Below are 115,343 nucleotides of genomic sequence, written 5' to 3' on the forward strand. Positions count from 1 at the left end.
AAAAAGAGAGCGCATGCTGAAAATAGCATATTGTTTTGAAAGTGAACAAGGAGACGATATAATAAAAAAACAAAGCTTACAAAGGAGCTGGAATTATGACAAGTCACAATCATATTGCTACATTTGCAGGTGGCTGCTTCTGGTGTATGGTTAAACCATTCGACGAACAGCCAGGCATTGAAAAAGTCATTTCAGGATATACGGGCGGCCATAAAGAAAATCCAACATATGAAGAAGTATGTTCAGATACAACAGGACATGTTGAAGCTGTTCAAATTACTTTTAATCCAGAGATTTTTCCATATGAAAAACTTGTAGAATTATTTTGGCAACAAATTGACCCAACAGACGAAGGCGGACAGTTTGCTGATCGAGGAGAATCATATAAAACAGCTATTTTCTATCATAGTGAAGAGCAACGTCAAATTGCTGAAAAGTCAAAAGAGAACCTAGCAAAAAGCGGTCGATTCTCGAAACCTATCGTTACGCCTATAATAGAAGCTAAGCCGTTTTATCCAGCTGAAGAATATCATCAAGATTATCATAAAAAACATCCAATTCGCTACAAAATGTATCGAAAAGGTTCTGGACGTGAAGGTTTTTTAAAAGAAGCTTGGAGCAATAAAGAACAGCAAGAAGAGCTTCGCAATCGCCTTACCCCAATGCAATATGAAGTAACTCAAAACAATGGGACTGAGCCTCCTTTCCGTAATGAATATTGGGACAACAAAGAAGAGGGAATTTACGTTAACATCGTATCAGGTGAGCCTCTTTTTAGTTCACAGGATCAATACGATGCAGGATGTGGATGGCCTTCTTTTACAAAACCAATTGATAAAAGTGTTGTTGAAGAGGAAACCGACACATCGCACGGCATGATTCGTACGGAGGTACGTAGCAAAGGCGGAAATGCTCACTTAGGACACGTGTTTGATGATGGTCCTTCTTCACATGGTGGTTTACGTTATTGTATCAACTCAGCAGCGCTTCGTTTTATTCCAAAATCAGAACTTGAAAAAGAAGGATATGGGGAATACCAAAAGTTATTTTCATAAAAAAGCCAAAGGAAGCGTTATGCTTCCTTTGGCTTTTTTTTCATTCCTTGCCATTTTCGCTTAAGCATTGTTAAAATGCTGAGCAGTGGAATGTATAAAATAAAGAGGAAAAGACCGATGAAACTTGAATACTTCCCGAGTGAATTAATTTCATAACGTGTATCAAAAAAAAGAGCTCCAGCAAAAAGACAGGCAAAAAAGAAAGGTAGAAATCGAGATGGACGCAGAGAGAAGCTTCTCTTACATAGTCGTGCACAGCACCAGGTTGAAATAGAAATTCCAGGGATGATGACAAGAAACCAAAGGGAAATCACGATATATTCAAAACGTTGAATAAATGGAATTTCAATAATTTTAGCCATCGACAGCGTAGGATAAATAGTGTGCTGAATTTCTTCTTTATTAAAATAAACAAGTGAAACAAGAAGAATAATGAAATAAGTGAAAAACGTCAGAGCATTTGCTCCATGAGCAAACTTTTGAGATTTATGGGCTTTCTTTATAAAAGGATAAAAAATAAGTAATGGTTCAAATCCACTAAACTCAAACATAAAGACTTTTGAAGCCATCAATATATCTTGAACAGAATGATCCCAAACAGGAAGTAAATTTCGGTAATTTGCAAACTGAAGAGGGAAAATGAGCATCACCCATAAAAAAGATGGCAGAATGACGCTGAAAAAAGCAACACCTGCTACAATTCGAAATCCAGAAGTAAGAATGTAGTAGGTAATAGCAATGATAACAAGAGAAAGAACCCAAGTTGGGAGAAGGGGAAACATCCATAACTGCAATACTTCTATATAAGTTCGAAAGATAGCTAAACAAATCAAAAAAATATAGATCAAAAAAGCAAAATCTAATAGTTTGCTTATCCATTTTCCAAATAAAAACTGATGAACAGCAATTATGTCAGGCTGCTCTTCAGAAAGCATTTTGTAGCAAAACCAAATTACAATATGAATTGCAAAGGAAGCTAGGAAGAGGGGAATCCATGAATCTTGCTCTGCATATTTGGCCACCAATCGTTGAAAAGCTAAAATGCCAACTCCAATTTGAAAGCCGTGAATAAGAAAGAAAACTAGAAAAGGGGAAACTTGAAATTTTTCATCCACAATCTTAGACATAGTGCATTGCCTCCTTTCTTTATTCACCAATTCCTGTTTGAGTAAGCTTTACATCGATATTTACTTTAATATCCATGTCTGGATAACGATTGTGAAACTCCTTCCAATCGAAGTGACGTGTTTTGCTTCTTGCAAAATCCTCAAATCCAATTGGATCAACTTGCAGTTTTTGCATGTCTTGAACAATTCTATTTCCATTTTTGGTGAGTTCATCTTTAATTTGATTTTCAATATCGTACACTTGTTTTCTTTCTTTTGCATTTACCCAAGCAGGATATTCTTTTAGGAGTCCGTTAATGTGTACATCAACTTTAATTGAGTTGTTCTTTTTTGAATATGTCATAGACTGTCTGGCATATAAATTGCGAAGAACAACCGCTCCTTTTTTTCCTTCTGCTTTAATAAACGTATGATAAAGACCATTTTTAGAGCCGCTGCGAATGAGTTTAAATAAAAACGTTTCTTTCATATTTAACGTTGTGACAAGCCTTTCTTTATCAAAAATGGCTAGCCCTTTCAATTTGATTTCGTCTTTTTCGCCCCCTAAATAAGGAAGAAAAACATCTCGCCCTTTTCCATAGTAATTTGAGAAAAAAACATGAAGGTTTGTATATGGCAAGTTTTCTGTATGGATGTTTTGTTCAATTAAATCTGTAATGTAAAGCGATTCCTTTACATCTTTTTTTGTTACGGCTTGTAACATTGTTTCTGCTTTTCCATCCACGACAGCTACATGAACGCGCCGACCGAGAGAGGGACTTCTTGAGAAACTATGAATGATTTCTTCTATATTATGTTTAGCATAAGCTTTTCCAAATAAAAGAATACGCGTTTGGCCTTCCACCATTCGAAGTGCTGATTTTTCATTAATTTTTTGTAAAATATTATACGTATTATCAGTTGTAACACTAATTGTACTCGGTTCCTCTGTTGTGCTTTCTCGGAAAAGAGGAAAAAGAGCAGTCCCACGAATCTTTCCGTCCTTTGTATAATCTAGTCCTATTCCTTGAACAACTAAAACATCATCAATAACAAAGGAAGAGCAACTTGATAAAAAGGGGATAGAAAACATCAAAAGAACGAGTAGGGATCTTTTCTTCATCTTGTTCATTCCTTGTCTATATCTTTTGTTTTATTTCCTCTTTTCGGATTATATCTCCATTTGGAAAGAGGTCTTAAATAAGCTGGTCTTGCAATTGAGAAGTTGTACGGTGGGCGAAATAGAAATCCCCACATATCTTTTGAACGGAACGGATATAGTGGAGCGAGATATGGACTTGTGAGCGACTGAAGGCGCATTAAGTGAACGAGTAAAAAGACAATTCCGATCACAATTCCTAATCCACCTAAAAAAGCGGCTAAAATAATGAAAGGGAAACGCAACAGACGAATTGTATTAGACATGCGTGAAGTAGGTGTTGTGAAAGAAGCGAGAGCTGCTAAGGCGACGATAATTAACAATACACTACTTGTTAACGATGCTTCAACAGACGCTTGCCCAATCACAATACCTCCAACAATACCAAGCGTTTGGCCGATTTTAGTAGGTAACCGTGCTCCTGCTTCACGAAGGAGCTCAATGGTAATTTCTAAAAAGAGCACTTCGAGTACAGGTGGAAATGGAACGTTTGCTCTTGAATAAACAAGAGGGCCAAGCAGGTCTTTTGGAATCATTTCGTAGTGAAACGTTAATACAGCAACATACATAGCACTAGCAAAAATGGAAAAAGCTACAGCAAAAAAACGGGTCACTCTTAGAAAAGAGCCGATCATCCAAGGTAAATAATAGTCTTCAGGTGAAATGAAAAAATCAAATAGAGATGAAGGACCTGTAATTGCATAAGGTGAACCACTTGTGAAAATAACAATCTGGCCATTTATGAGCGTCTGGATGGCACGATCAATCCGTTCTGTTCCAAGGAAAAGTGGAAAAGGGGTGTTTTGGTTATCTGAAAGAAGCTGATCAAGAAGAGAGCCATCAAACACAACATCAAAATCAATATTATTGATTCGCTCTGTTGCATTTTCAATATGCTTTTCATTTGTAATGCCTTCTACATAAACAATGACAATACGTGATTTGGATAAATTACCAAGAGAAACTTCTTTAAATGATAGCCTTTCTGTTACGAAAGTCTTCCGTAACATATATAGATTCATATCAAGATCTTCTACAAATCCAAGCTTTGGGCCTGTTACACTAAATTCATTTTCAGTATCGTTTTCAGTTCGAAAGCCGCCTTCAATATTCAGAACTTTAATAAGTGCACATTCTTTTTGTTCTGTATGTATTTGAAAAGCAATATAGCCTTCAAGTAACTTATCCATTACTTTTTTTCCATCTGATGTAATAGTGACATCTTCATATGGGATATATGTCTTTAAATCTTCGAGTGTTGTGATATCATCGCGAGCGCGTTTTACACTACAAATAAACTGCTCTTGTAAATCTTGAGCATCAATGAGAGATTTATAATAAGACAAAACAAATATGTTTTCATCCTCTCCAATTGAAACAGGTAAAAAATCACTTGATGAATGGAGAATATCGAATGCTTGTGGAACAGAAAGTCTTGTTTCTTCTTTTTTGGATGAGCCTCTAAGCCATGAAAACATATAAAATCCCCCGTTGCATTTATCATTGGCTATATTCTTTGTTGCTTTTTTCTTCCTTATACAAAATATAGAGAAAAGAATAAAAAAGTTGTCAATATTTGAAGAGAAAAGCGAAACTTTCTTTCATCCCGTTCGTTTTATAGCTTGTATATTAAGAAACTTTTCTTTATGATAAATATTGGATTTTAAATAAAATAGGTGGTGAATGTTTCCTTCATGGAGCAGATGATTTTAGATTTTATTGAGTATTTTAAAAGTCTTTCCTACTTCGGAATTATGCTTGCTTTGACATTTGAATTCGTACCAGCAGAGCTTGTTTTACCTTTAGCAGGAACATGGGTACAAGATGGAGATATGAATTTATGGTTAACCGTTTTGGCTGGAACAATTGGAGGAGTAACAGGTCCACTTACTCTATATGCTGTAGGTCGATACGGAGGCCGCCCTTTTCTGCAAAGGTTTGGCAGGTTCTTTTTTATTAAAGACAAACAGATTAATGCAGCGGATGCTTTTTTTCAAAAGCATGGAGCAATTGTTGCCTTTACAGGACGATTTCTTCCGGGAATTCGAACATTGATTTCCATTCCTTGTGGGATGGCAAAAATGAACGTTTGGGTGTTTAGCGTTTATACCTTCTTAGCGATGCTTCCTACAACATTCTTTTATGTATATATTGGCTATAAGTTTGGAGATCAAGGTAAAGAGATTGCTTCCAAACTTCTTGATGAATATAAGTGGGAAGTTATTCTTGGCGTGGTTGTTCTTATTGTTATTTATGCTCTTATCAAAAAGAAGCGAAAGAAAGCTTATGAAAAATACAATGTAAAAGACTTCACGTCTAAAAAAACAGAATAAATAAAAAAGCCTATATTTTTTGTTGACATGTAAGTCATATCCATTTAGAATAAAATTATAATAAAATATAAATTCCTTCCACGTAAAGGGGAGTAGCGTCAGGGAAACCTGAAATATAGTCGTCATTACATGAACATTGTGTTCATCGGCTGTATTGGCATATATATGCTTAGCAAGACCTTTGCCATATTTGGCAAAGGTCTTTTTTATGTGTTTTAAACCTTTACGTAGGGAATAGCAACTATAGATAGAAAGGCAAAAAAGAGAGGAGCAAAAGGATTGGATACATCACTATTACTTGAGTATGGCTGGGTGTTACTTGTCTTAATTGTTTTAGAAGGAGTATTGGCAGCAGATAATGCACTTGTGCTTGCTATTATGGTTAAGCACTTGCCTGATGATCAACGTAAAAAAGCATTGTTTTATGGATTAGCGGGGGCCTTTGTTTTCCGTCTTGGTTCATTATTCATTATTTCTTTCCTTGTTGATGTTTGGCAAGTTCAAGCAATTGGAGCGATTTACTTATTGTTTATTGCATTTAACCATTTGTTTAAGAAATTTGTTAAGAAGAAAAGCGATGAACATGAAGAACCAGATGAGGAAATGCTTAATAAGAAGCGAGCAAAATCTGGTTTCTGGGTTACAGTCTTAAAAGTTGAACTTGCAGACATTGCGTTTGCTGTTGATTCGATCTTAGCTGCAGTAGCTTTAGCGGTAACGTTACCTCCAACAACTTTCCCTGAAATTGGAGGCCTTGACGGAGGTCAATTTGCTATCATCTTCCTTGGAGGATTAATTGGTTTAATTATTATGCGTTTTGCTGCAAATGCATTTGTTAAGCTTCTGAAAACACGTCCAGGTCTTGAGACAGCTGCCTTTCTAATCGTAGGCTGGGTTGGTGTGAAACTTGCTGTTTACACATTGGCACATCCAGAGTTAGGGATCATTAATGAACACTTCCCTGAATCAAAACTATGGAAAATTTCATTCTGGATTGTGTTAGTTTTAATTGGTCTTGGTGGATGGTTCTTATCTAAAAAAGAGCCTTCACATGAAAAGGATCAGAAAAAAGAAGCAACATACTAACTTCATTTAAGGAAGTTATTTATACAAGATAGTGAAAGAGAGCAATGAATGTGCTAAGTAAAAAAGCATGTGTCATTACTCTCTTTTTTTATGTGAGATTGTGGAAAAAGCACATCTTTTTGCGTATAGTCACCTTTTAAGTGTTAATGTATAATAAACAATTACTTGGAATATACCCTGAAATAGGACATTAGTCGCGAATACTTTATGAAAAGAAGGTGAGATCAATGCTGAGCATTCTATTTGGAGTGAAACGGAAACACACGGTAGAAGAGCTTGTTATGCAGGCTCAGAGTGGTGATGATATTGTGCAGAACGAGCTTTTAGAACAGTATAAGCCGTTTATTGCAAAAACGGTGTCAAGCGTGTGCAAGCGCTACATATATGAAACAGACGATGAATTTAGTATTGGTCTCATTGCTTTTCACGAAGCTATCGAAAAATATACCGGTGTAAAAGGAAGTTCTTTCTTAAGTTTCTGCGAATTAGTGATAAAAAGACGTGTTATTGACTATATACGCAAAGAAGTTCGTTCACGTCAGCTGCAGGACCCATCAATTGATGATAGTACACAATATGATGCAGATTTGTCGATAAACTACTATTCACAAAAGCTTGAGCAAGAAATGAGAAAGGAAGAAATCATTCACTACAATGAGCAGTTAAAGCTTTTTAGTCTCTCATTGGAGGAAATTGTGAATGAAACACCAAAGCATAAACAGGCGAGAAAAAATGCAATGGAAGTTGCGGAGTGGATTGTTCGTCACCCTGATGTACTAGAAGCGCTCTTTTTGAAAAAAAGGCTTCAAATTGGGAAAATCGAAAAAGGTGTTCATGTTAGCCGGAAAACCATTGAGCGCAACCGAAAATATATTATTGCAATGACGATAGTTTTAGCAGGAGAGTACGTGTATTTAAAAGACTATATAAAAGGGGTGCTCACATCTTGAAAAAAGGTATTGTGATGGATATAAACCGTGAGTATATTGTTGTACTAACCCCTGATGGTGAATTTGCAAAAGCGAAGCGAGAGAAAGCGACGTATGAGCTTGGTGAAGAAGTTCCCGTTAAGCTTTATTCATCAAGAAAATGGCAAAATCAGCAAAGGCAGCGTTCAAAGTGGAGAAGGATGGCTTTTACAAGCTTAGTAATTGCAGCCGCTCTTTTATTATTTTTCATTCCCTTTGGTCAAAACAAACAAGAAGTGTTCGCTTATGTATCAATCGATATTAATCCAAGCATTGAAATAGGGGTTAATCCGTCATACGAAGTAATTTCACTAACAGGATATAATAAAGAAGGAAAAGAGATTATTGCAAAGTTAAAGAGGAAATGGAAATATGAGTCATTTAAAAAGGTAGCAAATCGAATTTTAGAGAAAAGCGAAGAAGAGGGCTATCTTCATAAAAATAAGGAAATTATTGTCACAACTTCTTATAGAGATGAAGCTAGTAAAGAAAAGGAAGACTTTTCAAAAGTTGTCAAAGACTCAACAAAGACATGGCGGGAGTCAGAATATAAATTTGTTCAAAAAGATTGTTCCTTTAAGAAGCGAAATGAAGCTCAAAAGAAAGGACTCTCAGCAGGCAAATATATAGAAGAAAAAGATCCGGAAAAAGACCCAAAAGATCAACAACTTGAAGATGACGATCAGGTGTCAACTGAAGAAACGGAAGAAGATGAAAAAACCGAAAAAGAAGAAAGTAAAGAAGAAGAGACTGATGTAGAAGAAGAACCTACATCTTCAGAAGAGAATGTAGAGAAAGATGAACAAGAAACAAAGCCAGAAGAAACAGAGCAAGATTCTAAACAAGAAACAGACGAGGATGAAGAAGAAACAGAAACAGACGAGGATAATGCTCAACCAACAAAGCCAAATGAAAATCAAAGTGAAGCAAATAATGAAGAGGAACCAGAAGTTCCACATTCAACACCTGAGGATGAGAACCAAAAACCAGCTGTACCTTCTCAGCAGCAAGGAAAAGATGACCAAACTGTACCGCCTCATGCTGGATCAAAAGCGCCTCTACCTCATACTGAAAACGAGCAGAGCAATCAAGATGAAGAAACAGAAGAAGAATAGCGCAAATGAAAGGCACAAGCAATCGCTTGTGCCTTTTGCCATTTATATTATTTTAGGTTGTTTTGCTGTGCTTGTGCAATAAGGCGTTTTGTAATTTCGCCACCAACAGAGCCGTTAGCACGAGCTGCTGTATCAGATCCTAGCGTTACACCAAACTCTTGAGCAATTTCATATTTATATTGATCAAGAAAGCTTTCAACACCAGGTACAAGTAATTTATTTCGACGAGCCATCTCGTTCACTCCTTTTATACATTTACAGCTCTCAGGCTGTATCTATAGTATAGGAGTTACAATGCGAAAAATACCTGTTATCGCTTTCCAAGCAAGGAATAAATACTTATTTCGCTAATGTATAAGGCTCAATTGATTGAAGGAATGTTTTTTGGTATGACTTAAGTTGATCCATATAATTTTCAGATGCTGATTGCATCTCAATACGAAGCTTATGATGCTCGTTCACAAATTGTTGAACAGATGCTTCATATTGTTCTTGAGCTTGTTTAATGAAATTATAACCAGCTTTTTGTTGTTCAGAAGAAAGCTGCTTCATTTTTACCATTGCTTCATTTACACGTTGCATCCATTGGTCATAAGACTGAGCAACACTTTCTCCTGCTGTTTTGCGGATGTTTTCAACTGTTTGAGCTTGAACTTCCTGAAGTTCTTGTTGCCATTGCTCATCTGTTTGTTCAACTTGTTCCATTGCTTTTTCAACAAATTGTTTTTGACCAGAAAGAGCCTTAAGCGTCCATTCTTCGAAGTTTTTGCTACCTTCTAGAAGGGTGTTAAATCCTTTAGACCATTGATCCCACATCATATCGATTACTGCATCATACTTAACGTTTGCCATTGCGTATTTCCTCCTTTGGATAATGAAAAAGTAAGCGGAGCGTGAAGGTGCAATAATCTAAAAAGAACAGTCATAGTTGTCTATCTCACGATCCATTGTATCTAGAAACACAGCCTTAGGCCTGTGAATCTTCTTTCGATTACTTTTCTTCTTCTTTTTCTACTTTTTTTGAAGCATTGAAAGGGAAAAACATGTTTGCGTAAAGATCGAAAAATGAATTTAACATGCTTTGGTATTGCTCAAGAGACTTAGCCCAGATTGTTAAATACTGTTCCCCAGCTTCAGTTATAGAATAAATGCGTCTTGCTGGTCCGTCTGAAGAAGTATCCCATTCAGACTTTACGAGTTCGTCTTTTTCCAATTGACGAAGAGTACGATAAACGTTCCCTTGATCAATTGATGTAAATCCAAAGTTCATAAGCTGTTGAATAAGCTTATAGCCATGTAGATTCCATTCCCGCAAACTCAGTAGTAAAAACGGAATCATTAAATTTTTTGGCGCTCCACCTAACGATTTGTCAGCCTCTTTTTTTGGTTTTGTTTCTTTCGATGACATCGTACCCCCCCAATCTAAAATAATAAGCTGGTATGAGTAGATGGAATGTATTTCTATGTCTATAAGTGTAATTTACACCTACATGATGTTAGTGTCAATAAAAAAATTCTGAAGTTTAACAATTAATTGAAGAGTTTCGACAATATTCTCCAAAGAACGTCAAAATATATCAAAAATTTAGAATTGTTTATTGTTAAAAAGGATTCTATAATGAATATATACCCTTTCCACATATTTTAGATTGTTCAATTTTTCTCAAGGAAAGGTCATCATCGAGAAAAGAAGGGAGTGGAGAAAATGGATCAGCAAAAATTATTCGACCCGTTTTTAGCATGGAAGGATATGTATGACAAGACTGAATCGTACTGGGGAAAGGTTTTAGGAGAAAACATGAAGAAGGATGAATTCTCTGACTGGATGGGAAAAGTATTAAACTTAAATCTTCAGTACCAGCAAGCTGTTAATGAAGTAACAACAAAATGCTTGGAACATATTAATATTCCTTCGAAAGAAGACATTGCAAATGTAGCAACTCTTGTTGTAAATGTGGAAGAAAAGGTGGATTTTCTTGAAGAGCGCTTTGATAACCTCGAAGATGAGCAAAGCAATGCGCCAAACTTCAAACGAGAATTTACGAAAATCAAATCTGATGTGAAAGCATTAGATAAGAAGCTTGACCAAGTAGTTCAACTCCTACAAGCGCAACAGCAATTACAGGAAACGTTGCCACAAACGTTGCGGGAGGAACTTTCTTCTCAAAACGAAAAGATTAAAAAGCTTGACCAAGTAATGGAACTTCTACAAGCGCAACAGCAACTACAGGAAGCGTTGCCAGAAACATTACGAGAGGAACTTTCTTCTCAAAACGAACAAATTCAGTCTGTTATTAAAGATAATGTGAAGCCATCTGCAGGAGCAGAAACGGCTGCATCTTCTGAAAAGGGAGAAGCAAAAAACCAAAGACAGGCTGGGAACTCACCAAAGCAACAACAGCAATCTTCATCAAAGAAATAAAGATAAGTATAAAAACGTCAAGATAAAGAGAAAAAAACAACTAGTTTAAAACAAAGGGGAGAATGATGTTGACTTCATTACAGGGAAAAGTAGCAGTCGTAACAGGTGGATCTAAAGGAATCGGAGCAGCTATTTCAAAGGAATTGGCGAAAAACGGAGTGAAGGTTGTTGTCAACTATAACAGCAACAAAGAAAGTGCAGAAGAGATTGTAAAGCAAATTGAAGCAGAAGGTGGAGCAGCGGTTGCTATTGGAGCAGATGTTTCTTATAGTGAACAAGCTAAACGCCTTATTGAAGAAACAAAAGAAGCATTTGGACAGCTTGATATTTTAATAAACAATGCGGGCATTACACGCGATAGAACGTTTAAGAAACTTGGGGAAGAGGATTGGAAAAAAGTTATTGATGTGAACTTAAATAGCGTCTATAACACTACTTCCGCAGCACTTACATACCTTTTAGAATCAGAAGGTGGGCGAGTAATTAACATTTCTTCCATCATTGGACAAGCGGGAGGATTTGGCCAAACAAACTACGCTGCTGCGAAAGCTGGTTTGTTAGGGTTTACAAAATCTCTAGCTTTAGAGCTTGCACGCACAGGCGTAACAGTAAACTCAATTTGTCCAGGATTCATTGAGACAGAAATGGTAATGGCTATGCCTGAAAATGTACGTGAACAAGTTATTTCAAAAATCCCTGCGCGTCGTCTCGGTCATGCAGAAGAAATTGCTCGTGGCGTTTTATACTTATGCCAAGATGGAGCTTATATTACAGGTCAAGAGCTAAGCATTAACGGCGGTTTATATATGTAATTGACCATCAAGACGTTGTCTGCAACATGATAGCGTCTTTCCGTTAGGTTATATAAAAAAATGAAAAGGAGTGAGTACGTGTGTCAATTGGAACTAGACCATATGCAGAGCAGATGGAAAAATTGTTAGCTACGATGCCAAAGGAGTATAAACATTCTGCTCGACGCTTTAAACGGGCAGTGGAAATTTTAACAACAGAACCCGAGCCTGAAGTAGGGTTAACTCCTAAGGAGACCATTTGGAAAAAGAATAAAGCAAAGCTTTATAGATATGTGCCAAAACAAGAAACTACTCACCGTACACCTATCTTAATGGTATACGCTCTTATCAATAAACCGTATATTCTTGATTTGACAAAGGGGAACAGTCTTGTAGAATATCTTCTTGATCGCGGATTTGACGTGTATCTATTAGATTGGGGCACTCCTGGGCTTGAAGACCAAGATATGAAGCTTGATGATTATATTTTAGACTACATTCCAAGAGCAGTGAAAAAAGTGTTGCGTACGTCAGGAGCTAGTGATTTGTCCATCTTAGGATATTGTATGGGTGGAACAATGACATCTATCTTCGCTTCTCTACATGATGATTTACCAATTAAGAACCTCATTTTTATGACTAGTCCTTTTGATTTCTCAGAAACAGGACTATATGGTGTGTTCTTAGATGAACGCTACTTTAACCTTGATAAAGTAGTTGATACACTTGGCAATATTCCTCCTGATATGATTGATTTTGGGAATAAGATGCTTAAACCAATTACGAACTTCTATGGTCCATACGTTACGCTTATGGATCGATCAGAAAATCAGCGTTTTGTTGAAAGCTGGAAATTGATGCAGAAGTGGGTAGGAGATGGTATTCCATTCCCAGGTGAAGCTTATCGTCAGTGGATTCGCGATTTTTATCAACAAAACAAGCTAATCAAAGGGGAACTCACTGTAAGAGGTCGAAAAGTAGACTTGTCTAAAATTAAAGCAAACGTTTTAAATATTGCGGCAGACCGAGATCATATTGCAATGCCGCAACAAGTAGAATCATTAATGAATGTTATTTCCAGCAAGGACAAAGAATTTAAGCTTCTAAATACAGGACATGTTTCTGTTGTATTTGGACCAAAAGCTGTAAAGGAAACATATCCTTGCATTGGAGATTGGTTAGTGAAACGTTCGTAACACAAAAAGCATGCTCTTTACAGAGCATGCTTTTTATATTCCAAAGCTTCTTTTAATAAATCGACTAAGTGAACAGCTCTTATTTTATCACTAAGTCCTTCTCTTTCAATACCAAGCTTCATTTGGAGTAGACAACCAGGATTTGTTGTTACAACAGTTTGACAATGTGTTTTTTGTACAGAGCTCATTTTGCGGTCTAAAATTTGCATGGACATTTCTGATTCTAAAATATTATAGATGCCAGCAGAGCCACAGCAGCTTTCTGCGTTCTCCATTTCGATATAAGAAACGTTAGTGAGAGAGCGTAATAGCTTTCTTGGTTCCTCATGTGTGTTCATCACATTGCGTAAGTGACAAGAATCTTGATACGTAATAATTTGAGATGGGAGGGCAAGCTCTTTTTTATGGAAGTCCAGCTCTACTAAGAGGGAAGAGATATCTTTTAGTTTATGAACGAAAGATTGAGCTCGCTTTTTCCATTCTTCTTCATCTTGAAGGAGATGAGCATAATCAATAAGAAAACCTCCACACCCTCCAGCATTTGTAATAATATAGTCTACATTCTCTTTTTCAAAAGCCTCGATGTTTCTTTTAGCAAGTTGTTTAGCACCGTCTTTTTCCCCACTGTGCCCGTGAAGAGCCCCACAGCACACTTGAGTGGAGGGGATTATTACTTCACACCCAGCGAGCTGCAGAAGTTCAGCTGTTGCTTGATTAGTTTTTAAAAACATAGTATCCATTAAGCAACCTGAAAAAAAGGCTACACGCTTTTTAGCATATCCAACAGCATGCAAATGACGAGGTCTTTTCATTATTTCTTTTCGTGTTGGAACTTCAGGCAATACTTTTTCCATTGTTCTTAGCTGCTCGGGAAGAAGGTTAATTAATTGGGTTTTTCGGGCCAGCTTTTGCAGGCCTGACTTTTGGTACATATGAAGAAGCCCAGTTGCTTGGCTTATCCTCTCTTGGTGTGGGAAAAGTTCATTGAAGACAAATTTTCGGACTGTTTTTTCTTTGAAAGATTTTTTCTTTGTTTGGTTTATAATGTACCGTGCATCTTCTAGAAGGTGACCATATTTTACTCCAGAAGGACACACAGGTTCGCAAGCTCTGCAGCCAAGGCATAGATCTAATGAGCGCTGGACATCTTGATCAGGTTCTATCATTCCATCTGAGACAGCTTTTATTAAAGCAATACGACCACGTGGTGAGTGTGTTTCTTTATAACCTGATTCAATATATGTTGGACATGAAGGAAGACAAAATCCGCAGCGCATACAGTTAAGAAGTTCATCATTATCCATCTCTCTCGCAAAGCGCTCCATCATTTCAGTCATCTGTAATGTTTTATTCATGAGGAAATAACCACCCGTTTTTTTGTGTCTTTGGCAAACAGCTTACCAGGATTTAAAATGTTTTGAGGATCAAAGCTTTTCTTCAAATTTTGCATCGCCTTTATTCCTTCTTCTCCAAGTTTCCATTCTAAATAGGGAGCCTTCATTTCACCTACTCCGTGTTCTCCTGTAATTGTTCCACCAAGTTCAAGAGCGCGTGCGAAAATGTCTTCAAAAGCTTGTTCAACACGGTGCATTTCTTCTTTGTTTCGTTCATCAGTAAGGCAAGTAGGGTGAAGATTGCCATCACCTGCATGACCAAATGTGCAAATTGTAATATTATATTTTTGAGCAATTTCTTTAATCGAAAGTACCATTTTCGCTACTTGTGAGCGTGGAACTGTTGCATCTTCTAGAATAGTTGTTGGCTTAAGACGCGCTAAAGCGCTGAGAGCAGAACGACGGGCTGTTCTTAAAGCTTCTGCATGCTCTTCTGAAGATGCCACGTCAACAGAAATAGCGCCGTGAGCTTGACATAGAGAAGCAATGCTATCCATTTCTTTTTCTACAATATGTAGGGGGCCATCTTGTTCAATGAGCAGAACAGCTTCCACATTTGTAGGAAGACCAATATGAGCAAAATCTTCCACAACTTGAAGGGTTGGCTGATCTAGAAATTCAAGCGTTGTAGGAATGATTTTATGGGCAATAATACTTGAAACAGAGCGTGCAGCACTTTCTAAATCATTATAAAGAGCAAGCGCAGTCTTTTTACTTTGAGGTTTTGGGATGAGCTTTAATGTGGCTTCTGTAACAATGCCAAGCGTTCCTTCAGATCCAACAAAAAGGCGGGTTAAATCGTATCCAGCAACGTCTTTTGCAAGCTTACCACCAGTTTTGATGATATCTCCGTTAGCAAGCACAACTTCGAGACCTAACACATAGTCTCGTGTAACACCATACTTTAAGCCGCGAAGACCTCCGGAATTTTCGCTAATGTTGCCACCGAGTGTAGAAATTTTCATAGAGCTCGGATCTGGCGGATAGAAAAGCCCTCTTTTTTCTACTTCTGTAATAAAATTTAAGGTAATAACACCTGGTTGAACAGTGGCCGTTAAATTATCTTCATCAATTTCTAAAATTTTGTTCATCTTATGAAAGAGAAGAACAATGCCTCCTTGAGTTGGACAGGTGCCCCCACAAAGGTTAGTTCCTGAGCCCCTTGGTACGATTGGAATGTTATAGGAAGAACAAGTTTCTACAATTTTTTTGACGTCTTCTGTACATGATGGGACTAGGACAGCATCTGGAAGAGCTTGAAAACTAGGAGTAGCATCATATGAATAGGCAAGAAGGTCTGCTTTTGAATCGTAATAACTTTCTTGGCCAACAATAGAGATAAATCGTTGTCTAGCTTCCGGTGAAATCATATGTTTTTTCCCTCCATTTACAATCCATAAGAAATTGAATTCTTATGGTAATAGATGTTAGCGAAATGATTACTTATGAAAGCGCATTACATTATAATTGTAACTTAAATTTATGTAAAAAGTCTTTTAATAAGAAAGAAAGTGTGGTAATAATGTTGCAGTGGGTTTGAAGAAAGAAGGTCAAAAAATGTTATTAAGAAAATATAATAAAACTGTACGGGAATTTTCACCTGCACAAATTATTGTGCTTTTTTACATAGTGGCAGTCACCATTTCTTTTTTGCTATTGAGTCTACCAATTGCTCATAAACAAGGAGTACATGTTGCAACAATTGATACTCTTTTTGTAGCGATCAGCGCCGTGAGTGTAACAGGACTTTCTCCCATCTCAACAGTTGATACGTTCGGCACAACAGGAATGTTTATATTGATGTTTGTATTTCAATTTGGTGGTCTTGGTGTCATGATGTTGAGCACGTTTATTTGGTTGATCGCAAGAAAGAAGATTGGACTGAAACAGCGCCAGCTTATTATGACTGATCAAAATCAATCGAATTTATCAGGATTAGTAAACTTAATGAGACAAATCTTATTTATCATTATTATTGTTGAGTTGATTGGTGCTCTTCTTTTAGGGATTCATTTCTATCTATATTATTATCACAGTCTTCCTGAAGCGCTGTTAAGAGGGCTTTTCTCGTCTGTTAGTGCGACAACAAATGCAGGCTTCGACATTACAGGGAACTCTCTCGTTCCATATGCAGATGATTACTATGTGCAAATGATTCATATCTTCCTTATTGCACTTGGAGCTATTGGTTTTCCTGTTTTAATTGAGATTAAACAATTTTTTTTAAACGTAAAATCAAAGCGAAAATTCCGCTTCTCGCTTTTTACAAAGCTTACGTCTTCTATGTTTCTTTTACTTCTTGTGATTGGTACGATTGTTATTCTTCTCCTTGAAGGAAATCATTTCTTAAAAGGAGAATCATGGCATAAAAGTTTTTTCTATGCTCTTTTTCAGTCATCTTCAACAAGAAGTGGTGGACTTGCTACAATGGACGTTTCAGAGTTCACAACTTCAACTCTTCTTGTTTTAAGTGCGCTCATGTTTATTGGGGCTTCTCCAAGTTCAGTAGGAGGAGGTATTCGAACAACAACATTTGCTCTTAATATCCTGTTTATATATAACTACGCACTTGGAAAAAAGCAAGTTCGTATCTTTAAAAGAGAGTTGCATGAAGAAGATATTATAAAATCACTTGTTGTAACAATTATAGGAGTTGGACTTTGCTCTATTTCAGTCATTATATTAAGCGTCCTTGAGCCGTTTCCGCTTGTAAATATTATGTTTGAAGTTTGTTCAGCTTTTGGGACAACAGGGCTTTCAACAGGGATTACAGGAGACTTGAGTAATATTGGCAAGATTATTATTATGATTTTAATGTTTATTGGTCGCGTTGGGATTTTACTTTGCTTGTTTATTTTAAGAGGAAAAGGTGCTCAACCTGATTTCCATTATCCGAAAGAACGAGTTATTATTGGATAAAAAAAGCCGAAAAAAGAGAGCTTCTTTTTTCGGCTTTTTTCTATTTATTTCATCTTATGATTTCCTCTTCACTGCTCCAAACTAAAAGTAGAATCTAAAAAAGAAGGTGAAAAAATGCCAAAGCGTAAAGTTTCTTTTGATGCAGCAAAGACGAACAATCAAACTCCAACTGAAAGTATGCCAGACACTGAATTCTCTGCAGAGTATAGTGGAGAAGACAGCCACAAAGCAGCAAATCGTAACTCTAAGAAAGGCCGAAAAGGTAAAAAAGGGAGTTTTCATGATGAATAAGAATGAAAAACGTTCAAGAGATGAAAAAGAAAGTGCTATGCATGAAGAATTTGGTCCTGAGCTTGGGGACTATAACTTTATGAAGCCTTATGAAGGAAGCATTGAACGAAAAGCAGAGTGCGAACGTAAGAAAAAGTAAAAGAAGCAGCGTGCTGCTTCTTTTTAATTATCCTACGCTCGATAAATTGAAGGAATCAATCGTGCTCATATATAGTTTTGTTTTCTGTTGTTTTTGATCATAATACACCATTACAAGCGTTTTTTGTTTTGTTAAAACCCCTGTTTTTTGATATTTAGTGTAATCAAATGGTAAAACTTCAAGAACAGTATGCTTGTACAAATCTTTTTCATCAAGTTTCTCTTCCTGAAATTCTTTGCCTAGTAGGAGCGGATTTTGCAATATTTGTTGGTAATACTTTGAACGATGATCTTTTGCTACACTAGAGGGCCACCAAGGCTTTCTTGGCTTGTAGCGCTGGTTTGCTAAATAGTCTATTTTCATAAATCCTAGTACTACGTCTTCTTCAGGAAAATCTTCAGTTAGTAAATATTCTTGAAGACGTTTAAATAAATCTTCAAGCTGATGACCAATACGACTCCAGCCTTTTTCCTCCCAGAACGTTCCAAATCTTTGGAAGAAATCAAATGGGGTTTCATAATGGTGATTCACTAAGTAATGAATGGTTTCATCCATACGATGGGCATTCCAATACTTTTCTAAAATATCTTCTACTTGTTTAATACGTACAACTTCATCAAAAGAAAGAACATTGTTTGAGAGCATTTCATAAGGAGCTTGATCCATATACACATATCCATATTTTGAAGCCTCTAGGCGCAGTCCTGTTCCTCTCAGCAATTTTAAAAAGCCAAGCTGAAGCTCTTCTGGATGAAGTTGAAAAACATCATTAAACGTATTGCGAAAAGATTCGTAATTTTCATCCGGGAGTCCTGCAATTAAGTCTAAGTGCTGATCAACTTTTCTTCCTTCTTTCACCATGGTAACTGTTCTTGTAAGTTTAGCAAAGTTTTGTTTTCTCTTTACAAGTTCATTAACTGAATCGTTTGTAGATTGAACGCCAATCTCAAAGCGAAACAGTCCTTTTGGAGCATTATCATTTAAAAACTGAATAACTTCAGGCCTCATAATATCTGCTGTTATTTCGAATTGGAAAACTGTTCCTGGTATATGCTCATCAATTAAAAACTGGAACATTTCCATTGCGTAGCTTCTGCTAATGTTAAAGGTACGGTCTACGAACTTAATCGTTTTGGCTCCATTTTTCATAAGATAACGAATATCGTCTTTCACTTTTTCTCGATCAAAATAACGCACGCCAACTTCAATAGAAGAAAGACAAAACTGACAGCTAAAGGGGCAACCACGGCTTGTCTCAATGTACACGACGCGCTTTGAAAGATTTTCAATATCTTCTTCAAACCGGTATGGAGAAGGCATTTCACGCAAATCTACTTTATTACGCTGTGGGCTTATATGGTAGCTTCCATTCTTTTTAAATGCAATCCCGCTCACATCTGTGAAGTTTTCTTGCCCATGAAGTTCATCAAGAAGATGTTTAAACGTTTTTTCTCCTTCACCAATAACAATAAAATCAACATCAGAAAGTCGATCAAGCCAATATGTAACATCATAGGTTACTTCAGGGCCACCTAAAATAATTTTAGTGTGGGGACTAATTTTTTTAATCATGCTTATTACTTTAATGGTTTCTTCAATATTCCAAATGTAGCAGCTGAATCCGATAATATCAGGTTTCTTTTGGTAAAGATCAGTCACAATGTTCATTGGAGGATCTTTAATGGTATATTCAGCCATTTCCACTGTATAATCAGGTTCTGCATACGCTTTCAAATAGCGTAGCGCAAGGTTGGTATGAATGAATTTAGCATTTAATGTTGCGACAATAATGTTCACAAGAAAGAAACTCCTCCTTAGAATTAGGGTGAAATTCGCGTTGACAAATGGTAAACTAATTCCTATCAATAGTTCATTTTATCACATTTTAGCCTTGTAACGATGTTTTCTATACGTGCAATCATCTTTCCTTCTTACTTTAAGTGGTGATTGTATGATGGACATGTTTTCGTTACAATAAGGGCAGTAACAAGGCAGAGGTGACGGCTTTGGAATATAAAAAAATTAAACCAAGGAAAATTTATGAACAAGTAGCAGAAGAGCTGCTTTTAAATATAAAAAATGGGGATTTGAAACCTGGTGATAAGTTAGATTCTGTATGGCAGCTTGCTGAAAACTTTCAAGTTGGCCGTTCTGCTATTCGAGAAGCACTAAGTGCCTTAAGAGCAATGGGACTTATTGAAATGAGACAAGGTGAAGGAACCTTTGTCAGGGAATTTGATCCATCTATGATTTCTCTCCCTATTACAACAGCCGTTCTTATGAAGAAAGAAGATATTGAAAACTTGCTAGAAGTTCGAAAAGTGCTGGAAGTTGGGGCATCAGGGGCTGCAGCATCAAAGCGAACAGAAGAAGATTTAATAAATATGAAAAACATATTAGAAAAAATGCTGAATTCTGTTGGTGATGAGGAACTTGGTGAGAAAGCTGATTTTCAATTTCATCTTGCTGTTGCGAAAGCTTCTCAAAACCCCCTTTTAGTAGGACTTATGAACAATGTAGGGGAAATGATGCTTCAATCAATGAGGGAAACAAGGAGAGTATGGCTGTATTCTAAAGAAACCACTTCTCAGCGCCTTTATGATGAGCATATGCAAATTTATAAGGCTATTGAAGCAATGGATGTTAGGCGAGCCCAAGATTTAATGATTTCTCATTTAATGAGTGTTGAAGCTGTTTTACTAGAAAATGTTGTTGAGGAGAAGTAAAATAGCATGTGGGAAAAATAATAGAATTAGTTCGCTTTAAAAAGAGTTCAGCTTTTTTATATAGTAGCAAGTTTAGCATTCTTCTAATTATAGAGGAAATAGGTTGCACTCACCATGAATTATGTGAACGAAAATAACCAATTGTCGGTGGAGGAACAGGAAATGGGTAAATGCTACCAGGATGATAGTTTAGCACTTCATACAGATTTATATGAAATTAATATGGCGAAATCGTATTTCAAAAACAATATGCACAATCGTCGAGCTGTTTTTGAAACGTTTTTCCGCAAAATGCCTTTTGGGGGAGGATATGCGGTTTTTGCGGGTCTTGAACGCGTAATTGATTATTTAGCAAATTTTCGTTTTAGTGAGACAGATCTTGATTATTTATATAATGTACTAGGATTTGAGGAAGAGTTTATTGATTATTTGAAGGGCGTACGTTTTTCTGGAGACGTTCAGTCTGTTGTAGAAGGAGAGATTATTTTTGCCAATGAGCCAATTATGCGAATTGATGCTCCTCTTTTACAAGGACAGCTTATTGAAACGCCGCTTCTTAATATTTTAAACTTCCATCCCCTTATTGCGACAAAAGCATCACGCATCAGGTTAGCTGTAGGAGCAGACACGCTTATTGAAGGAGAAAATGCGCCAGCGCTTATGGAATTTGGCTCAAGACGGGCTCATGAATTAGATGCCGCTCTTTATGGAACAAGAGCAGCCTATATTGGTGGGTTTGATTCAACAAGTAATTTGCGCGCTGGAAAGATCTTCGGCATCCCTGTTTCAGGTACTCATGCACATGCCCTTGTTCAAGTGTATCGTAATGAGTATGAAGCTTTCAAACATTATGCTGAAACGCATAAAGACTGTGTATTTTTAGTTGACACATATAATACGCTTCGCTCTGGCGTGCCAAACGCTATTCGCGTTGCAAAAGAAATGGGTGACCGTATTAACTTTATTGGCATCCGACTTGATAGTGGAAAGCTTCAATATTTGTCGAAACAGGCTCGAGCAATGCTTGATGAAGCAGGGTTTCCAAATGCGAAAATCTTCGCTTCAAACGATCTTGATGAATATTCCATCACAGATTTAAAAGCTCAAGGAGCTAAGATTGATGGCTGGGGGGTTGGAACAAAGCTGATTACCTCTTATCAACAGCCAGCATTAGGAGCTGTATATAAGCTTGTTTCAATTGAAGATGAAAACGGGAATATGGTAGATACAATTAAGCTGTCAGAAAACCCAGAGAAAATTTCAACTCCAGGTTTAAAAAGCGTATATCGTATTGCAAATACGATGAATGGAAAATGGGAAGGCGATTACATTGCAATGGAAAATGAAAAGCCAAACGAAGAAGATCATTTAAAAATGTTCCATCCTGTACATACGCATGTAAGTAAATATGTTACAGACTTTAGAGCAACAAACATTCATCAAAACATCTTTGCTGGAGGCGAGCTTATTTATAAAGAGCCGTCCATTGAACAAATGAGAGCGTACTGTTTGCAGAATCTCCAATATTTGTGGGACGATTATAAAATTATCTCAAAATCAGATGAAGATGTATCAAGACCAACAGAATATCCAGTTGATTTAAGCACAGAATGTTGGCAGAACAAAATGCACAATATTGAGGAAACGCGCAGAGAAGCGACAAGAGTCATGCAAACTCGTTAATGAGTTTAAAAAACTTTCCAATGTGTTACAAAAGAAATAGGGAACATTAATAAGAACTATCGTGAAAAGCTGGAAGGGGAGTTAAGAAAACTATGAGTGATTTACAAAAACGTATTATTGAAGAAATGGATACAAAACCATCTATCGATGTACAAGAAGAAATTCGTAAGAGTGTAGACTTTTTAAAAGACTATATGAAACAATATGACTTTTTAAAAACATTTGTCTTAGGAATCTCTGGTGGACAAGACTCTACATTAGCAGGAAAACTTGCTCAGATGGCAGTAGACGAGCTAAATGAAGAAGTTGGAGAAGGAAAGTATGAGTTTATCGCAGTTCGTCTTCCATATGGAACACAAATGGATGAAGAAGATTGTCAAGATGCGCTTAAATTTATTCAACCTAGCCGTACAGTTACAGTGAATATTAAAGGCGCTGTTGATCAAATGCTTGTTGCTGTTGAAACAGATACTGGTGATTCAGTTTCTGACTTTAACAAAGGGAATGTGAAGGCAAGGCAGCGTATGATTGCTCAATATACAATTGCGGGTATGTATAGCGGAGTTGTAATTGGAACAGATCATTCTGCTGAAGCTGTCACAGGTTTCTATACAAAATATGGTGACGGTGGCGCGGATCTTGTCCCTCTATTTCGTTTAAACAAACGTCAAGGTAAGATGCTGTTAAAAGAGCTAGGCTGTCCAGAGCATCTTTATAATAAGAAGCCCACAGCAGATCTTGAAGAAGATCGCCCACAGCTTCCTGATGAAGAAGCACTTGGTGTCACATACGATCAAATTGATGATTATCTAGAAGGAAAAGACGTAGGAAAAGAAGCAGCAGAGAAAATTCAAGCACATTTCCTTAAAACAGAGCATAAACGTCATCTACCAATTACTGTTTATGATGACTTCTGGAAGAAATAAAAAAACCAGCGGAGAAGTAACTCTTCGCTGGTTTTTTCAACTTTTAAGCTGTTTGATTGCATCCTTTACATTTAGGAACGTTTGAAGGGATGAAAAATCAAGATTGAGTTGTTCTGTTTTGATAGCAAGCTCCGGCTTTATTCCAGTTAAAATGAGATCTGTTCCCATTAATTTGAGAAGTTCATGAAACTTAAAGATTTTATGGGCCGCATGTGTATCAATCCCAATAAGACCTGATAAATCCATCACAAGAACATCATCTTTAGCAGTCGTTAAGTAATGACTTACTTGGTTAATCATTTCTTCATAGCGTTCTTCTGTAAGTGTTCCGATAATAGGAAGAACAGAGATTTTCTCAGCAATTGGAACAATTGGGGTTGAGAGAATAGTTAGTTCTTTTAATGCTTTTTCTAGAAGCTGTTTATAGTTTTCTTGCACCGTAATATCTTTTTGTATTCCAACAAAATACCATTTTTGATTTTCCTCAGAATAAACAGGATCAATCGCAAGCTCATTCCAAAACCTACTTCCATCTTTTCGATAGTTTTGGATTTCAATAGATATTGGTTTTTTTTGTTGAATGGCTTTTCTAACTTCTTGAACTGTTTCTCTATTTGTAGCTTCTCCTTGTAGGAAACGACAATTTCTTCCGATAACATCTTCTTCACCATAGCCTGTTAGATTCAAAAATGCCTGGTTTGTATAAACAATAGGATTATCAGGAAGTGAAGGATCTGTAATAACGACACCCACACGTGTGTAATCAATTGCTTTTGAAATTAAGTTGTTCTTCAACTGGGGTTGATTGTTTTCCATAAATATACGAGAACCCTCCTTAATAGCCTAGTTTTATTATAACGATTTTATATCATTCATAAAAGCTTAACGATGCTATAGCTAAAAAAAGAAAATAGGATAGATAATGAGAAGAAAAGAACCTTCATTTCTTCTCATTATTTCCCATTCATATATTTTTAGAATAAAAAGGAAAAATCATTTTTAAGTATTGTTTTTTGTAAGCGTTTTCTAATATAATTATATATGATTACGTTTGGTCATCTGATGACCGTATGTTATAAGGAGAGGGAGGAATTTAGCAATGAGCATGGGGATGCTATCACTGCTAGCGGTTGTACCTATTTTTTCAGTTTTCTTGTTTCTTGTTGTTTTGCGTTGGCCAGCAAATAAGGCAATGCCTTTATCCTTACTCATTACAGCAGTAATGAGCTATGGAGTATGGAAGGTGCCGCTGACAGATATTTTGGCTGCAAGTGTAAAGGGAGTTGTATCTGCTCTTGAAGTTGGTGTTATCGTTTTTGGAGCTATTCTTCTTTTAAATATGTTGAAGGAAAGTGGAGCAGTATATACGATTCGTCGAGGTTTTATGGGAATTACGCCTGATCGGCGTATTCAGGCAATCATTATCGCCTGGTTTTTTGGCTCATTTTTAGAAGGAGCAGCAGGGTGGGGATCACCAGCAACTGTTATTGCTCCACTTCTTGTAGCCGTTGGATTTCCTGCACTTGCAGCTGTAATGGTAGCCCTTATTATTCAATCAACACCTGTTTCTTTCGGAGCAGTTGGAACGCCAATTTTAACAGGAGTTGGAACAGGATTAAGCGGTTCAGAGCTTGTTGATAAGCATATTGCAACTCTTGGTACAACATATGAGCGCTATCTTATTGATCTTGGAGGTCAAGTAGCAATCATCCATAGTATTGCAGGAATTTTTATCCCACTTTTCTTAGCTGCTATGCTTACGAAATTTTTTGGTAAGAAAAAATCATTTAGAGAAGGTTTTGCAGTTTGGAAGTTTGCTCTTTTTGCAGGACTTTCATTTACGGTTCCATATATGCTTGTAGCGGTCTTTCTAGGTCCTGAGTTTCCTTCCCTTATTGGAGGACTTGTTGGACTAGCCATTGTAATTCCTGCAGTTAAAAAAGGTTTGTTTGTACCAAAAGAAGCTTGGGATTTTGAACATAAGGAAAAATGGAATAAAGAATGGAGCGGAACGCTACAAATAAAAAGTGAAAAGCCTGGTCGTTTTATTTCACCCCTTTTAGCGTGGGTTCCTTATATTATTGTAGCTGTGCTTTTAGTTATGACAAGAGTTAACTTTTTGCCATTCTCCTCTTGGTTGAAAAGTTGGGAAGTGGGAATAGACCATTTATTTGGAAGTGAAATTGGTTTTTCTACAGTTCCGCTTAATATTCCTGGAGTTGTGTTTTTACTTACAAGCATTATCGTATTCTTTCTTCATAAGATGGAATGGAAACGTGCTAAAAAAGCAATAGGGGAATCAGGAAAGACAGTAAGTGCTGCTATGGTTACTTTAATCTTTTCCGTGCCAATGGTTCAAGTTTTTATTAATACAGGAGGAAGTTTAGAAGGATATATGAGTATGCCGCTAACAATAGCAGAGGGGATTTCAGGAGTTTTCAATGAGAACTGGCCTCTAATTTCACCAGCAATAGGGGCACTTGGAGCTTTTGTAGCTGGAAGTAATACAATCAGCAATATGATGTTTGCTCTTTTTCAATTTGGAGTAGCAGACAATATTGGCGCAACTCCAAGCGTTGTTGTTGCTTTGCAGGCTGTAGGGGGAGCTGCTGGGAATATGATATGTGTGCATAATGTTGTAGCTGCATCAGCTGCGGCAGGTTTAGGTGGAAAAGAAGGTTCCCTGATTCGCATGCTTCTTTTACCGATGACTTTCTACGTCTTCATTACAGGAGCAGCAGGGTATATGATTCTATATGGAATTGGTTTTAATATTGGTACTCTATTATTTGGAGGAATAGTAGCAGGACTCATTATCACCATCATTTTACAAACAAGAAAAACAAGGGTATATGAAAAAGAAGAACGTAAAAGTATATAAAAAGTAGCTTAATTCATAAATTAGCAGTACGATTATGGTAAAATATAGATTGTGAATATTCTTATATTTAAATAAGTTAAACATAAGTCATCAGATGACCTGTTTAATACGGAGGGGTAAAAAATGAAAGTATCCATATTTGCAACGTGCCTTGTCGACATGTTTCAAACAGAAGTAGGAAAAGCAACAGTGGAGCTTTTAGAAAGATTAGGATGTGAACTTGATTTCCCGACTACGCAAGTGTGTTGTGGACAGCCTGCTTATAATAGCGGATACGTCAAGGAAGCGCGAGAAGCAATGAAAAATATGATTCGGACATTTGAGCATGCCCAGTATGTTGTTACACCATCAGGATCTTGTGCAACGATGTTTCGCGACTATCCTTATGTTTTTAAAAATGACAGCGAGTGGCGTGAAAAAGCTGAGAGCTTAGCAGCTAAAACGTATGAGCTTACTCAGTTTATTGTTGAAGTATTAGGAGTCGAGGATGTAGGAGCAAGGCTACAAGGAAAAGCGACTTACCATACCTCTTGTCACATGACTCGGCTTTTAAAAGTTGGAGATGCCCCGTTTAAACTTTTACAGCATGTAGAAGGTCTAGAAGTTGAACCGCTCGTTAATGCACACAACTGCTGTGGTTTCGGTGGAACATTTGCGGTGAAAATGGGAGATATCTCTGAAAGAATGGTAGATGAAAAAGTCAACCATATTGACGAGTCAGAAGTAGACTATTTAATTGGTGGAGACTGTGGCTGTTTGATGAACATTGGCGGAAGGATAGAACGGAGAGGAAAGGAAATTAAAGTGCTTCACATCGCAGAAGTGTTGAATAGCCATTAGAAGGAGGCAGAACATATGGGGATGAAAATTGGAGAAAAGCAGTTTAAAGAACGTGTTGGTGATGGCCTTCAAGATGATTTTATGCGTTCCGCTGTGTCAAGTGCTCAGGAACGTTTAAGAGCTAGACGCTTACACGCAGCCCAAGAGCTTGGACATTGGGAAGAATGGCGTTCACTAGGGGAAGAAATCCGGAAACATACGCTTGATCACCTTGATTATTATTTAGAAATGCTAAGTGATAATGTTGCTAAAAGAGGCGGAAATGTCTTTTTTGCTAAAACAAGTGAAGAAGCAAATAAGTATATCCAAAATATTGTAAAGCGTAAAGAAGCTAAGAAGATTGTGAAATCAAAGTCAATGGTAACAGAAGAAATTAGTATGAATGAAGGATTAGAGAGTATAGGATGCGAAGTGATTGAAACAGATTTAGGAGAATACATTCTTCAGCTAGATGAACACGATCCGCCCTCACATATTGTGGCACCTGCTCTTCATAAAAATAAAGAACAAATTCGCGAAGTGTTTAAGGAAAAGTTGTCTTACTTGAAAAGTGAGAAGCCAGAAGAACTTGCACTTCATGCGCGTGAAATGTTACGCAAAGAATTTTTAAAAGCTGATATTGGAATTACAGGATGTAATTTTGCTATAGCAGAATCAGGCTCTATTGGTCTTGTTACAAATGAAGGGAACGCTCGGCTTGTTTCGAGTATTCCTAAAACTCAGATCACAGTAATGGGAATGGAAAGGATTGTGCCAACATTTGAAGAATTTGAGGTTCTTGTTAGTTTATTAACAAGAAGTGCTGTTGGACAACGCTTAACAAGCTATGTTACAGCTTTAACAGGTGCAAGAAGTGAAGGAGATGTAGACGGTCCGGAAGAATTTCATCTCGTAATTGTTGACAACGGAAGGTCTAACATTCTCGGAACTGAATTTCAATCTGTTTTACAGTGCATTCGCTGTGCAGCTTGTATAAATGTTTGTCCTGTTTATCGACATGTTGGTGGCCATTCCTATGGATCTATTTATCCAGGGCCAATAGGAGCTGTTTTGTCTCCACTTTTAGGTGGCTATGATGATTATAAAGAACTTCCATATGCTTCTACCCTTTGTGCAGCATGTACAGAAGCATGTCCTGTTAAGATTCCGCTTCATGAACTTTTGCATAAGCATAGAGAAGTTATTGTAGAAAGAGAGGGACGTGCTCCTATTTCAGAGAAGATGGCTATGAAAGTCTTTGGGTTAGGGGCATCAATTCCTAAACTATATAATTTGGGTGGTAAGGTGGCCAAGTCTGCACTAAGCCCTTTTAAAACAGATGAAAAAATATCAAAAGGGCCTGGACCGCTTAAAGCCTGGACTAATATTCGAGAATTTCCAGCTCCAAACAAAGAGCGATTCAGAGATTGGTTTCAGGAAAGAAAGGGGGAAAACAAATGAGCTATGGAACAATTCAAAATAGAGATTCTTTCCTGAATGATATTGCTAAGCAGCTTGGAAGAAAAAGAAGTAAACAGATAGAACGTCCAACATGGACGCACTCTCCCCAACAATATGTTTTTCAAGATGCTTCAAATGATGAACTAGCAGATCATCTTGAAGAATACTGTGAACAGATTCATACAGAATGTATTCGGACCTTATCCATAAGTTTGCAAGAAGTAGTGGAAAAAGTAGTTGAAACAAACGGAGGAGGAGAGGTTATTGTATGGGATGACCCTCGTTTTTCTCAATATGGCCTATCTTCCCTTCTAGATAGACAAAATGTTCATATATGGGACAAGGATAAACGAGAAGAGAATATCCAAAAAGCAGCACAAGCTAATGTTGGGATTACGTTTAGCGATATAACTTTATCAGAATCAGGAACGGTTGTTTTATTTAACGGAGGAGGAAAGGGACGTTCAGTTAGCCTTCTTCCTACAACATATATTGCTATTATTCCTAAGAGTACAATTGTGCCGAGAATGACGCAAGCTGCGCAGTATATTCATCAAAAAGTTGAAGGAGGAGAAGATATTTCTTCTTGCATTAATTTTATTACAGGACCGAGTAACTCAGCCGATATTGAAATGAACCTTGTCGTTGGTGTTCATGGTCCTGTCAAAGCAACCTATATTATTGTTGAAGACTGTTAAAGAGATGCTTGGCTAGAGAAATCTAGTCAAGCATCTTTTCCTGTCTATTCAAAAATAGATAGGAGGAATTTGGAGTAATATGTAGAATAACCATAAGATAATAAGAAAGCTGTCACTATATATGTGTGAAAGGAGCAACGTTTATGTCGGCTGAAGGATCACTTCAAGCAACTGAGAAAAGTCGAGATGAAACAGCAGAATTGGAGCAGCTTAGAATCGTATTTGACAGAGCACGGGATGCAATGATTGTATTTAATGGTGATTTGCGCGTTACAGACGTCAATCAAGCAGCCTGTCGCTTGTTTGAATGTGCAAAAGAGGAGCTCCTCTCACTTCATGTGCGAGATTTTTTGGAAATGATGTCAAGTGAGGCATTAGAGCGGTATGATTATTCTCTTACAAGCGGAGACCATTTTTATTTTGAGGGCCCCTTATATTTGCCGAATGGCTCAATAAAGTATATTGAATTTCAGTCAGAAAAGCATGATGGAGAAAATGCCATTTTAATGACAACGTTTCGGGATATTACAAAAACAAAGAACTTAGAAAATGAGCGGTTTATTAGTCAAGAAATGTTTCAAGATATTTTTAATCAAGCGATTGATGGTATTTTGATTTTTGACAAGAAAGGGCGAATTATTGATGCGAATCCGTCCCTTTGCCGAAGGATTGGCTACACTAAAAATGAACTGCTTGTTCAAACATTAAGTGAGCTTGTTCTTCCGATTTATCATTATAAGATTGAGCGTCTTTGGCATGCGCTAAAAAGGAATGGGAAATCACAAGGAGAACTTCCTATTCAAACTAGGCAAGGAGAAGAAGTGTACTTTGATTTTACAACAACAGCTCATATTAATAGTGATTATTATATGTCTATTATGCGCGATGTTACAGAAAAGAGAGACATGGAGCAAGAGCTAGCTAAAAGTGAAAAGAAATTTAGAGAAATCTTTGAAAGCGCTGTTGATGCCATTATTATTTGGAATGAAGATTGGACAGTTGTAGATGCAAATCCTTCTTCCTCTCGTACATTTGAGCTTCCTCTTCATCAACTTATCGGAAGTAATCTTGAAGAATTTTTAGATTTATCACAGCCAAAAACAAAAGAAATTACAAATCGTTTTTATGATTTTAATGCGATAAGAGAAGAGCTGCCTTTTTATATGCCAAATGGTGAAAAGAAAGATTTAGAGTTTACAGCAAAACAAGGTATTATAAAAGGCCATAATCTAACTATTTTCCGTAATATAAGTGAACGAAAGAAAATGGAACAAGAGTTAAGAGAAAGTGAGCAAAAATTTAGAACGATTTTCAATGGATCTGTCGATGGTGTTCTGCTTTGGAATGAAAATTTAAAGATTATTGATGCTAACTCTGTTTTATGTGATTTTGTTGAATTAACAAAAGAAGAAGTATGCTCATTGAACGTGCGAAACCTGCTAGATGAAGGAAACAAAAAGATATTAGATGTTCATTTATCATTTCTTAAGGAATACAGAGAGCATGAAGGTGAGTTAACTTACACAATGAAGAGCGGTCGCAAGCGAACCATTGAATATTCAACGAAGAAAGATATTATTCCAGGGGTCTATATGACAATGCTACGAGATGTCACTGAAAAGAAAGAGATGGAAGAGCAAATTCGAAAATCAGATACCCTACAAGTTGTAGGGCAGCTTGCCGCAGGAATTGCTCATGAAATCCGAAATCCAATGACAGCATTGAAAGGATTTATTCAGCTTTTACAAAATAGTATTGATCATGAAGAGAAAGATGATTTTTCTCTATATTTTGACGTTATTACGTCAGAACTTCAGCGTATTGAAAATATTATTACAGATTTTCTTGTATTAGCAAAACCTCAGGCAATTAAACATGAGCAAAAAGATATTATTCAAATTGTCCAAGAAACAATGGACTTATTAACAGCACAAGCAACGCTTGTAAACGTGCAGTTTCATACAGAATTTGAGCCTTTATTACCGCTTCTTTACTGTGAACCGAATCAGCTAAAACAGGTATTTATTAACATTATGAAAAATGCGTTGGAAGTTATGCCTATAGGTGGTACCCTAACTGTAAGTGTACATGCTAAAGATGAAAAGTTTATTGTAGTCTCTATTAAAGATGAAGGAGAAGGCATGCCTGAAGAGAGAATTAAGCGTCTTGGCGAGCCTTTTTATACAACAAAAGAAAAAGGTACAGGACTAGGTCTTATGGTGTCGTATAAAATTATTGAGGAACATGGCGGTTATATTGACGTTCATAGTGAGATAGGACTTGGCACAACTTTTTCCATCATCTTACCAATCAACCCAAGTGAGGAGAATAAGAAAGAATGAACAAATATTATAGCGTCCTTGTTCATGAGATGCTTGGCAATATTGTCATCCGTTCAAACGACAAAGGCGTGACAGCTCTTTCCATTGGAGAAGAGCTTGTTATTGAAAAAGATGAAATTAAAAATCAGGGTTGGGCGCTTACTGCTAAGCAACAGCTTGAGGAATATTTTAAAGGAGAACGACAAACATTTAATTTACCGCTGTGCATTGAAAAAGGTACGCTATTTCAGCGGGAAGTGTGGAATACATTATCAAAAATTCCTTATGGAAGCGTCTGGTCTTACAGTGATATCGCAGCAGAGGTACAGCGTCCAAAAGCAGTAAGAGCAGTTGGCGGGGCTAATAGAGCTAATCCTTTGCCTATTATTATTCCGTGTCACCGTGTAATAGGAAAGGATGCCTCTTTAACAGGATATGCGGGAAATAAAATACATCAAAAAGAACTTCTGTTAACTGTTGAAGGATTAACAGTTCAGAATGGCACAGTAAAAATATAAAAGCTAAGCGATACATTCGCTTAGCTTATTCACTTTCTTCTTCTTTCCACCCTTGTCCTTCTATAAAAACGAGATCAACAGACTGTTGTTCATCTGTTTCGTGCATGGAGCTTTCGGATTCTGTGAATTCTTTCTCATTTTTTTTCACTTTCTTGTCCTCCTTACACTTTTTAAAAATTTCATTATTATAATAAGCAGTTGAAGAGAAGAATATGTTTTCTACAATGAAATGTTACACTTCTGTAAAAAACAAAGAAGAAGCAGCAATGCTTCTTCTCTTTTATAAGCTTTTTGTTGTAAATAAGTCAGGGATTTTATCGAATTCAGTTCCATGTATAATACCTTGTTCTGTAATAATACCTGAGATAAGTTCTGCAGGAGTCACATCAAAAGCAGGATTATAAACAGATGTGTTTTTAGGTGCAACCCACTCATTTCCTACTTTAAGGATTTCTTCCTCTTTTCGTTCTTCAATTGGAATTTCATCTCCATTTTTAAGAGAAATATCGAACGTTGATAAAGGAGCCGCAACATAAAATGGAATTCCATGCTGTTTTGCCAAAATAGCTAATCCGTAGGTTCCGATTTTATTAGCTGTATCTCCATTTGCAGAAATGCGGTCGGCTCCAACAATAACAGCGTCGACTTTCTTTGTTCTCATTGTATGTGCAGCCATGCTATCAGTAATTAACGTAACATTTACCCCACTTTGTAAAAGTTCCCACGTTGTTAATCGTGCACCTTGTAAGAGAGGGCGAGTTTCACAAGCAAATACATGGATAGGGAAGTCAACTTCTGCTGCGAGATGGAAAGGAGCTAATGCTGTACCATAATAAGCGGTGGCAATCGACCCTGCATTACAGATGGTCATTACAGAATCATTCTTATTAAAAAGTGACAAAGCATGCTGTCCGATGTTATAACAGATATTTTCATCCTCAACGCTAATCAAAATAGCCTCATGAACAAGATTTGTTTTTGCTTCATTGACAGAAGCGGCATTCTCAATTTTATTTTGTAAACGACGAAGGGCCCATGTTAAATTAACGGCCGTTGGGCGAGAAGAAGCAAGGTATAAGCTTTTTTCACGAATGTGTGTATGAAATTCTTGTAAGTCCTCTCCTTCAAATTTTGATCCAGCTAGGGCTAATCCAAAAGCAGCGGCAATTCCAATTGCTGGTGCTCCACGCACTTTTAAAGTTTTAATAGCTTCCCATACATCTTCAATTGTTTCTAAAGTTAGAAATTCAACAGAATTGGGAATAAGTTGTTGATTTAAAATTTTAATGGAATCCTCTTTCCATTCTACCGATCTTGGTATTGCCATTTTTCTTTCATCCTTTCTAAACAGTTCTAGCGTTATTTCCTAAAAATTCATTATTTTCAATATAAAACTCGTGCAAGTCTTGAACAGTTTTAATCTCTACTCGATTTAAAATGAGAGATTTTCCTATGTCTAAAGCAATCTCTTTTGTACGAATACGAAGTTCACTTTCTTCGATCGTATCAAGATCTGCTACATGAGCAAGCCCAATTGTTCGGCGAATTATTTCACATCCTGCAAAACCTAATGCATCTTGCCAAACGGTTTGGAGTGTATAGTCAAGATAGCCGTTAACTTGTAGAAAAGGATTGTTTTTATCCTCTTTCCAAAGAGACGTAAATACAGACGAAAAAGTTTCCCATGTATCATGAATAAAGCCAAAAAGCTCAATTTGAGCTTGAGGACGACGGAGTGTATTAAACAATAAATTTGCGATAAAATGCCCTAAGTCAAAACCAAAAGGTCCATAAAAAGCAAATTCAGGATCGATAATTTTTGTTTCATGCTCGCTAGCAAAAATACTTCCTGTATGTAAATCACCGTGAATAAGGGCATCACTATTTGTTAAAAACAGTCTCTTCAATTTAGCTACTTCAAGCTTAAGTTCATCTTCTTTCCAAAGTTGTTCTACTTTTTCTGATAGTTCTGGTTCAAAATCATTTGTATCATGATCAAAGAATGGATCTGTAAAAACGAGGTCTTCTGTTATTTTACAAAGCTCAGGGTTTGAAAATTGCTGTGCTTTTTCTTTCTTTTCAGTTGGACTCAACCCTAAATCAGATGTTTTAAAGAGAATGTGAGCTAAAAAGGTGCCAATATCTTTTCCTAAATTCGGATAAGACTCACCTTTAATAAGTCCTGTTCTTGCAATGGAAAGATGCGATAAATCCTCCATAATTGTTAGTGCGAGCGTTTCATTACTGTATAATACCTCAGGAACAAGGTGAGGGGTGAATTTTGCAAATTGTAACAGAGCTTCGCTTTCAATTTTGGCTCGCTTCAGCGTCAATGGCCAACTTTCTCCCACAACTTTAGCGTATGGTAAAGCTTGCTTTACAATCCATTTTTTCGTGCTACCTTGAGTGCTCATTTGAAAAACAAGGTTAAGGTTCCCATCGCCAATTTCACGGCATGTTACATGTTCATCTTCAGCAAAAAAATGAAGTTCTTTTAAAAGAGATATAGCGCTTTCTTCTGTTAACGGTTTATAAACATCAAATTGAAAAGTCATAAGAGAAGTAAACCTCCAAAATAGATTTGTTTAATCGGAATTAAGAAGTGAAAGGGAGTAGGGGTGCTTATTCAACAATGAAAAAGCCCCTTTCCTTTATGAAAGAGGCTTGAAGATATGGTCAAACCTCTTATCTTTCAGAAAGGATATCCTTTCTGTTGGAAGTAGCACCGTGCCACTTTTACGTTCATTTTAAACAGAATGAACAAATGGTCGGTTGCTGGGCGTCAAAGGGCCAATTCCCTCAGCCAACTCTTGATAAGAGTATATGTGATTTTAAGTTGGAAATGAAATAACACTGTTTGAAAAGTATACTAGCAACGATTGTAGATTTTGTCAACACGTAAATTTAAGATTAGGTTGTTTGTTTAGAGCGAGAAAAACTTTTCTTTTTCATCTTTACAGAAATGAAAGAAGCATATATCATGAATCATTAGAATTCGTAGAATTTTTCGAGAGGTTGTTTATGATGAAAATATTTCAGCAGTCAGACCTTTTAAAAGGGTTACCAGAACAGTTTTTTGCTTCTCTTGTTAAAAAAGTAGCAAAAGAAGCGCATAAAGGACATGACTTAATTAATTTTGGTCAGGGAAATCCAGACAAGCCGACTCCTGATCATATTGTAAAGGCGCTTCAAGAAGCAAGTAATAATCCTCAATTTCACGGTTATCCGCCTTTTCAAGGGCACAGTTTTTTAAAAGAGGCTGCAGCCTCTTTTTATAAACAAGAATATGGAGTAACAATTGATCCAACAAAAGAAGTAGCCATTTTATTTGGTGGAAAAGCAGGATTGGTTGAAATTCCTCAGTGCTTGCTTAATAAAGGGGAAGGTGTCCTTGTTCCAGATCCGGGTTATCCGGACTATTTATCAGGGGTTGCGCTAGCTGGCGCAACATTAACTAAAATGCCTTTAACAGAGCAAAATGATTTTTTACCTGACTATAGTTCGCTGTCAGAAGAAGATAAGCAACGTGCTAAGCTAATGTTTTTAAACTATCCAAATAATCCAACAGGTGCTGTTGCTTCAAAAGAATTTTTTGAAGATACGGTGAGCTTTGCCGACAAAAATGATATCTGTGTTGTTCACGATTTTGCTTATGGAGCAATCGGATTTGATGGCAAGAAGCCAAGAAGTTTTTTGCAAACTGAAGGAGCAAAAGACGTTGGGATTGAGATTTATACGTTTTCTAAAACATTTAATATGGCAGGCTGGCGCATTGCTTTTGCGGTTGGAAACGAGAGTGTTATTAAAGCAATTGAACTCTTACAAGATCACCTTTATGTTAGTATTTTTAGTCCTATTCAAAAAGCAGCCGAGGTTGCGCTTCTGCATAGTCATAAAAGTGTTCAGGACCTTTTGTCTCTTTATGAGAGAAGACGTGAAGTTTGGATAGGGGGATTACAAAACATCGGATGGGATGTAAAAGCTCCAGCAGGCTCTTTTTTTGCTTGGCTTCGTGTCCCAAAAGGATATACATCAACGGAATTTTCCGATCTACTCTTGAAGAAAGCACATGTTGTGGTAGCTCCAGGAATTGGTTTTGGTGAGCATGGTGAAGGATATGTACGAACAGGATTGCTAACAGAGGAAACGCGAATCCGAGAAGCTATTGAGCGAATCAAGGGATTAGGAATTTTCTAAAAATTATTGACAATCTTTTCTTTGAATGTCATAATCCAAAGTGAATTGACTCATAAACAACTAAACATAAATATAATTCTTATCAAGAGTAGGTGGAGGGAATAAGCCCTGTGAAGCCCGGCAACCGGCTATAAAGTACGGTGCTAAATCTTACAGCAATGCTGAGAGATAAGAGGACCATACAAAACCTCTCTTCAATCAGTGATTGAAGAGAGGTTTTATTTTTACATAAAGAGGTGACGCTGCATGAGCGAAGTAATTGCAATATATCATAGTATTTTAAAAAATAGAAAAGTTGAAGAACAGGCAGAAAAGATAGCGTTAGGTCTTACTGTTGGTTCATGGACAGACTTGCCTCTTTTAGAAAGAGAGCAGTTAAAACAACACAAAGGTCGCGTTGTGTATTCAGAAATCATTGGAAAAGAAGAGGAAGGTTATAAAGCAGAAATGGCTATTGCTTACCCTTCTGCTAACTTTTCTCATGACATACCAGCTATTTTAACAACAGTTTTTGGAAAACTTTCTTTAGACGGGAAGATTAAACTTGTTGATCTAAAACTTTCAGAAAAACTAACAAAAGTATTTCCAGGACCTCGCTTTGGCATTGAAGAAATACGTACAAAAATTAATGTCCACAATCGTCCTCTAGTGATGAGTATTTTTAAAGGTGTGATTGGACGTGACATGTCCTATTTGAAAAATCAGCTAAAAAGCCAGGCATTAGGTGGCGTAGATTTAATTAAGGATGATGAGATTTTATTTGAAAATAAACTCACACCTTTTGAAGATCGAATTAGTGAAGGGAAGAAAGTACTTGATGATGTTTATGAACAAACAGGGAAAAGAACGCTTTATGCTGTAAACTTATCTGGCAAAACATTTGAACTAAAAGATAAAGCAAAGCGTGCTAAAGAACTTGGAGCAGATGCTCTTTTGTTTAACGTGTACTCATACGGCTTAGATGTTTTGCAAGCTCTTCGAGAAGATGAAGAAATCGGGCTGCCAATTATGGCGCATCCAGCGTTCAGTGGTGCAATGACTTCATCACCTTTTTATGGAGTAAGTGCTTCATTGCTTTTTGGAAAACTTAATCGTTTAGCAGGAGCTGATTTCTCCCTTTTTCCTTCCCCATATGGAAGTGTTGCCCTTGATCATCGTGAGGCAATTAAGACCCATGAATATCTAACAGAAAATAGCTCTTTAAAAAAAGGATGGTCTGTTCCATCAGCTGGGATTCACCCAGGTCTTGTGCCTCTTATTTATAATGATTTTGGAAAAGATACAATCATTAATGCTGGTGGAGGCGTACATGGGCACCCAAATGGAGCAGTCGGCGGAGGGAAAGCGTTCAGAGCAGCCATTGACGCTGCGGTATCTGGAGTAACATTACAAGAGGCTTCAGAAACAAGCGAAGACCTCAAAGAAGCGATTGAGCTTTGGGGAGTTAAAGAGGTTGTGAAATGAAGAATTTGATCTTGTTTTGTGATTTTGATGGAACGGTTACATCTAAAGATAACATTATTGAAATTATGAAAAAATTCGCGCCGAAAGAATGGGTTTCATTAAAAGATCAAGTGCTTGCTGAAGAAATCCCCATAAAAGATGGAGTTGGAAAGATGTTTAATCTTTTACCATCTTCTCTTAAAGGAGATATGACAGAGTATGTACTAGAAAATGCGCAAATTCGCAATGGCTTCAGTGAGTTTGTTTTGTATGCGAAAGAACATAACATTCCTCTTTATATCGTAAGTGGAGGTATTGATTTTTTTGTTCATCCCATTCTCTCTCCCTATATAGAAAAAGATTTTATCTATTGCAATAAAGGAGATTTTAGCGGAGAGAATGTACAAATTCGCTGGCCACATAGCTGTGATAGTCAGTGTGATAACGGTTGCGGTTGCTGTAAACCATCACTGTTAAGAACGTTGCAAAAAGATGATGCATTTACAATTGTTATTGGCGACTCTGTAACAGATCTTCAAGCTGCAAAGCAAGCTGATTTCGTAATTGCTAGAGATTACTTGTTAGAGAAATGTGAAACATTAAAGCTTCCACATGCTTCATTTGACACGTTTTATGATGTTATCTCTGAGATTAAGCGGGTGAGGGAGGAACTAAAATGAGTGGGTACGAAGAAAAGTGGCTTGAATTAGCTGCTATCAAGGATGAATTGGCAGAAAGAGACTGGTTTTTCGGCACAAGCGGTAACTTATCAATTAGAGTAACAGAAAGTCCTACAACATTTCTTGTTACAGCAAGCGGAAAAGATAAGCGCAAACGTACAAATGAAGACTTTTTACTTGTAGATCAACATGGGCTTCCTGCAGAAGAAACAGGGCTTAAACCTTCTGCAGAAACTGTTCTCCATACGGCTATTTATGAGAAAACGAAAGCAGGATGCGTTTTGCATGTGCATACAGTTGATAACAACGTTGTTTCAGAACTTTATGGTGATCAGGGGAAAGTTGTGTTTACAAAGCAGGAGATTATTAAAGCATTAGGACTTTGGGAAGAAGATGCAAAAGTAGAGATTCCAATCATCCCGAATTTTGCGGATTTACAAAAACTTGGAGATGTATTTAAAAAGCATATTAAGGAAGATACAGGAGCTGTATTAATTCGCAATCACGGAATCACAGTATGGGGGAAAACAGCTTTTGAAGCTAAACGTCATTTAGAAGCATATGAGTTTTTATGTAGCTATCTATTAAAACTTAAGCTTTTTGCAAAACAAATACAGTTTACAAACTAAGGAGGAGAAAACATGGCAAACATTCGTTTACATAAAACAAATGAGCGCATTGAAAATCAAGAGGAAGTTGCGGAATTTTTACAAAGTCAAGAAGTAATCTATGAGAATTGGGATATTTCAAAGTTACCTCTTCATCTGCAAGAGAATTATCGTTTAAAAGAAGAAGAAAAAGAAGAGATTTTAGCAACATTTAAAGAAGAGATTGCAGACATCTCGGCTCGTCGTGGCTATAAAGCTCAGGATGTTATTTCTTTATCTGATGCAACTCCAAATCTAGATGAACTGCTAAATAACTTTCAGCGTGAACACCATCATACAGATGATGAAGTTCGATTTATTGTAAGTGGACACGGCATTTTTGTTATCCAAGGAAAAGATGGCCACTTTTTCGATGTTGAGCTTGAATCTGGCGATCTTATTTCCGTTCCTGAAAATATTCAGCATTACTTTACACTTATGGATGACAGAAAAGTTGTTGCAATCCGTATTTTTGTTACAACAGAAGGATGGGTACCAATCTACGCTGATACTAAATAATATGTTCTTAAGGAAATGATTTCTGCAAAAATGCAGAAATCATTTTTTATTTAAGTAGGCACACTTTCCTATATAATATATTTATGTTTAGGCGGTATTTTGTGGGGTATTGTTCCAATAAATACTATCATTTTACAAAATCAAAATATACTGTTAATCTAAACAAAAGAATATAGCTATACTCTTAGTAGCTTTTCATATACGTCTTTTTGTATATCACATCTATGCTGTAACATTATGTGAATCATGTTATTTACGACATTTGTTTTACAAAGCTGTTAAGAAGTAATGAAAAAGTTTTTTTTCTTATTGCAAACCTGTTTACAATTTTAGTAGAATTTGTAATGAAGCATAAGGGGGTTACTTTTAATGGCAAGGGAGGATAAAATGTTGCAAATGTATAGTGGTGGTAAAGCAGAGGCACTGCTGGGTGAAATTTTACACAAAAGAGAAGAGATGTGTAAAATTGCTGAGCAAAAAGGTTATACACATAAAGATACCATTTTCTGCAGCCAAGAATTGGACGAGCTATTAAATAGATATCAGCGATGTCTTGAGCAAAAACAAGAAGGCAAGATGCCTTTCTTTACTATTTTACCAACGTCACTTGCTTTTTCTAAATAAATGATTTGTTTTATCGTTTTTCAACATAGAGAAGAGAAAAGCTTAACAACTAAGAGTTTATGATTATTATAGAATATACTGAGATCATTTGTATAAAAAAATGTATATAAAAAGCCTGATTGAATGGATCGTAATTCAATCAGGTTTTTTATAATTTAAAACAAATTGATGAGCAGAATCATGGAAAGAACACCAATGATAAAAGAATGAGTGGAGGTCTGTTCATTCCCATCTCCGTGACTTTCTGGAATTAGTTCTTTATAAATGATATAAAGCATCGCTCCTGCTGCAAAAGCAAGGCCATAGGAAACAAGAGAGTCGAAGAAAGATGTAAGATAAAAGCCAAGAAGACCCGCAACTATTTCTACAGTACCTGTTAGTGTTGCTATAATAAAAGCTTTGAAACGATTCATTTTTTGCTGCACTAAAAATAAAGCAACAAGTAACCCTTCAGGCGCGTTTTGTAATCCAATGGCAAGCGCAATTAAGTTACCTGTGTTATCCACATCAGAAGCATAGCTAACTCCAACCGAAAGACCTTCTGGAATGTTGTGCAAAGTAATCGCTGCAACGATCAGAAAAGCTTTCTCATCAAACTGAATTCCTGTTTTTTGGTGTTCCAAATTAATATGAGGAATATTCCGTTCAAGTAATGTTAAAGCAATGGTTCCTAACAATAATCCAATTGTTAAAGGGAGAAGACCGCCTGTTTGTAAAGACTCTGGAATAAGACTCATTGTAGCAGCAGCTGTCATCACACCGGCTGTAAAAGCTAATAAAATATCACGCCATTTGTGTGTTAAGAGATGTTGAATGAATAAGATAGGAAGAGCTCCTAAACCTGTTGAAAGAGCTGATAAAATGCTCCCGATTAAAACTTCCTTCATAGAATGTTTAAGCTCCTTTAATAGTCGTCAATGATCATGGAGAGTCACTTTTTTACAATATGTATAAGAAGGGATATCTTGTGCTGTAATAAGCTATATTCAGCTCAAAGAAGGAATATAGCTTATTTAAGTTATTTTTTTTGAGAAAAGTACAGTTCTTGAACTTGGTGGACGACGTCTGAGAGCTTGTTAGAAACTTGAGCAATATCGTAGCCCATAAAAAGAGGAGAGGTTGAAAATCTCGGTAGGATTTTTACAACAACTTCCTTATTTTCAAGGGGATAGAAAAATAAATTATAGCTCGTACAATTTCTATGAAAATGATGTAATACATAGTGAACCGCCGTTTGTAGCAAATCAGCAAATATTGTTTGTTCTCCGCCTTGTTTTAAACGAACATTAAATTCGAAAAAACCAACTCTTGGGAGAGTAGAAAGGTTAAATATTACCCCGTTTTCCTCATGAATAGTTAATCCTTCGAACTGTCGCTCGTCTAATTTTCTATATGCATCAACATTTTTAAGTCCTACAATTTGCATGTGTGGATGACGCAAAGAACCTCCAGACATAGGACCATGGTTTTTGAAAAACAGAGCAGATTTATATTGGCTATTTTCCTGCATTTCTTTCCACTTTTTCAACGCAAAGTCGATGAGCTTATGAAGGTGTTCTTTTGAATATAAAGAAAGCTCTGAGGTGCATTTATCTGTTTCAATAATGACGGTTTGAAATGCATCTTGTAAAACCGGATACTTGTTCTCAAGCCAAATAATGGAGTCTTTTTGATCCATAATGTGAGTGAGAGCTTCTACATTACAAAATGGACAAGGATTTTGTCGGTTAACAATTGTTTCAGGTTTTTGTTTTCCAATAGATGAATCAAAAATAAGATGTGTTCGTGTCATATTTTCACCACTAACCTATACATAGATTTCTTTTATTATCGCAAATGAGAGAGTAAAACGAAAGCAACATGAATTTTTAGCTTTCGGTATGCTCTGTTTGAATTGGGATTGTGACAATAACATTTGTTCCTTTTCCTACTGTACTATCGATTTCAATTGTCCCATCAATAGCTTCAATAATTCGTTTGCAAACAACAAGTCCAAGTCCTGTCCCTGTATCTTTCATCGTAAAGAAAGGATGAAAAATTTTTGAAAGCATTTCTTTTGATATCCCAGTCCCTGTATCTTGGACATGCAAAATGGCAACTTCTTGTCTTTCGGAAAGAGAAAGGGTTAATGTTCCTCCCTCTGGCATTGAATCTAAGGCATTTTTTGCTAAATTCAGAACAACTTGTTTTAAATGATCTCTTGTACAAAGAACATAAAGAGGCTCTAGGGGAAGAGTTGTTATGACCTCGATATTATGTAAGTTGGCTTCTGATTTTATAATAGGTGTAACATCGGATAGTATTTGTTGTAGGTGATAGTATCCTTGTTTTTCTACGACAGGTTTCCCAAGAATAAGAAATTCGCTAACAATTTCATTGATTCGTTCAATTTCTGTTTGAATAACTGAAAAATAAAACTGATCTTGTTCTCCTTTATGTTTTTCGCTTAAAAGGGCCACAAGACCTTTAATTCCTGTTAAGGGATTACGGATTTCATGTGCAGTACTTGCTGCAAGAGTTCCAACAAGTTCAAGTTTTTGAGCTTCATTTTGGATTCTTTCTTGAAGCGCCTGTCTTTTTAGCATCCTAATTCTAAAATTTAAAAAAAGAACGCTCATTACAATAAAAGAACCAAAAAAGGAAAAAGCAAAGAATGGGCCAAAGGTTCCTTGGTTAACATTAGAAGTAGCTACAGAAACTGTCCACGGTACTCGCTCAAGCTGGGTATCTATTGTTGTTTTATGTTCGGTTTTTAGGTCTTTCCCTGTATGAAAAATTTCTTTATTGTTTTCATCAAGCAGTTTCACACTTTCATCTGGTGTAAGCTCTTCTAAAACGGTTGCTACATACCGAACACGCAAATTTGCTGCGATTACAGCTTTAATTTCTCCTTGATCATTAAGTAATGGAGTAGCAATTGTAATAATATATCGGCCTGTTGTTGGCTCGTAATATGCATTTGAAATCGTTGTATTTCTAGTTTCTAGGAGTTCTTTGAAAAAGGGATGATCACTTATATTAAAAGGTTGCAGCAGAGCATTTGAACCAAACTTTGTATTTCCATCTACATCGTAATAGTAAATACCGGATAACCTTGCGTCCTTCTGCTGGGCTCTTTCAAAGATAGCTTGAAGCTGTTCAAAAGACTGATCTTCAGCATAAGAAGAGATTGCCATTGTTTCAATACTCGTAATAATTTCACTAATAAAGCGATCTACGTAATTTTTATGCAGAGATGCAATATGAAGCGCTTGTTTTGTTTCTTGTTCTTGTAAAACGTTTATCCGCCATTGGGTTGCAACTGTACTGATAAGAAGAGAAGGTATTAATACAATGACTAAATATAAAAGTAAATGAGACGTTCGCCATTTAGAAAAAAGTGATCGAAGTATCAAACTCGAATAGCTCCTTTATACATTATCCATTTCTTGATTATATCAAATGAAAAAGAGTAAAACTATCTTTGTATACGTTTCATAAGAGTAGGAAGAGGAGAAAATTTCTTGTGTAATGGATATTAAAGGTAAATGGAAAGCTAAGAGAAGAAAGTAGAATAAATTGTAAGGTAAGGTTTGACAAATAAATTTCTAATTTAGTATGATTATATCTTGAAGTTGAGATAAATAGAGGGTGAGTTTAGAGATGGGAAATGAATTAACAAATAAAGAGCTTGACCAATCGTTAAAGCTTTTTATCGTTTTATCTAGAGCAAGTAGATCAATAAATGATCAAGTGCAACACATTATTCAAGGTTATGGTATGAATCCAACAGAGTTTGCGGTATTAGAACTTCTTTATCATAAAGGAGGGCAGCCACTTCAACAAATAGGAGGAAAAATTTTATTAGCTAGCGGTAGTATTACCTATGTTGTAGATAAGTTAGAAAAGAAGGGGTTTTTAAAACGTGTAGCATGTCCAACAGATAGACGTGTTACATATGCAGAAATTACCGATGAAGGTAAGGAGATTATTGAAGATATTTTTAAACCTCATGCTGAAAGAATCCATGAACTTTTCAATCCTTTATCACAAGATGAAAAAGAGACTGCTATTGAGCTTTTAAAAAAGGTAGGACTTCACGCAAGTTCTTTTCATAAATAAAAAGACGCTAGTTTTAGCGCCTTTTTACTGTGAAATATTTATAACAGGTAAACGAACTCTTACTGTTGTTCCTTCATTTATTTTTGAATCATAAATGACAAATGATCCTTGATGTTGATGAAGAATATTTTGAATAATGACAAGTCCAAGCCCTGTGCCTTTTTCTTTTGTTGTGAAAAAGGGTTCTTGAATTTTAGAAAGAAGGGCTTTGGAAATTCCAACTCCGTTATCTTTAATAAATATATCCACAAAGCCATCTTCTGTAGTCTTTGGGGTGATGACGATTTTCCCTCCGTTAGGCATAGCTTCAAGCGAGTTTTTGAGCAAATTGATAAAAACTTGTTTAAGCTGATTTGTGTCTCCTTGAATATAAGCAGGTTCTTGAAATGGTTCAAGAGAGATTGAAATATTATTTAAAGCACCTTCTGTTTTAAACAGAAGAGTAACATCTGACAATACTTTTTCAAGAAGGCCAATTTCCATATGAAGGGACTGAGGCTTTGCAAGCAAAAGAAATTCTCCTACGATATCATTAATTCGCTTTAATTCTGAGAGCATAATTGTTGTATATGTTCTATGCTTTGAATCTGTCTCATGAATAAGCTGAATAAACCCGTTCAAGGATGTGAGCGGATTACGTACCTCATGTGCTACTCCAGCAGCCATTTCTCCAGCTAAGACAAGCTTATCACGCTGTCTTAAAAGTTCTTCTGTTGCTTTCCTTTCCGTAATATCCCGACAAATCTCAGAAAGAGCAATCACCTTCCCAAACTGGTCATAAATGGGAGATATCGTAATCTCTACATGGATGAGCGTTCCATCTTTACACATGTCGACGGTTTCAAATCCGATGATTCGTTCTCCATTTTCAACACGACAAAAGCGCTGCTTCGCTTCTTTTATGTGTGTTCTCGGAATAGAAGGGAGAAACTCCCCTAAAATATCTTCTTTTTTCCATCCATAAATGCGTTCATAAGCCGGATTTACGTTAATAACGTTTCCTAATAAGTCTACAACAACCATTGCGTCATTGTTATACATAAAAAAAGCTTGAAAATGCTCTTGTGCTGAGTGAAGCGCTTCCTCTTTCTCTTTGACTTCGCTAAATACTTTTAACCATAGTCGATTGGTAAAACGAGCATAGTATCCATATAAAATAGCTGAAAATATGATAAATAGAATGAAATAAATAACATCAAACTTTGTCATGGATTCTACTATGATAGAAAACTGAGTTGTATAAAAGTATCCGAGTAACAAAATGGATGCAATTGATGACAAAACGATTAATTTTCCATCTTGATAAAAGAAGCAAATCATAATGCCGAGTAGTAGAAAAAGGTAATTTACCAAAGAAGGGTTAGACATAATCAGATATACGATATAAATATAAAATGCTGTAATGATGCTATACATTGTTATCGCATGATTTTTACAATAGAGAATAAGTGCAGATAATGGAATAAGCAAACATAATCCCACAATTGCTGAAAATCCAATAAAAGTATACACAACCTCCACTTTCGAATTAACAGTAAAAATGGCAATAAGATCTGCCATAAAGAAGAACCACAATAACTTTACTAAAATCGTATTCCGATTTTGGATCAACTTCATACTTTCTGACATCCTACATCGACCTTTCACAAATATTCGACAAATGTTTAACATTCCCATCATACCATAATAAAGGACAAGTTTTGATAAAGTTAAAAAAAACGACGTAAAAAATATAATAGATTTTTTCTAATTGTTAAGATTGTTAAGAAAGACAGCTCTATTTTCCTATGTAGTGTAGACACAACGTAAATGAATGAAGAAGCTGTAAAGATTGAATGATAAAATGGTAAAATACTCCTTTCGACAAAGAGAATTATATATAATTTCTGTAGGGCGGACAACTTATCATGTATTGCCCAAAATCTGAATTAGAAAAGGGGAGCTTGCATATGAAAAACAAAGGTTTGTTAATCAAATTAGTTGGTTCTGCTTTAGCTCTAACGCTTGTGACAGCTTGTAATGCAAATGGAGAAGACGAAACGGAAAACAACACAGACAACACTGAAGAAACAGAAACAAGCGGTACTGGCGAAGATACTTCTGGTACAGAAGAGGAGACTTCAACAGAGGAAGATGCGTCAACAGAAGAGGATGCTTCTACTGAGGAAGAAACTTCCACAGATGATAGCACTTCTACAGAAGAGGAGCCGGCTGCAGATGATGCAACAGATGATGCAACAGATGATGCGGCTGAAACTGAAGAAGGAAATACAGATGATAATAGTGATGATCAAACTGAAGGTGAAGACAACGCAGACGATCAGCAATAAAATAAAAAAATCCCCTCTTAGCTAAGAGGGGATTTTTTTATTTAAGCTTTAACTGCAATATCCTCATTCTCAATAATAATATTCAGTGTTTTCACGTCAGGCTCATCAAGAATACGGTCTGTAATAGCATCTTCAAGATGTTCTTCAATTGCTCGACGCAGTGGACGAGCTCCGAATTCTGGATGATATCCAAGTTCAGCAATTTTTTCTTTAACTTCTTGTGAAATAGTGACATCAATATTTTGTTCTTTTAGCGTTTCGTTCAGTTCTTCAACCATTAAATCTACAATCTTAATAAGATCTTCTTTTTCAAGATGATTGAATTCAACAATGCTATCAAAGCGGTTAAGAAATTCTGGTTTGAAGTAAGCGGAAAGTGACTCAAGAACAGAAGTATCTTTTATAGCACTATTTTCAAATCCAACCGTAATTTTCTTAACGCCAGCACCTGCATTACTTGTCATAATAATAACAGTATCTTTAAAGCTTACTGTTCGTCCTTGGCTGTCTGTCAGACGTCCATCTTCCATGATTTGCAAGAACATGTGTTGAACATCTGGATGTGCTTTTTCAATTTCATCAAGCAAAATTAGTGAATATGGATTACGACGCACTTTTTCAGTAAGCTGACCAGCTTCCTCATGTCCAACATAACCAGGAGGTGAACCGATAAGTTTAGAGACGGCATGTTTCTCCATGTATTCACTCATATCAAGTCGAATCATTGAATCTTTCGTACCGAACAGCTCTTTTGCAAGTGTTTTTGTAAGCTCAGTTTTACCAACACCTGTTGGTCCTACAAAGAGGAAAGAACCAATTGGACGGTGTTTTGCTTTCAGCCCAGCTCTTGAACGACGGATTGCTTTAGCAATTTTAGAAACAGCTTCTTTTTGGCCAATCACGTGGCTATTTAAGCTGTCAGCTAAGTTGTTCATTTTATTTGCTTCATTTTCTTGAAGTTTTCCAACTGGAATGCCTGTTTTCTTCTCTACAATTTCTTCAATGTGAGAAATCTCAATAGTAAGTGAATCGTTACTATCGCCTTTGAGAGAAGCATCTAGTTTTACTTCTTCATCACGAAGTTTAGCTGCAACTTCGTATTTTTCTTCCTTAAGCGCTGCTTCTTTTTCCTTTGCAATCTCAGCTAGACGAGCTTCAACTTCCTTATGATCTCGCACGCCAGCTTTTAAGTTCATTTTTGAACCAGCTTCATCAAGAAGGTCGATTGCTTTATCAGGTAAGAAGCGGTCCTGGATGTAACGATGTGAAAGAGATACACATGCTTTTAGCGCTTCATCTGTAAACGTTACTCCATGATATTGTTCATATTTTTCTTTGATACCTTGAAGAATAGCAAAGGCTTCCTCTTCAGAAGGTTCATGAACCATTACTGGTTGGAATCGACGCTCTAGTGCAGCATCTTTTTCAATGTTGCGATACTCTTTTAGCGTTGTTGCTCCGATAAGTTGAAGCTCGCCGCGAGCAAGAGCAGGTTTTAAGATGTTAGCAGCATCCATTGAACCTTCCGCAGAACCAGCGCCAACAAGTAAGTGGATTTCATCTACAAAGAGAATAATATTTTTACGAGACTGTAGTTCTGTAATTAGCGATTTAATGCGTTCTTCAAATTGACCTCGAATTCCTGTATTTGCAACAAGAGATGCCACATCAAGAAGAATAACTTCCTTATTCATTAGCTTGCTTGGTACATCACCATTTGCAATTTTTAAAGCAAGACCCTCAGCAATGGCTGTTTTACCAACACCAGGTTCTCCAATTAAAACAGGATTGTTTTTATTTCTTCTATTTAAAATCTCACTTACACGTTCTACTTCTTCGTCACGACCAATGACTGGATCAATAAGTCCAGCTTTCGCTGCATTTGTAACATTTCTTCCATATTGATCTAGGAAGCCTCCACCACCAGTTTGTGAAGATGATGGAGTGTTCTGTTGCTCAGGTTGTGAAGAAGATGATGCTAAATGTTTAAATAAGTCATCAATGTTCATAAATCCACCTCCAGATCCTGCAGGAGTCTTATGTTTTTGTTGTAGTTCTTGATAGCATGTATGACAAAGTTGATATTGATTACGTTCACCATTAATTTGAAGATTTAGCTGAATATTGGCTTTGTTGTGACCACAGTTTTGACATAACATCATATATCTGCCTCCTATATATCTGTCTCTATAAAACCAATAGTAATTTTAAAAGTTATATCAAAAATAGCGTGATAAAGTCAAAAATTTTGCTTTGACTTTGACTATCTTTGACCTTTGTAAGACTATTGTACACCTTTTAAATTTGTTTATCAAGAGTTTTTTGACTATCTTTGACCTTTGTGGTTCTTATCATACACTTTGCCTGTGAGGATAACAAGAAATTTGCTCTTCTTTTTTGAGAAATTGATATTGAATGATGAAGTTCAGTATAAATCTTCCCGTTTTTTTACGCAAGTAAACTGCTCTTAAAAACTGAAATAAAAGAAAATTTACAGAAGACAGTGAAAGACGTTATAATTTACTCTGTTGCACAAAAGCGTTGAAGTAGAAAAGGAGTCTCGTATTAGCATGAAAAAGAAATTATCATTTATAGAGGCACTCGGAATTATTGTTCTTATATTAGCCCTCATTTTTGTTTGTTTATTTATTTTTAAGGTTCCTCCTCATATTCCTATTCTAGGTAGTGTTATCTTTTTAGGCTTTTTTGGCTTTATAAAGGGTATAAAATGGAAAGAGCTTGAAAAAGGAATTATAGAGGGAATTTCATTAGGTATTAAACCCATTCTAATCCTTTCATTAGTTGGTGTATTAATCTCTGTATGGATGATGAGTGGTACAATTCCAACGATTCTTTATTTTGGATTTGACTTTTTGTCTCCACACTATTTCTTAGTGAGTAGTTTATTTATTACGGTTTTAATTTCTACTTTTACAGGAAGTACGTTTACAACAGTTAGTACTGTTGGAGTAGCACTTATGGGTGTTTCCTCTGTAATGGGCGTCGATCCTGCCCTTGCTGCTGGAGCTATTATTTCAGGAGCTGCATTTGGGGATAAAATGTCTCCTCTTTCAGACACAACCAATTTTGCAGCAGGGATTGTAGAAGTCGATATGTTCACACATATTCGTCATATGATGTGGACGACGGTGCCAAGTTTATTATTAAGCTCTGTTCTCTTTTTAGTCTTAGGGCTTCAAGGAAATGCTGCAGACAATCTTGATTACGAGCAAATTGCAGCTGTTAAAGAGGTTTTATCAAACGAATTTACGTTAAGCTTGTTAACATTAATTTCTCCCCTTATTGTTCTCTTCTTATCTATTAGAAGAAAAGATGTTGTTCCAACTCTCATTATTGGTATTTTAACAGCTTTTATCACAACTGTTCTTGTTCAACCTCAGTTTGCAATAGGAGAAGTATTGCTAGCATTGCAAGATGGTGTAAGCATTGATTCAGGTAATAAAATTGTAGACGGTATTGTAAATAGAGGCGGTCTTCAATCAATGATGAGCTCTGTGTCTCTCGTTATGATTGCTTTATCGCTTGGGGGATTGATGAAGACTGTTGGCGTTATTACAGCCTTCCTTGAAGGAATTATTTCATTCATAAAGCGGAGCGGAGACGTTATTTTTTCAACAGCTCTAGCTAGTATAGGTGTTAATCTTATTACAGGAGAACAATACTTATCAGTCTTACTTCCAGGTCAAACTTTCAAACCTTTATATAATAGGTACGGATTAGAAAATAAAAACTTAGCTCGTACATTAGAAGATGCAGGAACACTTGTAAATCCACTTATTCCGTGGGGAGTAAGTGGTGCCTTTATTTCACAGGTACTAGGCGTCTCTGTGCAAACGTATGTTCCGTGGTCTTTTTTTCTATTGTTCTGTCCATTATTTTCAATTATATTTGCTTATACAGGGATTGGAGTAGCTAAAAAATCTTCAAAAGAAAGAAATTAGAACTATATTAAATCCTTTTTCTTACTGAAAAGATTCATAAGAACCAATCTTTGTAAAAAAGTTTCACTTTATTACCAACTATAAATTCATCATTGTTAAGCACATACTATAAACACCATTTTGAGCATAGGAGAGAAGAACATGAAAAAAGCAATCCTACTACTTGTAGGAGTTGTCATCTGTAGCTTTTTGCTTTTTGTTGGAACAAGAGGAGAGGGAAGCAATGATATTCAACGTAAAATTCACGTTTCCTCTTCATATCAAAATAGCGTTGATACGTATGAACTAACATATCCTAGCGATGAGCTAAAAATAAAAGGATATTTGCTAAAGCCAAAAGGAACAGAAGGAAATTGGCCTATTCTTGTATATAATAGAGGCGGTCATGGCCATTATAGCCAAATTAATGAGGAAAGGTTAGCTTACCTCGCCTCATGGGCAAATAGAGGATATGTTGTAATTGCAAGTCAATATCGTGGCAACGGTGGAAGTGAAGGAACCGAAACGTACGGAGGACAAGATATTCATGATGTTATAAATCTTTTAAATTATGCTGAAGGTCTTCCATATACGGATGAAAATCACAAAGTTGCGCTTGGATATTCAAGAGGCGGTATGATGACGTATCTTTTAATGAAAAATAATATAAAGTTTGATGCAGTCGTTGTTAAATCAGGCATTACAGATATGTTTCAGTTTTATGATCAGCGCGGTCCTAAAATGAAAGAAGTATTAGATCAAATTGTTGGTCCACCACAAGAAAGCAAAGACGCTTATAGATCTCGCTCTGTTGTATATTGGCCTGACAAAGTGAATTCTCCACTGTTGCTTTTGCATGGAACAAATGACAAGCTTGTTCACTATACACAAGCAGAGAAGCTTGTGAAGAAGTTACAAGACAAGAGCAAGGAAGTGAAGCTTGTTATTTATCCAAATGGAGATCATCCATTAAGTCAATATGAAAAAGAAACAGATGCAGAGATTCAAAACTGGTTTCAAGCTCATCTAAAAAAATAAGCTACTTTTACAGTAGCTTATTTTTATTTTGTAGAAGAAAGAGTATCTTCCGGTAGCTCAAGAGGTCGCTTTTGACTTTGAAACCAGGCTTTGTATTGATTAATATCTTTTTCAATTTGTTTCATTGCAAAGCTGATGACAGCAAAATCATCTAAGACACCAATTAGAAATAAAAAATCTGGAACAAGGTCAATAGGAGACAGAACATAAAGAAGAGTGCCTGCTACAGTGAGCAATGTGCGTTTAGGGATATTAGGATAGTCTCCTTTAATCCAGTCTCTAAACATATTGATAAGCCATGTAAGCTCTTCTTTGCTTTGTTTGAAAGAACGTTTTTTAACTTTGCGAACAACTCCTGTTAAAAGAGACGCGCTACGCTTTTTATTTTTAACAAATGGAATAGCTTTTGACATATAGCGTGTTAACATTCTTTTGCCGATTCCCATAATTTCACCTTCTCTGTCGTAAGTAAATTGCATGTATGGATAAAAATCCTTTTCTTTACTATTTTACACTATGAGTTTCCTTCAAACCTTTTTTTGCAGGAAATCTTCCTTATTATATAAAAAGGAAGCGGATAAAATACGAGGAAAAGTGTAGTCTAATAAAGGAATGGATAGAGAAAGGAATGAGAATTTTGACAAAGTCAAAGCATGAACAAGAGCGTCAATGGAATGTCCGAAAGCAAACTCAACAGCCACATGGGAAAGTGAAAACGTTTGAAGAGCTTGCTTCAGAAACAAGTCCTTATCCAAACAAAAAGGAAAAACAATAGTATTGTAAAAAAGCTAACACATTTGTTAGCTTTTTTAATGGTATATAAATAAAAACCTGTCCTCAGTAAAAAAGATATGCTATAGTAGGATAGAAAAATATATTGAAAATCCATGCACTTGCATGGGAGAGGTTCGCAAACTCCCTCGATAAAAAACTAAGCAACACGATAGCTCCGCTTTTTGAACAGGGGGAAGCTATGGTCTTTTTTCGGTTGCTCTAGTTATATTTAGGTATTTTTTTTACAATGATAAGTGAAGCGAACTTTTTAAAAGTTCGCTTTTTTTGTGCATAAATTAAGTTTGTTAAGGAGTTGTTCGTGTTGAAAAATGAGAAAGCGGTTGTTGTATTTAGCGGTGGACAAGATAGCACAACATGCCTATTTTGGGCACTTGAAAACTTTGCAGAAGTTGAGACGGTGACGTTTCATTATGGACAAAGACACAATAAAGAAATAGAAGTTGCAGAAGAAATTGCAAAAGATCTTGGCGTAGAAAATACAGTGCTTGATATGTCTTTATTAAATCAGCTTGCTCCAAATGCTCTTACGCGATCTGATATTGAAATAGAGGAGAAGGAAGGAGAGCTTCCAACAACGTTTGTGGACGGCCGAAACTTGCTCTTCTTATCATTTGCTTCGATTATGGCAAAAGGGAAGGGTGCGCGCCATCTTGTAACAGGAGTTTGTGAAACAGACTTCTCGGGATACCCAGATTGCCGAGATATTTTTGTTAAATCATTAAATGTTACGCTTAACTTATCAATGGACCATAACTTTGTAATTCATACGCCACTAATGTGGATTGATAAAAAAGATACGTGGAAATTAGCTGATGAGCTTGGTGCTCTTGATTATATTCGCTATAACACGCTTACATGTTATAACGGCATCAAAGCTGATGGCTGTGGAGAGTGCCCAGCATGTAAACTAAGAAAAAATGGGCTTGATCAATACTTGGCTGAGAAAGAGGAGGAGAAAAATGCTACAGCAAATTTATCCGAGCGTCGCTCATGATTTTAGCTATGAACTAAACAAAGATATGCATTTTGCATCAGCTCACTTTGTTCCTCATGAAAGTGCAGGAGCATGTCAAAATATGCACGGTCACACGTACTTTGCTAACGTAACTATTGCAGGTGACGAACTTGATGAAACGGGATTTTTAGTGAATTTTCAAAGTTTGAAAAAACTTGTGGCAAAAGAGTTTGATCATACGTTGTTAAATGATCATGAAGCATTTGATGACCGTGATCCTAACTTCTTTCCGACAACAGAGGTTGTTGCACGTACAATTTACGAGCGCATTCAAAAGCATTTAGATACATTAGAAAACAAACCAGTTTGTTTGCAAGTCTTCTTGCGAGAAACGCCAACAAGTTATGTTGTGTATCGTCCGAAAAGAGGGAAGAAAAGTGAGTCATAAAATTCCTGTATTAGAAATATTTGGTCCAACCATTCAAGGGGAAGGAATGGTCGTTGGGCGTAAGACTATGTTTGTTCGTACAGCAGGTTGTGATTACTCCTGCGCTTGGTGCGATTCCTCTTTTACATGGGACGGTTCTGCAAAAGAAGATATTAAAATGATGGAGGCTTCAGAAATTTTACAGAAGTTGTTTGACATAGGTGGAGAGCACTTTAATCATGTAACAATCTCTGGAGGGAATCCAGCGCTCTTAAAACATTTAGATGAACTTATTGACCTTCTTTCGCAAAAAGGAATTGAAACAGGTCTTGAAACACAAGGAAGTCGCTATCAAGACTGGTTTTTGAAAATCAATGATCTAACAATCTCTCCAAAACCTCCAAGTTCTAAGATGAAACCAAACTTGGAAGTTCTTGATGAAGTGATGGAGCGACTTAAACAAGGAGAACGTCTCAACCATGTAAGTTTGAAAGTGGTTGTTTTTAATGATGAAGACTTTGAATTTGCAGAAGCTATTCACAGTCGCTATCCCGACGTTTCTTTTTATTTGCAGGTTGGAAACGATGATGTGACAACAGCAAATGATGAGGACTTACTGAACAATCTCCTCGTAAAGTATGAGTGGCTTATTGATAAAGCTGTGGAATCTAAAAAAATGAATCATGCCCGTGTTTTGCCTCAGCTTCATACTCTTGTATGGGGAAACAAGCGCGGCGTATAAAAGGAAAAAAATTTTTAATAAAAAATATGCACAGAACTATTCACAAAAATGAAAAACGCTGTTAGAATGACTAGCGTAGAAAGTGGGGAACGACAATTGACTGGTCGTAAAAATGAAGAACTTAAAGGCGTAACATTACTAGGAAATCAGGGAACAGAATATACTTTTCACTATTCTCCAGAAGTGCTGGAATCGTTTGATAACAAACATCCAAATCGCGATTATTTTGTAAAGTTTAACTGTCCTGAGTTTACAAGTCTTTGTCCTAAAACAAATCAACCAGATTTTGCTACAATTTATATTAGTTATATTCCAGATCAAAAGATGGTTGAAAGTAAATCATTAAAACTGTATTTATTTAGTTTTAGAAATCATGGGGATTTTCATGAAGACTGCATGAATATCATTATGAACGATTTAATCGAGCTTATGGATCCACGTTACATTGAAGTATGGGGGAAATTTACACCACGTGGTGGTATTTCAATTGACCCGTATGTAAACTATGGAAAACCAGGGACAAAATACGAACGTATTGCCGAACATCGTCTAATGAATCATGATCTTTATCCAGAGAAAATTGATAACCGTTAACGTATAAGTGACACTTTTCATAAGTGTCACTTAAGTATTCTCTAGGGAAAAATGGTATAAGAAGGTGAGAGCAGTGGAACAACGTTCAGCAGTGTTGCTTGGCGCTGAGGGTCTTATTGGAAAAGAGCTTTTGCACCTTTTATTAGACAACAAGCTGTATGAAAAAGTAACGGTATTTGTACAAAAAACATTACCTATTCAACATGAAAAACTTCGTCAAATCCGCACGAGTTTTGATGACTTAAAAGAGTATGAGAAGGAATTTGAAGTTGACCATGTTTTTTGCTGTATTGGATCAACGATGAAACAATCGGGGACAAAAGCACAGTTTTTAAAAGCGGATTATGAGTACCCTCTTGCTGCAGCAAAATGTGCAGAAAGTCAAAAGGCCCGAAGCTTTTTAGCAGTAACCTCAATAGGTGCTAATCTGCGCTCACCTTTTTTCTACATTAAAGTAAAAGGGCAGGCAGAGGAAGATATTTGTCAGCTTTATATTCGATCTACCCATTTTTTCCGTCCATCAGTTCTGATCGGAAAAAGAGAGCGGATAGGATTATATGAGAAAGCAATCTTTAGTTTAATGAGACTGTTCTCGTTTGCTTTTGTAGGAAAATATCGTAAATACAAACCAATTAAATGTGAAAATGTTGCAAAAGCAATGGTTGCAGCAGCATTAGTTGAACAAAATGGGGTTCATGTTCACGAAAGTGATGAAATTTTTAATGGTAATTGTAATGAAGTAGTGAACCAACAATCTGTACAACATATGTAAGCTAGAGCAAAAGCTCTAGCTTTTTTTCTTGCTTTTTGAAAAGGGCTTGGTTTATTATTGCGTTAAGGAAACTTTTTTTGCCACTGCCATATAATAGAGTAAAAAGGAGCGAAATACGGTGAATAAAGTTCAGAAATACGCTTATTTATTTTATAAAATCGGCATTTTAACAAAAGAGCAAAAGAAACAGGTTATAGATAAAAACAGTAAAAAAACGCGGTAGAGACTCTACCGCGTTTTTTTTATCTATAAGGTTTCTTCAATAATTTGATAGTTTTTATGGTTCACAACGGTTTTATGTTCTAAATCTAATTCTCGAAAGTTGCTCATGTACGTAAGATCAACGATAACAGAGTTTTCGTTTACTTTTTCTACAATTCCTTTCAATCCATCCTTAAATTGAATAACGTTTCCAATCTCCGCAATCTTCATGCTCTCTCCCCTTTACAAAAGCGTTTTAATAACATTAACGATTACTGGTTAAAAAAAGTTTCATTTTTTTGAAAATTACTTTTTTAAATATTTTGCCTTAAAAAACAAATTCCGTAAAGACATTTCTATAAAAATAGCACATTTGAACTGACATTGTGAGTAATTTGGGGTATAGTTTGGGTTAAGATAAAAAAGGGAAAGAAGCCCTATTTAAGTTGAAACTTTATCTCTGTTTTAAACGTATTATGATGAAAGCTAACGTTTTTAAAAGTAAGGAGAGAGCGGATGGAAAATAGAGAAACACTTCAAGAGATGTTAAAAGAAATTGAAAAATGGGAAAAAGATCAAAAGGGCTTATGGTTTTGGGAACGTTTCAGCCGTATTCCTTTTAAAATTATAGATAAATTAACGCCTGCTTTTATTCAAAAGAAAATTGGTTCTTTACTAGATGAGCTAGGAAGCTTTGTTCAAAGTGGAGGAAAGTATTTAACAAGTGAAAAAGGCGTACTAAAACGTTTGCGTGAGCAAAATAATGGAATTAATCCAGAAACAATAGAAGACATAGACAAAGTTCCTGTAGCTGTAATGAATGCTGTAAGTGAAAGCATTCAAAAAAACAGAGGGAATATGGCAACAGTGCAAGGAGCAACAACAGGTTTTGGGGGAGTATTTACCCTTGCTGTTGATATTCCTGCCTTGCTTGGGCTGTCACTTAAAACACTTCAAGATATAGCCGTCTGCTATGGCTATGATCCAAATGATAAAAAAGAGCGGGCTTTTATCGTAAAATGCCTGCAATTTTCTTCTGCTGACGTTGTTGGAAAAAAAGCTATTCTAGAGGATTTAGCTCTTTACCGTAACGGAGAATATGAATATGCTGCAATGGCTTCACAGCTGCAAGGATGGCGTGAGGTAGTCTACACATACAGAGATAACTTTGGATGGAAGAAACTTTTTCAACTTGTCCCTATTGCAGGTGTTTTTTTTGGAGCATTTATTAATAAGTCAATGATGCAGGACGTTGCAGAAGCTGGTATAATGCTATATCAGAAGCGCCGTATTTTAGAGCGTATGAATAAGAAAGATGAGCTAGAAGTATAAAAGAGGTGTTTTTAGTGGATAGAGAAGAAGCAAATGAGCAGCTTGATGCATTGAAAAAGGGAGAGATAGATGAACTTGTAGTTGAAAAAGAACATTTTCTCTTATTTCAACCTCTTCTTGTTCAAAGGGAAGACTTTAAACATTTTAGAGGAATTGCAAAGCACGGTGGTAAAATTGTTTATCACTATTTAGAAGCTCCACGCAGCTAGCACTGAAAAACTTTTCAGTGCCTTTTCTTATGCTAGACTTCTTAAGATATGAACGGAGGGAAGAGTGTGAAAAATAAAACTCCATTTTATTTTGCAGACTACGTATGGAGAAACGAAAAAGGTCACATTACGTATGGCATGCTAATAACGAAGCGTCCTGAAGATAAAGGTCTTAAACGTCTTCATGAAATTTTGCAAGATGCTTTTATTCATCATAAAAAAGTAGCTATTAAGACAGTTTATGATAACAGAGAACAATCGCTTGATGGATATGTTATTCATCTTTCAAAAGAAGAAGATATATTTACATTTATGGATATAAACGGCTCTAAAATTGTCATTGATTTCTATGATGTTGTAGACATTTGTCTCCAAGATTAAAAAAATATATTGCATAAAGTCCCAGTTTTATTACAAATGAAACTGGGACTTTTTATTGTGCTTAAAGCTTTCTCGGTTTCTTTTGTAATAGTTTTTAAAGATTATGCAATAAACTTAATCTATTTTTTCAATGCATTGTAGAAAAAGCTGTGATAGATTTAGGAACATAGTTTTCTACAGGAGGGGCATCATGAAGAAAAAAAATATGAAAAAGTGGGCTGTTGTATCAGCAGCAATTGCATTCTTATTCGTTGGAAAAGGAACAGCTTCTGCTGCAACAAACCATGAAGTTCAAAAAGGGGATACCCTTTGGAAGCTTGGAGAAGATTATCATATTTCAATTGATGATATTAAAAAAGCAAATGATCGTCGAAACGACATTATTTATATTGGTGAGTCACTATTTATTCCAACAAATGATGATGACTTATATAAAATTAAAAAAGGCGATACATTATCTAGTATTGCAAAAAGCTATGGAGTTTCCATTGAAGAGTTGCAACAGGCAAACAACCTAACAGGAAACCTTATTTATGCGCAAGCAATGCTTACAATTCCAAATAAAGAAACGGCACAGCCTGCTCAAACAAAAGAAGTTAAAGCAGCAGAAACAAACGTAGCTACACAGCCAAATACAGCTGAACAAGCAAGTGCATTACCAGAAAATCAAGGACAAGCTGTTTCGCCAGAAGAACGTGATCTTTTAGAGCGCGTTGTTGAGGCTGAAGCAAAAGGAGAGCCTTATGAAGGAAAAGTAGCAGTAGCAAACGTTGTACTAAACCGAGTTGCTTCAAGCGAGTTTCCGAATACAATTACAGAGGTTATTAATCAAAAGATTCCAGGGGGAAGCTATGCCTTCACACCTGTTCAAAACGGTTCAATTAACAATCCAGCTTCAGAAGAATCAAAGAAAGCCGTGAACGAAGCTATTACAAATCGTGCTCAAAAAGAAACGCTGTTTTTCTACAACCCAGACATTGCAACAAGTGATTGGATCAAATCTCGTCCTGTTGTAGCGCGTATTGGTGATCATGTATTTATGAAATAATGATAAGTATTCTAAAGATAAAAAAGCAGGCAAAAGCCTGCTTTTTAATTTTGGATAAAGATATCCTTATCTTCACTTCCATTGCTACCTGTCAAAACAAGGCCAATATCTGTTTCACTATTATGATTTTGGACAATTGTAAAAGGTACATTCTCTTGATTGGCTATTTTAATATATTTAGATAGGTGAGGATAGCTAATTTCTCCATTTAAATAAAGATGTCCATTTCGCACATTTTTAATGTTTGCCACAACTTGTTCATAAGGAGATGTTTTCATAACCTGTCCTTTTTTCAAAGCAACTTCAATTCTTTCTCTTAGTGCTGTTAAATAATAGCGTCGTTCTTCAGATTTTGTTTCTTTTACTCCGTACATTCCACGATCTAAATACTCTTCAATATTTTCTTTAGCCAAACCTTTCATCTCCCATTTCATCAACTTACTTATTAGTGTAACCGAATTTCATTCAATTATAAAACAGGTACACGCTCGTTTTGCTGAATATGATGAAGTAGGGCTTGAATACTGTCTGCTACTTCCTGTTGAGTAAGCGATGGAAAAAGAACATGCACTCTTTTATCCTGGGCAATGAAAGAAGCGAGCTTTTCTACCGTTTCTATATTTTCTCCATATGGAAGTTTAATTTGGCGATAAAAAGGAAGAATACGATCTATTTCGTCCCAATTTTCTTCAAGAGCCAGCTGAATGAAAATCCCATAAGCCGCTTTTTCACCAAGTAACAGGGGTGAAGAAGAGTTAAGGGAAATACTATTTTGAAAAAGCGTCGCTGTTTCGTGTTGAGAATTAAAACTTGAAGCTATCCCCCCGCCCATTATAATAATTTCAATTGTTTTAAGAAGAGATGTGCTGAGTTTTACAGTGGCTAGATCAATAAGTGCCTGTTTACCGTGTGCAAGAAGTAATGTATGACTATTATGAGCGATTTGATGAGCGAGCTCCATTGCATACGTTTTGTTTTCTTCTTTAGCCATTAGAGCGTCTAATTCATACCACTTTGCAAGCGTATTGCTAATACCAGAGCGTAAATAGGCTACAGGAGAGTGAAGAATGATTCTTGGTTCAATCAAAACCATAAGCGTTTGTTTTGGATGAGAAAGAGCGCTATGAAACTGCCCGTCCTTGTACATAAGACTTTTTGGCGTCCAAGCCGAACATGTAGAAGCAAGCGTTGGTATGAGAATTACTTCACAATCAACCACATTCGCAACAGCCTTTCCAAGATCCAATACGTTGCCGCCTCCAAGTGAAATAATAACGTCTGCCCTAAACTCTTCTGCTTTACTAGCAAGGCGATCTCGTTCTTTTAGGCTGCATTTCTCTTCATAAGATACAAAAAGTGATTGAATGTAATGAAATTGAGGCAAGAAGGGTTGTGCAGCTTCAAGGCTTTTCTTGCCATGAATCCACAAAGCTTTTTTATAATTTAATGTACTAAGCCTTTCCTCAAGTGAAGACAGCACATCCTTTTGACACTCATAGTAATTAGGGCCACTGCGAACTTCCAGATTTTTTTGCATATATAATCCTCCTTCTCAAAGCCAAAAAATTATTTCATCTTTGTTGATAAGAATAGCACCATATAGAATAGAACATTTTAAATGATGATAAAGCTTACCATATTCAATGTCAATAATGGTTTTTAATATTTTAAAACATTCTCACATTTTTACAACACGATAGTACTCAAACATTATGAGGGGGAGAAAGAAGTTATGCTAAAAAAATGTCTTTTTTCACTAATTTTATTTACATCTTTTCTAGGATGTAAAGACACTTATGGAACTGAAAAAGACAGCATTGTTATTTTACATACGAATGATATGCACGGACATATAGTAGAAAGAGCAAATGGTGAGCTCGGCTATGCGAAGATGGCTTATCTAATTAAAACAATGCGTGATTCTTATCCATCTCTTTTACTAGTTGATACAGGAGACGTTTTGCATGGGACGAACTTTGTTTCTTTCTTTAAAGGTGAATCTGCTGTTATGATCATGAACAAGCTAAAATATGATGCAATGACGCCTGGAAATCATGATTTTAATTATGGGATGCATCTGAGCAAGTTAGAAACCATGATGAACTTCCCTATCTTAAATGCTAATATCACAAAAAAAGGAGAACCTATTTTTAAACCATATATGATTAAGTCTGTAAAAAACAAAAAGATTGCTTTTATTGGAGTGACATCAACTGAAACAAAGACAGCTACAAATTTTAGTAATACAAAAGGATTAGCTTTTAAAGATGAGAGAAAAACTGTACAACGTATAGTAAATGATGTGAGAAAAAAGGCAGATGCTGTTGTCCTCCTTTCTCATAGTGGTATTACAAAGGATCGAGAGATAGGGGATTATGTAAAAGGTATTGATCTTATTATTGGAGGACATAGTCATACTTGCCTTGAAGACCTTGAAAAAAGACAGTATGCTGCAATTGCGCAAGCATGTGAACATGGAAAAGCGTTAGGGAAAGTCGAGTTGATTTTTAATGGAAAAACTCTTTCGTCTATACATGGGGAACTTTTAAAAAAGAAACATTGGGTTGAAAAAGATGAGGGGATAAATACTCTTATATCAATGTACAACAAGAAAGTAGAAAAGCATTTTAATAAGAAAGTGGGGTACTCTTCTTCAGCTTTTAAAGGAGAACGAAAAACGCTGCGTACAAGAGGAACGCCACTTGGTTATTATTTAGCTGATATTTTAAAGCAGAGCACAGGTGCAGATATCGGTTTCATTAATGGGGGAGCGATTAGAGATGGGTGGCCTCAAGGTGTGCTGACGCGAGGAGATATTTATAACGTTATCCCATTTGAAGATAGAATGGTTACGTTTCAAGCAGAAGGGGCTGATATAAAGAAGGCCCTTGAGAACGGTGTGTCACGCTATCCTAAAGAGCATGGTGGTTTTCTTCATGCATCAGGATTATCCTTCACTTTTAAGCCAGAGTATCCAAAAGGAAAAAGAGTGAGGAATGTGAAAGTTGGAGGTATTCCACTTCAAGAAAAAGAAAGCTATCTTATTTCAACAACCTCATTTCTTGCCAACGGAGGAGATGGCATTTTTACACGGACGAAAAAAATTCACGATAAAGGCGCTCTCCAAGAGGAAATTATTGATTACTTATCAAGTCAAGTAAGAAGTAGAAATAAATAAAAAAACACAGTGAGACGTCTCACTATGTTTTTTTATTTATTGAGCCGTATATCCGCCATCAAGCAGAACAGCTTGCCCTGTTACTCCTTTTGCTTTTTCACTTGTTAAAAAGAGAGCATAGTCTGCAATTTCTTCTACAGAGAGCAATCGTTTCTGTGGAACGAGTGGGTAAATAACTTGTTCAAGTACTTGTTCAAGTGCAACATTACGCGTGGAGGCGAGATCTTTAAGCTGATTACGCACGAGTGGAGTATCAACATATCCAGGGCAGAGAGCATTTACCGTCACCCCATGTTCAGCTCCTTCGAGTGCAGCTACTTTTGTAAGACCAATAACTCCATGTTTTGCACTATTGTAAGCAGATTTCCCAGAAAATCCGATAACGCCATTAATAGAAGCCATATTAATGATACGGCCGTTTTTTTGTTTTTTAATAATAGGCAACGCATGTTTAATAGCTATAAATGGTGCCGTTAGCATAATTTTAATAAGAAGTTCAAACCGCTCTGTTGGAAAATCTTCAAGAGGAGAAACATATTGCATACCTGCATTATTAATAAGCACGTCAAGGGATCCAAAATGTCTAACTGTTTCATTTATTGTGTTTTGAATGTCTGTTTCTTTTGTAACATCACACTTTAATCCAATTGCTTCTAATCCTTTTTCTTGTAAGGAAGCAGCTGCATTTTTGACTCCGTCTTCGTTAATATCTGTTAATGCTACTTTACTTCCGTTTTTTGCGAAATGTTCAGCCATCTGAAAGCCAATTCCCTGTGCTGCTCCTGTAATATAAACAACTTTATTTTCTACCATTGTTATGCCCCCCTATATTTTTGGTAGCGCTATCATTTTATATTTCTGCGCATAGTGCAAAGCATTTAAAACTATTTCCTTAAACCCATTATAGTTTTATTTTACCAGAAAATTCTTAAAATAAAAGCGTATGCTCTCTGCTTTTGTTCAATAACTTCTAAAGAAAAATCCCTTCGCTTAGGGTAAATGCCTACGCAAATATGTACATTTGTCATATGTTGAAGTGTAATCAGTTTTTTAAGGGAGGAAATAATGATGTATCATCACATTTCACCACATGATGTTCGTCGTCCATATGGCCGCCGACCATTTGGCCGTCCTTTTGGTTATGGATTTGGCTATGGATTTGGAGTCCCTTTTATTGGAGGAGTACTTGGGGGAGTTTTAGGAAGCACACTTATAGGTCGTCCATACTATTACCCGCCATATCCTTATCCGTATTATCCATATTACTAAGATGAAAAGCAGCTTTTGAAAGCTGCTTTTTATTTTTAATACATTTATAAAAGGTATTTATAAATGTATGTGGAAAAAAGATACATATCGTAAGTTTCGAAAAGATCGGGATTTAGAAAGGGGAGGGCTTGGAAGTGAAAAAGTATCTAATCTTTATCTATAGCATAATGTTAGCTTGTGGCGCAGTATGGTCTACTTTTTTGACTTTTAATCTTCAAATTATTGAATATGCCATTCCTTTCAGTTTACTTTCTTTTGGAGCCGTTTTGCTTTGTACCACAAGTTTTCTTTATCTCGGGGCAGAAAATGAAAATACTATTTATAGGGAGGGAGAAAAATGAGGGTGCTTGTTTCTTTATCAAACAGGCTTATGCAGAGATACTTACCAGATTCTTTAATTTTTGTTTTTCTACTTACTTTTCTTGTCTTTGGATGTGCTATTATTTTCACTCCAACAACAGCTACGCAACTTTTTAATTATTGGGGTGAAGGATTTTGGGGACTTTTGTCGTTTACAATGCAAATGGTTCTTGTTTTATTGACAGGACATGTACTAGCAAGCAGTCACCTTTTTAAAGTTTGGTTAGGCGCTCTTGCAAGTATTCCAAAAACTCCTGGTAAAGCTATCATTTTAGTTACGTTTATATCAATGCTTGCAAGTTTTATTAACTGGGGATTTGGGCTTGTTATTGGCGCTCTGTTTGCCAAAGAAGTTGCTAAAAAGATAGAAAATGTTGATTATCGTCTTCTTATTGCAAGTGCCTATAGTGGATTTGTGATTTGGCATGGAGGGTTATCTGGATCCATTCCTTTAACAATTTCAACCCCAGGTCATTTTTCAGAAGAATTAATAGGGATCGTTTCAACAAGTGATACCATTTTTTCTACGTATAATTTAGCTATCGTCATTGCATTATTTATAATCATTCCTGCTACAAATCGCTTCCTAATGCCTTCTCGAAAAGACACTATTACAATTGATCCAAAACTTTTAGAAGAACGAGCTTCTTTTGAAGCGGCTTCAATCGAAGAACAGACATCAGCAACTAAGCTTGAAAATAGCCGATTCATCTCTTTAATAATAGGTGGGACAGGACTTGTTTTTTTAGGAATATATGTAGGTGAAAATGGTCTTGAACTTAATTTAGATATTGTGAATTTTCTCTTTCTCTTTCTTGGTATCCTTTTTCATGGAACACCAAAAAAGTTTTTGAATGCGGTTACAGAGGCTGTGAAAGGAACCGGCGGAATTATTGTTCAATTTCCTTTTTATGCAGGATTAATGGGAGTTATGCAGTCATCTGGGTTAGCGACAGCTGTTTCAGAAGCATTTGTGTCGATTTCAACTGAATCTACTTTTTTTGTTTTAACATTCTGGAGTGCCGGGCTTGTGAATTTGTTTATTCCATCAGGTGGAGGGCAATGGGCCATACAAGCTCCAATTATGCTAGAAGCAGCCGAAAACTTGGGTGTCTCACTTCCGAAGACAGCGATGTCTGTTGCTTGGGGAGATGCGTGGACAAATATGATCCAACCATTTTGGGCTCTTCCTGCCTTAGCTATCGCTGGTTTGAAGGCAAGAGATATTATGGGATTTTGCGTATTTATTCTTCTTGTAAGTGGAGCAGTCATTTCACTTGGGCTTTTCTTCTTATAGGTATTAATTGGTATGTTTTAAGAAAAATAGGAATAATATAAAATAGTAAAAGGATATCAATCAATACTGTGGAATATGAACAATAGCAGAGCAGTTCAAAGTTGGAAGGAGTGAAGCACTGTGGAAGAAAGAGTAAAATTAATTCGTATACGAGAGCTTGCATACGAGATTTTACACTGCCGTTTACAAGATCAAACTGCTTATCGTCAGCAAGATTTGCAGGAAGTAGTAGAACTTCTCGCAAGAGTTGTTGTTGATTTGACGAACACGCAGTTAAGGGAAGATGCAGATCCGCCAACATCTTTAAAAGCAACTGTTTCGAAAACACGAATGGCTTATAATACAATGATGGTAAAGCAAAGGGATGTAAAAGTACAGTAAAAAAAGACGTGTTCAAAACACGTCTTTTTTGCTTATTTTACGCTTGTTTTTGCATTATAGTCTAAGATGTATTGAGCAACATCTTTTACAGAAGAAACGACATGAGTAGTGAGTTTTTGAACCTCAGGTTCTCCGCCTTTCATCGCAAAACTATGCGGAGTGATGTTAAACATCGGAATATCATTAAAAGAGTCACCAACACAGGCAATTTCTTCTTCTTTTAAATTTAAGTGAGAGAGAAGAATGCGTAATGAATGTCCTTTACTAATGTTCTTAGGCATAATATCTAAACATCCTGGAGCTGAGACGTAGCAATCAACTTCATTGGAAAACTGCTCAATGATGGCTTTTTCAATAGCAAAAATCTCGTCAGGAAAGCTAATGACAGAAATTTTAGAAGGGAAAAGTGATTGACCAAACTCACGGCTCATGTTCGGTTCTTTCTCAATAGGGAAGAAGAGAAATTTTTGAATCTCCGCTAGCGCTTCATGATCTTGTTCAACAAAATTTGTATGATTTGAGCAAACGAGCGTAATTGTTTCAGGATTTTTAACTGTATTATAAACGTTCCTCGCAATTTCTTCGGAAAATACTTTTTCATAAAGTGTTTCACGCTCGCGTGTTATAACATAGGCTCCATTTTGACTTATTTGATGAAAATCACCTTGAAGCATAAGAGCCACCTTAGCCATTTCATTATCCATTCGACCAGACGCAAGGCAAATATCAACTCCGCTTTCTTTTAAGTCCTTAATTGCCTTTAAATCAGCAGGCGTTACTTTTTTCTCGGCGCTTAATAGTGTTCCATCTAAATCACTTACAAGTAGCTTAATCAATCTATTGTGTCTCTCCTTTTCCAACCAATAGGTTTTGTTGTCTATATTGTAGCAATGTTTATTTTAGGATGCACATAAAAAGAGCTAAGCAATTATGCTTAGCTCTTTTTATTATAATACGTTAAAGTAGCGTGCTTGTGGATGAGAGAAAACGAGCGCTGTTACAGATGCTTCAGGCTCCATCATAAATCCGTCTGTCAATTGAATTCCAATCTCTTCTGGTTGTAGCAATTTAAAAAGCTTTTCTTGATCTTCTAGATTTGGACATGCAGGATAGCCAAATGAAAAGCGTTGACCTTGGTATTTAGCTGTGAAACGTTCCTGCATTGTAAAGTCAGGAGAATCTGGGAAGCCCCATTGATCACGAATTTGTTGGTGCATACGTTCTGCAAGGCCCTCAGCTGTTTCAAGAGCAAGAGCTTGAAGGGCGTGGCTTTTTAAGAAATCTCCGTTATCTTTAAACGTTTTTGAAAGCTCTCTTACACCTTTCCCAGCCGTTACAGCAAACATGCATACATAATCCATAATGCCAGATTCTTTTGGTTTTAAGTAATCTGCTAAACAAAGGAACGGTTCTTTTTGCTGACGAGGAAACGTAAAACGCTCAATCTCTGTTTTTTCATCAGAATCATAAATAACAACATCATCTCCATCAGCTTGAGCAGGAAAGAATTGATATGTGGCAGATGGTTTAATAAGGTTTTCTTGTTTAGAAAGAGTCATTAAATCATCGATCATTTCTTTCATTCCAACTACTTTTTCATCTTTTTCAGCAAGAAGGCGAGAAATTTTTCCCTTTACTCCAAGGTGATGACCGAGGAGCATTTGCAAGTTAATATACGGCTCGACCATTGCAAGGCTGTAGTTTTTAATAACATGCTTTTTTAAATCATTTGGTATATAAACAGGAGCATCTGTTGAGACATTTGAACGTTTTGGAACAACGATTTCTGTCTTAACAGCTGTAGCAGGTTTTTCTAAAACAGCAACAGAACTCTCTTTTTGTCTACGCTCTTCAATCATTTCACCCATTTTTTCCTCATCGCGCAGTGAATTTGCAAGAGACAATCCTTCCATTGCATCTTTTGCATATAACACAAGCCCGTTATATTCCGCAGAAATCTTTTGATCCGTAAATCGACGAGAAAGGGCAGCTCCTCCAACTAAAATCGGAACCGAAATTTTAGCTTGGGTCAAGTCTTGAGCTGTGATCACCATTTGTTGAGCCGATTTTACAAGAAGTCCTGATAATCCAACGATATCTGGCTTTTCATCGTTGATTGCCTTAATTAAGTCTTGCGGAGTGACTTTAATACCTAGGTCTACTACGCGAAAACCGTTATTGCTTAAAATAATATCCACTAAGTTTTTTCCGATATCGTGCACATCACCTTTTACAGTAGCTAAGATGACTTTTCCTTTTCCTGTATCATCTTCTTTCTTTTCCATATATGGCTCAAGATGAGCAACAGAAGCTTTCATAACTTCTGCACTTTGCAGAACTTCTGCTACAATAAGCTGATTTAAATTGAAAAGACGTCCAACTTCGCTCATGCCGTCCATAAGTGGTCCATTAATAATATCGAGCGGATCATCAAACTTTTGTAAAGCTTGATCAAGATCTGGAATTAGTCCTTCTTTTGTTCCTTCAATAACGTAACTTGCAAGGCGCTCTTCAAGCGTTAATGTACTAGCATCAACTTTTTTCTCTTTTTTCTTGCCGCGGTAAAATTCAGTAAACGTTTGAAGGGTTTCGTCATTTGTTTTGAAAAGAAGATCATCTGCTAACTTGATTTCCTCTTCTGGGATAGAGGCGAAGCGCTCTAGTTTTTCTGTATTTACAATTGCATAGTCAAGTCCTGCCTGTGTGCAATGATAGAGAAAGACAGCATTTAGAATTTCACGTCCAACAGGCGGTAAACCAAACGAAACGTTACTAACACCAAGCATTGTAAGACAGCGTGGAAAATGCTGCTTAATGAGTCGAATTCCTTCTACTGTTGCTTCTGCTGAACCAATATATTGTTCATCACCTGTTCCAACAGGGAAGACGAGTGGATCAAAAATAATATCATCAGGTTTAATGCCATACTTTGTTGTGAGTAACTCGTAAGATCGCTTAGCAATTTCAAGCTTGCGCTGTGCTGTTACGCCCATTCCAACTTCATCAATTGTCCCGACAACAATTGCTCCTCCATATTTATGAAGAAGGGGGGTGATTGCTTCAAAGCGTTCTTCCCCATCCTCTAAATTGATGGAGTTAATAATTGCTTTACCTTGAGAATATTTTAGCGCACGTTCAATGACTGCTTCATCTGTTGAGTCAATCACAAGAGGGACTTTTACTTTTTTCACAACTTCTTGAATAAAAGTTTCCATGTCTTCCATTTCATCACGATCAGGATCTGCCAAGCAAATGTCAATGACATGAGCGCCATTTTTAACTTGAGCACGAGCAACTTCAGAAGCTTCTTCAAATTTTCCTTCAGCAATAAGGCGTTTGAATTTGCGAGAGCCAATTACGTTTGTTCGTTCCCCAACAAAAAGAGGTCTCATCGTGTCTTCGTACACAAAAGATTCAATTCCTGACACAGCATGAGCGTGGTCTTTTTCAGGGAGAGGACGAGGAGGCATCTGTTCAACAGTTTCCCGAAGAGCTTTAATATGAGCAGGAGTTGTTCCACAGCATCCTCCAACAAGGTTTAACCAACCTTTTTCAGCAAAACCACCGATTTTTTTAGCTAAAAGTTCAGGAGATTCATGATATTGTCCTTCTTCATCAGGAAGTCCTGCATTTGGATAACAGCTTACTGCGGTTGTAGCAAGCCCTGATAGAGAGCGAATATGATCTGTCATAAACTCAGGACCTGTTGCACAGTTTAATCCAACAGAAATAGGTTTCATATGCTCAAGCGAAAGGTAGAAAGATTCAATATCTTGCCCAGCAAGCGTTGTGCCCATTGGTTCAATCGTACCTGATACCATAAGTGGCACTTCTTTATTAAAATGTTCAAAAGCTTTCTGAATGCCGAGGAACCCTGCTTTTACATTCAGCATATCTTGACATGTTTCAAGTAAAAGTAGGTCAACGCCACCTGTTAGAAGACCTTTCGCTTGTTCAAAATAATCTTCAATAAGAGCATCAAACGTTGTTCCGCCTGTTACAGAAAGGGTTTTTGTTGTAGGCCCCATTGCACCTGCAACATAGCGGGGCCAGTCAGGGGATGAATATTTATCACAAGCAGCGCGCGCAAGTTTTGCTGAAGCAACATTAAGCTCAAAAGCAAGCGAGCCAAGATCATATTCATCTAGAACAAGGGCTGTTCCCCCAAACGTATTTGTTTCAATAATGTCTGCTCCAGCTTCTAAATATTGCTCATGAATAGATTGAATGAGTTCTGGTTTTGTTTTAGATAAATACTCATTACATCCTTCATATTCTTCGCCACCAAAATCATCTGCTGTTAAGTTGGCATTTTGAATCATTGTTCCCATTGCGCCATCAACAATTAGAATGCGTTTCTGTAATTGTTCTGTGATGTTCGTGAAAGCCATTTAAATCTTCCTTTCTATTGAAACAAGTTCTTTTGCTTTAATATAGTTAGCGAGCTCAACTGTCATCTCATAGCGCATAAACGGAGTAATTAAATACAAGCCGTTAAAAAGCTCATATGCTCTATCAATGAGCTCTTTTGCAAGTAGAATTCCTTCTTTAGCACTTTGTTCTTTATCGTGTTCAATTTTCTCCATACGAGTTAGAATATTTTCTGATAGTTTAATGCCAGGCACTTCATGATGTAAGAAGCGAGCATTTTTAGCACCTGTAAGCGGCATAATACCGATATAGATAGGAGCTTTTAAATTTTTAGTTGCTTCATAGACATCTTCAAGCTGCTCGATTGAATAAATAGGCTGAGAGATAAAGTAATCTGCTCCACAATCAACTTTTTTCTCAAGGCGTTGCACGGCTCTGTCAAGGTGGCGGACATTAGGATTGAAAGCTCCTGCAATTGAAAAGTTTGTTTTTTGGCCAAGAGGCTTACCTGAAAATGAAACTCCCTCATTGAACTGTTTAATAAGGCGAATCAAGTCAAAAGAAGAGAGATCATATACTGATGTAGCACCAGGGAAATCCCCAATCTTTGATGGATCGCCTGTTAGAGCGAGAACCTGATTGAATCCTAGTGTATGCATGCCCATTAAGTGTGACTGAAGACCAATCAAGTTATGGTCTCGACACGTTAAATGAATAAGCGGGCGCGTTTTTAACTGATCTTTTAAAAGTGAAGCCATCGCTAGGTTACTAATACGTGGACTTGCTAGAGAGTTATCTGCAAGTGTTAATGCATCAATTCCAGCTGCTTGAAGAGCATGAGCTCCCTTTAGAAACTTATCAACTCCAAGTTTTTTAGGTGGATCAAGTTCAACAATAATGGAGTGATTTTCTTGTACAATTTCATGAAGATGGGGTTGTGCCTGAATCTCTTGACTAAGAATCTCAATTGGTGGAGTTTCCTTTACCGTTTTTTCTGTAATTGGTACAGCATTTGTGAGCGCTTTTGCCATTGCTTCAATATGCGAAGGCGTTGTTCCACAGCATCCTCCAAGTAATCGAACTCCTTGGTCTTTAAACGCAAGCGCTGTTTTGTAGAAATAGTCTGGGTCTGTTTCATAAATAAGACGACCATCAACATATTGAGGTAAACTAGCATTTGGATATGCTGATAGAAAACTTTTATCTAAAAGAGGAACTTCCTCTAAAATTTCAAGCATATGATAAGGACCTTGACGACAGTTTGTACCTACAACATCTGCTCCAAGTTCTTCTAATATTTTTAAAGCTTTCACAATAGGGGTTCCGTCTTGAAGAACTCCTTTTTCATGGAGAGAGACATTTGTCACAATAGGTTTATCTGTCTCACGGCGCGCGATTTCTAAAACGGTCTTCAGCTCTTCCAAGTCATAAAATGTTTCAAAAAGAAGTCCGTCAACATCCTCAGACAAAAGCCAAAAAAGCTGTTCTCTAAAGCTTCTTTTAATTTCTTCAAGAGAAATAATACTTTTTTGGAACGATCGAATTCCGCCAATTGTACCTAGAACGTAGCCAGAATCTCCAACTGCTTTTTTAGCAAGACGAACTCCTTCAACGTTGATGTCCTTTACTTTTTCTTCCGCTCCATATCTTTTAAGCTTCGGGAAATTTGCTCCATATGTATTTGTTTGAATAACAGAAGCACCTGCTTTTTGATATGCTTTATGAATATTAAAAATATCTTCCGGCTTTGTAATGTTTAGTTCTTCAAAACAGTTATCAATTCCGTGAGCGTGAAGCAGTGTTCCCATTGCCCCATCCCCAATTAGAATTTTTGACTGTAAATCCTCAAGTAAACCCATTTTCATCTCCCCCTTTTAGTGAACATCACTTTCCTAATAAAAAAAGCCTTCTTTATGAAAAGAAGACTTGTAGTTGTCTTCTTATCTTCTAAGCAAATATGCTTACTGGATTTAGCACCTTGTTACAAACGTAACTGGTTGCTGAAGTTTCATAGGGCCAGTCCCTCCACTTCTCGTGATAAGAAATATTTATATACGTATGAATTTGGATAGTTTTTAAATATACTAATAATAAATTTTACTTTTCTTTGGAAAGTGTATCTGATTTTTGAAATTATACAATAATTTCTGAACATTTTAAACCCTTTTTTAAAAATTATCTTTTTTTAAGGAGAAACATACTCTAAAAAAGCTGAAGGGAGAAATTTGGATATTAAACTTTATTTTAGGAAGAATGTTCGGATTTAAAAGGGGAAAAATTAGAAAGTACGAGAAAAGAAGCAAAAAGTTATGACTTTTGTGAGAACCTCTGCTATAATAAAGTCAAATTTCATAGTTATCCTTCGGGGTCAGGTGAAAATCCTAACCGGCGGTGGTGAATAATAATTATATTCTAAGCCCGCGACCCGCATGTCTTTACTGATATGCGGTTGATCAAGTTTGAATCTTGAGCCGACAGTTAAAGTCTGGATGGGAGAAGGATCAGGTGCGACACTATCAGTTTGTGTTTTTTAAGCGTGCATAACGTTTTTTAAGCATACATATGATAGCTTGTTTTCGCTTATTTTCATTTTGTCAATATACTGATTCAGCATCTCTACCCCTTTAGGACCCAATCCTAAAGGGGTTTTTACGTATAAAGGGGTTCGTAATGGAGGGGGAAAAGTGAACGATCAAGCATATATGAAACTTGCTATACAAATGGCAAGTGCGACAATAGGACAAACTAAACCGAATCCAGCAGTTGGAGCTGTTGTTGTAAAAGATGGAGCAATCGTTGGAATGGGTGCACATTTAAAAGCAGGTGAACCACATGCTGAAGTTCATGCTTTAAATATGGCAGGAAACAAAGCTTATGGGGCGACAATTTATGTCACTCTTGAACCTTGTAGCCATTATGGGAAAACACCTCCATGTGCAGAGCTTATTATCCAAAAAGGCATTAAGCGAGCTGTTGTTGCATCTCTTGATTCAAATCCGCTTGTAAGTGGAAGAGGGATGGAAATGATGAAAAAGGCGGGCATCGAAGTGAAAGTCGGCGTTCTTGAAAAAGAGGCCAAAGCACTTAATCCTTTTTTTCTCCATTTTATGAGAGAAAAGCGTCCCTTTGTGACATTAAAGGCTGCCATGAGTTTGGATGGTAAAATTGCCACAAAAACTGGAGAAAGCAAGTGGATTACTGGTGAACAAGCAAGGCTTGATGGTCATCGTCTTCGACATTCTCATGACGGAATTCTAGTTGGAGCAAATACAGTGATAGCTGATAATCCATTGTTAACAACAAGAATTATGGGGCATGCGCGTCACCCAATCCGTATTGTGCTAGACACAACCCTTAAAATTTCACCTGAGGCTAAGATTTTTCAAGATGATTCTGCTGAAACGTGGGTTATTACAGGAAATGTTGGAGAAGAGAAGAAAGCTCCTTTTGCTAAAGAGCATGTTTCTATTTTTTCACTTGAGCAGCCTCAAAATATAGAGCATATTTTAGAACTTTTAGCAGCAAAAGGAGTTCAGTCCCTGTTAGTTGAGGGAGGAGCAACTGTTCATGGAGCTTTTTTACAGAGCAGACTTTTTGATGAAGTAGTTTCCTACGTTGCTCCTATTTTAATAGGTGGGAAAGATGCTCCAAGTGCATTTGGTGGAGCTGGTTTTTCTACAATGGCTGAAACGCAGCATCTTGAGATTATAGAAACAAGTGTATTAGGTGAAGACCTCAAAATTGTCTCTAGAAAGAAAGGGAAATAATATGTTCACAGGGATTATAGAAGAAATAGGAGAAATCGAACGAGTTGAAAAAAAGACAGATGCCATTATTTTTTCAATTCGAGCAAATGAAATTTTAAAAGATGTAAATCTTGGTGACAGCATTTCAGTAAATGGAGTTTGTTTAACTGTCACAAGCTTTACAAAAGATCGATTTACTGTCGATGTTATGCCAGAAACGATTAAAGCAACAAACTTAAAGGACTTCAAGCAAGGAGTAAAAGTGAATTTGGAAAGAGCAATGGCAGCGAACGGGCGATTTGGAGGACATTTTGTTTCAGGTCATATTGATGGTACGGGAGAAATTATTGAAGTAACGCCAAAAGGCAATGCGATTTATTACCGTATTCATCTTTCAGAGAATCTAACTCGTTCCCTGTTATTAAAAGGCTCTGTTGCTCTCGATGGAACAAGCTTAACTATTTTTGGGCTTGAGCGGGATGAACTAGTTGTTTCACTTATTCCGCATACGACGGATTATACGATTTTAGGAGCTAAAAAACGTGGGGACACCGTCAATATTGAGTGCGATATGATTGGGAAATATCTTCATAAGTTTGTTCATAAAGAAGAAGCAAAACCAAAGGATAAGCTAAGCTATGAGTTTCTGAAAAATCATGGATTTTAAAAAAGAGGTGTCAAAATGTTTAACACAATTGAAGAAGCATTAGAAGATTTAAAAAAAGGAAAAGTCGTTATTGTATGTGATGACGAGGACCGGGAAAATGAAGGAGACTTTATTGTTCTAGGAGAGCATGCTACACCTGAAAATGTTAATCTAATGGCTGTGCATGGGCGTGGACTTATTTGTACACCGCTGTCAGAAAAGCGTGCTGAAGAGCTTGAGCTTTCACCAATGGTTTCTCAAAATACAGATGCCCATGGAACAGCATTTACAGTCAGCATTGATCATAAAACAACAACAACAGGTATTAGTGCTTTTGAACGCTCTGAAACAATTCAAGCTCTCTTAGATAAAAAGGCTAAGCCAGCTGATTTTCGTCGACCTGGTCATGTTTTCCCTCTAATTGCTAAAGAGGGAGGCGTTCTTCGCAGAGCAGGTCATACTGAGGCTGCTGTTGATTTGGCAAAGCTTTGCGGATCTCAAGAAGTAGCTGTAATTTGTGAAGTAATGAAGGAAGATGGCACAATGGCGCGTGTCCCTGACTTAATAGAGCTTGCGAAAAAGCTGGATGTAAAGCTTATTACAATCAAGGAACTAATTGCATACCGTCGTAAGCATGATAAGCTTGTGAAACGAGAAGTGCAAATTGAACTTCCAACGTCATTTGGTCACTTTAAGGTATTTGGGTATTCTAATTCTGTGGACGATCGTGAACATATCGCTCTTGTAAAAGGAGATATAAATAAAGGAGATGTCCCGCTTGTTCGGGTTCACTCTGAATGTTTGACAGGAGATGTGTTTGGTTCACATCGCTGCGATTGTGGGCCGCAGCTCCATACAGCTCTTTCTCAAATTGAGAAATCAGGAAAAGGTGTTCTACTTTATATGCGTCAAGAAGGACGTGGCATTGGACTCTTAAATAAACTAAAAGCGTACAAGCTTCAAGAAGAGGGATATGACACAGTTGAAGCAAATGAAAAACTAGGTTTCGGAGCGGACTTGCGTGAATATGGATTAGGAGCTCAAATTCTTCGTGATTTAGGAATTGAAAAAATGCAACTTTTAACAAATAACCCAAGAAAAATTGCTGGGTTAAAAGGATATGGTTTAGACGTTGTCGAGCGTGTCCCGCTTGAAATGCCTGTCTTAAAAGACAATGAGCACTATCTTCATACAAAAGTTGAGAAATTAGGACATTTACTACACTTTTAAAAGGAAAGAGGAGAAAAGAAATGGCAAAAACATTTGAAGGACATTTAGTAGGAACAGGATTAAAAGTAGGAATCGTTGTAGGGCGTTTTAATGAGTTTATTACAGGCAAACTTCTAGGTGGAGCAGAAGATGGATTGAAACGTCATGGAGTGGACCCTGATGATATTGATATTGCTTGGGTACCAGGCGCATTTGAAATTCCGCTTGTGGCAAAAAAATTAGCAGCATCTAAGAAATATGATGCGGTTATTACTCTTGGTACTGTAATCCGTGGATCAACACCACACTTTGATTATGTATGCAATGAAGTAGCTAAAGGAGTATCTGCTCAAAGTCTTGAAACAGGCGTTCCAGTTATATTTGGAGTTTTAACAACGGAAACAATTGAACAAGCCGTTGAGCGTGCAGGAACAAAAGCAGGAAACAAAGGATGGGACGCAGCAATTTCAGCTATTGAAATGGCAAATCTTCTAAAAGGTATTGAATAATTCATTGCTTCTCCAAAAAGAGCGCTAAAGATCTTCTTTAGCGCTCTTTTTCGTATATCTTTTAGGCGTTGATACATGCTAAAAAGTATCGGAAAGGAGGGGGGAGTTTGTCGCAGTCATTGCCTTTTTTTATTCTTCTTGTTTTAAGTTTACTTTTGACTGTTTTTATCCTGTGGAGAAAATCGAACAAGAGGCTGTTACTCTTATTCTTATTTATTGGCGGATTAGCGCACTTATTAGATTTTTTTATTATGGTTATTTTAAATAGCTACGTATATAAGCCTCATTTTGTTCAGAACAACTATTATGATAATATACTGGGCTCTCTTGTCTCCCAAACGTTTGTTTATCCAACAGCAGCTTTAATTGTTGTAGCTTATAATTGGTCTATTTTTAGGGTTTTTCTTTTGTCCTTTTTGTTTATGGGAATTGAAACGCTCTTTTTATCACTCGGCATATATGAACATTTTTGGTGGAAGACATTTTATACAGGCATTTTTATGTTTATCGGTTTTCTTATTGCGAAGAAATGGTACGAATTGATGAACAGAGAAGATGATACGAAATGGAGGGATTTTCTCACTCTTTACTTTGCGGCCTTTGTGATCAGTGGAATAGGCCTTTCGTTAATCACGGTCTTCACATCTTTAAATATGCTAAGTACAGGCTTTTTCAGTGATGGAGAAAGGGAGCAAATGATTCTAGCCACCATTTATATAGGCATCGTAATCTTCCTTTATAGCATGTCTGTTGTATATGGCACAAACTCGCTATATACGTATGGTTTGCTTTGTATTATCTGTGCTGTAAGTTCCAGTTTGGTTATGCTCAATATTCTAGAAATAACTGCTGTATATAAACTGCTTTCTATATGCTTGTATAATGTAATTGTTTTAATTATTATTAAATCAATCCATAATCGTCTTCTCTTCTTATAGAATGAATATTAGGCTTAGAAGAAAGAGAATACAGCGTTTCCATTGATTTCATAAAACGATATGTTGACGTTGTGAAAATGGTTTCGTAATATGGAAAGATGACAGAGAAGCTATAAGGAGTGGGGAATGAGTGAAAAGCACCTTTTTAGTGAAAAAGGTACTAAACAATAATGTATTAATTGCCACTCATGATGAATATAAAGAGACCGTCATGATTGGCAAGGGTATAGGTTTTGGGAAAAAAGGCGGAGAGGAAATTACAGAAACTTCAGCTGAAAAGTTATTTATTTTACACAATGAACGGGAACAAGAACAATATAAAATGTTGCTCACTCAAGTGGATGAGAAAATTGTAGTCATTATGAATGATATTATTTCTTATATTCAAAAGCATGTGAAAACGCCTTTAAATGAGCATATTCATATTAGCCTAACAGACCATATTTCTTTTGCTATTAAGCGTGTGAAGCAAGGGATGGATATTAACAATCCTTTTTTACTTGAAACAAAGGTACTGTATCCTACCGAATACGAGCTTGCAAGGCACGTTTTGGAGATGATTAAGGAACAAACGGGTATTTCCCTTCCAGAAGGAGAAATAGGGTTTGTTGCGCTTCATATTCACACAGCAATTACAGCGCGTGACTTGTCTGAGATTAACCGACATTCAGAACTTATTCAAACAATTATTAGCATGATTGAGCAAGGTTTTTCTATAACATTAGATAAAGAATCTTTAAATTATATGCGTCTTATCCGCCATCTTCACTTCGCAATTGAGCGTGCAAATAAAGGGGAAGAAGTAGAAGAACCAAAAAAATTATCAGAGCTATTGAAAAAAGAGTATCCCTTATGCTACAATCTTTCTTGGAAAGTAGTAAAAGTGATGCAACAAGCGCTTTCACGCCCTGTTGATGAGGCAGAGGCAGTTTACTTAACAATGCATTTACAGCGTTTAATGACAAAAATATAAATAACAGCATTCATTTCAATACGTGTTACTGATACGATCAGGCATGAGTGGAGAGATGAAACGACTCTAATTAAGGGACAAGTATACCCTTTTATGAGACCGTTTCCGACCACTCATGCCTTTTTATATTTTCTAAGAAAGCGTTTTAACAAAAGATGGTTTATGCATGGATTGAAAACGTTGTTGCACACTATAAAAGGACAGAAAAAAGGGGGCTACTTCATGTTTAAGAAGCTTTTTGGGGTTCTTCAAAAAATCGGGAAAGCTTTGATGCTTCCTGTAGCGATTTTACCTGCTGCAGGTCTTCTACTCGCATTTGGTACAGCGTTCCAAAACGAGCAAACATTAAAGTATATTCCGGCACTTGGAGCTGATTGGTTTCAATTAGTAGCAACAGTAATGGCGCAAGCAGGAGATATTGTTTTTTCTAACTTGCCATTATTGTTTGCTGTGGGAGTTGCGGTTGGTTTAGCAGGAGGAGACGGTGTTGCAGGTTTAGCTGCGATTATTGGATATTTAATCCTGAATGTTACAATGGGAACGATTTTAACGGGGACAGGACAATTAGATCCTGCAATGTTTAATGTTGGGTCAACTATAGAGAAAGACCCGGCATTTGCAAGCGTCTTAGGAATTCCTACGATGCAAACAGGGGTATTTGGTGGTATCATCGTTGGGGTATTAGCTGCTTCAATGTATAATCGTTTTTACCAAATTTCGCTTCCGCAATATTTAGGATTCTTTGCAGGAAAACGATTTGTACCAATTGCTACAGCTGTTTCATCTTTAATCTTAGGATTAATTATGATGGTAGTATGGCCACCAATTCAAAGTGGTTTAAACACATTTTCACAAACGATGTTGAATGCAAACCCAATGCTTTCAGCCTTTATTTTTGGGGTAATTGAACGTTCATTAATTCCGTTTGGTCTTCATCATATTTTCTATTCGCCGTTTTGGTATGAGTTTGGAGAATATATTGATAAAGCAGGGAATTTAGTGCGTGGAGATCAGCGAATCTTTATGGCACAGTTAAAGGATAATGTTGATCAATTTACAGCAGGAACATACATGGTTGGTAAGTACGTATTCATGATGTTTGGTTTACCAGCAGCAGCGCTTGCTATTTATCATGAAGCACGTCCAGAACGTAAAAAATTCGTAGCTGGTATTATGGGTTCTGCAGCTTTAACGTCATTTTTAACAGGAATTACAGAGCCGCTTGAGTTCTCATTCTTATTCGTTGCACCAATTCTTTTCGCGATACATGCTGTGTTTGCAGGCCTTTCATTTATGCTTATGGCATGGCTTGATGTTAAGATTGGAATGACGTTCTCTGGAGGATTTATTGATTTTATTTTATTTGGAGTCTTGCCGAATAAAACTGCTTGGTGGTATGTTATTATCGTCGGTCTTATTTTAGCTGTTATCTACTACTTTGGTTTCCGCTTTGCCATTCGCAAATTCAACTTGGCAACGCCTGGACGCGAGAAGGAAGATGTAGGATCTGAAATTGCGACACCAGCAGAAGAACTTCCTTATAATGTTTTACAAGCAATGGGAGGACGCGAGAATATTGCTCATCTTGATGCTTGTATCACTCGTTTACGCGTTTCGGTTAACGATATTGGGAATGTTGATAAAGAACGCTTGAAAAAACTTGGCGCTTCTGGTGTACTAGAAGTTGGTAACAATATTCAAGCTATCTTTGGACCGAAGTCTGATACATTGAAAGGACAGATGCAAGACATTATGTCTGGAAAAACACCTGTTCCTTCTAAGGAAAGCGATGAGAAGCCAGCTAGTGAACCAACTGTAGCTGACTCAGCAGAAGAGATTGTTTCTCCAATTACTGGAGAAGTTGTCCCGCTTTCAGAGGTACCTGATCAAGTTTTCTCGCAGAAATTAATGGGCGATGGATTCGCCATTATTCCCGAAAAAGGGACAATAGTTGCACCAGTAGACGGAAAAGTTGTAAACTTATTTCCGACGAAACATGCGTTAGGAATTGAATCAGTAGGTGGAAGAGAAGTCCTTATTCATGTAGGAATCGACACAGTGAACCTTAAGGGTGAAGGATTTGAAGCTCTTGTTTCACAAGGTGACGACGTCAAAAAAGGTGATCCGCTTCTAAAAGTTGACTTGGAGTTTGTAAAAGAAAATGCGCCAAGCATTATTACACCAATCATTTTTACCAATTTACAAGAAGGCGAAAAAGTAATGATCAACAAAGAAGGTCATGTAGATAGCGGTGAACAGAACATTATTACCATTACTAAGTAACAGGAAAAAAGGAGAATGATTAAAATGGCAGAAAAAACATTTACAGTAACAAGTGATTCAGGAATTCATGCACGTCCAGCAACAACTCTAGTTCAAACAGCAAGCAAATTCGAGGCAGACATTAACTTAGAGTATAACGGGAAAAGCGTAAACCTTAAGTCAATCATGGGCGTTATGTCTCTTGGAATTGGACAAGGAGCAGAAATCAAAATCGTAACAAACGGTTCTGACGAAGCTGAAGCTCTTTCTGCTTTAGAAGAAACAATGAAAAAAGAAGGTTTAGCAGAATAATGGCTAAAGAAATTACAGGCATTGCCGCGTCAAGCGGCATTGCCATTGCCAAAGCTTTTCGTCTCGAAGAACCAGAGTTGAATGTTGAACAGAAGAAGATTTCAAATGTAGAAGAAGAAACTGCGCGTTTTGAGAAAGCGCTACAAATTTCTAAAGAAGAACTTGAAGGAATTAAAGAGCATGCTAGAAAAGAGCTTGGAGAAGATAAAGCAGATATCTTTGCAGCTCATCTTTTAGTTCTTAGTGATCCAGAACTTATTAATCCAATTAAAGATAAAGTGAAAAATGAAAGCGTTAATGCTGAGTTTGCGCTTACGGAAACGGCTAATATGTTCGTTAGTATGTTTGAGTCTATGGACAACGAATATATGAAAGAACGTGCAGCAGACATTCGTGACGTAACAAAGCGTGTGCTTGCTCATCTTTTAGGAGTAACAATTACAAATCCTAGTATGATTTCAGAAGAAGTTATCATTATCGGAGAAGATTTAACTCCTTCAGATACAGCACAGCTAAACCGTCAATATGTACTAGGGTTTACAACAGATATTGGTGGTCGTACTTCTCACTCAGCTATCATGGCTCGTTCAATGGAGATTCCAGCTGTTGTTGGTGCTAAAACAGTAACAGCAGATATCGAAAATGATGTCGTTGTAATCGTAGATGGCTTAGATGGAAAAGTAATTGTAGATCCATCACAAGAAGTAATTGCTGAATATGAAGCAAAGAAAGCTGATTTCGAAAAGAAAAAAGCAGAGTGGGCAAAGCTTGTAAATGAGCCAACTGTTTCAAAAGATGGTCATCACGTTGAGCTTGCAGCAAACATTGGAACACCTGATGATGTAACAGGCGTTCTTGAAAACGGTGGAGAAGCTGTTGGGCTTTATCGTACAGAGTTCCTTTATATGGGACGTGACCAGCTTCCAACAGAGGAAGAACAGTTTGATGCGTACAAGAAAGTTCTTGAGCGTATGAAAGGTAAATCTGTTGTTGTTCGTACGCTTGATATCGGCGGAGATAAAGAACTTCCATACTTAAGCTTACCAAAAGAAATGAATCCATTCTTAGGATTCAGAGCTATCCGTCTTTGCTTAGAAGAGCAAGATATTTTCCGTACTCAACTTCGTGCACTGCTTCGCGCAAGCATTTACGGAAACTTAAAAATTATGTTCCCGATGATTGCCACAGTAGATGAATTCCGTCAAGCTAAAGCTATTCTTCTTGAAGAGAAAGAAGCACTTCAAGCTAAAGGAGTAGAAGTTGCTGAAGGTATCGAAATTGGGATGATGGTTGAAATTCCATCTTCAGCTGTTATGGCAGATGTATTTGCTAAAGAAGTTGATTTCTTCTCAGTTGGTACAAATGACTTAATTCAGTATACACTAGCAGCTGACCGTATGAATGAGCGCGTGTCATATCTTTACCAGCCATATAATCCAGCAATCCTTCGTCTTGTGCACATGGTAATCCTAGCGGCACATAAAGAAGGCAAATGGGTAGGAATGTGCGGTGAAATGGCAGGAGATGAAATTGCAATTCCAATCCTTTTAGGATTAGGTCTTGATGAATTCTCAATGAGCGCCACTTCTATCTTAAAAGCACGTTCACAAATCTCAAAACTTTCTAAACAAGAATTAGAAGGTCATATGGAAACAATTCTACAAATGAGTACAACTGAAGAAGTTATTTCATATGTAACAGAAAACTTCCATATTGAGAAATAAAAAAGAAGAAAGGAAGAAGTGCAGTTGAAATAATGAGAGTTAGAAGGGCTGTCATAATCATAGCAAGACTAGAAAACGTTCCTTCAAGAGTTCCAAACTCAAATGCACGAGCCGTTCCTGTTCCATGTGCTGATACGCCAAGTAAAAGTCCTCTTGCTACAGAAGAACGGAGTGTTAACAGCTTAATAAGTTTAGGTCCTGCATAGGCACCAACAATACCTGTAATAATGACAAAAAGGATAGTTAAGCTGGGGTCTCCCCCAAGGGTTTGTGAAACATTAACAGCAATCGGAATTGTAATTGAACGAGGGACAAGACTGTTTGTTAATAAGTGATCAAAGTGGAACAAAAAGGCTAACAAAAGGGAAGAGAACATCGCAATCATCGTTCCGCTTGCAACACTTAAAATAATTTCGACACCGTGTTTTTTTAGTAAATGAAGGTTTTTGTAAATTGGTACAGCGAAAGCAACGGTTGCTGGACCAAGTAAATAGCTAATAGAATCTGCGCCTTCTTTATATGAAGTATACGGGATATCACCGATAACTAGCGTTCCGATTAAAATAACTGGAGCTAGAACAATCGGTGAAAAAATAATTGTCTTAAAGCGCTTGTAGAGAACCTTGGAAAGCATATAAGCAGCAAGCGTTCCAACAATTGCTGAAGCAATGATTAATCCACTCATATTGAGCGCTCCTTTCTTTTTGAAATATATTCCGCTACAACTCCTGTGATAAACATCACAATCAATGTGCTAATAGAAACCACAATAATAATTTTTAGGCCATAAGTTTTCATCATCTCTCCATAGTCAACAAGTCCAACAACAGCGGGAACGAAAAAAAGCAGTAATTCTGCAAGCAAGAAGCTCCCACCAAGTTCTACCCAACTTAATTTAACAACTTTGAGCTGCAATAAAATAAAAAGTAGAACTAAACCAACAATACTACCTGGTACTGGGAGGTGGAAGAAATCAGATATAAAAGTTCCAATCATATAGATGCCTGTTAATAAACCAATCTGTAAAATCATAGTTATCCATTTCATCTTTAAGCACCTCCAGATTTAAAAAATTACATAAGTTACAAAAAGCTTCCAAAATAAATAAGAGAGCCGCCTATGAGGAAGACGACTCCAATTGGGAGAAGAGAAAACTTTTCATGTTTTACGTAACAGGGTTAACGCAAATTGCCGTATTATTTACGGAGTGTGAGGAATGTTACAACTTAAGTTTAGCCCGATTTTGCTTATCCGTAAAATATATAAATGTTATAGTTTGTATTCGTTTTAGTTATGACCCGTTTGAAATGCCTCAACGGTATGCTTAATAAATGTCTTAGTAGCAAAAGAAATATAACGATTTTTTCTCGTAATTACAGCAAGTTGCCAAGGAATATAATTTTTTAGTTCTTTAATTTTTAGAGAGGGTTGATAAAGTTTTCGGCAAATGGAAGTTGGAAAAAGAGCGACCCCTAAATTCGCAGCAACCATTTCAGCAATAAAATCCCACTGTGAACTTTTATATGCTACATTAGGTGCAAAGCCGTGTTTGATACATTCTTTATAAATAATGTCGTGCATAGCAAAGTCTTCATGAAAGATAATAAATGAATCATCTTTTAAATCAAGCAAGCTGAGCGATTCCTGATCTGAAAGTGGATGATCTTCATGTATAACGACTTTCATAGGCTCCCCAGCTAATTTTGTAAGGTCAAAGATGTTTTCTTCAATCGGAAGCACTATAACTCCAACGTCAACTTCCCCAACTTCAACCATTTTCGTTACTTTAGCTCCCCCAAATTCAATCATTTCAATTACGATATCGGGATAAGAATCTCGAAATGACTTAATAATAGTTGGAAAGAAGAGTGTTCCAACAATAGGAGGAATCCCTATTTTTATTTTTCCTTTTTTTAAATTCATAAGATCATAAAGAGAATTAGATAAATCATATAATGAATGCAAAATTGTGGTTGCTTCTTTGTATACAATCATCCCCGCATCTGTAAGCTGAATTTGTTTGCCAGAGCGGTCGATTAACGTTACTCCAAGTTCATCTTCAAGTGCTTTAACCATTTTACTTAAAGACGGCTGAGACACATGGAGTTTGTGAGCAGCCTTTGTAAAACTTTGTTGCTTAGCAACTGTTGTGAAATAATGTAAATGTCTAAAATCCATTTTTACTCCTTCCTTTACAATGTCTTCTGTAGACTGTATTTATTGTATAAACATGAGACTTTGTATGTAGGCTTATATTGTGATTAGTGCGTTAACTTATAGGTTAAGAATTTTAATTTATCATTTCTTTATTAAGAAAGAAACGATATAATAATTTACAGTATAATGAATCGTTTATCGATGTCGTTTATATAAAATAAACTAAAGTAGTAACGGTGTATCATAATAAGGAAAGTTCAATAACCACTTTTCCTCTTCAGTAATTAATATATGTAAAAGGCAGGTATCTACTATTGGCGCATCCAGATGATATAAAAGAGCTTGTTTATATCAACGGAAACGTAAACGATAAGTGTTTCTTAACGCACGGCATTGAATTTAGGGAATTCCTTGCATCTCTCCCAACAGAGCTGTCAAATCTTCTTCTGTTGAAACATAATTACGAAGATAGCGATTTCCATATGGGAACGTTTATGAATTATGTTGAAAAGGAACAGATTACAGAGCTTGTTAAAGAACCCATCAGAACATACAGTGAATTTTGCTGGATTGATATTGATGATACAAGCTTGCTTGATTCCCTAGAACCAGAAGAAAAGGCAGCATTGCTTTACTTAGGACATTATAAGAAACCATTATCTTCTCCGTTTTTCCGTAAGCTTAATAATGAATATGTTTATTTAACAGAAGAGGACGGCTGGTTAAATAAAGTTTACTGTAAGCAGGTAGCCCATATTCAGCATATGATTAGTCATATTGTACCACTAAAGACATCAATGCTAATAAAAAAACGCCTTCCGCTTTTTCGTAAACATTTAGATTATCCACCGCTGCCGCCCGTCTTGGCACATACGATTCTAACCTTAACACATGACGGCCTGTTAATCGACTTTAAAAGTATGACAAGGTCGCGCAAGGATTTGCAAATTCCGCTTTATACTGTAGGTTCTTTTTTCAGTATAGATGAACTTCTGCAAGATTTATCTTTTTATAAGCAAGAAAGCAGTTATAAAGCGAAGCTTATTTATTCTCGAAAAGATGATATGTGGGATTTAATCTACTAAGATGACGCTTCAGATGGAGCGTCTTTTTTGTATAGTGGGTTTTTCCATTCCATTAAAAGAGCGTAATGACAAGAGTGTTCGTCTTCTAAGTAGTTAGGAACAACGGTAAGGGGAGTGCGTCCACTTTTTAATAAAAAGGTTACAACAGGATCGATTATTTCTCCTTTTATGATTTTCTCAATGTATTTTTCAGGGGAATAAAGATGTTTATATTTCGAATAATGGGGCATGCGAGCTCCACCAAGCAATCTTTTTAAATTATAATGTACAGCAACTTCATAAAGTGAATGAACGAGCCATTTGCCAAGCTGTAGCTTCCTAAAAGAAGGAGCAACACATATGTCTACAACATAAAGAGTATCACCATGCTCAGTGTGATTACGGATATAGCCTTGATCAGTTACTTTATCCCACGTGTGTTCTTCTTGATGTTCATCATATTTGATAATAAGTGAGGTGATGGAGCCGACAATTTCCCCATCAACTTCGACACATAAACATCCTGTTTTAAAATGCTTAATATGTTCTGTAAGCTGTTGTTCAGACCAAAGAAGATCAGGTGGAAAAGGCGGAGGAAAGGCACATTTTTGGACAGCTATTAAAGCATTAATATCATCCTCATTATAGCTGCGAATTTTTGCTTCTACAAACTTATTATTATGAAACATAAGCAACTGTTTTTTATATTCCATTCTCTCATTCTCCTTTTGAAAAGATTGAATAATAAAAATATTTTGCTCATTTCTTTCTTCTATGGTAATTTGAAGTAGACAATGTGTAAAGAGAAAGGAAGTTGAAAAGTGGATTTACAACTTAAAGGGAAAAATGCAGTTGTTCTTGCAGGAAGCCAAGGTCTTGGAGAAGCTATTGTTGAAGGATTTGTGAAAGAGGGAACAAATGTTATTATTGCAAGTCGTTCAGAAGACAAGCTAGCTCAAATGTGTAAGGAGCTAACAAAAAAAGGGGAGTCACGTGTTTTATATCAGAAAACGGATATTACGAAACCTGAAGATATTGAAGCCCTTTTAGAACGGGTGAAAGCGGAGTTTGGTTCACTAGATATTTTAATTAATAACAGCGGAGGACCGAAAGCTGGTACGCTTAATGAACTAACTGATGAAGATTTTTACAATGCCTTTGAACTCAACCTTCTTAGTTATGTGAGGTCAATTAGAGCTTTCTTTCCGCTTCTAAAAGAAAAAGGAGGAAAAATCATTAACATCGCTTCTTCTTCTATTAAGGAACCAATTGAAGGGCTTCTTCTATCAAATGTCTTCCGCACGGGTGTTGTAGGATTAACGAAAACCATTGCAGGTGAATTTGCCCCGTACAACATTTTAGTAAACACGGTAGCACCAGGTAGAATCGCAACAGCGCGCGTTGAGCATCTTGATGAAGTAAGAGCTGAAAAACAGGGGAAAAGTATCGAACAAGTAGGACAGGAAGCAAAGGCTGGCATCCCGCTTGGCCGCTATGGAGAACCTAGAGAATTTGCAAATGTTGTTTTATTTTTAAGCTCTGATGCAAATACATATATGACGGGAAGTTCATTTTTAGTCGATGGTGGGGCAGTGAAGTCCATTTAAAAACAGTTGGACTAATGTCCAACTGTTTTTCATTATAACCACGTTGTTAAACGGTCAAGGTCAAAGCGTTCGCTTTGATGAGCTTCTTTTGCTGCTTTTCCAATTGAAATGAGCATAACAGGTAGATACCTACCGCTCACTTTAAATTCTTCCACGAAGTTTTTTGCATTGAAGCCGCCCATTGCACATGTATCATATCCTTTTGCTTTTGAGGCGTGCATAAGAGTCATAGCGGCTAAAGAAGCATTTGTAAATGCTGCATCACGAGCGAAAATATCATTTTCATAAGCACGGTTAATTTGACCTGCTAAAATGTCTTTTACTTCCGCTGTCATTGCTTCTCTATTTACAAGTGGATTATATACATCATCTACATTTTTGTTTGCTTCTAAATCACCTAAAATAGCAACAACGGCTGAAGCCTCTGTGACTTGGTTCTGATTATAAGCAATTGGTAAAAGGCGCTGTTTTGCTTCATCACTTGTGAATACCATGAAATGCCAATGCTGAAGATTCCATGCAGATGGAGATTTTGCTGTTGCGGTTAAAATGTCCTTTAGTTCTTGTTCTGATATTTTATGTGAAGCATCATAATGTCTAATTGATGTACGAGCTTCAACAACTTCAAAAAAGTTTTGTTCCATTGAGAAACCTCCGAATTATAATGTTAACTAAGTTAAAAATTGTAAAGGGGAGCAAGCAAAAAGTCAAACAGTTTGTTTTTAGTATGTGTTCGATAAAGAAAAAATACTTGAGGTGAGGAAAATGAGTCAATTATATAAGGTTGGATTTATTGGAACAGGAGTAATGGGAAAAAGCATGGCTTCCCATCTTCAGCATCAAGGTCATGAACTTTCTGTGTATACAAGAACAAAGGAAAAGGCGCAGTCATTAATTGATGAAGGAGCCGTATGGTGCTCTATAAAAGAAATAGCAGAAACGTGCGATGTTGTAATGACAATGGTTGGCTATCCAAGTGATGTAGAAGAAGTATATTTTAGTGAACAAGGCTTAATAAACAATGCTAAAGCTGGCACATATCTCATTGATTTTACAACTTCAACACCTTCTTTAGCACAAAAAATTTATAGAAGCGCAAGAGAAAAAGGGATTTATACACTTGATGCACCTGTATCAGGAGGAGACGTCGGTGCTCGAAATGCTACGTTAACAATTATGGTTGGTGGAGATAAGGATGTTTTTGACACATGTTCTCCAATGCTGAAAGCGCTAGGGGAAAATGTTCTTTTACAAGGACAAGCAGGTGCAGGACAACATATTAAAATGTGCAATCAAATTGCTATTGCTTCTAATATGCTCGGTATCTGTGAGGCAGTTGCATACGCTAAAAAAGCAGGATTAGATCAGGAAAATGTATTAAAATCGATTTCAGCAGGAGCAGCTGGAAGTTGGTCATTAAGTAACTTAGCTCCTCGCATTATAAATGGTGACTTTGAACCAGGTTTTTTTGTGAAACATTTTATTAAAGATTTGAAAATCGCGCTTGATGAAGCGGAAAAGATGGATTTTAAAATGCCTGGAGTTGAGATGGCGAAAGAAATGTATGAAAAATTAGCACAGCAAGGGTTTGAAAATAAAGGTACTCAAGTCCTTTACAAATGGTATGAATAAACAAGGATAAAGAGCTCAGCTTTCCTCCACAATAAGTGGTGAAGGAGTTGAGGACAATGGCAAAACGTACAAAGAAACATGATGCAGATCAAAAAAATAAAAAAGGTTTTGACTCATCAAAAGCGGATACTGAGTTTAGCCGTGAAATGGGAAGTGCCAAGGCAAATCATAAGCATAAAGAAGAGATGAAAAAGCAAAATGCTTCAAAAAATGCAGGAGTATATAAAGGCGGATTATAAAAAGAAATCCTCCCTCAATCGGGAGGATTTCTTTTTATTTTAAGTAACGTTCCATCCTATCTAGTCCTTCTTTTAACTGTTCCATTGAACAAGCATAAGAAAGGCGTACATATCCTTGTCCATAATCTGAAAAGGCCGTACCTGGTGTGAGTGCAACACCAGCTTCTTTGACAAGATTTAAAGCAAACTCGTGTGAATCATGATGAAAAGGCTTAATAGATGGGAAAATATAAAATGCTCCGCTTGGTTTTGTAACGGTAAAGCCCATTTTAACAAGTCTTTCATAGGCGTATTCCATCCGCTTTTTGTATTCCTTCTTCATTGGCACTGCATCATCTTTTCCCTCTGTTAAGGCAGCAAGCGCCCCTTTTTGAGAAATAGAAGAAGCACATGAAACATTGTATTGTAGCACTTTTATCATATGTTTTGTAATCTGAGCAGGAGCAAATAAAAAGCCAATGCGCCATCCTGTCATTGAATGTGATTTAGAAACTCCATTTATGACAATCGTTTTGTCTCTCATTGAAGAAATAGAAGCAATTGAAACATGATCGCCATAAAAAGTAAGTTCGCTATAAATTTCATCTGAAATCACAAAGATATCGTGCTTTTCTAAAAGAGTTGCAATGTCTTGTAATTCTTCAAGTGAAAGAGTCACACCTGTAGGATTTGATGGATAAGGTAAAATAATAGCTTTTGTGTTTGGCGTAATATGCTTTTTAAGTAGCTCTGCAGTAAGCTTAAAGTCTGTTTCTGTTGTATCAACATGAACAGGATGAGCACCACAAAGGGAGATAACAGGTTCATATCCTGGATAAACAGGAGCAGGCAAAATGACTTCATCTCCAGCACTTAAAATGGTACGGAAAGCAATGTCAATAGCTTGACTTGCTCCAACTGTTACAAGTACTTCATCTTCTGCTCTGTAGTGCAGATTGTAGCGTGAACGAACAAAGCTCGCAGCCGCTTCTCGAAGTTCTATAAATCCTGCATTATGTGTATAGGATGTTACATTATCGTCAATGGCTTTTTTAGCTGCTTCTTTAACATGTAACGGTGTCGGGAAATCAGGTTGCCCAATTGTAAATGAGATAACGTCCTCATAGTGAGCAACCATGTTGAAAAACTGGCGAATGCCTGAAATTTTTATGTTTTGTACACTAGTATTGATAAGATGCTCCACTTTGATGTCCTCCATTTTTATAGAAATAATGTTATACATAGAGTACCATATAAAAACGATAGAAAGAGAAAAGAGTTTTAAAAAAGTCTGTGCTGGGTATGTAAACTAGAATACATAAAAAAGAAAGACGTGACATTTTATGATAAGAGTATATGGAATAACGAAAGAAGGGGAGCTTAAAGAAAATCTACCACTTCGCGATACAGGAACAGCGAGTATTTCATGGTACTGGGTTGACTTTGATCAACCAACAGATGAGGAAATCAAGCTTCTTTCCAAAAAGTTTCGGTTCCATCCTTTATCAATTGAGGACTGCGTAGAGCATGTACAGCGTCCAAAAATGGACTCCTATGACAAGTACACATTCCTCACAGTTCATTATCTTCAGCAAAAAAGTTTACAGGCAGAGGAAATTAACTTTTTTCTTGGGAAAAATTATGTTGTTACATTCCATAAGAAAAGCGTGCGAGCTATAAATAATACGTGGGCAAAATTAAGAAAAAATGAAAGGCTACAAAGAGGAGCAACAGAAATTGTACATGATATTATTGATCAAATTGTGGATGATTACTTCCCGCCTCTTTATCGTATCGAAGACCGTCTCAATGAAATTGAGGGAAGTGATGAAGAAGAGAGCCGCAGCTCTATCCTTGATGAGGTATTTGAGTTAAGAAGACAGTTAACGAAAATTCGTCGAACTATTTTTCCTATGCGTGAGTTAATATATAAAATTGTTAGCACTCAGCATATAAAGGATGTAGAAGAACAACATCTTTATTTCTAAGATATTGCAGATCACCTTCTCAAATTAACGGAGCTTGTTGAAGTAAACCGAGATTTCACCTCCGATATACGAGATAACTATATTTCTATGAATTCAGACCGAATGAACAGCATTATGATGACGTTGACCGTCATTACGACTATCTTCATGCCTCTTAGCTTTCTTGCAGGACTGTATGGAATGAACTTTGTTTTTATGCCTGAACTCAAAGGGAAATACAACTATTTTATTTTACTGGGAGTAATGGCGGTTATTGCTATTGTATTAACAATCTGGTTCCGTCGTAAAGGATGGTTTCGCTAGAAGAAAGAGCTGTAGTCCATGGACTACAGCTCTTTTTATTAATCTGTATGAATTTCTCCTTCACGGAAAAAGGCATTTGAAATATATCCTAAATCAACTTTTCCATCATCTAATTGAACAAGACAATGCTCTTGTTTTGTTTGACGGCGAATGTCCTCCAACAAAGTTTCTTCTATATCTTCAATAACTCTCATCTCGTTCTGTTTATTAAAAACAACGATTGAGCCTTTCATTGAACTCAACACCTTACTTTCGTCATAAGCTTTAGTTAGTATAAGAAATTTTTGCTTGTTCGTCTACCGTTTGAACTATATCCAAAGTTTTCTGTGAATTAAGAGGTTTTTTCTTTTTCTATTCATAAAGCTTTTAAAGCGCCGATACGTGAGATAGTGAGAAGAAGGAAAAGAGGAGAAATGATGACACATAACTGGTTGGAATTTAAAATAGAGAATTTGCATATGGCAGTTTCTTTATCGTTCATTTGTAAAATTAAAGATAAGAAAGAGCTTATAGAAGAACGAGAAAAAGAGCTGAAATTATATAGTGGAAAAGAGTTGCTTGGACTTGGTGAAAAACGAGAAGAGGCAAACACTGTTTTATTTACTCAATAAGAGCATCATTCTCTTGTCTTTACAGTAGATGAAGTAGTTGGTTTATTGGAGATAAGAGAGGAAGATATTATGGATATGCCATCATTTGGAAAAATGAAGATACGCTAACAAAAAGTATAGGCATAGTAGAAGATAGGATTGTGCAGTTTCTCGACCTTCAGCGTCTCACCAACCTTTCAGCCAATTTAATAATAGATAAAAACAAATGAAAGCTTGTTTTTTGAACAAGCTTTCATTTGTTTTATTTCCCGAGCGGTTTGAATACGGGCTTTTGATATTTTTTCTTGTAAGAAGAGCGCTCGTCCTGTTTCTTTTCTTCTTCATATCCTGTATAGGATACAAGAATTTTTTTGGCATGAGATAGCGACATTTTAGTAGGTGGATTTCGATACTGTTGATCTAGTAAACCTAGATGTGGCAGGGTAGCAAAGTCTTCTTTCTGAGGAGGAAGATGAAAGTAATAGTCAGCAACCGAAACAAGTAAATCTGAACGCTGTTGACTATTTTTAGGGTTGGGAGAAAAATGAAGGCCTTCTTTTTTGGCTTTCTTTTCAGAGATTAGCTTCTTCAAGCCAAGTTTTTTTAGCATGTAAAGATATTTAGGATCTGTAGCTGTTTTCGCATGGCGATTTACAGTAAAGAGAGCCTGTGCAAGCTGCAATGTTGAAAATGTCTTTTGTTCATGAGCAGACATATTTTCACTCCTTGTCCTTTAAACATTTTCCTCTATTATAGCCGTTATTGTTAATTTTGCAACATTGTACATAAAAGGTTAGCACACTTCACATAATAATTTCAGCTTGAATTTTAAAACCTTAAGAAAAGAAGGTGAACTTATGTTAGATATTCTTGTTGCTCTTATACCTGCTATTACGTGGGGAAGCCTTGTTTTCCTAAGTGAAAAGTTAGGAGGAGGACCTTATAGTCAGGTTCTCGGGACAACAATAGGCGCCCTTTTATTTTCTATTGTCGTATATTTTTTCACTACTCCAGAATTTACAGCGCTTATTTTTACTATTGGCTTTATTTCGGGAGTTTTTTGGTCAATTGGACAGATGAATCAGTTCCGTTCCATTGAATATCTCGGTGTATCTAAAACAGTTCCACTTTCAACCGGAATGCAGCTTGTTGGAACATCATTGTTTGGTGTGCTTGTTTTTGGGGAATGGGATACAGGGAAAAAGTTAACAATAGGAATCATTGCCCTCGTTGCGATTATCATTGGAGCCATTTGTAACTCTTATGATAAATCAGCAAATGGTGGTGAAGGAAACGGGAAGTCTAATTTCACAAAAGGACTGCTTATTCTCCTTCTTTCAACAGTGGGATATGTCGCATATGTTGTTATTATCCGATGGTTTGAAATTGACGGGTGGACAGCTATTCTACCTCAGTCAATAGGAATGGTTGTAGGAGCTTTCATTATGTCTCTTAAACATAAACCATATGATAAGTACACATTACGAAATATTTTTACAGGAATATGGTGGAGTACGGGAAACCTTGCATTACTATTGTCCATTCCACTTGTTGGTGTAGCCACAAGCTTCTCTTTATCGCAAACAGGAATTATTATTTCTACCTTGGGAGGAATATTCTTCCTTGGTGAGAAGAAAACTAAAACACAAATGGTATTTGTTATTATTGGCTCCATTTTAATTATCGTTGGCGGAGTTATGCTAGGATTTACGAAATAGAAGGAGGACATCATGATGTACAATGACTTAAAAGGAAAAGTAGCTGTTGTAACAGGAAGTACTTCAGGTCTTGGACGAGCTATTGCTATTCGTTTTGGACAAGAAGGAATGAAAGTTGTCGTAAATGGACCAAATGACGAAAAGGCTTTAGCAGAAGTGGTAGAAGAAGTGAAAAAAGCGGGTGGAGAAGCAACAGGTGTTGTAGCAGATATTTCTAAAGAAGACGATGTGAAAAAGCTGATCGACACGGCAATATCTGAATTCGGAACACTCGACGTTATGATGAACAATGCTGGGGTGCAAAAAGAAATTCCATCACATGAGATGTCGCTTGAAGATTGGAATAAAGTTATTTCAGTAAACTTAACTGGAACGTTTATGTGCGCTCGCAACGCTATTGATCACATGGTTAAAAATAACAAAAAAGGTACAGTTATTAACATGTCAAGCGTTCATGATACAATTCCTTGGCCGCATTTTGTTCACTATGCATCAAGCAAAGGCGGAATTCGTATGATGACAGAAACGCTGGCACTTGAATATGCACCAAAAGGAATTCGTGTAAATGCTATTGGTCCAGGAGCTATTAATACGCCAATCAATGCTGAAAAATTCTCAGATCCAGAAGAGAAAAAAGGCGTAATTGAGCTTATTCCAATGGGATATGTAGCAGAATCAGAGGAAGTAGCCTCAATTGCTGCTTTTCTTGCCTCAGAAGAAGCGAAGTATGTAACAGGGGTAACTTTACACGTAGATGGAGGCATGACGCTTTATCCAGGTTTCCAAGCTGGTAAAGGATAATATAGTTGTCTCCTCTGAAAACTTCAGCTAAAATGGACATAAAAAGAAACTTCCAGATTTGGAAGTTTCTTTTTAATTGAACGATTTAGCGAGGGAAGATAAAGAAAACAAATGGTAAAGGGTGTAGAAGAAACGTTGAAAACAAAATATGGAATGATTGATATTGGATCAAACACAATGAGATTAGTCATTTATGAGCACAATCAAGGCTTAAGATTTAAAGAAATTGAAAATATAAAAATAGTAGCTCGGTTACGAAATTATCTCAATAAAGAAAACGTGTTAACAGAAGAGGGCATTTCTGTTTTGTTGAATACACTGCAGAGCTTTGAATCGATTACAAAACATCATGATTTAAACCATGTAAAATGTGTAGCAACAGCAACTGTTCGCCAAGCAAAGAATGTTGAAGAAATAAAAAAGAGAGTTGCGCTTGAAACGGACTTTCATATGAATGTAATTACGGAATTTGAGGAAGCATACTATGGTTTTTTAGCTGTTATTAATTCAACTGAAATTACAGAAGGTATTACAATTGATATTGGAGGGGGAAGTACAGAAGTTACGTATTTCCAAAATCGAAAGCTCGTTGAGTTTCATAGTTTTCCGTTTGGAGCTCTTTCCTTAAAGTTAAATTTTGTTCAAGGAGATGTTCCAACTGTTGCTGAGTACGAAGAGATGAAAAATTATCTCCATAGTCAGCTTGAAGAAATTCCATGGCTCCGTTCTCGAAGACTTCCGATAATAGCTATTGGAGGAAGTGCAAGAAATGCTGCACAGCTTCATCAAAGCTTTATAAATTATCCACTAGGAGGACTTCATCAGTATGAAATGAAGCCTGAGGATATTACATATGTTAGCCAAAAACTTTGTCCACTTTCCTATGAACAGTTACAAGGAATGGACGGGCTTTCAAAAGATCGAGCAGATACGATCCTTCCAGCAATTGAGGTATTTAGACAAATTTGTGAATATTCAGATGCACCTTTATTTATGATGAGTAGAAAAGGGCTGCGTGAAGGGGTATTTTTTGATGAAATTATGAGACCTCTTAATATTGAATCTTTTCCGCATGTTGCTCGTGAAAGTTTCCAAGCCCTTATTTATGATTTTGAAATTGATACAGAGCACGCTAAGCAGGTGCTTACGATTGCAATGAGCATGTTAGACTCTTTAAAAGAAGTGCTTCAACTATTATGGGAAGAAGAAGATTGGCTGCTGCTTAAGCGTGGCGCTTACTTATTCCACTTTGGTCAATATATCGATTCTGAATCAAGCAGCCAGCATACATTTAACATTATAGCTAATAGAACGATTGAGGGGATACGTCACCGAGATCGGTTGAAACTTGCTTTTGTTTCATCGTATAAAGGCAAGGGTGTTTTTAGACAATATATGGAGCCTTATGGAGGCTGGTTTACAAAGGACGAGCAAAGAAAACTTCGCTTTTTAGGAGCCCTTCTTAAATTCTCTTATAGCTTAAATGCAACAAAACGAAATATTGTTGAAGAGATAAAAGTAAAACAAGACAACAGCAATACAGTTGAGCTTTATATAAACTGTAGGGATGAATATCGAGCGGAAGAATATCAGGCAGAAAAACAAAAAAAGCATTTAGAAAAAGTAATTAAAAGAAATTTAAAGCTTGAATTTGTAAACAAAATAGAAGTTTAAACATATTAAAAAAGCCTCTTTGAATAAAGAGGCTTTTTTTTTTAGTTGCAAAAGGAGATTGCAGGCCTAAAGACCTTATTGAGATTTATTGTTATATGCGCTAAAAGAAATACGTTCACTTAACATTATGTGATAAAAAAGGAATTATCCTTTGAATTTTAAAGAATGTTAACAGAAAATTTACATTAGCTTAACAATTAAGTGGTAATTTGAAATAAGATGATAATTCTTTCTACGCTCCTTATATAAAGAGATAGAGAAATAGTAAGGGTGGTAAAAAACTGTGGAACTATTAAGTGCAAATAACAAGGTAGAAGGATTAGGGAATCCTGAATATTACAACAACCGTGAGTTAAGTTGGCTCGCTTTTAACGAACGGGTATTAGAAGAAGCGATGGATACATATAATCCTCTTCTAGAATCTTTGAAATTTCTTGCTATCTTCAGCTCTAACCTTGATGAGTTTTTTATGGTTCGAGTAGCAGGATTGAAAGATCAAGTGAAAGCAGGTTTCAACAAACCAGAGAATAAAGCAGGACTCACGCCTAAAAAGCAGCTTTCAAAAATTGCTGAGAAGAATCATTCACTAGTAAATATCCAGTCTGAAACATACAATTCGCTCATTCCATTACTAGAAGAAGAAGGAATAAGCTTTATTTCAATGGATCAAGCAACAAAAGAACAGAGAGCTTTTTTAGAAAATCATTTTGATGAGCAAATCTTTCCTGTTTTAACTCCTATGGCTGTTGATGCTTATAGACCTTTTCCAATGCTTCTAAATAAAACGCTAAACCTAGCTATTGTATTAGAGCAAGGAGAATCAGAGGATGAAGAAATGGTTCTTCCAACAGGAAAACTTGCATTAGTTCAAGTTCCGAGTGTGCTAGATCGTTTTATTGAACTTCCTACACAATCTGAACATAAGCGATTATTTATTTTTTTAGAAGACGTTATATCTTTTTATATTCACAAGCTTTTTACAGGTTTTACAGTTAAGAGTGTTACACAATTCCGAATTACTCGTAATGCCGATATGACCATTCATGAAGAGGGAGCAAGAGATCTTCTACGGGAAATTGAAAAAGAGCTTCGGAAACGAAAGTGGGGAGCTGCTGTTCGATTAGAAGTTAAAGGAGAACAGTATGATCACCATGTTTTAAATTACTTGAAAAAAGAACTTGAAGTCCACAATAAAGATGTTTATAGCATTAATGCACCGCTTGATTTAACATTTTTATTCTCATTTTATAAAACTGTATCAATGACGCATGATCATTTAATTTATGAAGCGCTCATTCCTCAACCTCCTCGTGATTTGTATTATAATGAAAATATTTTTGAAAAAGCATTAGAACGTGATATTTTACTTCATCATCCATACGAATCATTTGAACCTGTAGTCGATTTTGTGAACGATGCAGCAGATGATGGCGATGTATTGGCAATTAAGCAAACATTGTATCGTGTCAGCGGCGGTTCGCCAATTATTAAAGCTTTAAAAAGAGCAGCTGAAAAAGGCAAACAGGTTACAGTACTTGTAGAGCTTAAAGCTCGATTTGATGAAGAAAATAATGTGCAATGGGCAAAGGAACTCGAAAAGGCAGGGTGTCATGTAATTTACGGTATGACATACCTTAAAACACATAGTAAAATTACGCTTGTTGTACGTAAAAAAAATCATCGCATTGAACGGTTTGTCCACCTTGGTACAGGCAATTATAATGATGCTACAGCTAAAATATATACAGATGCGGGTCTTATTACATCGAACCATCGCATTGGGATTGATGCGACTAACTTCTTTAACTATCTAAGTGGTTATACCGAAAAACCGAATTATAATCACCTTTCTGTTGCTCCATATGACATTCGTAAAGATTTTATTCATTTAATTGAAGAAGAAATTCGTTATCACCATCAGTTCAAAAATGGACATATTATTGCTAAAATGAACTCTCTAACAGATAAAATGCTTATTATGAAGTTTTATGAAGCTTCAAATGCAGGTGTAAAAGTAGATTTAATTGTACGAGGGACTTGTTGCCTTCGCCCTGGTATTAAAGGTGTAAGCGAAAACATCACAGTGAGAAGTATTGTGGGGCGTTTCTTGGAGCATACACGCATTTATTATTTTCATCATAACGGAGAGAAAAAGTTTTTCTTATCTTCTGCGGATTTAATGACGAGAAATATGGAAAAACGTGTTGAAATTATGTTTCCAATTTTTAGCGGGCATTTGAAGCAGCGTATCACCCAATGGATGCAAATTATGATGAGTGATAATGTAAAAGCACGTGAACAGTCTCCAGATGGAACGTACCATTATGTGAAAAGAGCTGAAGATGAACCAATTATAGATAGCCAGCAAACATTATTTCAGCTTGCCTATAGTGTAGGAGAAGACGAGGAATAGCTAAAAAAGCCGCCAAACGGAAGTTTGGGGGCTTTTTATCTTAAAATAACAAGTTTAGTTAACGATAGTAAGGATAGCCTCCATAATATGGAACAGGTGGCCCATAGAAAGGTCTTGGTCCATAGAAAGGTCCTGGTCCATAGAAAGGTGGTCGATATGCTCCGCCAATTGCGCCAATAGTCAATCCACCTAACAATCCTCCAGCAAGACCGCCTAGAAACGGAGCACCAAAGAAAAAGCGTTCATCTGGCTGATTACGGTAGTAGTGTGGTGGATAATATTGCATAGTGAAATTCCTCCTCATAAACTCTAGTCCTTAGCAGTGTATGACAAGATGAACAATAATGAGCCTGTTCTTTATGGACGTATATGATTTAGTGTAAATATAGTGAGTTCTGGTGGAGCAAGTAGACGAAAAGGAAGACGAGTTGTTCCCAAGCCTCGATTTACATAAAGTTTCATTGCTGTATGTTGAACTGTATAAAGACCTTCTACATAATTAGTGCCATATGGAGGAGTAACAATAGGACCTATAAAAGGCAGTTGTATCTGTCCACCATGTGTGTGACCCGATAATTGAAGGTTAATTGGGTAGCGTGCTACTTCTGGAGCGATATCTGGTTCATGAACAAGGACAATAGAGAAAAAGTCTTGAGAAGCATTCTGAAGCGTTTGAGCAAGGTTTGGCTTACCGAGCATCACATCGTCAAGTCCATAGATTACTAGTGCTTTTTCATCACTCCCTTTAATTCGTACAGAACGGTTTTTTAAAAGCTGAAAATGGCTTTTCTTCATAATTTCTTCGTATAAATTAGTTCCAAACCCTCCATGATCATGATTACCATAAACAGCAAATTTACCGAGAGGGGCTTTAATTTGTTTTAGAATAGGGGGAATTTCTCCAGCTTCTTTGTATTGCTGTGGAGCATCTATTAAATCACCTGTAAAAAAGACAAAATCAGGAGAGAGGGAATTTATTTGTTTAACAAGTCTACGAAGCTTTTTTAGTGTATATGTTGAACTAAGGTGAATGTCGCTAAATTGAACAATTCTTTTTCCACTAAGTTCCTTAGGGATTGTTGTGGAGCTTAGGGTCTTAAAAACCGTGTGCACGTAAAAAGGTTCAATATAGCGAATGTACATATATCCAAAACCACTTATTAAAAATGGTATAAGAGCACCGCTTCCTTTTAAAAAGGTTCTTCTCGTTATCTTTTTCATTTTACTAACACACCTTGTTTTTTATTTATTTAGATGTAGGATATTTAAATAAGGACAGAGAAGATAATTGTTTATTTTTATTTTTCATTTTTTTCTTAAAAAATGAAAAATGGTGAGATAATATACTAGCGCAAATATAAAACTCATATTATACTATTTGTTAACATTAAAACTAAAGGAGGTGTTCATAATGGATCCACTTGACATCCTAACAAACATGGACAAAGTTTTCCCTTATTACCAAGCTATATTTAGTGCGGATGAACACCGAGTTGTTGGTTATGAAGCATTAGCTCGCTTTGATAACAATGGTGAGGTTGTAAGCTTAGGGTCTTTTTTTTATGACCAAACAATTCCAGAAGAATATCGAAATGAAGTACAAAAATCAATTATTGTGCAAGTTCTGGAAGATGCTGTAGAAAGTGAAGAGCCTTATCTTTTGTTTTTTAATCAAAACCCGAACTTGCTAATGCTTGATCATGGAGAAGAGCTTCTTTCAATTTTAAGAACGTATGAAGAAAAAGGACTCTCCCTTTCTCGTATTGTGATGGAAATTACGGAACATAATTTTGAAGGAGAGATTGATCATCTTCAGCATTTACTTTTATACTATCGTACATATGGTATTAAACTTGCTGTAGATAATATCGGAAAAGAAGGAAGTAATTTAGACCGTATTGGTTTGCTTCAGCCAGATATTTTAAAAGTTGATTTACATATGCTTCTAAAAACATCTGTTCCACAGTCGTACCGCGATGTTTTATATTCTCTTTCAATGCTTGCTCATAAGATAGGAGCAACCCTTCTTTATGAAGATATTGAGTCTTCTTTCCAGCTCCAATATGCATGGCGAAATGGAGGAAGGTATTTTCAAGGGTTTTACTTACATAAACCAGAAAGAAAACGAGTTGAGCAAGGGATTTTAAAAGAAAAATTAAAAAATCAATTTGAAATGTTTATTAATCATGAAAAAAAGAAGTTACGTTTTCTTCATGAATTAACAAATAAAATTCATCGAAAAGTCGAAGATGTGTTATCTAAGCATAAGCATTACGAAACATATGACGAGCTTTTAGCTTTTATGTGTGAGGAGCTTGATAAAATGTGCTTTCGAATGTACGTTTGCGATGAAAATGGTTTTCAGCTTTCAGGGAACAGATTAAAAAGAGAAGGAGAATGGATTTTTCAGCCTGAATATCTTCATAAAAACTGGAGCTGGCGTCCTTACTTCTTAGAAAATGTAATGAAAATGAGCTTGAATCAGCGCGGAATTCTTTCAGACTTGTACAGCGATATTGAAGTAGGTGAAACCGTCCGTACGTTTTCGTTCCCGCTCGGTCAAACACAGTATTTGTTTATAGACTTGTCTTATGATTACTTATATGAAAAAGATGCGCTCTTATAAATGTCACCCCTTTCCTTTTTAGGTAAGGGGATTTTATATTTTATAGTCTTCTGTTTCATAATAAGGGTAATACTGTTTATAATAGAAGCTGTTCAAGTTTTTCAATATTAAAGCCAGTCACAACTTCATCTTCCACAACAACGGTTGGAGTAGAAAAAGAGCCTAACGTATTTATCATGTGTTTTCGCGCTTTTGCATCACGTTTTATATCAAATTCTATAAATGAAATGTTGTGATGTGTTAAAAACTGTTTTACAATGTGACATGGTGGGCAATCTTGTTGAGTGTATAATTCTACTTTTTTCATTTTTGTTCCTCCTTAAGGTGATTTTTAATGTGGTACATGTTATCATAGCTTAGCACCGTTATAGGTGGAATGAAAAGAAGAATGACTGTTCGTATTCTGCCAAACGATAATGAATAACAATAAATAAACATAAGGGAGTTTAAAAATGTCACAATTAAAAGCGATTATTAGCCGATTAGAAAGCTTGAAAAACCAAACAGAAACGCTTGAAAAGCCACAGCGCTTTTTTGAAATAAACGGAGAGCGCATCTGTAGCGTTACATATGAAGCAAAAGGGGACCTTTTTGAATTAAAAGTATTCAACAAAGGTGAAAAGCCTAAAACGTATGAGTTCGATAATATTGATATTATCACAATTGAAATCTTTGATTTACTTCAACTTGTATAAGAAATATTTTAAAAAAGCTTTTTGTGAAAAAAAGGTTATATGTTATATTTTTTCATAAAGTTTAAAAAGAGCGAAAACATTTGTTTTGGCTCTTTTTTGTATGCGTCGAAAAATGTAGAAAGAGCTCAGGAAAAGAGGAATGAAATGCCAAGATGTTATATTGACAGAGCGATATAGACCTTTTAGACTTTTATATATAGGATAAGAGAGGGGGGAGACGAATGAAGGCGACAGCTTCGCTTGCAAAGGAAGAAGAGCAGCTTTTACTTCATATATTATTTGAACAAGGATATGCATTAGAAGTTGTAAGCAGTCATCTTGTAGATATTGAACATGGATTAAAAACAGTAGAAACAAAGCAATATCAAGAAATTGCTTCTTTATATAGTCGTTTACGAGAATTATCATAGCAATACATATAATACAGAATAATAGAGTGAAGAAAGGCAAGTGAATAAGACATATTCGCTTGCCTTTTTTGCTTTTATATGTTCAAAAATTATTTGAAAGACTATAATAAATAAAAACAAAAGAAATTGAGGAGAATTATGCAGCTTGTTGAATGTAAAATGCTCGTTGTGTTAGCACAAGAGCTTAATATGCGCAGAGCATCTCAGCGGCTTTTCGTTTCACAGCCGGCGCTCTCACAGCGTTTACAAACAATTGAAAAGGCTTGGGAAACTCAAATTTTTATACGCTCACAAAAAGGACTTGCCCTTACACCAGCAGGAGAAAAAATTATTGAGTTTGCAACTGAGATGGTCGAGAAAGAAGAAAAAGTAAAAGAAGAGCTCGGCTCTTTGCAAACAGAAGTCCATGGAACATTAAAGCTTGCTGTTGCATCCATTATCGGTCAGCACTGGCTTCCAAATGTACTAAAAGAGTTTGTAAGAAAATATCCGCACGTGACAATCTCGCTTGTAACAGGCTGGAGTAGTGAAATGTTGCAATATGTGTATGATGATAGCGTGCACCTTGGCATTATCAGAGGGAACCCTGATTGGAAGGGAGTTAAAGAGTACCTTCTTACAGATCAGCTCTATCTTGTTGATACAGAAATTCAAGAATTCCAAGATGTTTTAAAAACAGAGAAACCTTTTATCCAGTTTAAAAGTGACTCAACGTATTATCAAGAAATTCAGGACTGGTGGCATACTCAATTTCAAACGAGTCCAAAGAGAACAATTGTAGTAGACCAGATTGAAACGTGTAAACAAATGGCTTTACATGGAATTGGGTATGCGATATTACCTTCTGTATCTCTAAAGGAAGAAGATGACTCTGTTTATAAGCTTCCACTGTTAGATGAAAAAGGAAAGCCTATCGCAAGAGATACGTGGCTTCTTGGCTATGACTCTTCCTTTAAATTAAAGCAAGTACAAGCTTTTTTAGAAGTAATATCAGAATATAAAGGTGTATAAGTTTGCCTGAATAACAGGCAAGCTTTTTTTTATAGGAAGAAAGAATAAAGAAATAATGTTGACAATGATAATCATTTTCAATAATATGAACATATGATAATCATTATCAATTACAAGAGGTGATGGAAATGAGCCGTACGCTTATTACATTTGTAAGTATGTCGGGAAATACAGAAGATATCGCAACAATATTAAAAGAAACATTGGAAAGTGAAGGGCAAAATGTTTCTTACGCATTTATGGATGAGATATCTATTGAAGATATAGAAAACTATGACAATATTTTAATTGGTTCTTATACATGGGGAGATGGAGATTTACCATATGAGGCAGAAGATTTTTACGATGAGCTTGAGAAGGGTACGCTACAAGGTCAGAAAATTGGCTGCTTTGGCTCTGGTGATCGAGACTATCCTCAGTATTGTGAAGCTGTAAATTTATTTGCAGAGCGAGCTTTAGAAGCTGGTGGCGACGTCTTCTCTGAAAAGCTGAAGATCGAGCTTTATCCAGAAACAGATGAGCAGATTTTAGAATGCCAAACATTTGCTAGAAACTTTTTGAAATGGGTAGAGAAAGGAAAAGTGGATTTCCATGTTTCATAAAGGAGCTACCTCTGTTGTATACGATGGAGAAGGGAGTTATTACTTAGCTGTAAAAGGAGAAGGAATTTATCGTTTTTATAACGGTCAATTTAAGAAAGTGCTAACAATTGGAAATCGTATTTTAAGTTTAAAAAAAGTCGGTGGCAATCTCTTTGGAGTTGGTGACGATGGCACAATGATTAAAGGAACGGATAGTGGAGAAAGGTGGAACCTTGCGCACTTACCAACAAAAGCAAGAGTATGGTCTGTTACAGGTAGCGACGAGAATATCGTCGCTACTCATGGTCAGCATACGATCTACCTTTCGGAGAATGCGGGTGTTTCTTGGCGAACAATTAAGCCTTTTGAGAATCTGAAAAACAAGCCAACGATTCGTTCACTCTGTATTACAAGTCATTTTCTATTTATTGGAACACAGATTCATAGCCTGTACGGTGGGATATGGATGTATAGTTTAAAAACAGGAAGTCTCACACATATTAACAAAGAGGAAAAAGCGATGATTTCATCTCTTCTTACTTTAAATGATAGCTATTTAGTAGCTGCAAAAGGATCAAGTAAAGGAAGACGGGGGAAAATTGAATATACGCCAATCCTTACCATGGAGAGATGGATTTTTAAAGAATGTAAGAGCCCTGGAACAGAGTCTTGCTATTTAGATTTATCAGAACATAATGGCGAAATTTATGCATCATCTACTCAAAATAGACAAGGCTTCTCTAATATTTATTCTGTTGATGTTTATAACAGTGCTCTTCATCAGTGTGAAACTGTTAAAGGACACGGATTCCGTGTGGCAAATGGTGAACAAGATTTCATGGTTGCAGGGTTGTATGAAAGCAAATATGTTGGATGCAAAAAAGATATGTTTGTTCTTCATTAAGCAAAGGGAAAGAATGTTCACCTTAACACATTCTAGGTTTAAGAGAAGTGAATAAAGCTTGTCAACTTAGGTTGGATTTGTTACATTAAACAAATACATAAGCATTTTAAGGAGGAACTAAGGATGAAAATGATGGATGCAAATGAAATTATTTCATTTATTCAAAACAGCACAAAATCAACACCTGTGAAAGTTTATGTGAAAGGTGAGCTAGAGTCAATTGACTTTGGTGCTTCAAAGGCTTTTATTACAGGCAATACAGGCGTTGTATTTGGTGAATGGAAAGATATTAAAACAGTTCTTGAAAGCAATGAAGGAAAAATCGAAGACTACGTATTAGAAAACGATCGTCGCAACTCTGCTATTCCTTTATTAGATCTTAAAGGTGTGAAAGCACGTATTGAGCCAGGTGCAATTATTCGTGACCAAGTTGAAATCGGTGATAATGCCGTTATTATGATGGGTGCTTCTATTAACATCGGTTGTGTAATCGGTGAAGGTACAATGATTGACATGAACGTTGTAATGGGTGGTCGTGCTACGACAGGTAAGAACTGTCACATTGGAGCTGGCGCTGTTTTAGCTGGCGTTATTGAGCCTCCTTCAGCAAAACCTGTTATTGTTGAAGACGACGTTGTAATCGGAGCAAATGCAGTTGTTCTTGAAGGCGTAACAGTTGGTGAAGGTTCTGTTGTTGCAGCAGGAGCTGTTGTTGTTGAAGATGTTCCTCCATTTTCTGTTGTAGCTGGAACTCCAGCACGCGTAATTAAGAAAATTGATGAAAAAACAAAATCAAAAACTGAGATCAAGCAAGAGCTTCGTCAACTTAACGAAGAAAACTAAATAAGAGTTAGAAGAAGCTCATTTTAAGAAGGAAAGCGTGGTATGCTTATTTGCCACGCTTTCCTTTCTGTTTATTTTCATCGCCATTTTATATTAAAGGATGTTGAGACATGAATCAGTTTATAAAAATTCGTCGTGATCTACATAAAATTCCTGAGCTTGGCTTTCAAGAATTTAAAACACAGCGCTACTTACTGACGTATTTGCAAACTCTTCCAGTTGAAAGGGTCGAAATCAAACCTTGGAAAACAGGGCTTTTCGTACGTGTTAAAGGATTAAATCCGTCAAAAACGATTGGGTACAGAGCAGATATTGATGGTTTACCAATTACAGAAGAAACCAATCTACCATTTTCTTCAGAACATGAAGGAAATATGCATGCATGCGGACATGACTTTCATATGAGCATTGGTTTGGGCCTTCTTACATATGTTGTTGAAAATCCAATTGAGGATAATATGGTATTTATTTTTCAACCAGCAGAGGAAGGACCAGGTGGAGCAGAGCCAATGCTAAAGAGCGAAGAAATGCTAGAATGGAAACCAGATATTATTTTTGCTCTTCATATTGCTCCTGAATATCCTGTTGGAACGGTTGCAACGAAACCAGGCCTTTTGTTTGCTAACACGTCAGAGCTTTTTATTGATTTAAAGGGACGCGGCGGACATGCTGCATATCCACATCTTACAAATGATATGGTTGTTGCCTCTTGTTCTTTAGTAACACAGTTGCAGAGCATTGTCGCGCGTAATGTAGATCCACTAGATAGTGCAGTTATTACTATTGGTAAAATTACAGGTGGCACAGTTCAAAACGTAATTGCAGAAAATGCGCGTATTGAAGGAACAATTCGTACTCTTTCATCAGAAGCAATGCAAAAGGTAAAACATCGAATTGAAGCTATTGTAAAAGGTATAGAAACTGGCTATGAGTGCAAAGCAACAATCGATTACGGAGCGATGTATCACCAAGTATATAATGATGAAAACCTTGCAAAAGAATTTATGGATTTCATTCAAAAAGATGAAGAAATTTCCCTTGTTCATTGCAAGGAAGCAATGACAGGAGAAGATTTTGGTTATATGTTAAAAGAAATTCCTGGAGTTATGTTTTGGCTTGGTGTTGATTCAGAAAATGGCCTTCATCATTCAAAGCTTCTGCCAAATGAGGAGGCAATTGAGAAAGCCATTTCTCTTCTATCCCGCTACGTAACTTATAAAGGAAAGAGAAAAAACTAAAATATTGGAATAACTTTCCCCTCTTAAGGAAATAGTACGTGTATGTAGGAGGTGGAAAGTGATGGCAAGAATTGGTGTTGAAAATGGCTTAACAGATGTGGCAGAAGCCCTAAGACAGCAAGGACATGAAGTTGTAGAGCTTCATAATGAAAACGATGCAAACGGCTGTGACTGCTGTGTTGTCACAGGAAGCGAATCAAACGTGATGGGAATTATGGATACAACAACAAAAAACCCAATCCTTACGGCATCAGGATATACAGCTGATGAGCTTTGTCAGCAAGTAAGCCAACATATTAACCAACAATAATCATCAAACAAAAAAGACGTCTTGAAGACGTCTTTTTTGTTCATTAAGAGGAAGATGTTTCTGTTCCTTCTTGGTTTTTGTGAATATAAACTTGGTGTGGAAAAGGAATTTCAATATTATGTTCGTCAAACGCTTCTTTAATTTCTTTACGAAGCTGACGTTCAACACCCCATTGTTCCATATTTTCTGTTTTAGCAATAACGCGTAGCACTACATCAGAGGCTCCTAAACCTTGAACTCCTATAACATTAGGGCCTTCAACAACAAGGGGATTAGAAGCGGCTACACGGTCACATACAGCTTGCATAATTTCCATTGCATGATCAATGTTATCATCATAAGAAATTCCGATATCAACCAACGCACGCATATTTCCTCGAGAATGATTACTAACGCTTGTAATTTCACGGTTTGGCACATAGTTTAGTGTACCATCAAAGCTTCTAATTTGTGTTGTACGAAGTCCGACAGATTCAACAATTCCATCAAAGCTTCCAACTGTTACATAATCATTCACATCAATTTGTTTCTCTAACAGTAAGAAGAAACCAGTCACAACGTCACTGACAAGCCCCTGGGCTCCAAATCCAATGGCAAGTCCAACAACACCTGCTCCAGCGATTAAGCTTGCAATTGGTAAACCAAAAATACCAAATAGCGTGGCAACAAGCATAAATATTAAAACATAGGAAAAAATATTTTCGGCTAGCTTATGTAAAGTTAAGGACCGGCCTTCTGAAATATTTCTACGCTTTGCAACTTCTTGAAAAGCTTTGTTCATAACGCGACTACCGATAGCTCTTACGATATAAAAGGCAATAAATAGCCCAATAACCTTAAGGGCAATGAGTCCTGCATCAACTAAAAGTCCTTCCCAATCAAACTGATTTACATCAAACAATAAAATCATCCTTTCTCGTCCAAACAGTAGGGGACACAACATTTACTTCTTAACCTTTTCCCTCATTTGTCCATGATAAACTACTAAGTAGAATTGTCAACGAAAGTTTCATGCATAATAAGTATGAAAAGAATCAATCATATTATTGGAAAGTTAGGGGAGGGTTGTATTAAAATAAAGAGAGAAAAGCTAAGCTTGTTTCATATGGACAAGCTCATTAAAATCGTCAGTTATTTAAAATTATTTTAAAATAGTATTAACTATTAACAGTTGACTGGTGACCCTGTCTACTCTATAATTGAACTTGTTGAAAAGAGATGTAAATGAGAATAACTTCTATGTATTCTCATTTAACTATATTGTTGGAGGGATTATTAATGGCAGAACGCATGGTAGGTAAACAAGCACCACGTTTCGAAATGGAAGCAGTACTAGCTAACAAAGAATTTGGTAAAGTAAGTCTTGAAGAAAACATGAAAAATGACAAATGGACAGTATTGTTTTTCTATCCAATGGACTTTACTTTCGTTTGTCCAACAGAAATTACGGCTTTATCGGATCGTTACGATGAGTTTGAAGACCTTGATGCGGAAGTGATAGGGGTTTCTACAGATACAATCCATACACACTTAGCGTGGATTAACACAGATCGCAAAGATAACGGTCTTGGAGATCTTAACTATCCATTAGCTGCTGATACAAACCACCAAGTTTCTCGTGACTATGGTGTGTTAATTGAAGAAGAAGGTGTAGCACTTCGCGGTCTATTCATCATCAACCCTGAAGGTGAATTACAATATGCGGTTGTTAACCACAACAACATTGGTCGTGACGTTGATGAAACACTTCGTGTTCTTCAAGCACTTCAAACTGGTGGTCTTTGCCCAGCAAACTGGAAACCAGGTCAAAAAACTCTTTAATTTATACATGATGACATGGAGGTCTAACAGAGCGTTAGACCTCTTTCTAAACTTAATTTGCAAGTGAACTGCTTGTTAATAGGGAGGAAATAAACGATGAAATTACGTGCTCCAATGCCTGAACTTGAAGGTGCAACAACTTGGTTAAATGGACAAGTTGCAAAAGAAGATTTAGTTGGTGAAAAACCGACACTTATTCACTTTTGGTCCATCAGCTGCCATCTGTGCAAAGAAGCAATGCCAAAAGTAAACGAGTTTCGCGATGAATATAAAGATCAGCTTAACGTTGTTGCTGTACATATGCCTCGTTCTGAAGATGATCTTAACGTTGAACAAATCGAAAAAGTAGCTAAAGAACATGAAATTACGCAGCCTATTTTTGTAGACAGCGAGCATAAGCTAACAGATTCGTTTGAAAATCAATATGTTCCAGCATACTATGTTTTCGATAAAACAGGTCAGCTTCGTCATTTCCAAGCAGGTGGAAGCGGCATGAAGATGCTTGAAAAACGCGTAAACCGCGTGCTTGGCGAAACAGAAAAAAGTGAATAATAAAAAAAGTGTCCATATTGGACGCTTTTTTTTTGAAGATTCCTTCTTTGCTTTCTAATCTATTTTCCCTTATAGTAAATAAGCATAGGCTAAATTTATATGAGAAACATCGGTACATAATGGAGGGTGTCAAAATGAAAAAAGAATTTGCCGTTATTGGACTTGGGCGCTTTGGAGGAAGCATTTGTAAAACATTAAGTGACCAAGGAATGGAAGTTCTAGCAATTGACATTGATGAAGACAAAGTAAACGAATATGCCAACATTGCTGCACATGCTGTTATTGGAGATTCTCTAGATGAGAATGTCTTAAAAAGTTTAGGAATTCGTAATTTTGGAAATGTCATAGTGGCAATTGGAGATAACATTCAAGCAAGTATTTTAACAACACTCATTTTAAAGGAGCTTGGTGTAGAGCATATTACGGTAAAAGCACAAAACGAATATCATGAAAAAGTGCTTTCTAAAATTGGCGCAGATCGAATTGTGCATCCTGAGCGAGACATGGGAAGAAGAATTGCCAATAGCCTTATGTCAAACACTGTTCTTGATTACTTAGAGCTATCAGAAGAACATAGTATTGTAGAACTTGTAGCAGGCCAGAAGATAGATGGGAACTCTTTAATTGATTTAGACATCCGTGCCAAGTACGGGATTAACATTGTCGCTATCAAGCGCAACCATGACATCATTGTATCTCCTCAAGCATCTGAAACAATTCGTCAAGGAGACATTTTAATTGTTATTGGAGCTGATGTGGATATTAATCGTTTTGAAAACCGTCTTGTTAGTGATTCATAAAAAAGACCCTGGACATCCAGGGTCTTTTTTTATTACACTTCCATAATAATTGGTAAAATCATTGGACGACGTTTTGTTTTCTCATATAAGAAAGGAGAAAGAGTGTCCGTAATTTCATTTTTAATTTCAGACCATTGGGTTGTACGACGCTCCATTACTTTGCTAAGGTGTTTTGTAATAAGTGACTGAGCATCGTTAATGAGATCCCCAGATTCACGCATATATACAAATCCTCTTGAAATAATATCAGGGCCTGCTGCAATTTTGAATTCTTTCATATTAATGCTTACAACGACAATAACAAGGCCTTCCTCAGATAGGATGCGGCGATCACGTAAAACGATATTTCCAATGTCGCCAACACCATTTCCGTCAATATATACAGAGCCAGATGGTACTTTTCCTGCAACAGATGCTTCGTTTTCACTTAGCGCAAGTACTTCACCATTGTCCATGATAAAGCAGTTCTCAGGTTCTACACCGCAGTCTTGAGCAAGTTTGTTGTGCATGCGTTGCATTCTAAACTCCCCGTGAATTGGCATAAAGAACTTTGGTTTAATTAAGCGAAGCATAAGTTTTTGTTCTTCTTGTCCACCGTGTCCAGATGTATGAATATCGCTGAATGGACCATGAATAACTTCAGCACCTGCTCTGAAAAGCTTATCGATAATACGACTTACGCTAATCGCATTTCCTGGGATTGGTGAAGAAGAGAAAACAACAGTGTCTCCAGGGATAATTTGAATTTGACGGTGAGTACCGCTAGCAATTCTAGAAAGAGCCGCCATTGGTTCTCCCTGGCTTCCTGTACAAAGAATTGTTACTTTGTTTGCAGGTAAGCGATTAATTTGATTTGGTTCAATAAATGTATCTTTAGGGCAACTAATATAGCCTAAATCTTGACCAATTTGAATTGCTGCTTCCATGCTTCGGCCAAATACGGCAATTTTTCGGTTGTGCTGAACAGCTGCTTCCGTTACTTGCTGAAGACGATGGATATTTGAGGCAAATGTAGCAAATATAATACGTCCATCAACTTTGCGGAAGATATCGTGAATGCTCTCTCCTACTCGACGTTCAGACATTGTGAAGTTAGGAACCTCACTATTCGTACTGTCAGAAAGTAAGCAAAGAACTCCGTCTTTTCCGATTTCAGCCATCTTAGTTAAGTTTGCTGGTTCACCTACAGGAGTAAAATCAAATTTAAAATCGCCTGTGTGAACAATTTGACCGTTCGGTGTTTTAATAACAATTCCATAAGAATCTGGAATACTGTGTGTTGTGCGGAAGAACGTTACAGACGTTTTGCGGAACTTAATAACGTCATCTTCATGAATCTCATGAAGTTTCGCACGGCGAAGTAAACCATGTTCTTCAAGTTTATTGCGAATAAGACCTAGAGCAAGTTTTCCGCCGTAGATTGGAACATTAAGCTCTCTTAATAAGTATGGAATTCCTCCAATATGGTCTTCATGACCATGAGTGATAAAAACTCCACGGATTTTATCTGCGTTTTTAATTAAGTAGGTATAGTCAGGAATAACATAATCAATTCCTAGTAGTTCATCTTCTGGAAATTTAATTCCAGCATCAACAACGATAATTTCGTCTTGGAATTGAATGCAATAGGTGTTTTTCCCGATTTCACCTAGTCCGCCTAAAGCGAACACTGCTGTTTGATTGTTTTTTACAAATTTCATTTCTATCATAACTCCAATACTTTAAAATCTTCGTTCTGTTGTTCATATTCTAGATGTGCACCTTCAATACGTTGGATAAATTCGATGTTTATATTATGATCTTTGAGCTTATAGCGTACGTCGCGCTCAGAATCACCTTCTACATAAACAGTTTGTGTTTTCTCACGTACAGGTACTTCATAACGATCTTGCTGGTGATACACTTTGAAAATCATTGTTTCATCTCTCCTTAATTCCGTAATTCAAATCATTTTTTTATTATAATATTATAAAATCCGCTAATATCTAATGTTTTTTCTAACTGAAAATACATTATAGCAGAATGGGAAGCATCTTTATTAGGTATAGCTATAGTATCTATCAAAGAACTTTATAATTATGTATACCCCTATCGCAGGGAAATCAAAAGGCTATTATAGCTCATTTTCTGGTATGAAAAGCTTGATATATCGCTAGGGCGTTCTAGAAAAAGCAATACTCAAAGCTTCTGTGAATGTATTGATCCGTACTGAAGGGAACGTATACCCTTACTTACATAAAGTTTCTCTGTGTCTATATTTTAGTTGTCTTTTGACGTGAAGTCAATCTATCGTGTAAAGCGTTTTAATAATTATAGTAAAAATGCGACTTCTTCGAAGAAGTCGCAGCTGTAAAATAAAAAAAATTAGGCAATGGTTTTCTGACGCCACATGTCGTTCCATTGGCGTACAAGGCGTTTTTTCAGTCGTTTTAGCAAGATGATTCAACTCCTTATGACAAAAATGTTTATTTCTATTATATGCAAGGTTGTCCTGTTTCTCGCATGGTTGATCTTGGGAATTTATTATTTTAGCAACATTGGAGAACTCAATCTCATTTTGTTTGAGAAAGGGCGTTTTGTTATACTGAAAGAGACATATCTAATGTGAGAAGCTAGAAGAAACATAAGGTAAATCATATACTAAGGGAGCAAGGTGATGAATGAATGAGCAAGAAAATTATCTTCTTTGATATTGACGGAACTTTACTTGACCATGAGAAAAATCTGCCACAGACAACTAAAAGCGCTGTGCAAAGTCTGAAAGATAAAGGGTACATAGTTGCTATTGCAACAGGAAGAGCGCCATTTATGTTTAAAGAATTAAGAGAAGAGTTAGAGATTGATTCTTATATAAGCTTCAATGGTCAATACATTGTATTGAACGGTGAAGTTTTCTATAAGAATCCTCTTCAACGTGAAGCGCTAGGTCAACTGACAGACAAAGCTCTTAGCTTAGAACATCCTGTCGTATATATGGATCATGACGATATGAAAGCAAATACTCCTCATCACCAATATATTGAGGATAGTATAAGCACATTAAAATTCTCCCATCCACAGCATGACCCAGACTATTTTTTAACACGTGAGATTTACCAAGCTCTTTTATTTTGTGAAGTTGGAGAAGAAAAACAGTATGAAGAAGAGTTTGATGCTTTTAAATTTGTACGCTGGCATCCTGTTTCAACAGATATTTTACCAAGCGGAGCTTCAAAAGCGAAAGGGATTGAGCGAGTAATTGAAGCTCTTAAAATTTCCAAAGAAGATGTTTACGCATTTGGTGATGGATTAAATGATATTGAAATGCTTGGATACGTAGAGCACGGAGTAGCAATGGGAAATGCGGAGTCAGAGACAAAAGAAGCAGCGCGATATGAAACGAAAGATGTAAGTGAGGATGGAATTTTACACGGCCTGAAGATGATTGGCCTTCTTTAATGAGAAACAGCGCTGAAACGCAGCGCTGTTTTTTTATTCAATAGGCGTTGATCCATCAGGGGCAGTGAATGGCTCTCCCTTATTAATATGGTCATAAAACATGACACCATTTAAATGGTCGATTTCGTGCTGAAACACGACGGCAGGAAGACCTTTAAGTCGAAGCTTGACCGTTTCTCCATTAATATTTGTTCCTGTTATCGTCACACGCTTGTAGCGAGGAACATATCCAGGAATCTCTTCATCAACAGAAAGGCAGCCTTCTCCACTTGAAAGATAGGTCTGCTCAATAGAATGGCTTACAATCTTTGGATTAAACAATGCGTAGCTGTAAAGCTTATCTTTTTCATCTGTCACATGAACAGCGATCATTCGCTTTGGAACGTTAATTTGTGGCGCTGCTAGTCCAATACCAGGACGAAGCCCGTATTTTTCAGCAGTATCAGGGTTTTGACTATTAATAACGTACTGCAACAGACTTTGTAACGTTTGCTTATCTTCTTCTGAAGCTGGAAGCTGAACTTCTTCAGCAACTTGTCTTAACGTTGGATGTCCGTCTCGAACGATATCATTCATTGTAATCATCTTTTCACACTCCTTTACTCAAGACACTATTATAACATTGACAATTTAATTATGTAACAACTTCCTTTTAAAGCATACATTCAAAGTCGATAAAAATGGAGAATGCCGTTTTAGACATCCTCCTTTGTAATTTAATTAACAGAATATAGAAGCTCCAACAATGATTAATAGAATGAATAGAACAACAATTAATACAAATCCATCGTTTGTTCCACATTCTCCACCATAACTATATCCTTCATAACCACAGCAGTCGTGTCCCCCATAACCGTACATCTTGTTTCCTCCTTTTAAATCCCTTTACCGACTTTAAAAAATTGTGTTTAAAACCGGATTACTATACATTATGACAAATGCTCTATGTGGTGTAGGTTGCTGCCTATGGAGAGAAAATAAGCTTGCCTTTTTTAAAAAATATAAGTATTAAAAAAATTAAAAAAGAAAAGATATCTTAAAAATAAGGATTTTCCTTTTATATAACACGGAGGAAAAAAAGGAAAAAACAACTACGTGAACAATACACAAGAGTACATTTTGTCGCTATAACCTGAATTTTGCCGAGATTACGTTCTGCTGTGTAATGAGCATTGTCTGTTGAATAGATCACTATAATAGTACAGTGAACAATGTTGTATTAGTACAGAAGGGGATGTTTTTTGAAAGAGGAAGTTGGAAATAAAAAGGGTAGAAAATGTTGATGTAAATAGATTGACGAATTCTTTATAGTTGTTGTAAACTAGTCCTCGGAAAGAAAAAATTGTATTACTATTTCTTCGATAGGAATTAATACAGTTAAACGTTACAACAAAATGTTTGTTTTCATTCTGACGCTGTTTTTGTCAAAAAAATAGGGGAAGAATACATAAAGAATGAGAAGCTAGAAAACAAAATGAGTTCAGCTTGCCTTTTTTGGTTACTCTAAGACAGGAACTATTTTAACACTAGTTTTTTACACTAAATTTGCAAACGTTTAAAACGAAAGGAAGAGGTGACGAGAATGGCTGCCAAAACTAAGAAATCAGTTTTAAATTTTGATAAGCAGCGTGAGGCAATTTCAAAGCAATTTGAAACGCTTCAAATTCTAAATGAGAAGGGCGAAGTTGTGAATGAAGCAGCAATGCCTAATTTAACAGATGAACAATTAGTAGAATTAATGCGTCGTATGGTTTATACACGTATTTTAGATCAACGTTCAATTTCTTTAAA

At 36.5% G+C, this 115,343-nt stretch carries 119 protein-coding genes, 1 pseudogene and 5 riboswitches (1 of these 125 only partly in view); of the genes and pseudogenes, 78 read left to right on the forward strand and 42 right to left on the reverse strand.

Annotation, left to right across the window (positions count from 1 at the left end; all coding sequences use genetic code 11):
* Nucleotides 1-95 precede the first annotated feature (95 nt).
* Nucleotides 96-1,055: a peptide-methionine (R)-S-oxide reductase MsrB gene (msrB, locus tag MOC86_RS01795; protein WP_268582483.1), complete on the forward strand. Its 960-nt coding sequence runs from the start codon at nt 96-98 to the stop codon at nt 1,053-1,055.
* 17 nt (nt 1,056-1,072) lie between these two features.
* Here msrB and MOC86_RS01800 read toward each other — a convergent pair whose 3' ends face one another.
* Genes MOC86_RS01800 through MOC86_RS01810 form a run of 3 tightly spaced genes read right to left on the reverse strand, consistent with a single transcriptional unit; the run spans nt 1,073 to nt 4,798 of the window.
* On the reverse strand, nt 1,073-2,182 hold the full coding sequence (locus tag MOC86_RS01800; RefSeq protein ID WP_268582484.1) for a GerAB/ArcD/ProY family transporter: 1,110 nt from the start codon (nt 2,180-2,182) through the stop codon (nt 1,073-1,075).
* A 19-nt stretch (nt 2,183-2,201) separates the two neighbouring features.
* Complete coding sequence (locus tag MOC86_RS01805; protein ID WP_268582485.1) at nt 2,202-3,284, reverse strand: Ger(x)C family spore germination protein; 1,083 nt, start codon at nt 3,282-3,284, stop codon at nt 2,202-2,204.
* A gap of 5 nt (nt 3,285-3,289) precedes the next feature.
* A complete protein-coding gene (locus MOC86_RS01810; protein ID WP_268582486.1) occupies nt 3,290-4,798 on the reverse strand; it encodes a spore germination protein in 1,509 nt (502 codons plus the stop codon).
* Between the two features lie 216 nt (nt 4,799-5,014).
* Between MOC86_RS01810 and MOC86_RS01815 the strand changes: the two genes are divergently transcribed.
* The 4 genes from MOC86_RS01815 to MOC86_RS01830 all read left to right on the forward strand — a co-directional run bounded on the left by MOC86_RS01815 (nt 5,015) and on the right by MOC86_RS01830 (nt 8,822).
* Nucleotides 5,015-5,653 (forward strand): DedA family protein, encoded by a 639-nt coding sequence (locus tag MOC86_RS01815; RefSeq protein WP_113754401.1) that lies wholly within the window; start codon nt 5,015-5,017, stop codon nt 5,651-5,653.
* 279 nt (nt 5,654-5,932) lie between these two features.
* The gene (locus MOC86_RS01820) at nt 5,933-6,739 is read left to right on the forward strand and encodes a TerC family protein (RefSeq protein ID WP_268582487.1); all 807 of its coding nucleotides are present in this window, start codon (nt 5,933-5,935) and stop codon (nt 6,737-6,739) included.
* Between the two features lie 218 nt (nt 6,740-6,957).
* On the forward strand, nt 6,958-7,689 hold the full coding sequence (gene sigI, locus MOC86_RS01825) for an RNA polymerase sigma factor SigI (protein WP_268582488.1): 732 nt from the start codon (nt 6,958-6,960) through the stop codon (nt 7,687-7,689).
* Entirely contained in the window at nt 7,686-8,822 is a 1,137-nt protein-coding gene (locus MOC86_RS01830) for an anti-sigma factor domain-containing protein (RefSeq protein ID WP_268582489.1), read from the forward strand. The genes sigI and MOC86_RS01830 overlap by 4 nt, the downstream gene beginning before the upstream one ends.
* A 47-nt stretch (nt 8,823-8,869) precedes the next feature.
* Here MOC86_RS01830 and MOC86_RS01835 read toward each other — a convergent pair whose 3' ends face one another.
* The 3 genes from MOC86_RS01835 to phaQ form a co-directional block, all read right to left on the reverse strand.
* Nucleotides 8,870-9,055: an alpha/beta-type small acid-soluble spore protein gene (locus MOC86_RS01835; protein ID WP_019392882.1), complete on the reverse strand. Its 186-nt coding sequence runs from the start codon at nt 9,053-9,055 to the stop codon at nt 8,870-8,872.
* A gap of 106 nt (nt 9,056-9,161) precedes the next feature.
* Complete coding sequence (phaP, locus tag MOC86_RS01840) at nt 9,162-9,674, reverse strand: polyhydroxyalkanoic acid inclusion protein PhaP (RefSeq protein ID WP_268582490.1); 513 nt, start codon at nt 9,672-9,674, stop codon at nt 9,162-9,164.
* A 139-nt stretch (nt 9,675-9,813) separates the two neighbouring features.
* A complete protein-coding gene (gene phaQ / locus MOC86_RS01845; RefSeq protein ID WP_268582491.1) occupies nt 9,814-10,230 on the reverse strand; it encodes a poly-beta-hydroxybutyrate-responsive repressor in 417 nt (138 codons plus the stop codon).
* 297 nt (nt 10,231-10,527) lie between these two features.
* On the opposite strand from phaQ, the gene phaR reads away from it, so the two are divergent.
* From phaR to phaC, 3 genes are all read left to right on the forward strand, one after another.
* A complete protein-coding gene (gene phaR, locus MOC86_RS01850; RefSeq protein WP_268582492.1) occupies nt 10,528-11,244 on the forward strand; it encodes a polyhydroxyalkanoic acid synthase subunit PhaR in 717 nt (238 codons plus the stop codon).
* Between the two features lie 68 nt (nt 11,245-11,312).
* Nucleotides 11,313-12,056, forward strand: a complete 744-nt coding sequence (gene phbB, locus MOC86_RS01855; protein ID WP_268582493.1) for an acetoacetyl-CoA reductase — start codon at nt 11,313-11,315, stop codon at nt 12,054-12,056.
* A 113-nt stretch (nt 12,057-12,169) separates the two neighbouring features.
* Nucleotides 12,170-13,231, forward strand: a complete 1,062-nt coding sequence (gene phaC / locus MOC86_RS01860) for a class III poly(R)-hydroxyalkanoic acid synthase subunit PhaC (RefSeq protein ID WP_268582856.1) — start codon at nt 12,170-12,172, stop codon at nt 13,229-13,231.
* Nucleotides 13,232-13,248: 17 nt separating this feature from the next.
* On the opposite strand, the gene MOC86_RS01865 is transcribed toward phaC, so the two are convergent.
* A complete protein-coding gene (locus MOC86_RS01865) occupies nt 13,249-14,586 on the reverse strand; it encodes a (Fe-S)-binding protein (protein WP_268582494.1) in 1,338 nt (445 codons plus the stop codon).
* Entirely contained in the window at nt 14,583-15,995 is a 1,413-nt protein-coding gene (glcD, locus tag MOC86_RS01870; protein WP_268582495.1) for a glycolate oxidase subunit GlcD, read from the reverse strand. Before glcD ends, MOC86_RS01865 begins: the two co-directional genes overlap by 4 nt.
* A gap of 187 nt (nt 15,996-16,182) precedes the next feature.
* Between glcD and MOC86_RS01875 the strand changes: the two genes are divergently transcribed.
* From MOC86_RS01875 to MOC86_RS01885, 3 genes are all read left to right on the forward strand, one after another.
* Entirely contained in the window at nt 16,183-17,544 is a 1,362-nt protein-coding gene (locus MOC86_RS01875) for a TrkH family potassium uptake protein (protein WP_268582496.1), read from the forward strand.
* Between the two features lie 114 nt (nt 17,545-17,658).
* Nucleotides 17,659-17,835 (forward strand): hypothetical protein, encoded by a 177-nt coding sequence (locus MOC86_RS01880; protein WP_019392891.1) that lies wholly within the window; start codon nt 17,659-17,661, stop codon nt 17,833-17,835.
* Nucleotides 17,828-17,974: a hypothetical protein gene (locus MOC86_RS01885; protein ID WP_019392892.1), complete on the forward strand. Its 147-nt coding sequence runs from the start codon at nt 17,828-17,830 to the stop codon at nt 17,972-17,974. The genes MOC86_RS01880 and MOC86_RS01885 overlap by 8 nt, the downstream gene beginning before the upstream one ends.
* A gap of 27 nt (nt 17,975-18,001) precedes the next feature.
* On the opposite strand, the gene MOC86_RS01890 is transcribed toward MOC86_RS01885, so the two are convergent.
* Entirely contained in the window at nt 18,002-19,771 is a 1,770-nt protein-coding gene (locus MOC86_RS01890) for a B12-binding domain-containing radical SAM protein (RefSeq protein WP_268582497.1), read from the reverse strand.
* Between the two features lie 209 nt (nt 19,772-19,980).
* Between MOC86_RS01890 and MOC86_RS01895 the strand changes: the two genes are divergently transcribed.
* The 3 genes from MOC86_RS01895 (at nt 19,981) to nadE (ending at nt 23,309) form a co-directional block, all read left to right on the forward strand.
* Nucleotides 19,981-20,700, forward strand: coding sequence for a FadR/GntR family transcriptional regulator (locus MOC86_RS01895; protein ID WP_326847700.1), 720 nt, complete (start codon nt 19,981-19,983; stop codon nt 20,698-20,700).
* Between the two features lie 162 nt (nt 20,701-20,862).
* Complete coding sequence (locus MOC86_RS01900) at nt 20,863-22,383, forward strand: nicotinate phosphoribosyltransferase (RefSeq protein ID WP_243513988.1); 1,521 nt, start codon at nt 20,863-20,865, stop codon at nt 22,381-22,383.
* Between the two features lie 92 nt (nt 22,384-22,475).
* Nucleotides 22,476-23,309 (forward strand): ammonia-dependent NAD(+) synthetase, encoded by an 834-nt coding sequence (gene nadE / locus MOC86_RS01905; RefSeq protein ID WP_243513983.1) that lies wholly within the window; start codon nt 22,476-22,478, stop codon nt 23,307-23,309.
* 36 nt (nt 23,310-23,345) lie between these two features.
* On the opposite strand, the gene MOC86_RS01910 is transcribed toward nadE, so the two are convergent.
* Complete coding sequence (locus MOC86_RS01910; protein WP_268582498.1) at nt 23,346-24,125, reverse strand: PAS domain-containing protein; 780 nt, start codon at nt 24,123-24,125, stop codon at nt 23,346-23,348.
* Between the two features lie 283 nt (nt 24,126-24,408).
* On the opposite strand from MOC86_RS01910, the gene MOC86_RS01915 reads away from it, so the two are divergent.
* The 6 genes from MOC86_RS01915 (at nt 24,409) to MOC86_RS01940 (ending at nt 32,007) form a co-directional block, all read left to right on the forward strand.
* Nucleotides 24,409-26,190 (forward strand): L-lactate permease, encoded by a 1,782-nt coding sequence (locus MOC86_RS01915; protein ID WP_268582499.1) that lies wholly within the window; start codon nt 24,409-24,411, stop codon nt 26,188-26,190.
* Nucleotides 26,191-26,313: 123 nt separating this feature from the next.
* The gene (locus MOC86_RS01920; RefSeq protein WP_268582500.1) at nt 26,314-27,030 is read left to right on the forward strand and encodes a (Fe-S)-binding protein; all 717 of its coding nucleotides are present in this window, start codon (nt 26,314-26,316) and stop codon (nt 27,028-27,030) included.
* Between the two features lie 15 nt (nt 27,031-27,045).
* On the forward strand, nt 27,046-28,470 hold the full coding sequence (locus MOC86_RS01925; RefSeq protein ID WP_268582501.1) for a LutB/LldF family L-lactate oxidation iron-sulfur protein: 1,425 nt from the start codon (nt 27,046-27,048) through the stop codon (nt 28,468-28,470).
* Nucleotides 28,467-29,168 carry a LutC/YkgG family protein gene (locus MOC86_RS01930; protein ID WP_268582502.1) on the forward strand — a complete coding sequence of 234 codons (702 nt, stop codon included), beginning with the start codon at nt 28,467-28,469 and terminating at the stop codon, nt 29,166-29,168. The genes MOC86_RS01925 and MOC86_RS01930 overlap by 4 nt, the downstream gene beginning before the upstream one ends.
* A 143-nt stretch (nt 29,169-29,311) precedes the next feature.
* Complete coding sequence (locus tag MOC86_RS01935; protein ID WP_268582503.1) at nt 29,312-31,510, forward strand: PAS domain-containing sensor histidine kinase; 2,199 nt, start codon at nt 29,312-29,314, stop codon at nt 31,508-31,510.
* The gene (locus MOC86_RS01940) at nt 31,507-32,007 is read left to right on the forward strand and encodes a methylated-DNA--[protein]-cysteine S-methyltransferase (protein WP_268582504.1); all 501 of its coding nucleotides are present in this window, start codon (nt 31,507-31,509) and stop codon (nt 32,005-32,007) included. The genes MOC86_RS01935 and MOC86_RS01940 overlap by 4 nt, the downstream gene beginning before the upstream one ends.
* A 25-nt stretch (nt 32,008-32,032) precedes the next feature.
* Here MOC86_RS01940 and MOC86_RS01945 read toward each other — a convergent pair whose 3' ends face one another.
* From MOC86_RS01945 to mtnK, 3 genes are all read right to left on the reverse strand, one after another.
* Complete coding sequence (locus MOC86_RS01945) at nt 32,033-32,155, reverse strand: hypothetical protein (protein WP_019392904.1); 123 nt, start codon at nt 32,153-32,155, stop codon at nt 32,033-32,035.
* Between the two features lie 132 nt (nt 32,156-32,287).
* Entirely contained in the window at nt 32,288-33,334 is a 1,047-nt protein-coding gene (gene mtnA, locus MOC86_RS01950) for an S-methyl-5-thioribose-1-phosphate isomerase (protein WP_268582505.1), read from the reverse strand.
* Nucleotides 33,335-33,350: 16 nt separating this feature from the next.
* The gene (gene mtnK, locus MOC86_RS01955) at nt 33,351-34,562 is read right to left on the reverse strand and encodes an S-methyl-5-thioribose kinase (protein ID WP_268582506.1); all 1,212 of its coding nucleotides are present in this window, start codon (nt 34,560-34,562) and stop codon (nt 33,351-33,353) included.
* A gap of 127 nt (nt 34,563-34,689) precedes the next feature.
* A riboswitch (SAM riboswitch) is annotated at nt 34,690-34,827 on the reverse strand.
* Between the two features lie 204 nt (nt 34,828-35,031).
* Between mtnK and MOC86_RS01960 the strand changes: the two genes are divergently transcribed.
* The 6 genes from MOC86_RS01960 to MOC86_RS01985 all read left to right on the forward strand — a co-directional run bounded on the left by MOC86_RS01960 (nt 35,032) and on the right by MOC86_RS01985 (nt 40,117).
* Complete coding sequence (locus MOC86_RS01960) at nt 35,032-36,204, forward strand: pyridoxal phosphate-dependent aminotransferase (protein ID WP_268582858.1); 1,173 nt, start codon at nt 35,032-35,034, stop codon at nt 36,202-36,204.
* A gap of 76 nt (nt 36,205-36,280) precedes the next feature.
* Nucleotides 36,281-36,379, forward strand: a riboswitch (SAM riboswitch).
* Nucleotides 36,380-36,450: 71 nt separating this feature from the next.
* Complete coding sequence (locus MOC86_RS01965; protein ID WP_268582507.1) at nt 36,451-37,668, forward strand: 2,3-diketo-5-methylthiopentyl-1-phosphate enolase; 1,218 nt, start codon at nt 36,451-36,453, stop codon at nt 37,666-37,668.
* Nucleotides 37,665-38,327, forward strand: coding sequence for a 2-hydroxy-3-keto-5-methylthiopentenyl-1-phosphate phosphatase (locus MOC86_RS01970; RefSeq protein WP_268582508.1), 663 nt, complete (start codon nt 37,665-37,667; stop codon nt 38,325-38,327). The genes MOC86_RS01965 and MOC86_RS01970 overlap by 4 nt, the downstream gene beginning before the upstream one ends.
* Nucleotides 38,324-38,956: a methylthioribulose 1-phosphate dehydratase gene (locus MOC86_RS01975; protein WP_268582509.1), complete on the forward strand. Its 633-nt coding sequence runs from the start codon at nt 38,324-38,326 to the stop codon at nt 38,954-38,956. Before MOC86_RS01970 ends, MOC86_RS01975 begins: the two co-directional genes overlap by 4 nt.
* Before the next feature lie 12 nt (nt 38,957-38,968).
* Nucleotides 38,969-39,493, forward strand: a complete 525-nt coding sequence (locus MOC86_RS01980; RefSeq protein ID WP_268582510.1) for a cupin domain-containing protein — start codon at nt 38,969-38,971, stop codon at nt 39,491-39,493.
* Nucleotides 39,494-39,862: 369 nt separating this feature from the next.
* A complete protein-coding gene (locus MOC86_RS01985) occupies nt 39,863-40,117 on the forward strand; it encodes an aspartyl-phosphate phosphatase Spo0E family protein (RefSeq protein ID WP_268582511.1) in 255 nt (84 codons plus the stop codon).
* A gap of 155 nt (nt 40,118-40,272) precedes the next feature.
* Here MOC86_RS01985 and MOC86_RS01990 read toward each other — a convergent pair whose 3' ends face one another.
* The 3 genes from MOC86_RS01990 to MOC86_RS02000 form a co-directional block, all read right to left on the reverse strand.
* Nucleotides 40,273-41,004, reverse strand: coding sequence for a ZIP family metal transporter (locus tag MOC86_RS01990; protein WP_243513946.1), 732 nt, complete (start codon nt 41,002-41,004; stop codon nt 40,273-40,275).
* 131 nt (nt 41,005-41,135) lie between these two features.
* Complete coding sequence (locus MOC86_RS01995) at nt 41,136-41,909, reverse strand: DUF4931 domain-containing protein (RefSeq protein ID WP_268582512.1); 774 nt, start codon at nt 41,907-41,909, stop codon at nt 41,136-41,138.
* A gap of 76 nt (nt 41,910-41,985) precedes the next feature.
* Entirely contained in the window at nt 41,986-43,512 is a 1,527-nt protein-coding gene (locus MOC86_RS02000; RefSeq protein WP_268582513.1) for an ATP-binding protein, read from the reverse strand.
* Nucleotides 43,513-43,759: 247 nt separating this feature from the next.
* Between MOC86_RS02000 and MOC86_RS02005 the strand changes: the two genes are divergently transcribed.
* Complete coding sequence (locus MOC86_RS02005; protein ID WP_019392916.1) at nt 43,760-44,218, forward strand: MarR family winged helix-turn-helix transcriptional regulator; 459 nt, start codon at nt 43,760-43,762, stop codon at nt 44,216-44,218.
* Between the two features lie 24 nt (nt 44,219-44,242).
* On the opposite strand, the gene MOC86_RS02010 is transcribed toward MOC86_RS02005, so the two are convergent.
* Nucleotides 44,243-45,835, reverse strand: coding sequence for a PAS domain S-box protein (locus MOC86_RS02010; RefSeq protein ID WP_268582514.1), 1,593 nt, complete (start codon nt 45,833-45,835; stop codon nt 44,243-44,245).
* Nucleotides 45,836-46,167: 332 nt separating this feature from the next.
* On the opposite strand from MOC86_RS02010, the gene MOC86_RS02015 reads away from it, so the two are divergent.
* Nucleotides 46,168-46,548, forward strand: a complete 381-nt coding sequence (locus tag MOC86_RS02015; protein WP_268582515.1) for a hypothetical protein — start codon at nt 46,168-46,170, stop codon at nt 46,546-46,548.
* A 41-nt stretch (nt 46,549-46,589) separates the two neighbouring features.
* On the opposite strand, the gene MOC86_RS02020 is transcribed toward MOC86_RS02015, so the two are convergent.
* On the reverse strand, nt 46,590-48,707 hold the full coding sequence (locus MOC86_RS02020; protein ID WP_268582859.1) for an ATP-dependent Clp protease ATP-binding subunit: 2,118 nt from the start codon (nt 48,705-48,707) through the stop codon (nt 46,590-46,592).
* Between the two features lie 411 nt (nt 48,708-49,118).
* Here MOC86_RS02020 and nhaC point away from each other — a divergent pair, with 411 nt between their 5' ends.
* Both nhaC and MOC86_RS02030 read left to right on the forward strand, forming a co-directional pair.
* Nucleotides 49,119-50,510, forward strand: a complete 1,392-nt coding sequence (gene nhaC, locus MOC86_RS02025) for a Na+/H+ antiporter NhaC (RefSeq protein ID WP_268582516.1) — start codon at nt 49,119-49,121, stop codon at nt 50,508-50,510.
* 141 nt (nt 50,511-50,651) lie between these two features.
* Entirely contained in the window at nt 50,652-51,527 is an 876-nt protein-coding gene (locus tag MOC86_RS02030) for an alpha/beta hydrolase family protein (protein WP_124050241.1), read from the forward strand.
* Nucleotides 51,528-51,550: 23 nt separating this feature from the next.
* Here the strand turns inward: MOC86_RS02030 and MOC86_RS02035 are convergent, their stop codons facing one another.
* Nucleotides 51,551-51,973 carry a YkvA family protein gene (locus tag MOC86_RS02035; RefSeq protein WP_243513933.1) on the reverse strand — a complete coding sequence of 141 codons (423 nt, stop codon included), beginning with the start codon at nt 51,971-51,973 and terminating at the stop codon, nt 51,551-51,553.
* A gap of 191 nt (nt 51,974-52,164) precedes the next feature.
* Between MOC86_RS02035 and MOC86_RS02040 the strand changes: the two genes are divergently transcribed.
* The 6 genes from MOC86_RS02040 (at nt 52,165) to MOC86_RS02065 (ending at nt 55,812) form a co-directional block, all read left to right on the forward strand.
* Nucleotides 52,165-52,302 carry a DUF6254 family protein gene (locus tag MOC86_RS02040; protein ID WP_019392923.1) on the forward strand — a complete coding sequence of 46 codons (138 nt, stop codon included), beginning with the start codon at nt 52,165-52,167 and terminating at the stop codon, nt 52,300-52,302.
* 122 nt (nt 52,303-52,424) lie between these two features.
* Nucleotides 52,425-52,468: riboswitch (PreQ1 riboswitch) on the forward strand.
* A gap of 152 nt (nt 52,469-52,620) precedes the next feature.
* A complete protein-coding gene (queC, locus tag MOC86_RS02045) occupies nt 52,621-53,316 on the forward strand; it encodes a 7-cyano-7-deazaguanine synthase QueC (RefSeq protein WP_192811830.1) in 696 nt (231 codons plus the stop codon).
* Nucleotides 53,282-53,725, forward strand: coding sequence for a 6-carboxytetrahydropterin synthase QueD (gene queD, locus MOC86_RS02050; RefSeq protein WP_019392925.1), 444 nt, complete (start codon nt 53,282-53,284; stop codon nt 53,723-53,725). Before queC ends, queD begins: the two co-directional genes overlap by 35 nt.
* Nucleotides 53,715-54,446, forward strand: coding sequence for a 7-carboxy-7-deazaguanine synthase QueE (queE, locus tag MOC86_RS02055; RefSeq protein ID WP_268582517.1), 732 nt, complete (start codon nt 53,715-53,717; stop codon nt 54,444-54,446). The genes queD and queE overlap by 11 nt, the downstream gene beginning before the upstream one ends.
* A 96-nt stretch (nt 54,447-54,542) precedes the next feature.
* A complete protein-coding gene (gene queF / locus MOC86_RS02060; protein ID WP_243513921.1) occupies nt 54,543-55,040 on the forward strand; it encodes a preQ(1) synthase in 498 nt (165 codons plus the stop codon).
* A gap of 73 nt (nt 55,041-55,113) precedes the next feature.
* Complete coding sequence (locus MOC86_RS02065; protein WP_268582518.1) at nt 55,114-55,812, forward strand: NAD-dependent epimerase/dehydratase family protein; 699 nt, start codon at nt 55,114-55,116, stop codon at nt 55,810-55,812.
* 246 nt (nt 55,813-56,058) lie between these two features.
* Here MOC86_RS02065 and MOC86_RS02070 read toward each other — a convergent pair whose 3' ends face one another.
* Nucleotides 56,059-56,244, reverse strand: coding sequence for a YkvS family protein (locus MOC86_RS02070; protein WP_019392930.1), 186 nt, complete (start codon nt 56,242-56,244; stop codon nt 56,059-56,061).
* A 285-nt stretch (nt 56,245-56,529) separates the two neighbouring features.
* Between MOC86_RS02070 and MOC86_RS02075 the strand changes: the two genes are divergently transcribed.
* From MOC86_RS02075 to MOC86_RS02090, 4 genes are all read left to right on the forward strand, one after another.
* Complete coding sequence (locus tag MOC86_RS02075) at nt 56,530-57,345, forward strand: EcsC family protein (RefSeq protein ID WP_061803492.1); 816 nt, start codon at nt 56,530-56,532, stop codon at nt 57,343-57,345.
* Nucleotides 57,346-57,359: 14 nt separating this feature from the next.
* The gene (locus MOC86_RS02080; RefSeq protein WP_061803493.1) at nt 57,360-57,554 is read left to right on the forward strand and encodes a hypothetical protein; all 195 of its coding nucleotides are present in this window, start codon (nt 57,360-57,362) and stop codon (nt 57,552-57,554) included.
* A 66-nt stretch (nt 57,555-57,620) separates the two neighbouring features.
* Nucleotides 57,621-57,935 carry a hypothetical protein gene (locus MOC86_RS02085; RefSeq protein ID WP_019392933.1) on the forward strand — a complete coding sequence of 105 codons (315 nt, stop codon included), beginning with the start codon at nt 57,621-57,623 and terminating at the stop codon, nt 57,933-57,935.
* Nucleotides 57,936-58,125: 190 nt separating this feature from the next.
* A complete protein-coding gene (locus MOC86_RS02090; protein WP_268582519.1) occupies nt 58,126-58,983 on the forward strand; it encodes a cell wall hydrolase in 858 nt (285 codons plus the stop codon).
* Nucleotides 58,984-59,027: 44 nt separating this feature from the next.
* Here MOC86_RS02090 and MOC86_RS02095 read toward each other — a convergent pair whose 3' ends face one another.
* On the reverse strand, nt 59,028-59,396 hold the full coding sequence (locus tag MOC86_RS02095) for a YueI family protein (protein WP_243513906.1): 369 nt from the start codon (nt 59,394-59,396) through the stop codon (nt 59,028-59,030).
* A 56-nt stretch (nt 59,397-59,452) separates the two neighbouring features.
* Nucleotides 59,453-60,520, reverse strand: a complete 1,068-nt coding sequence (locus MOC86_RS02100) for an iron-containing alcohol dehydrogenase family protein (RefSeq protein ID WP_268582520.1) — start codon at nt 60,518-60,520, stop codon at nt 59,453-59,455.
* A gap of 195 nt (nt 60,521-60,715) precedes the next feature.
* Here MOC86_RS02100 and MOC86_RS02105 point away from each other — a divergent pair, with 195 nt between their 5' ends.
* Nucleotides 60,716-62,161, forward strand: coding sequence for a bifunctional metallophosphatase/5'-nucleotidase (locus MOC86_RS02105; RefSeq protein WP_268582521.1), 1,446 nt, complete (start codon nt 60,716-60,718; stop codon nt 62,159-62,161).
* A gap of 36 nt (nt 62,162-62,197) precedes the next feature.
* Here the strand turns inward: MOC86_RS02105 and MOC86_RS02110 are convergent, their stop codons facing one another.
* Nucleotides 62,198-62,974, reverse strand: a complete 777-nt coding sequence (locus tag MOC86_RS02110; RefSeq protein ID WP_268582522.1) for a 3-hydroxybutyrate dehydrogenase — start codon at nt 62,972-62,974, stop codon at nt 62,198-62,200.
* A gap of 255 nt (nt 62,975-63,229) precedes the next feature.
* Here MOC86_RS02110 and MOC86_RS02115 point away from each other — a divergent pair, with 255 nt between their 5' ends.
* The 4 genes from MOC86_RS02115 to MOC86_RS02130 all read left to right on the forward strand — a co-directional run bounded on the left by MOC86_RS02115 (nt 63,230) and on the right by MOC86_RS02130 (nt 65,468).
* A complete protein-coding gene (locus tag MOC86_RS02115) occupies nt 63,230-63,430 on the forward strand; it encodes a hypothetical protein (RefSeq protein ID WP_419146596.1) in 201 nt (66 codons plus the stop codon).
* A 134-nt stretch (nt 63,431-63,564) separates the two neighbouring features.
* Entirely contained in the window at nt 63,565-63,771 is a 207-nt protein-coding gene (locus MOC86_RS02120; protein ID WP_243513894.1) for a hypothetical protein, read from the forward strand.
* Complete coding sequence (locus tag MOC86_RS02125; protein WP_268582524.1) at nt 63,768-65,087, forward strand: short-chain fatty acid transporter; 1,320 nt, start codon at nt 63,768-63,770, stop codon at nt 65,085-65,087. Before MOC86_RS02120 ends, MOC86_RS02125 begins: the two co-directional genes overlap by 4 nt.
* A 120-nt stretch (nt 65,088-65,207) precedes the next feature.
* Nucleotides 65,208-65,468, forward strand: a complete 261-nt coding sequence (locus tag MOC86_RS02130; RefSeq protein WP_019392942.1) for a hypothetical protein — start codon at nt 65,208-65,210, stop codon at nt 65,466-65,468.
* 32 nt (nt 65,469-65,500) lie between these two features.
* Here MOC86_RS02130 and MOC86_RS02135 read toward each other — a convergent pair whose 3' ends face one another.
* The 3 genes from MOC86_RS02135 to MOC86_RS02145 form a co-directional block, all read right to left on the reverse strand.
* Nucleotides 65,501-66,304: a Cof-type HAD-IIB family hydrolase gene (locus tag MOC86_RS02135; protein WP_019392943.1), complete on the reverse strand. Its 804-nt coding sequence runs from the start codon at nt 66,302-66,304 to the stop codon at nt 65,501-65,503.
* A 111-nt stretch (nt 66,305-66,415) separates the two neighbouring features.
* The gene (gene metH, locus MOC86_RS02140) at nt 66,416-69,859 is read right to left on the reverse strand and encodes a methionine synthase (protein WP_268582525.1); all 3,444 of its coding nucleotides are present in this window, start codon (nt 69,857-69,859) and stop codon (nt 66,416-66,418) included.
* The gene (locus tag MOC86_RS02145) at nt 69,860-71,698 is read right to left on the reverse strand and encodes a bifunctional homocysteine S-methyltransferase/methylenetetrahydrofolate reductase (RefSeq protein WP_268582526.1); all 1,839 of its coding nucleotides are present in this window, start codon (nt 71,696-71,698) and stop codon (nt 69,860-69,862) included.
* 78 nt (nt 71,699-71,776) lie between these two features.
* A riboswitch (SAM riboswitch) is annotated at nt 71,777-71,883 on the reverse strand.
* Between the two features lie 310 nt (nt 71,884-72,193).
* A riboswitch (FMN riboswitch) is annotated at nt 72,194-72,344 on the forward strand.
* A 179-nt stretch (nt 72,345-72,523) separates the two neighbouring features.
* On the opposite strand from MOC86_RS02145, the gene ribD reads away from it, so the two are divergent.
* The 9 genes from ribD (at nt 72,524) to ptsP (ending at nt 82,158) form a co-directional block, all read left to right on the forward strand.
* On the forward strand, nt 72,524-73,606 hold the full coding sequence (gene ribD, locus MOC86_RS02150) for a bifunctional diaminohydroxyphosphoribosylaminopyrimidine deaminase/5-amino-6-(5-phosphoribosylamino)uracil reductase RibD (protein ID WP_268582527.1): 1,083 nt from the start codon (nt 72,524-72,526) through the stop codon (nt 73,604-73,606).
* Between the two features lies 1 nt (nt 73,607).
* A complete protein-coding gene (ribE, locus tag MOC86_RS02155) occupies nt 73,608-74,252 on the forward strand; it encodes a riboflavin synthase (RefSeq protein ID WP_268582528.1) in 645 nt (214 codons plus the stop codon).
* Between the two features lie 15 nt (nt 74,253-74,267).
* A complete protein-coding gene (locus tag MOC86_RS02160; protein WP_268582529.1) occupies nt 74,268-75,461 on the forward strand; it encodes a bifunctional 3,4-dihydroxy-2-butanone-4-phosphate synthase/GTP cyclohydrolase II in 1,194 nt (397 codons plus the stop codon).
* 20 nt (nt 75,462-75,481) lie between these two features.
* Nucleotides 75,482-75,949 carry a 6,7-dimethyl-8-ribityllumazine synthase gene (ribE, locus tag MOC86_RS02165; RefSeq protein WP_019392949.1) on the forward strand — a complete coding sequence of 156 codons (468 nt, stop codon included), beginning with the start codon at nt 75,482-75,484 and terminating at the stop codon, nt 75,947-75,949.
* 107 nt (nt 75,950-76,056) lie between these two features.
* Nucleotides 76,057-76,887: a hypothetical protein gene (locus MOC86_RS02170; protein ID WP_268582530.1), complete on the forward strand. Its 831-nt coding sequence runs from the start codon at nt 76,057-76,059 to the stop codon at nt 76,885-76,887.
* A gap of 130 nt (nt 76,888-77,017) precedes the next feature.
* The gene (gene glcT, locus MOC86_RS02175) at nt 77,018-77,860 is read left to right on the forward strand and encodes a glucose PTS transporter transcription antiterminator GlcT (RefSeq protein ID WP_243513866.1); all 843 of its coding nucleotides are present in this window, start codon (nt 77,018-77,020) and stop codon (nt 77,858-77,860) included.
* Between the two features lie 222 nt (nt 77,861-78,082).
* Complete coding sequence (gene ptsG, locus MOC86_RS02180) at nt 78,083-80,143, forward strand: glucose-specific PTS transporter subunit IIBC (RefSeq protein ID WP_268582531.1); 2,061 nt, start codon at nt 78,083-78,085, stop codon at nt 80,141-80,143.
* Nucleotides 80,144-80,167: 24 nt separating this feature from the next.
* Nucleotides 80,168-80,434 carry a phosphocarrier protein HPr gene (locus tag MOC86_RS02185; protein WP_019392953.1) on the forward strand — a complete coding sequence of 89 codons (267 nt, stop codon included), beginning with the start codon at nt 80,168-80,170 and terminating at the stop codon, nt 80,432-80,434.
* Entirely contained in the window at nt 80,434-82,158 is a 1,725-nt protein-coding gene (gene ptsP, locus MOC86_RS02190) for a phosphoenolpyruvate--protein phosphotransferase (protein ID WP_151584125.1), read from the forward strand. Before MOC86_RS02185 ends, ptsP begins: the two co-directional genes overlap by 1 nt.
* Here ptsP and MOC86_RS02195 read toward each other — a convergent pair.
* From MOC86_RS02195 to MOC86_RS02205, 3 genes are all read right to left on the reverse strand, one after another.
* Complete coding sequence (locus MOC86_RS02195) at nt 82,118-82,843, reverse strand: LrgB family protein (protein WP_268582532.1); 726 nt, start codon at nt 82,841-82,843, stop codon at nt 82,118-82,120. The two genes, ptsP and MOC86_RS02195, sit on opposite strands and share 41 nt — an antisense overlap.
* A complete protein-coding gene (locus tag MOC86_RS02200) occupies nt 82,840-83,205 on the reverse strand; it encodes a CidA/LrgA family protein (RefSeq protein WP_268582533.1) in 366 nt (121 codons plus the stop codon). The genes MOC86_RS02195 and MOC86_RS02200 overlap by 4 nt, the downstream gene beginning before the upstream one ends.
* A gap of 240 nt (nt 83,206-83,445) precedes the next feature.
* Nucleotides 83,446-84,336 (reverse strand): LysR family transcriptional regulator, encoded by an 891-nt coding sequence (locus MOC86_RS02205; RefSeq protein WP_019392957.1) that lies wholly within the window; start codon nt 84,334-84,336, stop codon nt 83,446-83,448.
* Between the two features lie 293 nt (nt 84,337-84,629).
* On the opposite strand from MOC86_RS02205, the gene MOC86_RS02210 reads away from it, so the two are divergent.
* Nucleotides 84,630-85,400 (forward strand): hypothetical protein, encoded by a 771-nt coding sequence (locus tag MOC86_RS02210; RefSeq protein WP_019392958.1) that lies wholly within the window; start codon nt 84,630-84,632, stop codon nt 85,398-85,400.
* Here the strand turns inward: MOC86_RS02210 and MOC86_RS02215 are convergent.
* Complete coding sequence (locus MOC86_RS02215; protein ID WP_268582534.1) at nt 85,397-86,092, reverse strand: GNAT family N-acetyltransferase; 696 nt, start codon at nt 86,090-86,092, stop codon at nt 85,397-85,399. The genes MOC86_RS02210 and MOC86_RS02215 overlap by 4 nt on opposite strands.
* A gap of 108 nt (nt 86,093-86,200) precedes the next feature.
* On the opposite strand from MOC86_RS02215, the gene MOC86_RS02220 reads away from it, so the two are divergent.
* On the forward strand, nt 86,201-86,986 hold the full coding sequence (locus tag MOC86_RS02220) for an SDR family oxidoreductase (protein ID WP_124050265.1): 786 nt from the start codon (nt 86,201-86,203) through the stop codon (nt 86,984-86,986).
* A 32-nt stretch (nt 86,987-87,018) separates the two neighbouring features.
* Here the strand turns inward: MOC86_RS02220 and MOC86_RS02225 are convergent, their stop codons facing one another.
* Complete coding sequence (locus tag MOC86_RS02225; RefSeq protein WP_268582535.1) at nt 87,019-87,630, reverse strand: nitroreductase family protein; 612 nt, start codon at nt 87,628-87,630, stop codon at nt 87,019-87,021.
* 121 nt (nt 87,631-87,751) lie between these two features.
* On the opposite strand from MOC86_RS02225, the gene MOC86_RS02230 reads away from it, so the two are divergent.
* Entirely contained in the window at nt 87,752-88,618 is an 867-nt protein-coding gene (locus MOC86_RS02230) for an NAD(P)-dependent oxidoreductase (protein WP_268582536.1), read from the forward strand.
* Between the two features lie 56 nt (nt 88,619-88,674).
* Nucleotides 88,675-88,857 (forward strand): hypothetical protein, encoded by a 183-nt coding sequence (locus tag MOC86_RS02235; RefSeq protein ID WP_268582537.1) that lies wholly within the window; start codon nt 88,675-88,677, stop codon nt 88,855-88,857.
* Nucleotides 88,858-88,891: 34 nt separating this feature from the next.
* On the opposite strand, the gene MOC86_RS02240 is transcribed toward MOC86_RS02235, so the two are convergent.
* Complete coding sequence (locus tag MOC86_RS02240; RefSeq protein WP_268582538.1) at nt 88,892-90,040, reverse strand: aminotransferase A; 1,149 nt, start codon at nt 90,038-90,040, stop codon at nt 88,892-88,894.
* A 139-nt stretch (nt 90,041-90,179) separates the two neighbouring features.
* On the opposite strand from MOC86_RS02240, the pseudogene corA reads away from it, so the two are divergent.
* Nucleotides 90,180-91,127, forward strand: a pseudogene (corA, locus tag MOC86_RS02245) (magnesium/cobalt transporter CorA).
* A 38-nt stretch (nt 91,128-91,165) separates the two neighbouring features.
* Here corA and MOC86_RS02250 read toward each other — a convergent pair.
* Nucleotides 91,166-91,360, reverse strand: coding sequence for a hypothetical protein (locus MOC86_RS02250; protein WP_268582539.1), 195 nt, complete (start codon nt 91,358-91,360; stop codon nt 91,166-91,168).
* 183 nt (nt 91,361-91,543) lie between these two features.
* Between MOC86_RS02250 and MOC86_RS02255 the strand changes: the two genes are divergently transcribed.
* Complete coding sequence (locus tag MOC86_RS02255; RefSeq protein ID WP_268582540.1) at nt 91,544-91,738, forward strand: hypothetical protein; 195 nt, start codon at nt 91,544-91,546, stop codon at nt 91,736-91,738.
* Between the two features lie 241 nt (nt 91,739-91,979).
* On the opposite strand, the gene MOC86_RS02260 is transcribed toward MOC86_RS02255, so the two are convergent.
* Complete coding sequence (locus MOC86_RS02260) at nt 91,980-92,432, reverse strand: YkyB family protein (protein ID WP_268582541.1); 453 nt, start codon at nt 92,430-92,432, stop codon at nt 91,980-91,982.
* Between the two features lie 142 nt (nt 92,433-92,574).
* Here MOC86_RS02260 and MOC86_RS02265 point away from each other — a divergent pair, with 142 nt between their 5' ends.
* From MOC86_RS02265 to MOC86_RS02280, 4 genes are all read left to right on the forward strand, one after another.
* Nucleotides 92,575-93,435 carry a GRP family sugar transporter gene (locus tag MOC86_RS02265; RefSeq protein ID WP_268582542.1) on the forward strand — a complete coding sequence of 287 codons (861 nt, stop codon included), beginning with the start codon at nt 92,575-92,577 and terminating at the stop codon, nt 93,433-93,435.
* Nucleotides 93,436-93,450: 15 nt separating this feature from the next.
* A complete protein-coding gene (locus tag MOC86_RS02270) occupies nt 93,451-94,236 on the forward strand; it encodes a glucose-1-dehydrogenase (protein WP_268582543.1) in 786 nt (261 codons plus the stop codon).
* Nucleotides 94,237-94,347: 111 nt separating this feature from the next.
* Complete coding sequence (locus MOC86_RS02275) at nt 94,348-95,910, forward strand: Ppx/GppA family phosphatase (protein WP_268582544.1); 1,563 nt, start codon at nt 94,348-94,350, stop codon at nt 95,908-95,910.
* 283 nt (nt 95,911-96,193) lie between these two features.
* Nucleotides 96,194-98,323 (forward strand): RNA degradosome polyphosphate kinase, encoded by a 2,130-nt coding sequence (locus MOC86_RS02280; protein ID WP_268582545.1) that lies wholly within the window; start codon nt 96,194-96,196, stop codon nt 98,321-98,323.
* Nucleotides 98,324-98,381: 58 nt separating this feature from the next.
* Here MOC86_RS02280 and MOC86_RS02285 read toward each other — a convergent pair whose 3' ends face one another.
* Both MOC86_RS02285 and MOC86_RS02290 read right to left on the reverse strand, forming a co-directional pair.
* Nucleotides 98,382-98,609: a hypothetical protein gene (locus tag MOC86_RS02285; RefSeq protein ID WP_243513836.1), complete on the reverse strand. Its 228-nt coding sequence runs from the start codon at nt 98,607-98,609 to the stop codon at nt 98,382-98,384.
* A gap of 71 nt (nt 98,610-98,680) precedes the next feature.
* A complete protein-coding gene (locus MOC86_RS02290; protein WP_268582546.1) occupies nt 98,681-99,544 on the reverse strand; it encodes a metallophosphoesterase in 864 nt (287 codons plus the stop codon).
* A 187-nt stretch (nt 99,545-99,731) separates the two neighbouring features.
* Between MOC86_RS02290 and MOC86_RS02295 the strand changes: the two genes are divergently transcribed.
* A complete protein-coding gene (locus MOC86_RS02295; protein ID WP_268582860.1) occupies nt 99,732-100,949 on the forward strand; it encodes an EAL domain-containing protein in 1,218 nt (405 codons plus the stop codon).
* A 76-nt stretch (nt 100,950-101,025) separates the two neighbouring features.
* Here MOC86_RS02295 and MOC86_RS02300 read toward each other — a convergent pair whose 3' ends face one another.
* Nucleotides 101,026-101,256: a glutaredoxin domain-containing protein gene (locus tag MOC86_RS02300; RefSeq protein ID WP_061803531.1), complete on the reverse strand. Its 231-nt coding sequence runs from the start codon at nt 101,254-101,256 to the stop codon at nt 101,026-101,028.
* A gap of 145 nt (nt 101,257-101,401) precedes the next feature.
* On the opposite strand from MOC86_RS02300, the gene MOC86_RS02305 reads away from it, so the two are divergent.
* The 8 genes from MOC86_RS02305 to MOC86_RS02340 all read left to right on the forward strand — a co-directional run bounded on the left by MOC86_RS02305 (nt 101,402) and on the right by MOC86_RS02340 (nt 106,941).
* Complete coding sequence (locus MOC86_RS02305; RefSeq protein WP_019392977.1) at nt 101,402-101,644, forward strand: DUF1797 family protein; 243 nt, start codon at nt 101,402-101,404, stop codon at nt 101,642-101,644.
* A gap of 221 nt (nt 101,645-101,865) precedes the next feature.
* Nucleotides 101,866-102,054, forward strand: a complete 189-nt coding sequence (abbA, locus tag MOC86_RS02310) for an antirepressor AbbA (RefSeq protein WP_019392978.1) — start codon at nt 101,866-101,868, stop codon at nt 102,052-102,054.
* A 138-nt stretch (nt 102,055-102,192) separates the two neighbouring features.
* Entirely contained in the window at nt 102,193-103,065 is an 873-nt protein-coding gene (locus MOC86_RS02315; protein WP_243513824.1) for a LysR family transcriptional regulator, read from the forward strand.
* Between the two features lie 128 nt (nt 103,066-103,193).
* Nucleotides 103,194-103,667, forward strand: a complete 474-nt coding sequence (locus tag MOC86_RS02320; RefSeq protein ID WP_268582547.1) for a flavodoxin — start codon at nt 103,194-103,196, stop codon at nt 103,665-103,667.
* Nucleotides 103,657-104,550 carry a WD40/YVTN/BNR-like repeat-containing protein gene (locus MOC86_RS02325; protein WP_268582548.1) on the forward strand — a complete coding sequence of 298 codons (894 nt, stop codon included), beginning with the start codon at nt 103,657-103,659 and terminating at the stop codon, nt 104,548-104,550. Before MOC86_RS02320 ends, MOC86_RS02325 begins: the two co-directional genes overlap by 11 nt.
* Before the next feature lie 123 nt (nt 104,551-104,673).
* Complete coding sequence (gene dapD, locus MOC86_RS02330; RefSeq protein ID WP_019392982.1) at nt 104,674-105,393, forward strand: 2,3,4,5-tetrahydropyridine-2,6-dicarboxylate N-acetyltransferase; 720 nt, start codon at nt 104,674-104,676, stop codon at nt 105,391-105,393.
* Nucleotides 105,394-105,503: 110 nt separating this feature from the next.
* Nucleotides 105,504-106,631: an N-acetyldiaminopimelate deacetylase gene (locus MOC86_RS02335; protein ID WP_268582549.1), complete on the forward strand. Its 1,128-nt coding sequence runs from the start codon at nt 105,504-105,506 to the stop codon at nt 106,629-106,631.
* A 61-nt stretch (nt 106,632-106,692) separates the two neighbouring features.
* Nucleotides 106,693-106,941 (forward strand): YkuS family protein, encoded by a 249-nt coding sequence (locus MOC86_RS02340; protein ID WP_268582550.1) that lies wholly within the window; start codon nt 106,693-106,695, stop codon nt 106,939-106,941.
* 43 nt (nt 106,942-106,984) lie between these two features.
* Here the strand turns inward: MOC86_RS02340 and MOC86_RS02345 are convergent, their stop codons facing one another.
* Nucleotides 106,985-107,842 (reverse strand): mechanosensitive ion channel family protein, encoded by an 858-nt coding sequence (locus tag MOC86_RS02345; RefSeq protein WP_268582861.1) that lies wholly within the window; start codon nt 107,840-107,842, stop codon nt 106,985-106,987.
* A 377-nt stretch (nt 107,843-108,219) separates the two neighbouring features.
* Here MOC86_RS02345 and ahpA point away from each other — a divergent pair, with 377 nt between their 5' ends.
* The 3 genes from ahpA to MOC86_RS02360 all read left to right on the forward strand — a co-directional run bounded on the left by ahpA (nt 108,220) and on the right by MOC86_RS02360 (nt 110,114).
* Nucleotides 108,220-108,762, forward strand: a complete 543-nt coding sequence (gene ahpA / locus MOC86_RS02350; protein ID WP_234962136.1) for a biofilm-specific peroxidase AhpA — start codon at nt 108,220-108,222, stop codon at nt 108,760-108,762.
* A 96-nt stretch (nt 108,763-108,858) separates the two neighbouring features.
* Nucleotides 108,859-109,314: a TlpA family protein disulfide reductase gene (locus MOC86_RS02355; RefSeq protein WP_268582551.1), complete on the forward strand. Its 456-nt coding sequence runs from the start codon at nt 108,859-108,861 to the stop codon at nt 109,312-109,314.
* A gap of 134 nt (nt 109,315-109,448) precedes the next feature.
* Complete coding sequence (locus MOC86_RS02360; protein WP_061803540.1) at nt 109,449-110,114, forward strand: potassium channel family protein; 666 nt, start codon at nt 109,449-109,451, stop codon at nt 110,112-110,114.
* Between the two features lie 32 nt (nt 110,115-110,146).
* Here the strand turns inward: MOC86_RS02360 and rnjA are convergent, their stop codons facing one another.
* Together rnjA and MOC86_RS02370 are read right to left on the reverse strand one after the other, a co-directional pair.
* Nucleotides 110,147-111,814: a ribonuclease J1 gene (gene rnjA / locus MOC86_RS02365; protein ID WP_061803541.1), complete on the reverse strand. Its 1,668-nt coding sequence runs from the start codon at nt 111,812-111,814 to the stop codon at nt 110,147-110,149.
* 5 nt (nt 111,815-111,819) lie between these two features.
* A complete protein-coding gene (locus tag MOC86_RS02370; protein ID WP_061803542.1) occupies nt 111,820-112,029 on the reverse strand; it encodes a DNA-dependent RNA polymerase subunit epsilon in 210 nt (69 codons plus the stop codon).
* A 749-nt stretch (nt 112,030-112,778) separates the two neighbouring features.
* On the opposite strand from MOC86_RS02370, the gene MOC86_RS02375 reads away from it, so the two are divergent.
* Complete coding sequence (locus tag MOC86_RS02375; RefSeq protein WP_268582552.1) at nt 112,779-113,552, forward strand: Cof-type HAD-IIB family hydrolase; 774 nt, start codon at nt 112,779-112,781, stop codon at nt 113,550-113,552.
* 33 nt (nt 113,553-113,585) lie between these two features.
* Here the strand turns inward: MOC86_RS02375 and def are convergent, their stop codons facing one another.
* Nucleotides 113,586-114,137 carry a peptide deformylase gene (gene def, locus MOC86_RS02380; protein ID WP_268582553.1) on the reverse strand — a complete coding sequence of 184 codons (552 nt, stop codon included), beginning with the start codon at nt 114,135-114,137 and terminating at the stop codon, nt 113,586-113,588.
* A gap of 135 nt (nt 114,138-114,272) precedes the next feature.
* On the reverse strand, nt 114,273-114,413 hold the full coding sequence (locus MOC86_RS02385; protein ID WP_019392993.1) for a YjcZ family sporulation protein: 141 nt from the start codon (nt 114,411-114,413) through the stop codon (nt 114,273-114,275).
* 721 nt (nt 114,414-115,134) lie between these two features.
* On the opposite strand from MOC86_RS02385, the gene pdhA reads away from it, so the two are divergent.
* On the forward strand, nt 115,135-115,343 hold the start of the coding sequence (pdhA, locus tag MOC86_RS02390; protein WP_061803546.1) for a pyruvate dehydrogenase (acetyl-transferring) E1 component subunit alpha. Its footprint extends 907 nt past the window's final position; 209 of the gene's 1,116 nt are visible here — the first part of the coding sequence; its start codon is at nt 115,135-115,137; the stop codon falls past the right edge of the window.

The organism is Priestia endophytica (assembly GCF_026790145.1).
Lineage (GTDB): Bacteria > Bacillota > Bacilli > Bacillales > Bacillaceae_H > Bacillus_I > Bacillus_I endophytica_A.

Excerpts from the sequence above, each read along its gene's own strand:
- rnjA (WP_061803541.1), bottom strand. The coding sequence starts at position 111,814 with ATGAAATTTGTAAAAAACAATCAAACAGCAGTGTTCGCTTTAGGCGGA.
- MOC86_RS02375 (WP_268582552.1), top strand. The coding sequence starts at position 112,779 with ATGAGCAAGAAAATTATCTTCTTTGATATTGACGGAACTTTACTTGAC.
- MOC86_RS01965 (WP_268582507.1), top strand. The coding sequence starts at position 36,451 with ATGAGCGAAGTAATTGCAATATATCATAGTATTTTAAAAAATAGAAAA.
- MOC86_RS01865 (WP_268582494.1), bottom strand. The coding sequence starts at position 14,586 with ATGAATAAAACATTACAGATGACTGAAATGATGGAGCGCTTTGCGAGA.
- dapD (WP_019392982.1), top strand. The coding sequence starts at position 104,674 with ATGAAAATGATGGATGCAAATGAAATTATTTCATTTATTCAAAACAGC.
- MOC86_RS01980 (WP_268582510.1), top strand. The coding sequence starts at position 38,969 with ATGGCAAACATTCGTTTACATAAAACAAATGAGCGCATTGAAAATCAA.
- MOC86_RS01880 (WP_019392891.1), top strand. The coding sequence starts at position 17,659 with ATGCCAAAGCGTAAAGTTTCTTTTGATGCAGCAAAGACGAACAATCAA.
- MOC86_RS01915 (WP_268582499.1), top strand. The coding sequence starts at position 24,409 with ATGAGCATGGGGATGCTATCACTGCTAGCGGTTGTACCTATTTTTTCA.
- MOC86_RS02285 (WP_243513836.1), bottom strand. The coding sequence starts at position 98,609 with ATGCAATATTATCCACCACACTACTACCGTAATCAGCCAGATGAACGC.
- MOC86_RS02215 (WP_268582534.1), bottom strand. The coding sequence starts at position 86,092 with ATGGAATATAAAAAACAGTTGCTTATGTTTCATAATAATAAGTTTGTA.
- MOC86_RS02200 (WP_268582533.1), bottom strand. The coding sequence starts at position 83,205 with ATGAAATGGATAACTATGATTTTACAGATTGGTTTATTAACAGGCATC.
- MOC86_RS02255 (WP_268582540.1), top strand. The coding sequence starts at position 91,544 with ATGACACATAACTGGTTGGAATTTAAAATAGAGAATTTGCATATGGCA.
- MOC86_RS01875 (WP_268582496.1), top strand. The coding sequence starts at position 16,183 with ATGTTATTAAGAAAATATAATAAAACTGTACGGGAATTTTCACCTGCA.
- MOC86_RS02010 (WP_268582514.1), bottom strand. The coding sequence starts at position 45,835 with ATGAAGTTGATCCAAAATCGGAATACGATTTTAGTAAAGTTATTGTGG.
- MOC86_RS02195 (WP_268582532.1), bottom strand. The coding sequence starts at position 82,843 with ATGAGTGGATTAATCATTGCTTCAGCAATTGTTGGAACGCTTGCTGCT.
- MOC86_RS02270 (WP_268582543.1), top strand. The coding sequence starts at position 93,451 with ATGTACAATGACTTAAAAGGAAAAGTAGCTGTTGTAACAGGAAGTACT.
- phaC (WP_268582856.1), top strand. The coding sequence starts at position 12,170 with ATGGAAAAATTGTTAGCTACGATGCCAAAGGAGTATAAACATTCTGCT.
- phaQ (WP_268582491.1), bottom strand. The coding sequence starts at position 10,230 with ATGTCATCGAAAGAAACAAAACCAAAAAAAGAGGCTGACAAATCGTTA.
- metH (WP_268582525.1), bottom strand. The coding sequence starts at position 69,859 with ATGGCTTTCACGAACATCACAGAACAATTACAGAAACGCATTCTAATT.
- MOC86_RS01835 (WP_019392882.1), bottom strand. The coding sequence starts at position 9,055 with ATGGCTCGTCGAAATAAATTACTTGTACCTGGTGTTGAAAGCTTTCTT.
- nadE (WP_243513983.1), top strand. The coding sequence starts at position 22,476 with ATGAGTGATTTACAAAAACGTATTATTGAAGAAATGGATACAAAACCA.
- mtnK (WP_268582506.1), bottom strand. The coding sequence starts at position 34,562 with ATGACTTTTCAATTTGATGTTTATAAACCGTTAACAGAAGAAAGCGCT.
- MOC86_RS01935 (WP_268582503.1), top strand. The coding sequence starts at position 29,312 with ATGTCGGCTGAAGGATCACTTCAAGCAACTGAGAAAAGTCGAGATGAA.
- MOC86_RS02385 (WP_019392993.1), bottom strand. The coding sequence starts at position 114,413 with ATGTACGGTTATGGGGGACACGACTGCTGTGGTTATGAAGGATATAGT.
- MOC86_RS02340 (WP_268582550.1), top strand. The coding sequence starts at position 106,693 with ATGGCAAGAATTGGTGTTGAAAATGGCTTAACAGATGTGGCAGAAGCC.
- MOC86_RS02335 (WP_268582549.1), top strand. The coding sequence starts at position 105,504 with ATGAATCAGTTTATAAAAATTCGTCGTGATCTACATAAAATTCCTGAG.
- MOC86_RS02300 (WP_061803531.1), bottom strand. The coding sequence starts at position 101,256 with ATGAAAAAAGTAGAATTATACACTCAACAAGATTGCCCACCATGTCAC.
- MOC86_RS01985 (WP_268582511.1), top strand. The coding sequence starts at position 39,863 with ATGGCAAGGGAGGATAAAATGTTGCAAATGTATAGTGGTGGTAAAGCA.
- nhaC (WP_268582516.1), top strand. The coding sequence starts at position 49,119 with ATGAAAAAGAAATTATCATTTATAGAGGCACTCGGAATTATTGTTCTT.
- mtnA (WP_268582505.1), bottom strand. The coding sequence starts at position 33,334 with ATGGCAATACCAAGATCGGTAGAATGGAAAGAGGATTCCATTAAAATT.
- glcD (WP_268582495.1), bottom strand. The coding sequence starts at position 15,995 with ATGATTTCACCGGAAGCTAGACAACGATTTATCTCTATTGTTGGCCAA.
- ribE (WP_019392949.1), top strand. The coding sequence starts at position 75,482 with ATGGCAAAAACATTTGAAGGACATTTAGTAGGAACAGGATTAAAAGTA.
- MOC86_RS02275 (WP_268582544.1), top strand. The coding sequence starts at position 94,348 with ATGGTAAAGGGTGTAGAAGAAACGTTGAAAACAAAATATGGAATGATT.
- ribE (WP_268582528.1), top strand. The coding sequence starts at position 73,608 with ATGTTCACAGGGATTATAGAAGAAATAGGAGAAATCGAACGAGTTGAA.
- MOC86_RS02325 (WP_268582548.1), top strand. The coding sequence starts at position 103,657 with ATGTTTCATAAAGGAGCTACCTCTGTTGTATACGATGGAGAAGGGAGT.
- MOC86_RS02105 (WP_268582521.1), top strand. The coding sequence starts at position 60,716 with ATGCTAAAAAAATGTCTTTTTTCACTAATTTTATTTACATCTTTTCTA.
- MOC86_RS01885 (WP_019392892.1), top strand. The coding sequence starts at position 17,828 with ATGAATAAGAATGAAAAACGTTCAAGAGATGAAAAAGAAAGTGCTATG.
- MOC86_RS02090 (WP_268582519.1), top strand. The coding sequence starts at position 58,126 with ATGAAGAAAAAAAATATGAAAAAGTGGGCTGTTGTATCAGCAGCAATT.
- MOC86_RS02235 (WP_268582537.1), top strand. The coding sequence starts at position 88,675 with ATGGCAAAACGTACAAAGAAACATGATGCAGATCAAAAAAATAAAAAA.
- MOC86_RS02260 (WP_268582541.1), bottom strand. The coding sequence starts at position 92,432 with ATGTCTGCTCATGAACAAAAGACATTTTCAACATTGCAGCTTGCACAG.
- MOC86_RS02100 (WP_268582520.1), bottom strand. The coding sequence starts at position 60,520 with ATGCAAAAAAATCTGGAAGTTCGCAGTGGCCCTAATTACTATGAGTGT.
- MOC86_RS02225 (WP_268582535.1), bottom strand. The coding sequence starts at position 87,630 with ATGGAACAAAACTTTTTTGAAGTTGTTGAAGCTCGTACATCAATTAGA.
- MOC86_RS02290 (WP_268582546.1), bottom strand. The coding sequence starts at position 99,544 with ATGAAAAAGATAACGAGAAGAACCTTTTTAAAAGGAAGCGGTGCTCTT.
- MOC86_RS02075 (WP_061803492.1), top strand. The coding sequence starts at position 56,530 with ATGGAAAATAGAGAAACACTTCAAGAGATGTTAAAAGAAATTGAAAAA.
- MOC86_RS02230 (WP_268582536.1), top strand. The coding sequence starts at position 87,752 with ATGAGTCAATTATATAAGGTTGGATTTATTGGAACAGGAGTAATGGGA.
- MOC86_RS01900 (WP_243513988.1), top strand. The coding sequence starts at position 20,863 with ATGGGTAAATGCTACCAGGATGATAGTTTAGCACTTCATACAGATTTA.
- phaP (WP_268582490.1), bottom strand. The coding sequence starts at position 9,674 with ATGGCAAACGTTAAGTATGATGCAGTAATCGATATGATGTGGGATCAA.
- MOC86_RS01810 (WP_268582486.1), bottom strand. The coding sequence starts at position 4,798 with ATGTTTTCATGGCTTAGAGGCTCATCCAAAAAAGAAGAAACAAGACTT.
- MOC86_RS02125 (WP_268582524.1), top strand. The coding sequence starts at position 63,768 with ATGAGGGTGCTTGTTTCTTTATCAAACAGGCTTATGCAGAGATACTTA.
- abbA (WP_019392978.1), top strand. The coding sequence starts at position 101,866 with ATGAAGGCGACAGCTTCGCTTGCAAAGGAAGAAGAGCAGCTTTTACTT.
- MOC86_RS01805 (WP_268582485.1), bottom strand. The coding sequence starts at position 3,284 with ATGAAGAAAAGATCCCTACTCGTTCTTTTGATGTTTTCTATCCCCTTT.
- MOC86_RS01970 (WP_268582508.1), top strand. The coding sequence starts at position 37,665 with ATGAAGAATTTGATCTTGTTTTGTGATTTTGATGGAACGGTTACATCT.
- MOC86_RS02205 (WP_019392957.1), bottom strand. The coding sequence starts at position 84,336 with ATGGATTTTAGACATTTACATTATTTCACAACAGTTGCTAAGCAACAA.
- MOC86_RS01940 (WP_268582504.1), top strand. The coding sequence starts at position 31,507 with ATGAACAAATATTATAGCGTCCTTGTTCATGAGATGCTTGGCAATATT.
- MOC86_RS02355 (WP_268582551.1), top strand. The coding sequence starts at position 108,859 with ATGAAATTACGTGCTCCAATGCCTGAACTTGAAGGTGCAACAACTTGG.
- MOC86_RS01815 (WP_113754401.1), top strand. The coding sequence starts at position 5,015 with ATGGAGCAGATGATTTTAGATTTTATTGAGTATTTTAAAAGTCTTTCC.
- queD (WP_019392925.1), top strand. The coding sequence starts at position 53,282 with ATGCTACAGCAAATTTATCCGAGCGTCGCTCATGATTTTAGCTATGAA.
- MOC86_RS02015 (WP_268582515.1), top strand. The coding sequence starts at position 46,168 with ATGAAAAACAAAGGTTTGTTAATCAAATTAGTTGGTTCTGCTTTAGCT.
- MOC86_RS01800 (WP_268582484.1), bottom strand. The coding sequence starts at position 2,182 with ATGTCTAAGATTGTGGATGAAAAATTTCAAGTTTCCCCTTTTCTAGTT.
- ptsP (WP_151584125.1), top strand. The coding sequence starts at position 80,434 with ATGGCTAAAGAAATTACAGGCATTGCCGCGTCAAGCGGCATTGCCATT.
- MOC86_RS01990 (WP_243513946.1), bottom strand. The coding sequence starts at position 41,004 with ATGAAGGAAGTTTTAATCGGGAGCATTTTATCAGCTCTTTCAACAGGT.
- MOC86_RS02370 (WP_061803542.1), bottom strand. The coding sequence starts at position 112,029 with ATGATTTTCAAAGTGTATCACCAGCAAGATCGTTATGAAGTACCTGTA.
- MOC86_RS02185 (WP_019392953.1), top strand. The coding sequence starts at position 80,168 with ATGGCAGAAAAAACATTTACAGTAACAAGTGATTCAGGAATTCATGCA.
- MOC86_RS02030 (WP_124050241.1), top strand. The coding sequence starts at position 50,652 with ATGAAAAAAGCAATCCTACTACTTGTAGGAGTTGTCATCTGTAGCTTT.
- ahpA (WP_234962136.1), top strand. The coding sequence starts at position 108,220 with ATGGCAGAACGCATGGTAGGTAAACAAGCACCACGTTTCGAAATGGAA.
- MOC86_RS02020 (WP_268582859.1), bottom strand. The coding sequence starts at position 48,707 with ATGTTATGTCAAAACTGTGGTCACAACAAAGCCAATATTCAGCTAAAT.
- MOC86_RS01910 (WP_268582498.1), bottom strand. The coding sequence starts at position 24,125 with ATGGAAAACAATCAACCCCAGTTGAAGAACAACTTAATTTCAAAAGCA.
- MOC86_RS02265 (WP_268582542.1), top strand. The coding sequence starts at position 92,575 with ATGTTAGATATTCTTGTTGCTCTTATACCTGCTATTACGTGGGGAAGC.
- msrB (WP_268582483.1), top strand. The coding sequence starts at position 96 with ATGACAAGTCACAATCATATTGCTACATTTGCAGGTGGCTGCTTCTGG.
- MOC86_RS02145 (WP_268582526.1), bottom strand. The coding sequence starts at position 71,698 with ATGGGTTTACTTGAGGATTTACAGTCAAAAATTCTAATTGGGGATGGG.
- MOC86_RS02160 (WP_268582529.1), top strand. The coding sequence starts at position 74,268 with ATGTTTAACACAATTGAAGAAGCATTAGAAGATTTAAAAAAAGGAAAA.
- MOC86_RS02115 (WP_419146596.1), top strand. The coding sequence starts at position 63,230 with ATGTATCATCACATTTCACCACATGATGTTCGTCGTCCATATGGCCGC.
- MOC86_RS01960 (WP_268582858.1), top strand. The coding sequence starts at position 35,032 with ATGAAAATATTTCAGCAGTCAGACCTTTTAAAAGGGTTACCAGAACAG.
- MOC86_RS01925 (WP_268582501.1), top strand. The coding sequence starts at position 27,046 with ATGGGGATGAAAATTGGAGAAAAGCAGTTTAAAGAACGTGTTGGTGAT.
- MOC86_RS01930 (WP_268582502.1), top strand. The coding sequence starts at position 28,467 with ATGAGCTATGGAACAATTCAAAATAGAGATTCTTTCCTGAATGATATT.
- MOC86_RS02305 (WP_019392977.1), top strand. The coding sequence starts at position 101,402 with ATGTCACAATTAAAAGCGATTATTAGCCGATTAGAAAGCTTGAAAAAC.
- MOC86_RS02005 (WP_019392916.1), top strand. The coding sequence starts at position 43,760 with ATGGGAAATGAATTAACAAATAAAGAGCTTGACCAATCGTTAAAGCTT.
- MOC86_RS01920 (WP_268582500.1), top strand. The coding sequence starts at position 26,314 with ATGAAAGTATCCATATTTGCAACGTGCCTTGTCGACATGTTTCAAACA.
- MOC86_RS02360 (WP_061803540.1), top strand. The coding sequence starts at position 109,449 with ATGAAAAAAGAATTTGCCGTTATTGGACTTGGGCGCTTTGGAGGAAGC.
- MOC86_RS02320 (WP_268582547.1), top strand. The coding sequence starts at position 103,194 with ATGAGCCGTACGCTTATTACATTTGTAAGTATGTCGGGAAATACAGAA.
- phaR (WP_268582492.1), top strand. The coding sequence starts at position 10,528 with ATGGATCAGCAAAAATTATTCGACCCGTTTTTAGCATGGAAGGATATG.
- MOC86_RS02035 (WP_243513933.1), bottom strand. The coding sequence starts at position 51,973 with ATGGGAATCGGCAAAAGAATGTTAACACGCTATATGTCAAAAGCTATT.
- ptsG (WP_268582531.1), top strand. The coding sequence starts at position 78,083 with ATGTTTAAGAAGCTTTTTGGGGTTCTTCAAAAAATCGGGAAAGCTTTG.
- MOC86_RS02315 (WP_243513824.1), top strand. The coding sequence starts at position 102,193 with ATGCAGCTTGTTGAATGTAAAATGCTCGTTGTGTTAGCACAAGAGCTT.
- MOC86_RS02070 (WP_019392930.1), bottom strand. The coding sequence starts at position 56,244 with ATGAAGATTGCGGAGATTGGAAACGTTATTCAATTTAAGGATGGATTG.
- MOC86_RS02110 (WP_268582522.1), bottom strand. The coding sequence starts at position 62,974 with ATGGTAGAAAATAAAGTTGTTTATATTACAGGAGCAGCACAGGGAATT.
- def (WP_268582553.1), bottom strand. The coding sequence starts at position 114,137 with ATGATTACAATGAATGATATCGTTCGAGACGGACATCCAACGTTAAGA.
- MOC86_RS01975 (WP_268582509.1), top strand. The coding sequence starts at position 38,324 with ATGAGTGGGTACGAAGAAAAGTGGCTTGAATTAGCTGCTATCAAGGAT.
- MOC86_RS02250 (WP_268582539.1), bottom strand. The coding sequence starts at position 91,360 with ATGAAAGGCTCAATCGTTGTTTTTAATAAACAGAACGAGATGAGAGTT.
- MOC86_RS01995 (WP_268582512.1), bottom strand. The coding sequence starts at position 41,909 with ATGACACGAACACATCTTATTTTTGATTCATCTATTGGAAAACAAAAA.